Annotated in this window: 90 protein-coding genes and 1 riboswitch (1 of these 91 cut by a window edge); of the genes, 56 read left to right on the top strand and 34 right to left on the bottom strand. The window is 71.7% G+C overall.

All coding sequences use genetic code 11. From position 1 onward, the window contains the following. Positions 1-391: 391 nt before the first annotated feature. Positions 392-2,188, bottom strand: coding sequence for an AMP-dependent synthetase/ligase (locus ACZ4Z4_RS19445; protein ID WP_468328407.1), 1,797 nt, complete (start codon positions 2,186-2,188; stop codon positions 392-394). A 296-nt stretch (positions 2,189-2,484) separates the two neighbouring features. Between ACZ4Z4_RS19445 and ACZ4Z4_RS19440 the strand changes: the two genes are divergently transcribed. From ACZ4Z4_RS19440 to ACZ4Z4_RS19415, 6 genes are all read left to right on the top strand, one after another. Further along, positions 2,485-3,261, top strand: coding sequence for a metallophosphoesterase family protein (locus ACZ4Z4_RS19440; protein WP_468328405.1), 777 nt, complete (start codon positions 2,485-2,487; stop codon positions 3,259-3,261). Between the two features lie 70 nt (positions 3,262-3,331). Continuing rightward, a complete protein-coding gene (locus ACZ4Z4_RS19435) occupies positions 3,332-3,772 on the top strand; it encodes an SRPBCC family protein (RefSeq protein WP_468328403.1) in 441 nt (146 codons plus the stop codon). A gap of 159 nt (positions 3,773-3,931) precedes the next feature. Further along, complete coding sequence (locus tag ACZ4Z4_RS19430) at positions 3,932-5,158, top strand: ArsA family ATPase (protein ID WP_468328401.1); 1,227 nt, start codon at positions 3,932-3,934, stop codon at positions 5,156-5,158. Between the two features lie 34 nt (positions 5,159-5,192). Continuing rightward, entirely contained in the window at positions 5,193-5,630 is a 438-nt protein-coding gene (locus tag ACZ4Z4_RS19425; RefSeq protein WP_468328399.1) for a DUF5304 domain-containing protein, read from the top strand. A 52-nt stretch (positions 5,631-5,682) separates the two neighbouring features. Next, positions 5,683-6,636 (top strand): ROK family glucokinase, encoded by a 954-nt coding sequence (locus tag ACZ4Z4_RS19420; protein WP_468328397.1) that lies wholly within the window; start codon positions 5,683-5,685, stop codon positions 6,634-6,636. Positions 6,637-6,774: 138 nt separating this feature from the next. Further along, positions 6,775-7,563, top strand: a complete 789-nt coding sequence (locus ACZ4Z4_RS19415; protein ID WP_468328395.1) for an endonuclease/exonuclease/phosphatase family protein — start codon at positions 6,775-6,777, stop codon at positions 7,561-7,563. Between the two features lies 1 nt (position 7,564). Here the strand turns inward: ACZ4Z4_RS19415 and ACZ4Z4_RS19410 are convergent, their stop codons facing one another. The 4 genes from ACZ4Z4_RS19410 to ACZ4Z4_RS19395 all read right to left on the bottom strand — a co-directional run bounded on the left by ACZ4Z4_RS19410 (position 7,565) and on the right by ACZ4Z4_RS19395 (position 10,788). Beyond that, entirely contained in the window at positions 7,565-8,524 is a 960-nt protein-coding gene (locus tag ACZ4Z4_RS19410; RefSeq protein ID WP_468328393.1) for a CU044_5270 family protein, read from the bottom strand. Further along, the gene (locus tag ACZ4Z4_RS19405; RefSeq protein WP_468328391.1) at positions 8,517-9,200 is read right to left on the bottom strand and encodes an RNA polymerase sigma factor; all 684 of its coding nucleotides are present in this window, start codon (positions 9,198-9,200) and stop codon (positions 8,517-8,519) included. The genes ACZ4Z4_RS19410 and ACZ4Z4_RS19405 overlap by 8 nt, the downstream gene beginning before the upstream one ends. Positions 9,201-9,359: 159 nt before the next feature. After that, positions 9,360-10,016: a hypothetical protein gene (locus ACZ4Z4_RS19400; protein WP_468328389.1), complete on the bottom strand. Its 657-nt coding sequence runs from the start codon at positions 10,014-10,016 to the stop codon at positions 9,360-9,362. Further along, entirely contained in the window at positions 10,009-10,788 is a 780-nt protein-coding gene (locus tag ACZ4Z4_RS19395) for an alpha/beta hydrolase (protein WP_468328387.1), read from the bottom strand. Before ACZ4Z4_RS19395 ends, ACZ4Z4_RS19400 begins: the two co-directional genes overlap by 8 nt. Before the next feature lie 169 nt (positions 10,789-10,957). Here ACZ4Z4_RS19395 and ACZ4Z4_RS19390 point away from each other — a divergent pair, with 169 nt between their 5' ends. The 5 genes from ACZ4Z4_RS19390 (at position 10,958) to ACZ4Z4_RS19370 (ending at position 15,962) form a co-directional block, all read left to right on the top strand. Continuing rightward, positions 10,958-11,701 (top strand): lysophospholipid acyltransferase family protein, encoded by a 744-nt coding sequence (locus ACZ4Z4_RS19390; RefSeq protein WP_468328385.1) that lies wholly within the window; start codon positions 10,958-10,960, stop codon positions 11,699-11,701. 42 nt (positions 11,702-11,743) lie between these two features. Continuing rightward, positions 11,744-12,982 (top strand): MacS family sensor histidine kinase, encoded by a 1,239-nt coding sequence (gene macS, locus ACZ4Z4_RS19385; RefSeq protein WP_468328383.1) that lies wholly within the window; start codon positions 11,744-11,746, stop codon positions 12,980-12,982. Between the two features lie 62 nt (positions 12,983-13,044). Next, the gene (locus ACZ4Z4_RS19380) at positions 13,045-13,707 is read left to right on the top strand and encodes a response regulator (RefSeq protein ID WP_468328489.1); all 663 of its coding nucleotides are present in this window, start codon (positions 13,045-13,047) and stop codon (positions 13,705-13,707) included. 147 nt (positions 13,708-13,854) lie between these two features. Then, positions 13,855-14,892, top strand: a complete 1,038-nt coding sequence (locus tag ACZ4Z4_RS19375) for a 6-phosphofructokinase (RefSeq protein ID WP_468328381.1) — start codon at positions 13,855-13,857, stop codon at positions 14,890-14,892. Positions 14,893-14,957: 65 nt separating this feature from the next. Further along, positions 14,958-15,962, top strand: a complete 1,005-nt coding sequence (locus ACZ4Z4_RS19370; RefSeq protein ID WP_468328379.1) for a 2-hydroxyacid dehydrogenase — start codon at positions 14,958-14,960, stop codon at positions 15,960-15,962. On the opposite strand, the gene ACZ4Z4_RS19365 is transcribed toward ACZ4Z4_RS19370, so the two are convergent. The 3 genes from ACZ4Z4_RS19365 to ACZ4Z4_RS19355 form a co-directional block, all read right to left on the bottom strand. After that, on the bottom strand, positions 15,905-17,803 hold the full coding sequence (locus ACZ4Z4_RS19365) for an anthranilate synthase family protein (RefSeq protein WP_468328377.1): 1,899 nt from the start codon (positions 17,801-17,803) through the stop codon (positions 15,905-15,907). The genes ACZ4Z4_RS19370 and ACZ4Z4_RS19365 overlap by 58 nt on opposite strands. 108 nt (positions 17,804-17,911) lie before the next feature. After that, entirely contained in the window at positions 17,912-17,971 is a 60-nt protein-coding gene (locus ACZ4Z4_RS19360) for a trp operon leader peptide (protein WP_106977022.1), read from the bottom strand. Positions 17,972-17,981: 10 nt separating this feature from the next. Next, entirely contained in the window at positions 17,982-18,575 is a 594-nt protein-coding gene (locus ACZ4Z4_RS19355) for a TetR/AcrR family transcriptional regulator (RefSeq protein ID WP_468328375.1), read from the bottom strand. A 44-nt stretch (positions 18,576-18,619) separates the two neighbouring features. Between ACZ4Z4_RS19355 and ACZ4Z4_RS19350 the strand changes: the two genes are divergently transcribed. From ACZ4Z4_RS19350 to ACZ4Z4_RS19340, 3 genes are all read left to right on the top strand, one after another. Then, positions 18,620-19,549: a DUF2867 domain-containing protein gene (locus ACZ4Z4_RS19350; RefSeq protein WP_468328373.1), complete on the top strand. Its 930-nt coding sequence runs from the start codon at positions 18,620-18,622 to the stop codon at positions 19,547-19,549. Between the two features lie 35 nt (positions 19,550-19,584). After that, positions 19,585-20,937, top strand: coding sequence for a class II 3-deoxy-7-phosphoheptulonate synthase (locus ACZ4Z4_RS19345; protein ID WP_468328371.1), 1,353 nt, complete (start codon positions 19,585-19,587; stop codon positions 20,935-20,937). Positions 20,938-21,104: 167 nt separating this feature from the next. Further along, complete coding sequence (locus ACZ4Z4_RS19340; protein WP_468328369.1) at positions 21,105-21,350, top strand: (2Fe-2S)-binding protein; 246 nt, start codon at positions 21,105-21,107, stop codon at positions 21,348-21,350. Here the strand turns inward: ACZ4Z4_RS19340 and bfr are convergent. Further along, a complete protein-coding gene (gene bfr / locus ACZ4Z4_RS19335; protein WP_468328367.1) occupies positions 21,347-21,826 on the bottom strand; it encodes a bacterioferritin in 480 nt (159 codons plus the stop codon). The two genes, ACZ4Z4_RS19340 and bfr, sit on opposite strands and share 4 nt — an antisense overlap. A 165-nt stretch (positions 21,827-21,991) precedes the next feature. Here bfr and ACZ4Z4_RS19330 point away from each other — a divergent pair, with 165 nt between their 5' ends. Then, positions 21,992-22,624, top strand: coding sequence for a sulfite oxidase-like oxidoreductase (locus ACZ4Z4_RS19330; RefSeq protein ID WP_468328365.1), 633 nt, complete (start codon positions 21,992-21,994; stop codon positions 22,622-22,624). 8 nt (positions 22,625-22,632) lie between these two features. On the opposite strand, the gene ACZ4Z4_RS19325 is transcribed toward ACZ4Z4_RS19330, so the two are convergent. The 5 genes from ACZ4Z4_RS19325 to thiO form a co-directional block, all read right to left on the bottom strand. Next, on the bottom strand, positions 22,633-23,517 hold the full coding sequence (locus tag ACZ4Z4_RS19325) for a deoxyribonuclease IV (RefSeq protein WP_468328363.1): 885 nt from the start codon (positions 23,515-23,517) through the stop codon (positions 22,633-22,635). Between the two features lie 93 nt (positions 23,518-23,610). Continuing rightward, positions 23,611-25,578, bottom strand: a complete 1,968-nt coding sequence (gene pknB, locus ACZ4Z4_RS19320) for a Stk1 family PASTA domain-containing Ser/Thr kinase (RefSeq protein WP_468328361.1) — start codon at positions 25,576-25,578, stop codon at positions 23,611-23,613. 349 nt (positions 25,579-25,927) lie between these two features. After that, the gene (locus ACZ4Z4_RS19315) at positions 25,928-26,731 is read right to left on the bottom strand and encodes a thiazole synthase (RefSeq protein ID WP_468328359.1); all 804 of its coding nucleotides are present in this window, start codon (positions 26,729-26,731) and stop codon (positions 25,928-25,930) included. Between the two features lie 6 nt (positions 26,732-26,737). After that, complete coding sequence (thiS, locus tag ACZ4Z4_RS19310; protein ID WP_468328357.1) at positions 26,738-26,950, bottom strand: sulfur carrier protein ThiS; 213 nt, start codon at positions 26,948-26,950, stop codon at positions 26,738-26,740. After that, complete coding sequence (gene thiO / locus ACZ4Z4_RS19305; RefSeq protein ID WP_468328355.1) at positions 26,947-28,155, bottom strand: glycine oxidase ThiO; 1,209 nt, start codon at positions 28,153-28,155, stop codon at positions 26,947-26,949. Before thiO ends, thiS begins: the two co-directional genes overlap by 4 nt. Then, positions 28,153-28,266: riboswitch (TPP riboswitch) on the bottom strand. Its footprint overlaps the gene before it by 3 nt. Before the next feature lie 202 nt (positions 28,267-28,468). On the opposite strand from thiO, the gene ACZ4Z4_RS19300 reads away from it, so the two are divergent. From ACZ4Z4_RS19300 to ACZ4Z4_RS19280, 5 genes are all read left to right on the top strand, one after another. Beyond that, complete coding sequence (locus ACZ4Z4_RS19300; RefSeq protein ID WP_468328487.1) at positions 28,469-29,632, top strand: NAD(P)/FAD-dependent oxidoreductase; 1,164 nt, start codon at positions 28,469-28,471, stop codon at positions 29,630-29,632. A gap of 51 nt (positions 29,633-29,683) precedes the next feature. Further along, complete coding sequence (locus ACZ4Z4_RS19295; RefSeq protein ID WP_468328353.1) at positions 29,684-30,049, top strand: Rv2175c family DNA-binding protein; 366 nt, start codon at positions 29,684-29,686, stop codon at positions 30,047-30,049. A 102-nt stretch (positions 30,050-30,151) separates the two neighbouring features. Beyond that, positions 30,152-30,802: a thiamine phosphate synthase gene (gene thiE, locus ACZ4Z4_RS19290; protein WP_468328352.1), complete on the top strand. Its 651-nt coding sequence runs from the start codon at positions 30,152-30,154 to the stop codon at positions 30,800-30,802. 103 nt (positions 30,803-30,905) lie between these two features. Next, a complete protein-coding gene (gene metF, locus ACZ4Z4_RS19285) occupies positions 30,906-31,817 on the top strand; it encodes a methylenetetrahydrofolate reductase [NAD(P)H] (protein WP_468328350.1) in 912 nt (303 codons plus the stop codon). A 57-nt stretch (positions 31,818-31,874) separates the two neighbouring features. After that, complete coding sequence (locus ACZ4Z4_RS19280; RefSeq protein ID WP_468328348.1) at positions 31,875-32,798, top strand: SCO2102 family sporulation regulator; 924 nt, start codon at positions 31,875-31,877, stop codon at positions 32,796-32,798. Between the two features lie 45 nt (positions 32,799-32,843). Here ACZ4Z4_RS19280 and ACZ4Z4_RS19275 read toward each other — a convergent pair whose 3' ends face one another. The 5 genes from ACZ4Z4_RS19275 to ACZ4Z4_RS19255 form a co-directional block, all read right to left on the bottom strand. Next, positions 32,844-34,343, bottom strand: a complete 1,500-nt coding sequence (locus ACZ4Z4_RS19275; RefSeq protein WP_468328346.1) for a phytoene desaturase family protein — start codon at positions 34,341-34,343, stop codon at positions 32,844-32,846. Positions 34,344-34,373: 30 nt separating this feature from the next. Beyond that, positions 34,374-34,988 carry a DUF4126 domain-containing protein gene (locus ACZ4Z4_RS19270; RefSeq protein ID WP_468328344.1) on the bottom strand — a complete coding sequence of 205 codons (615 nt, stop codon included), beginning with the start codon at positions 34,986-34,988 and terminating at the stop codon, positions 34,374-34,376. Between the two features lie 363 nt (positions 34,989-35,351). Continuing rightward, complete coding sequence (locus ACZ4Z4_RS19265; RefSeq protein WP_468328342.1) at positions 35,352-35,972, bottom strand: TetR/AcrR family transcriptional regulator; 621 nt, start codon at positions 35,970-35,972, stop codon at positions 35,352-35,354. A 17-nt stretch (positions 35,973-35,989) separates the two neighbouring features. Then, on the bottom strand, positions 35,990-38,074 hold the full coding sequence (locus tag ACZ4Z4_RS19260; protein ID WP_468328340.1) for a YhgE/Pip family protein: 2,085 nt from the start codon (positions 38,072-38,074) through the stop codon (positions 35,990-35,992). After that, complete coding sequence (locus ACZ4Z4_RS19255; protein ID WP_468328338.1) at positions 38,046-38,852, bottom strand: ATP-binding cassette domain-containing protein; 807 nt, start codon at positions 38,850-38,852, stop codon at positions 38,046-38,048. Before ACZ4Z4_RS19255 ends, ACZ4Z4_RS19260 begins: the two co-directional genes overlap by 29 nt. A gap of 171 nt (positions 38,853-39,023) precedes the next feature. On the opposite strand from ACZ4Z4_RS19255, the gene ACZ4Z4_RS19250 reads away from it, so the two are divergent. The 3 genes from ACZ4Z4_RS19250 (at position 39,024) to ACZ4Z4_RS19240 (ending at position 41,139) form a co-directional block, all read left to right on the top strand. Beyond that, complete coding sequence (locus ACZ4Z4_RS19250; RefSeq protein ID WP_468328336.1) at positions 39,024-39,572, top strand: SAV_6107 family HEPN domain-containing protein; 549 nt, start codon at positions 39,024-39,026, stop codon at positions 39,570-39,572. Positions 39,573-39,670: 98 nt separating this feature from the next. Continuing rightward, positions 39,671-40,450, top strand: coding sequence for a methyltransferase (locus tag ACZ4Z4_RS19245; RefSeq protein WP_468328334.1), 780 nt, complete (start codon positions 39,671-39,673; stop codon positions 40,448-40,450). 275 nt (positions 40,451-40,725) lie between these two features. Further along, entirely contained in the window at positions 40,726-41,139 is a 414-nt protein-coding gene (locus ACZ4Z4_RS19240; RefSeq protein WP_398307182.1) for a DUF3040 domain-containing protein, read from the top strand. 219 nt (positions 41,140-41,358) lie between these two features. On the opposite strand, the gene ACZ4Z4_RS19235 is transcribed toward ACZ4Z4_RS19240, so the two are convergent. From ACZ4Z4_RS19235 to ACZ4Z4_RS19220, 4 genes are all read right to left on the bottom strand, one after another. Beyond that, positions 41,359-43,785, bottom strand: a complete 2,427-nt coding sequence (locus ACZ4Z4_RS19235; protein ID WP_468328332.1) for a transglutaminase TgpA family protein — start codon at positions 43,783-43,785, stop codon at positions 41,359-41,361. A gap of 34 nt (positions 43,786-43,819) precedes the next feature. Then, complete coding sequence (locus ACZ4Z4_RS19230; protein WP_468328330.1) at positions 43,820-45,187, bottom strand: DUF58 domain-containing protein; 1,368 nt, start codon at positions 45,185-45,187, stop codon at positions 43,820-43,822. Next, positions 45,187-46,218, bottom strand: a complete 1,032-nt coding sequence (locus ACZ4Z4_RS19225) for an AAA family ATPase (protein WP_468328328.1) — start codon at positions 46,216-46,218, stop codon at positions 45,187-45,189. Before ACZ4Z4_RS19225 ends, ACZ4Z4_RS19230 begins: the two co-directional genes overlap by 1 nt. A gap of 220 nt (positions 46,219-46,438) precedes the next feature. Next, positions 46,439-46,996: a beta-class carbonic anhydrase gene (locus ACZ4Z4_RS19220; protein ID WP_468328326.1), complete on the bottom strand. Its 558-nt coding sequence runs from the start codon at positions 46,994-46,996 to the stop codon at positions 46,439-46,441. A gap of 419 nt (positions 46,997-47,415) precedes the next feature. On the opposite strand from ACZ4Z4_RS19220, the gene rsmH reads away from it, so the two are divergent. The 16 genes from rsmH (at position 47,416) to ACZ4Z4_RS19140 (ending at position 65,095) form a co-directional block, all read left to right on the top strand. Beyond that, positions 47,416-48,375, top strand: coding sequence for a 16S rRNA (cytosine(1402)-N(4))-methyltransferase RsmH (gene rsmH, locus ACZ4Z4_RS19215; protein ID WP_468328324.1), 960 nt, complete (start codon positions 47,416-47,418; stop codon positions 48,373-48,375). A 50-nt stretch (positions 48,376-48,425) separates the two neighbouring features. Next, entirely contained in the window at positions 48,426-48,980 is a 555-nt protein-coding gene (gene ftsL, locus ACZ4Z4_RS19210; RefSeq protein WP_468328322.1) for a cell division protein FtsL, read from the top strand. Positions 48,981-48,985: 5 nt separating this feature from the next. Then, entirely contained in the window at positions 48,986-50,962 is a 1,977-nt protein-coding gene (locus ACZ4Z4_RS19205) for a peptidoglycan D,D-transpeptidase FtsI family protein (protein WP_468328320.1), read from the top strand. Positions 50,963-50,981: 19 nt separating this feature from the next. Beyond that, on the top strand, positions 50,982-52,634 hold the full coding sequence (locus ACZ4Z4_RS19200) for a UDP-N-acetylmuramoyl-L-alanyl-D-glutamate--2,6-diaminopimelate ligase (protein WP_468328318.1): 1,653 nt from the start codon (positions 50,982-50,984) through the stop codon (positions 52,632-52,634). 4 nt (positions 52,635-52,638) lie between these two features. Further along, a complete protein-coding gene (locus ACZ4Z4_RS19195; RefSeq protein WP_468328316.1) occupies positions 52,639-54,054 on the top strand; it encodes a UDP-N-acetylmuramoyl-tripeptide--D-alanyl-D-alanine ligase in 1,416 nt (471 codons plus the stop codon). Continuing rightward, positions 54,051-55,121: a phospho-N-acetylmuramoyl-pentapeptide-transferase gene (gene mraY, locus ACZ4Z4_RS19190; protein ID WP_125512299.1), complete on the top strand. Its 1,071-nt coding sequence runs from the start codon at positions 54,051-54,053 to the stop codon at positions 55,119-55,121. Before ACZ4Z4_RS19195 ends, mraY begins: the two co-directional genes overlap by 4 nt. Next, positions 55,118-56,542 (top strand): UDP-N-acetylmuramoyl-L-alanine--D-glutamate ligase, encoded by a 1,425-nt coding sequence (gene murD / locus ACZ4Z4_RS19185; protein ID WP_468328314.1) that lies wholly within the window; start codon positions 55,118-55,120, stop codon positions 56,540-56,542. The genes mraY and murD overlap by 4 nt, the downstream gene beginning before the upstream one ends. Before the next feature lie 48 nt (positions 56,543-56,590). Continuing rightward, positions 56,591-57,901 carry a putative lipid II flippase FtsW gene (gene ftsW, locus ACZ4Z4_RS19180; protein WP_468328312.1) on the top strand — a complete coding sequence of 437 codons (1,311 nt, stop codon included), beginning with the start codon at positions 56,591-56,593 and terminating at the stop codon, positions 57,899-57,901. Positions 57,902-57,907: 6 nt separating this feature from the next. Further along, a complete protein-coding gene (gene murG, locus ACZ4Z4_RS19175; protein ID WP_362992424.1) occupies positions 57,908-59,002 on the top strand; it encodes an undecaprenyldiphospho-muramoylpentapeptide beta-N-acetylglucosaminyltransferase in 1,095 nt (364 codons plus the stop codon). 14 nt (positions 59,003-59,016) lie between these two features. Next, positions 59,017-59,808, top strand: a complete 792-nt coding sequence (locus tag ACZ4Z4_RS19170) for a cell division protein FtsQ/DivIB (protein ID WP_468328310.1) — start codon at positions 59,017-59,019, stop codon at positions 59,806-59,808. 275 nt (positions 59,809-60,083) lie between these two features. Beyond that, complete coding sequence (gene ftsZ, locus ACZ4Z4_RS19165; RefSeq protein WP_398307208.1) at positions 60,084-61,322, top strand: cell division protein FtsZ; 1,239 nt, start codon at positions 60,084-60,086, stop codon at positions 61,320-61,322. A gap of 37 nt (positions 61,323-61,359) precedes the next feature. Next, positions 61,360-62,070: a peptidoglycan editing factor PgeF gene (gene pgeF, locus ACZ4Z4_RS19160; RefSeq protein WP_468328308.1), complete on the top strand. Its 711-nt coding sequence runs from the start codon at positions 61,360-61,362 to the stop codon at positions 62,068-62,070. A gap of 6 nt (positions 62,071-62,076) precedes the next feature. Further along, positions 62,077-62,796 (top strand): YggS family pyridoxal phosphate-dependent enzyme, encoded by a 720-nt coding sequence (locus ACZ4Z4_RS19155; RefSeq protein ID WP_468328306.1) that lies wholly within the window; start codon positions 62,077-62,079, stop codon positions 62,794-62,796. Positions 62,797-62,920: 124 nt separating this feature from the next. After that, positions 62,921-63,556, top strand: a complete 636-nt coding sequence (locus ACZ4Z4_RS19150) for a cell division protein SepF (protein WP_468328304.1) — start codon at positions 62,921-62,923, stop codon at positions 63,554-63,556. A gap of 80 nt (positions 63,557-63,636) precedes the next feature. Then, entirely contained in the window at positions 63,637-63,921 is a 285-nt protein-coding gene (locus tag ACZ4Z4_RS19145; protein WP_150166801.1) for a YggT family protein, read from the top strand. A gap of 58 nt (positions 63,922-63,979) precedes the next feature. Beyond that, a complete protein-coding gene (locus tag ACZ4Z4_RS19140; protein WP_362992412.1) occupies positions 63,980-65,095 on the top strand; it encodes a DivIVA domain-containing protein in 1,116 nt (371 codons plus the stop codon). 172 nt (positions 65,096-65,267) lie between these two features. Here the strand turns inward: ACZ4Z4_RS19140 and ileS are convergent, their stop codons facing one another. After that, entirely contained in the window at positions 65,268-68,423 is a 3,156-nt protein-coding gene (gene ileS, locus ACZ4Z4_RS19135; RefSeq protein ID WP_468328302.1) for an isoleucine--tRNA ligase, read from the bottom strand. A gap of 594 nt (positions 68,424-69,017) precedes the next feature. On the opposite strand from ileS, the gene ACZ4Z4_RS19130 reads away from it, so the two are divergent. From ACZ4Z4_RS19130 to ACZ4Z4_RS19110, 5 genes are all read left to right on the top strand, one after another. Continuing rightward, positions 69,018-69,995, top strand: coding sequence for a TraR/DksA family transcriptional regulator (locus tag ACZ4Z4_RS19130; RefSeq protein WP_468328300.1), 978 nt, complete (start codon positions 69,018-69,020; stop codon positions 69,993-69,995). Positions 69,996-70,073: 78 nt separating this feature from the next. Further along, positions 70,074-70,715, top strand: a complete 642-nt coding sequence (lspA, locus tag ACZ4Z4_RS19125) for a signal peptidase II (protein ID WP_468328298.1) — start codon at positions 70,074-70,076, stop codon at positions 70,713-70,715. A gap of 67 nt (positions 70,716-70,782) precedes the next feature. Further along, positions 70,783-71,724: an RluA family pseudouridine synthase gene (locus ACZ4Z4_RS19120; RefSeq protein WP_362992404.1), complete on the top strand. Its 942-nt coding sequence runs from the start codon at positions 70,783-70,785 to the stop codon at positions 71,722-71,724. Beyond that, positions 71,721-72,197: a GNAT family N-acetyltransferase gene (locus ACZ4Z4_RS19115; RefSeq protein ID WP_468328296.1), complete on the top strand. Its 477-nt coding sequence runs from the start codon at positions 71,721-71,723 to the stop codon at positions 72,195-72,197. The genes ACZ4Z4_RS19120 and ACZ4Z4_RS19115 overlap by 4 nt, the downstream gene beginning before the upstream one ends. A 55-nt stretch (positions 72,198-72,252) precedes the next feature. Continuing rightward, the gene (locus ACZ4Z4_RS19110; protein ID WP_468328294.1) at positions 72,253-73,839 is read left to right on the top strand and encodes a Na+/H+ antiporter; all 1,587 of its coding nucleotides are present in this window, start codon (positions 72,253-72,255) and stop codon (positions 73,837-73,839) included. An 18-nt stretch (positions 73,840-73,857) separates the two neighbouring features. On the opposite strand, the gene ACZ4Z4_RS19105 is transcribed toward ACZ4Z4_RS19110, so the two are convergent. Then, a complete protein-coding gene (locus ACZ4Z4_RS19105; protein ID WP_468328292.1) occupies positions 73,858-74,949 on the bottom strand; it encodes a mechanosensitive ion channel family protein in 1,092 nt (363 codons plus the stop codon). A 285-nt stretch (positions 74,950-75,234) separates the two neighbouring features. On the opposite strand from ACZ4Z4_RS19105, the gene ACZ4Z4_RS19100 reads away from it, so the two are divergent. Continuing rightward, the gene (locus tag ACZ4Z4_RS19100; RefSeq protein ID WP_468328290.1) at positions 75,235-75,804 is read left to right on the top strand and encodes a dienelactone hydrolase family protein; all 570 of its coding nucleotides are present in this window, start codon (positions 75,235-75,237) and stop codon (positions 75,802-75,804) included. Positions 75,805-75,825: 21 nt separating this feature from the next. On the opposite strand, the gene ACZ4Z4_RS19095 is transcribed toward ACZ4Z4_RS19100, so the two are convergent. From ACZ4Z4_RS19095 to ACZ4Z4_RS19080, 4 genes are all read right to left on the bottom strand, one after another. Then, complete coding sequence (locus ACZ4Z4_RS19095; RefSeq protein WP_468328288.1) at positions 75,826-77,484, bottom strand: alkaline phosphatase D family protein; 1,659 nt, start codon at positions 77,482-77,484, stop codon at positions 75,826-75,828. A 99-nt stretch (positions 77,485-77,583) separates the two neighbouring features. Beyond that, positions 77,584-78,384: a DsbA family protein gene (locus tag ACZ4Z4_RS19090; protein WP_468328286.1), complete on the bottom strand. Its 801-nt coding sequence runs from the start codon at positions 78,382-78,384 to the stop codon at positions 77,584-77,586. A 43-nt stretch (positions 78,385-78,427) separates the two neighbouring features. Further along, the gene (locus ACZ4Z4_RS19085) at positions 78,428-79,111 is read right to left on the bottom strand and encodes a hypothetical protein (protein ID WP_468328485.1); all 684 of its coding nucleotides are present in this window, start codon (positions 79,109-79,111) and stop codon (positions 78,428-78,430) included. 87 nt (positions 79,112-79,198) lie between these two features. Beyond that, positions 79,199-80,527: a DUF2252 domain-containing protein gene (locus ACZ4Z4_RS19080; RefSeq protein WP_468328284.1), complete on the bottom strand. Its 1,329-nt coding sequence runs from the start codon at positions 80,525-80,527 to the stop codon at positions 79,199-79,201. 178 nt (positions 80,528-80,705) lie between these two features. On the opposite strand from ACZ4Z4_RS19080, the gene dnaE reads away from it, so the two are divergent. Next, the gene (gene dnaE, locus ACZ4Z4_RS19075) at positions 80,706-84,248 is read left to right on the top strand and encodes a DNA polymerase III subunit alpha (protein ID WP_468328282.1); all 3,543 of its coding nucleotides are present in this window, start codon (positions 80,706-80,708) and stop codon (positions 84,246-84,248) included. An 81-nt stretch (positions 84,249-84,329) separates the two neighbouring features. Here the strand turns inward: dnaE and ACZ4Z4_RS19070 are convergent, their stop codons facing one another. Continuing rightward, positions 84,330-84,509, bottom strand: coding sequence for a hypothetical protein (locus ACZ4Z4_RS19070; RefSeq protein ID WP_468328280.1), 180 nt, complete (start codon positions 84,507-84,509; stop codon positions 84,330-84,332). Positions 84,510-84,825: 316 nt separating this feature from the next. Here ACZ4Z4_RS19070 and ACZ4Z4_RS19065 point away from each other — a divergent pair, with 316 nt between their 5' ends. The 4 genes from ACZ4Z4_RS19065 (at position 84,826) to ACZ4Z4_RS19050 (ending at position 88,739) form a co-directional block, all read left to right on the top strand. Next, a complete protein-coding gene (locus ACZ4Z4_RS19065) occupies positions 84,826-86,064 on the top strand; it encodes an NYN domain-containing protein (protein WP_468328278.1) in 1,239 nt (412 codons plus the stop codon). A 63-nt stretch (positions 86,065-86,127) separates the two neighbouring features. Then, positions 86,128-87,162, top strand: a complete 1,035-nt coding sequence (locus ACZ4Z4_RS19060; RefSeq protein WP_468328276.1) for an ABC transporter ATP-binding protein — start codon at positions 86,128-86,130, stop codon at positions 87,160-87,162. A 34-nt stretch (positions 87,163-87,196) separates the two neighbouring features. Beyond that, complete coding sequence (locus tag ACZ4Z4_RS19055) at positions 87,197-88,021, top strand: ABC transporter permease (protein WP_468328274.1); 825 nt, start codon at positions 87,197-87,199, stop codon at positions 88,019-88,021. A gap of 34 nt (positions 88,022-88,055) precedes the next feature. After that, positions 88,056-88,739, top strand: a complete 684-nt coding sequence (locus tag ACZ4Z4_RS19050) for a DUF2567 domain-containing protein (protein ID WP_468328272.1) — start codon at positions 88,056-88,058, stop codon at positions 88,737-88,739. A 163-nt stretch (positions 88,740-88,902) separates the two neighbouring features. On the opposite strand, the gene ybaK is transcribed toward ACZ4Z4_RS19050, so the two are convergent. The 4 genes from ybaK to ACZ4Z4_RS19030 all read right to left on the bottom strand — a co-directional run bounded on the left by ybaK (position 88,903) and on the right by ACZ4Z4_RS19030 (position 92,842). Then, complete coding sequence (ybaK, locus tag ACZ4Z4_RS19045) at positions 88,903-89,403, bottom strand: Cys-tRNA(Pro) deacylase (RefSeq protein ID WP_468328270.1); 501 nt, start codon at positions 89,401-89,403, stop codon at positions 88,903-88,905. Positions 89,404-89,424: 21 nt separating this feature from the next. After that, a complete protein-coding gene (locus ACZ4Z4_RS19040; RefSeq protein WP_468328268.1) occupies positions 89,425-90,171 on the bottom strand; it encodes an LON peptidase substrate-binding domain-containing protein in 747 nt (248 codons plus the stop codon). Between the two features lie 2 nt (positions 90,172-90,173). Further along, the gene (locus tag ACZ4Z4_RS19035) at positions 90,174-91,145 is read right to left on the bottom strand and encodes a hypothetical protein (protein WP_468328483.1); all 972 of its coding nucleotides are present in this window, start codon (positions 91,143-91,145) and stop codon (positions 90,174-90,176) included. Positions 91,146-91,327: 182 nt separating this feature from the next. Further along, entirely contained in the window at positions 91,328-92,842 is a 1,515-nt protein-coding gene (locus ACZ4Z4_RS19030; RefSeq protein ID WP_468328482.1) for an oxidoreductase, read from the bottom strand. Between the two features lie 223 nt (positions 92,843-93,065). Here ACZ4Z4_RS19030 and hisD point away from each other — a divergent pair, with 223 nt between their 5' ends. The 6 genes in view from hisD to priA are tightly spaced (at most 17 nt apart) and all read left to right on the top strand, a layout consistent with a single transcriptional unit that may run on beyond the window. After that, positions 93,066-94,397 carry a histidinol dehydrogenase gene (gene hisD / locus ACZ4Z4_RS19025; protein ID WP_468328266.1) on the top strand — a complete coding sequence of 444 codons (1,332 nt, stop codon included), beginning with the start codon at positions 93,066-93,068 and terminating at the stop codon, positions 94,395-94,397. Next, on the top strand, positions 94,394-95,515 hold the full coding sequence (locus tag ACZ4Z4_RS19020) for a histidinol-phosphate transaminase (RefSeq protein ID WP_468328264.1): 1,122 nt from the start codon (positions 94,394-94,396) through the stop codon (positions 95,513-95,515). Before hisD ends, ACZ4Z4_RS19020 begins: the two co-directional genes overlap by 4 nt. After that, the gene (hisB, locus tag ACZ4Z4_RS19015; RefSeq protein WP_362992372.1) at positions 95,512-96,105 is read left to right on the top strand and encodes an imidazoleglycerol-phosphate dehydratase HisB; all 594 of its coding nucleotides are present in this window, start codon (positions 95,512-95,514) and stop codon (positions 96,103-96,105) included. The genes ACZ4Z4_RS19020 and hisB overlap by 4 nt, the downstream gene beginning before the upstream one ends. Before the next feature lie 4 nt (positions 96,106-96,109). Further along, the gene (locus ACZ4Z4_RS19010) at positions 96,110-96,274 is read left to right on the top strand and encodes a hypothetical protein (protein ID WP_468328262.1); all 165 of its coding nucleotides are present in this window, start codon (positions 96,110-96,112) and stop codon (positions 96,272-96,274) included. A gap of 17 nt (positions 96,275-96,291) precedes the next feature. Then, positions 96,292-96,933 (top strand): imidazole glycerol phosphate synthase subunit HisH, encoded by a 642-nt coding sequence (gene hisH, locus ACZ4Z4_RS19005; RefSeq protein ID WP_468328260.1) that lies wholly within the window; start codon positions 96,292-96,294, stop codon positions 96,931-96,933. Beyond that, positions 96,930-97,426 carry the 5' portion of a bifunctional 1-(5-phosphoribosyl)-5-((5-phosphoribosylamino)methylideneamino)imidazole-4-carboxamide isomerase/phosphoribosylanthranilate isomerase PriA gene (gene priA / locus ACZ4Z4_RS19000; protein WP_468328258.1) on the top strand. It continues 229 nt past the right edge of the window, so only the first 497 of its 726 coding nucleotides appear in the window; it begins with the start codon at positions 96,930-96,932; its stop codon lies off the right edge, out of view. The genes hisH and priA overlap by 4 nt, the downstream gene beginning before the upstream one ends.

Here is a 97,426-nt window from a genome sequence, read left to right as displayed (position 1 = left end):
AGTTCCCCGCGCCCCTAACCGCCCACGGGGTTGCCGCCGGGGGTCTGTGGGCGGCTGCGGGTTGTCTTGGGCTGGTCGCGCAGTTCCCCGCGCCCCTAACCGCCCACGGGGTTGCCGCCGGGGGTTTGTGGGCGGCTGCGGGTTGTCTTGGGCTGGTCGCGCAGTTCCCCGCGCCCCTGGGGCGGGCTGCGCCCCGCCCTCCGGTGCGTGCCCCCTGAAAGCGGGCGCAGCCCGGCTTTCCAGGGGCGCGGGGAACTGCGCGAGCAACCACAACAGACCGAGAGCCGCACAACAGACCACGCCCCCACGGTGAGTGGGCGCCGCAACCACAACAGACCGGGAGCCGCACAGCAAGCCGCGCCCCTACGGCGAGTGGGCGGACCCGTCCACGCTACCCGCGGTAAATTGCCTCGATCTCGTCCGCGTAATCCTTGGCCACAACATTCCGCTTGAGCTTCAGCGACGGCGTCAAATGCCCCGACTCCTCCGTGAACTGCGACGACAGCACCCGGAACTTGCGTACGGACTCCGCCTTGGAGACCGCCGCGTTGCCGTCGTCCACCGCGCTCTGGATCGCGGCGAGGAGGTCCGGGTCGTCCCGGAGAGAGGCCGCCGTCGAACCGGCGGGCTTGTCGTGGTCCGCCGCCCACCGGCCCAGGAACTCGTCGTCCACCGTCACCAGCGCCCCCACGAACGGGCGGCCGTCCCCGACGACCATGCACTCGGCGACCAGGGCGTGCGCGCGGATGCGGTCCTCGATCACGGCGGGGGCGACGTTCTTGCCGCCCGCGGTGACGATGATCTCCTTCTTGCGGCCGGTGATGCGCAGATAGCCGTCCTCGTCGAGCGTGCCGATGTCCCCGGTGTGGAACCAGCCGTCGGCGAGCGCCTCCTCGGTGGCGCCCTCGTTGTTCCAGTACTCCTTGAACAGGTGCTCCCCGTGGAGCAGGACCTCGCCGTCGTCGGCGATGCGGACCACCGAGCCCGGCAGCGGCTGCCCGACCGTGCCGATCTTCTGGCGGTCCCACGGGTTGAAGGCGGTGGCCGCGCAGGACTCGGTGAGGCCGTAGCCCTCCAGGACCGTGAAGCCGATGCCGCGGAAGAAGTGGCCGAGGCGCTCACCGAGCGGGGCGCCGCCCGAGATCGCGAACTCACCGCGCCCGCCGAGCACCGCGCGCAGCTTGCTGAAGACCAGCTTGTCGAAGAGCGTGTGCTTGAGGCGCAGGCCCAGGGACGGGCCCGACGGCGTGTCCAGCGCGCGGCTGTACGCGATCGCCGTGTCCGCCGCCTTGTCGAAGATCTTGCCCTTGCCGTCGGCCTGCGCCTTCGCGCGCGCCGAGTTGTAGACCTTCTCGAAGACGCGCGGCACGCCCAGGATCATGGTCGGCCGGAAGGAGGCCAGCTCGTCCGTGAGGTTCTTGACGTCCGGCGCGTGGCCGAGCTTGATCGGCGCCATCAGCGCGGCGACCTCGACGAGGCGCCCGAAGACGTGGGCGACGGGCAGGAAGAGCAGGACGGAGCACTCGCCCGTGCGGAACAGGGGCTTGAGGCGCTCCACCACGTTGCCGCACTCCGCGAAGAAGCTGCGGTGCGTGAGGACGCACCCCTTGGGGCGGCCGGTGGTGCCGGAGGTGTAGACGATGGTGGCCGGGTCGTCGGCGCCTGCCACCGCGCCGCGCTCGTCGACGGTCGCGTCCGGCACCTCGGCGCCGGTGCGGTGCAGCTCCTCGACGCCGCCCTTGTCGATCTGCCAGATGTGGGCGAGGGCGGGCAGCCGGTCGCGCACGGATTCGACGGCCGCCGTGTGCGCGTCCAGTTCGACGATGCAGGCCACGGCGCCGGAGTCGCCCAGTATCCACTGGATCTGCTCGGCTGAGCTCGTCTCGTACACCGGGACGGTGACCGCGCCCGCGCTCCAGATGGCGAAGTCGAGGAGCGTCCACTCGTACCGGGTGCGGGACATCAGGCCGACGCGGTCGCCGGGGCGCACCCCGGCGGCGATCAGACCCTTGGCGGTGGCGCGCACATCGGCGAGGAAAGCCTTGGCGGTGACGTCCTGCCAGCGGCCGTCGACCTTGCGGCCGATGACGGCGACATCCGGGTGCTGCGCGGCATTTCTACGGACGATGTCGGTCAGATTGCCGTCCGCAGGGACCTCGTACAGGGCCGGAAGGCTGAACTCGCGCAAGACTGCTGCTCCTACATAGGGCGCCGGCGCCACGACGTTGTGTGCTGCGACGGTGCGGTCCAAGATCGGGCAGGTGCTCAGTCGAGTGGGGGCTGAGCACTACTGGACTGCCCGGACGTTACCCATCGGTATGGCTGGTTCGGTAGGGGGGCAGGGCCAGATGTTCGGTGCGTCACACGTCGTTCTGGTCTGAATCGCACAGTACGCCACGGTCTTCCTGACTCGGAAGTAACCGCAGGTCGGCCACTGTCAAGAGCCCCTACCGCCCGTCGGGCGACCGTCCTAGGGTGATCGGCATGCCAGCTTTCCGGGTCAACGTGGTCAGTGACGTGCACGGCAACGCCGAGGGTCTCGCCCGCGCGGGCGACGGCGCCGACGCGCTCGTCTGCCTCGGCGACCTCGTGCTCTTCCTCGACTACGCCGACCACTCGCGCGGCATCTTCCCCGACCTCTTCGGCCCGGCGAACGCGACCCGCCTCGTCGAGCTGCGCACCGCCCGCCGCTTCGACGAGGCGAGGGAATTCGGCCGGAAACTGTGGGCCGGCATCGACACCGACCGGAGAACGGCGATCGAGCACGCCGTCCGCAAGCAGTACGCCGAAATGTTCGCGGCCTTCCCCACCCCGACCTACGCCACCTACGGCAACGTCGACATCCCGACCCTCTGGCCCGAGTACGCGCGCCCCGGCACCACCGTCCTCGACGGCGAGCGGGCCGAGATCGGCGGCCGCGTCTTCGGCTTCGTCGGCGGCGGCCTGCGCACCCCGATGCGGACGCCCTACGAGATCAGCGACGAGGAGTACGCCGCGAAGATCGAGGCCGTCGGCGAGGTCGACGTCCTGTGCACCCACATCCCGCCGGACGTGCCCGAGCTCCTCTACGACACCGTGGCCCGCCGCTTCGAACGGGGCAGCCGCGCCCTGCTCGCGGCCATCCGCAGGACCCGCCCCCGCTACGCCCTCTTCGGCCACGTCCACCAGCCGCTGGTCCGGCGCATGCGCGTCGGGGCGACGGAGTGCGTGAACGTCGGCCACTTCGCCGGGTCGTCCAGGCCCTGGGCCCTGGAGTGGTGACCACGCGGCGCGCGGTAGCCTTCACGCGGTACACACCTGCGTCCGGACCGCATCTGGAGGAGCCACAGCGATGGCGGAACACACCAGCTCGAGCATCACGATCGAGGCGGCACCGGCCGAGGTCATGGGAGTGATCGCCGACTTCGCCCGCTATCCGGACTGGACCGGGGAGGTGAAGGAGGCCGAGGTGCTCGCCACCGACGAGCGGGGCCGCGCCGAGCAGGTCCGCCTCGTCATGGACGCCGGCGCGATCAAGGACGACCAGACCCTCGGCTACACCTGGACCGGCGACAACGAAGTCAGCTGGACCCTCGTCAAGTCCCAGATGCTCCGCTCGCTGGACGGCTCGTACCTCCTCAAGCCCGTCGGCACCGGCACCGAGGTCACCTACCAGCTCACCGTCGACGTCAAGATCCCCATGCTCGGCATGATCAAGCGCAAGGCGGAGAAGGTCATCATCGACCGCGCCCTGGCGGGCCTGAAGAAGCGCGTGGAGTCCGGCACGGCGTAAGCCTGCTTGTAGGGGGGAAGCGGGCGCAGCCCAGCTTTCCAGGGGCGCGGGGAACTGCGCGAGCAACCACATCCGACCGAGAGCCGCAAGAAGACCCGGCCCCCCACGGCGAGTGGGCGCCCCACACCCCCGCAACGCGCTCCCGTACGGTTCACCCCTATGCGCACCCTCCTCATCACCGGCCCCGGCGGCTCCGGCCGAACCACCGTCGCCGCCGCCACCGCGCTCGCCGCGGCCCGCGCAGGCCACCGGAGCCTCGTGATCTCCGCCGACCGCGCCGACACCCTCGGCGCGGCCCTCGGCACCCCGCTCGGCGCGGGGCTCGACGCACCGGACGCGTACCCCGGACTCACCACCCATCGGCCCGACGCCGACGAGCGCTTCCGCGACGACCTGCTCGCCGTGCAGGAACGTGCCGCCTCCGCCCTCGACCTGCTCGGCGCCGAACGGCTCGACGGCGAGGAGCTCACCCCGCTGCCGGGCGCCGAGGAGCTCGCCCTGCTGCGCGCCCTGCGCGACGCCGCCCGCGACGACGCGTACGACACCGTCGTCGTCGACCTGCCGCCCACCGCCAAGGCCCTCGCGACCCTCGCGCTCCCCGAGCAGCTCCGCCGCTATCTGCGCCGGCTGCTCCCGCCCGAGCGGCAGGCGGCCCGCGCGCTGCGCCCCGTGCTCGGCCGCCTCGCGGGCGTCCCGATGCCCGCCGCCTGGCTGTACGAGACCGCGGCCCGCCGGGAGGACGACCTCGCCGCCGTCCAGCGCGTGATCGAGGCCCCCACCACCACCGTCCGCCTGGTCGCCGAACCGGGGCCCGCGGGCGCCGACGCCGTCCGCGCCGCCGCCACCGGCCTCGCCCTGCACGGCCTGCGCACCGACCTCCTGGTCGCCAACCGCGTCCTGCCGGACGCGAGCCCCGACACCTGGCTGGCCGGCCTCCGCGCCCAGCAGCACAAGACGCTCGCCGAGTGGGAGTCGGCGTACGACGGTGTCGGCAGGGGCGGTGTCGGCAGGGGCGGTGCCGGCGGGGTCCGCAGGGTCCCGCACCTCGGCCACGACCCGCGCGGCGCCGACGACCTCACCGCCCTCGGCCTCACCGCGCCCGCCCCCGCCACCCCCGACGCCACTTCCTGGCCCGTCACCGACGCCACCGCCGACGACGGCAGCCGCATCTACGTGTGGCACATCCCGCTGCCCGGCGTCGCACGCGACGAGCTCGGCCTGATCCGGCGCGGCGACGAACTCGTCGTCACCGCGGGCCCCTTCCGACGCATCGTCCCCCTCCCTTCCGCGCTGCGCCGCTGCACCGTCGCGGGGGCCGGGCTGCACGAGGGCGAGCTGCGGGTCCGGTTCGCGCCGGACCCGGACCTGTGGCCGTCCGGACGGTGAACGCCCTACCCCCGTTCGGGTAACGTCGAGTGGCATGAGCGATGCCACCGGGCACGAAGCCCCCGAAGCCGACGCCGACGCCTGGGAGCAGGCGTGCGCCGAGGATCTCGCGGCGGAGCAGGCCCGCCGCCGCGCGCAGTACGGTCCGCCGCCCGGCTCGGCGGCCGAGGAGCTGCGCAAGCTCGTCGACGCGGTCTCGCAGAAGCTCTCGGGACTCCAGACGCCGCTGCTCGGCGCGGTCGCGCAGGGCGCCGTCGAGCAGACCCTGAAGCAGGTCGTCAGGGAGGCCAAGGCCGTCGTCGAACCGGTCATCGAGCGCAACCCCGACGTCTTCGACCACCTCGCGGCGGCCGGCTCCGAGCTGCTCGCCGCCTACCGCTCCGCGGTCGAGGGCCAGGAGAGCCGCTGGACCCGTGGCGAGGATCGCAAGGACGACGGTCCCGCGGCGGGCGAACACATCGATCTGGACTGACCCCCCTCGGGTACGGTGGGCCGTAGCGGGGCTCGATCGAACTGAGGGATTCATGGGACTCACCATCGGCGTCGACATCGGCGGCACCAAGATCGCGGCCGGAGTGGTCGACGAGGACGGCAACATCCTCTCGACCTTCAAGGTGCCGACCCCTGGTACTTCCGAGGCCATCGTCGACGCGATCGCCTCCGCGGTGGCGGGCGCACGGGCCGGACACGAGATCGTCGGCGTCGGCATCGGCGCCGCCGGCTACGTCAACCGCCAGCGCTCCACCGTCTACTTCGCGCCGAACATCGACTGGCGCCAGGAGCCGCTCAAGGACGAGGTCGAGAAGCGCGTCGGCCTGCCCGTGGTCGTGGAGAACGACGCCAACGCCGCGGCCTGGGGCGAGTACCGCTTCGGCGGCGGCAAGGGCCACCGCAACGTCATCTGCATCACGCTCGGCACCGGCCTCGGCGGCGGCATCATCATCGGCAACAAGCTGCGCCGCGGCCACTTCGGCGTCGCCGCCGAATTCGGCCACATCCGGATGGTGCCGGACGGCCTGCTCTGCGGCTGCGGCAGCCAGGGCTGCTGGGAGCAGTACGCCTCGGGACGCGCCCTCGTGCGGTACGCGAAGCAGCGCGCCAACGCCACCCCGGAGAACGCCGAATACCTGCTCTCGCTGGGCGACGGCACCCCCGAGGGCATCGAGGGCAAGCACATCTCGATGGCCGCGCGGCAGGGCGACGCCGTCGCCATCGACTCCTACCGCGAGCTGGCCCGCTGGGCGGGCGCCGGCCTCGCCGACCTGGCGTCGCTCTTCGACCCGTCCGCGTTCATCGTCGGCGGCGGCCTGTCGGACGAGGGCGAGCTCGTCCTCGACCCGATCCGCAAGTCCTTCAAGCGCTGGCTCGTCGGCGCCGCCTGGCGCCCCGAGGCCCAGGTCATCGCCGCCCAGCTGGGCAACAAGGCGGGTCTGGTCGGCGCGGCGGACCTGGCACGGGAGCCCGACCCGGTCATGTGACCCCGCGGCGGGCGCGCCGTCGATCGCGCTGCGCGCTCGTCCTCAAACGCCGGACGGGCTGGAAGCCCCGGTTCGTCGTCCAACGCCGGACAGGCCGGATATCCCCAGCCCGTCCGGCGTTCGCGTATCTTGATCGCCATGCCGACGAGCCCGAGCTCCACGCTCCCCGACTCGCGTACCGAACCCGACGGTTCGGCCGTCATCCGGGTGCTCAGCTACAACATCCGCTCGATGCGCGACGACACCGCCGCGCTCGCCAGGATCATCGCCGCCTGCGCCCCCGACCTCGTCCTGATCCAGGAGGCGCCGCGGTTCTTCCGCTGGCGCAAGAAGCTGGCCCGCCTCGCGCGCGCCGCCGACCTGGTGATCCTCTCCGGCGGCGGCAGCGCGGCGGGACCCGCGCTGCTCTGCTCCCTGCGCGCCACGGTCGAGCGCACCGAGGACGTGCTGCTGCCGCTCACCCCAGGGCTGCACCGGCGCGGCTTCGCGACCGCCGTCGTGCGCTTCGGCGGTGCCCGCCTCGGCGTCCTGAGTTGCCACCTGAGCCTCCAGACCGACGAGCGGTACGCGCAGGGCGGCATGCTGCTCGACCGGCTGGCCGGCATGGGCGTGGAGCACACGGTCGCGGGCGGCGACCTCAACGAGCGGCCCGACGGCCGCACGTTCAAGCTGCTCGCGGGCGCGCTCCAGGACTGCTGGGCGGTCCGGCCCTGGGGCGGCGAGTACTCGTCGGAGGCCGCCGACCCGCGCCAGCGCATCGACGCGGTCTTCGCCTCGTCCGGGGTCGAGGTCCTGGGGTGCGGTGTCCCGGTGGGCCTCGCGGGCATCACGGAGACGGATCTGAGGGCGGCCACGGACCATCTGCCGGTCCTGGCCGCCCTCAGGGTCCCCGCCGCCCCACAAGGCCCGGGAAGCGGCGCCCGGTGAGCTACGGGCGCTGTCGTACCCGGTCGACGACCGCCCACCCGGCCGTGTGGGACAGCTGGTCGTACGTCTTCTTCCCGTCCCGCGAGGCGCGCTCGTCGCGGAAGCCCAGGAATTCGTAGGACGTCGCGTCGAAGATGAGGTACCTGCCCTTGAAGTGGCTCGGGTAGGCGATCCCCACGCCGGTGCGCCCGGCGGAGTCCCTGACCCCGGGGACGGTCTTGACGCCGGGCACGAGCGCCAGTCCCTCGTAGGCCGCGGCGCGCAGCCCTTCCGGCAGCACCGGCGACTTCAGGAGCTCGCCGAGCAGGAAGTAGGCATCCCACCGGTCGTCCTCGGTGAACTCGCTGATCGGCTCGTCGGAGGTGCCCATCGAGACGATGGCGGGGACGAGCTTCTCGGGGTCGGTGGGCAGCTCCTTCAGCTCGTCCCACCTGCGGGGCGGCCACACGCCCTCCCCCTCACCCAGGGGCTCCTCCCACATGACGTTGCCGAGCTCCATGGTCAGGGAGGGCTGCGAGCCGTCCACCGAGTCCCACATCTCGTCGGTGTAGGTCCTGACCCGGCCGGTCTTCCGCTCCGTCTCCTTGATGATCCGCTTGGAGTAGATGAACTGGTCGTCGCGGGGCACCACGGTCCGCTTCCCGTGGTCGCGCTCCCAGGCGGCCGCGCCGTGCAGCACCTTCGCCGCGGCGACGTTCGCCACCTGCGGGGAGCCGGCGGACGGCCCGGCCTGCCGCCTCTCCTCCGTGCCGTCGAGGGTGACCAGGAGGGTCGCGGCCACCGCGGCCGCCACCAGGCCGGTGAGAGCGATGCGCGGCACGGGCCCGCGCCACGGCGGACGTACCGCCGCGGGCCGTTCGTTCATCGCGGCGAAGAGCCGGACCCGCGCGCGGTGGCGCGCCTCGTCGTCCAGCGGGGGAACCCCGGCGTCCCAGCCGCGCAGTTCATCGAGCTCATTCATGGACGTGTGCCTCCTGGAAAGCTGTCGGATCGGATCCGCCCAGTGCTTCGCGCAACGTGCTGCGGGCCCGGTGCAGCCGTGATCTGACGGTGCCGACGGGCACCCCCAGCGCCTGGGCCGCCTCCTCGTAGTTGAGGTCGGCCCACGCCACGAGGAGGACCACGTCGCGGTGGCGGGCGGAGAGCCTGGCCAGGGCCGCGGCCAGCTCGTGGCGTACCCCCTCGGCGCCCGCGCGGGCGACCGCGCGGTCGGCGACCGGCTCCTCGTGCGACACCGGGGCGGGCACCTGGGCGAGGGCCTTGAAGCGGCGGGCCTCGGCCCTGCGGTGCCGCCCGACGAGGTTGGTCGCGATGCCGAACAGCCAGGGGCGGGCGTCGGCCCGCGCCAGGTCGTAGCGGTGGCGCTCCTTGAAAGCGGTGGCGAAGGTGTCCGCCATCAGATCTTCCGCCGCCTCGGGGCCGAGCCGGCGGGCCGCGTACCGGTATACGGAGTCGGCGTGCCGGTCGAAGAGGGCGGCGAACTGCTCGGGCTCGTCCCGGGACCGCTCGATGGACCGGGCATCGCTCTCCTCGCGCTGTCCCGGCAGCGGCTCGTGCTCTCCCCCGTGGAGCACGTGCCGCCCCGGGCGGGGCGCCGCCCGCCGCGCGCCGAGAGGGACGCCGGATTCGACGGCCATCGGGGCTCCTTTCGTTCGTCGATACGCCTCGAAGGCTTGGGCTCGTTCGGTGGTTCACCTCTCCTTCGCCGCTGGGCCGGATCGGGTTCCATCGGGGCGCGCAACGTGCGTGAGGCCCGCCCGGAGCAGTTCCGGACGGGCCTCACGAGAGCGGGTGGTTCAGACGACCGCGCCGCGTCCCGGGTCGTCGTCCTCCTCGTCGTCGCCGCTGTTCATCCGCATCACCAGCGTCGCGAAGCCGCCCAGGAAGCCGCCGATGCCGAGCGTGGTCAGCCACCATGTCATCTGCCAGCCGAGCAGCACGGCCAGCAGGATGAGCAGCGGGCCGCCGAGCACGGCGAGCCAGGCGAACTTGGCCGTCACGTCGGCCTCGGGCAGCGGCGGCGGCTCGGGCGGCACGAAGTGCCCCTCGTCGTCGGCGTCGAAGTCGTCCTCGGAGGGCTCCGGCGTGCTGTAGTCGCGCGGGCCGCGCCCCATCGGCCCCACCCCGGGCGCGAACGAGACGGAGCTGCCGAGCGGCTTGCCGGTGCCCGGCTTGTCGTCCGGGCCGGGCTCGGCGGGGCTCTTCAGCGGGCCGGGGCCGCCGGGGCCGTCCGCCGGGCCGTTCGTCTCCGTCTCCAGGAGTGCCAGGTCCTCGACGGACTTGAAGGGCTTGGCGCCCGGCGGGTCCGCGGGCTCCTCGCCGTACCCCGCGACGATCGCCTGCCAGGCGGCGTCCTCGTCCAGCGGCACCCCGTCGCCGGGGACTCTGCTCTTCTCCGGGCTCTTCTCCGGCTCGCGGCTCTCGTCGCGGTCCGCCGCCTCGTGCTCAGCCACCGGTGGCCGTCCCTTCCTTGCCGACGCTGGGGGCGAGCCGGGCGATGAACGCGTAACTCTCCTCGAAGATCCGGTCCGCGTCGTAGTCCAACGTCGCGACGTGGTAGCTCTGTTCCAGCAGGATCTCCTTGACGTCCGTGGACGAGACGCGGCCGAGGATGCGGGCCGAGTCGGCGGGCGGCACCACGTGGTCGCGCGGGCTGTGCAGCACCATCAACGGCTGGGTCACCTGCGGCAGTTCGGCGTCGACCAGGCGGAAGAAGCGGCGCAGGGAGTGCGCGGCGTGCAGCGGGACCTTGTCGTAGCCGATCTCGACCGAGCCGGGCTTGGCGATGTCGCTCGCGATGCCGTTGGTCGTCGTCACGAAGTGCCGCACGACCGGCAGCGCGTGCGCCGTGACGCCGTGCACCTTGTTCCCCGGGTTGACCAGGACGAGGCCGCTGACCGCGTCCCCGTGCCTGGCCGCCAGGCGCAGCGCGAGCGCGCCGCCCATGGAGAGCCCGAAGACGAAGACCCGCGCGCACCGGTCGAGCAGGCCCCGCAGCTCGCGCTCCACCTCGGCGTACCAGTCCTGCCAGCCGGTGACCTGCATGTCCTCCCAGCGGGTGCCGTGCCCGGGCAGCAGCGGCAGCGAGACGGTCAGGCCGCGCTCCGCCAGGTACTCGGCCCAGGGGCGCAGCGACTGCGGGGATCCGGTGAAGCCGTGGCAGAGGAGGACGCCGACATCGCCGCCTTCGTGGCGGTACGGCTCGGCTCCGGGGAGGACCGGCACCTTCGGTCTCCTTCGTGAGATGTGACGAGGGGATTCAAGGGGTTGCGAGGAGTACTTCACCGTACGCGACCGGACTGACACCGACCAGGGTCGTCGGGCCCTTTGACCCTGCCCCGGGTTAAGGTCTGATCCACAGAAACAGGAGGCACTCGGTTTGATCTACGGCGCAATGAAGGTTGCCATCGGAGGGCCGCTGAAGCTCGGCTTCAGGCCCTGGGTGGAGGGCCTTGAGAACGTCCCCGCCGAAGGCCCAGCGATTCTGGCGAGCAACCACCTCTCGTTCTCGGACTCCTTCTTCCTCCCCGCGGTCCTCGACCGCAAGGTCACCTTCATCGCCAAGGCGGAGTACTTCACCTCGCCCGGCGTGAAGGGCAAGCTCACCGCGGCCTTCTTCAAGGGCGTGGGCCAGCTCCCCGTGGACCGCTCCGGCGCGCGCGGCGCGGGCGAGGCGGCCATCAAGAGCGGCATCGAGGTCCTGGAGCGCGGCGAGCTCTTCGGCATCTACCCCGAAGGCACCCGCTCGCCCGACGGGCGCCTCTACCGCGGCAAACCGGGCGGCCTCGCGCGCGTGGCCCTCGCCACCGGCGCGCCCGTGCTGCCCGTCGCGATGATCGACACCGAGAAGATCCAGCCGCCCGGCAAGGTCATGCCGAAGCTGATGCGTCCCGGCATCCGCATCGGCAAGCCCCTCGACTTCACGCGCTACCAGGGCATGGAGCAGGACCGCTTCGTGCTGCGCGCGCTGACCGACGAGGTCATGTACGAGATCATGAAGCTCTCCGGCCAGGAGTACGTCGACATGTACGCGACGGCCGCGAAGCGCCAGATCTCCGACGCGGCCAAGGCGGCCAAGGCGGCGGACTGGCACAAGGACGGACACAAGGGCGGGCGCAAGGAACGGTCCGGCTCCTAGCCGCGTCCGTTCAGGGGTGGGGCACACGGGGGGTCGGGGGAGATGGCCGAGCGCGAGAAGGTCATGAGGATGTCGGTCGAGCAGCCGCTGTGGCGCGCGCTCACCGCGTACCGCGTCCTGACGATGCTGTACGCGATCGGCCTCTTCGCCGCGGCGCACGAGAAGCTGGACCGGCCCTGGCTGGCCGTCGCCTACTACGCGGTGCTCGCCCCCTGGACCCTCGCCACCCTGCCCCGCGTCGCCAACGCGGCGAGCTGCACCAGGCGGTTCCTCGTCGCGGACCTGACCGTCGCGATCGTGGGCATCCTGCTCACGCCGCTCGCCGACTCGCAGCAGCGGATCGTCGACGGCGGCCCGACGCTGCCCTCGATATGGACCGCGGGCTCCGTCCTCGCCTTCGCGATCAAGGGCGGCTGGCGGTGGGCGGCCTCGGCGTCCCTCCTCGTGGGCGTCGCCAACGTGGTGCAGCGCGGCGCGTTCAGCCGCGACACCGTGCACAACGTCCTGCTGGTCTGCATCGCCTCCATCGCCATCGGCTACGTCGTGGAGCTGGCCCGCGCCTCCGAGCGCACCCTGGCCCGCGCCCTGGAGATCGAGGCCGCGACCCGCGAGCGCGAACGGCTCGCCCGCGACATCCACGACAGCGTCCTCCAGGTCCTCGCCATGGTGCAGCGGCGCGGCACCGCCATCGGCGGCGAGGCCGCGGAGCTCGGCCGTCTCGCGGGCGAGCAGGAGGTCGCCCTGCGGACCCTGGTCGCGGGCGGCATGGCCCCCGCCTCGCACGCCTCGGAGGACATCGCGCAGGGCGCCGTCGTCCGCGCCGTCGAGGTGCCCGACGAGCCGGACGGCGACGGGCCCCGCGATCTGCGCCCGCTCCTCGCCCGGCACGCGGGGGCGAAGGTGACGCTCTCCGAGCCCGGGGCGCCGGTGCTCCTCGCGCCGTCGGCCGCGAAGGAGCTGGCGGCCGCCGTCGGTGCCGCCCTGGACAACGTCCGCGTCCACGCGGGGCCGGACGCGCACGCCTGGATCCTCGTCGAGGACGAGCCGGACGGGGTGCTCGTGACCGTCAGGGACGACGGCCCCGGCATCCCGGAGGGCCGGCTCGCACAGGCCGAGGGGGAGGGGCGCATGGGCGTGGCCCTGTCGATCCGCGGACGGCTGCGGGACATCGGCGGCACGGCCGAGCTGATCTCGGTGCCGGGCCAGGGGACGGAAGTGGAACTGAAAGTGCCGCGCGAAGAGGCGCGGGACACACGGGGGAAGGCAGGAAAGGCGAGATGAACGAGCAGCGGCAGGAACCGGCCACCACGCAGGACGCGGCGGCGGTCGGCACGATCAAGGTCATGGTCGTCGACGACCACCCCATGTGGCGCGACGCCGTCGCCCGCGACCTCGCGGAGGCGGGCCTCGACGTGGTCGCCACCGCGGGCGACGGCGAGCAGGCCGTCCGCCGCGCCCGGGCGGCGGCGCCCGACGTCCTGGTCCTCGACCTGAACCTCCCGCTGAAGCCGGGCGTGCAGGTCTGCAAGGAGCTCGTCGCCGCCAACCCCGCGCTGCGCGTCCTCGTCCTCTCCGCGAGCGGCGAGCACGCGGACGTCCTGGAGGCGGTCAAGTCCGGCGCCACCGGCTATCTCCTGAAGTCGGCGTCCACCGAAGAGCTGATCGACGCGGTGCGCCGCACCGCCGTCGGCGACGCGGTCTTCACCCCGGGCCTCGCGGGCCTGGTGCTCGGCGAGTACCGCCGCCTTGCCACCGAGCCCGCGGCCGGCACCCCCGACGACCCGGAGGCCCCGCGGCTGACCGACCGCGAGACGGAGGTCCTGCGCCTGGTCGCCAAGGGCCTGAGCTACAAGCAGATCGCCGAGCGCCTGGTCATCTCGCACCGCACCGTGCAGAACCACGTCCAGAACACCCTGGGCAAGCTCCAGCTGCACAACCGGGTGGAGCTCGTGCGGTACGCGATAGAGCGGGGCATCGACAGGCCCGACGGGCCCGACGACGCGTGACCCCTCGTACGAACCCCTCGTACGGGTGAAACCGCTTGATCAACTCCCCTCCACAGCGCAGGAATTGACCATTCGCACCGTCCCTGAGTGACCTGGATCACCATTAGCGTGATGCGCATCAGGTCACTGAGGCGAAGGGACTGTTCCATGGGGGCCAAGAAAATTGGCGTACTGACCGGAGGCGGCGACTGCCCCGGGCTCAACGCGGTCATCCGGGGCGTCGTCCGCAAGGGCGTGCAGGAGTACGACTACGACTTCGTCGGGTTCCGGGACGGCTGGCGCGGGCCGCTGGAGGGCGACACCGTCCGGCTCGACATCCCGGCGGTCCGCGGCATCCTGCCGCGCGGCGGCACCATCCTCGGCTCCTCGCGCACCAACCCGTTCAAGGTGGAGAACGGCGTGCGCCGCATCAAGGAGAACCTCGCCAAGCACGAGGTCGACTCCCTCATCGCGATCGGCGGCGAGGACACGCTCGGGGTCGCCGCGCGCCTCACCGACGAGTACGGCGTCCCGGTCGTCGGCGTCCCGAAGACCATCGACAACGACCTCTCCGCCACCGACTACACCTTCGGCTTCGACACGGCGGTCGGCATCGCGACCGAGGCGATCGACCGCCTGCACACCACCGCCGAGTCGCACATGCGCGTCCTCGTCGTCGAGGTCATGGGCCGCCACGCGGGCTGGATCGCCCTGCACTCCGGCCTCGCGGGCGGTGCCAACGTCATCCTCATCCCCGAGCAGCGCTTCGACGTCGACCAGGTCTGCGCCTGGGTGACCTCCCGGTTCAAGGCGTCGTACGCCCCCATCGTCGTCGTCGCCGAAGGGGCGATGCCCAAGGACGGCGAGATGGTCCTCAAGGACGGCACGCAGGACTCCTTCGGGCACGTCAGGCTCTCCGGCGTCGGCGAGTGGCTGGCCAAGGAGATCGAGGGGCGCACCGGCAAGGAGGCGCGCACCACAGTCCTCGGCCACGTCCAGCGCGGCGGCACCCCGAGCGCCTTCGACCGCTGGCTCGCCACCCGCTTCGGCCTGCACGCGATCGAGGCGGTGCGCGACGGCGACTTCGGCAAGATGGTCGCCCTCAAGGGCACGGACATCGTCCGCGTACCGATCGCGGAGGCCACGGCCCGCCTCAAGACGGTGGACCCGGCGCTCTACGCGGAGGTGGGCGTGTTCTTCGGCTGACTGTTCCGGTTTCCGGGACGGCCCCCCGGGTGCCGTCCCGGAAACCGGTCAATAGACTCAGATCCATGGAGATCCTCGCATTCGGCGTGCAGTCCGACGAAAAGCCGCTGATCGAGAAGGCCTTCGAGGGTCACCACGACATCCGCTGCCTCGACGTGTTCCTCAACGAGGACACCGCCCCCATCGCCGCCGGCTACGAGATCGTCTCCTCCAGCGTCAACGCCACCCTCGACAACCGGGTGCTCCAGACCCTCGCCGCCGGCGGGACCCGGATGATCGCGCAGCGCTCCACCGGGTTCAACAACATCGACCTGCCGGTGGCCGAGCGCCTCGGCCTGACCGTCGCCCGCGTCTCGTACTACTCGCCCTACTCCGTGGCCGAGTTCGCCTGGACCCTGGCCATGGCCGTCAACCGCCGCATCGTCCGCGCCAGCAACCGCACCCGCGACTTCGACTTCCGCCTCGACGGCCTGATGGGGCGCGACCTGCGGGGCCGCACGGCCGGCGTGCTCGGCACGGGCAAGATCGGCGAGGCGTTCACCCGCATCGCGCACGGCTTCGGCATGCGGCTGCTCGGCTGGGACGTCGCCGAGAACCCCGCCTGCGTCGAGCTCGGCATGAAGTACGTGCCGAAAGACGAGCTCCTCGCCGAGGCGGACCTCGTCAGCCTGCACGTGCCGCTGCTCCCGGCCACCCGGCACATCATCGACGCCGCGGCGCTGCGGACGATGAAGGACGACGCGATCCTGGTGAACTCCAGCCGCGGCGGCCTGATCGACACCGACGCCCTCGTCGGGGAGCTGCGCGCCGGACGCTTCACGGGGGTCGGCCTGGACGTGTACGAGGCGGAGGCGGGACTCTTCTTCCTCGACAAGTCCCTGGAGGTCGTCGAGGACGACACGCTGGCCCGCCTCGTCACGTTCCCGAACGTCGTGGTCACCTCCCACCAGGCGTACTACACCGCGGACGCGGTGGGCCAGATCATCGACACCACCGTGCACAACGTCCTGGACTACCTCGCGGGCCGCCGCTCCGAGAACGTCCTGGTGCCCGCGGCGGCCAGGAGCTGACCGAGCAGCTCCCGCACGATCGCGGTGCCGCGCAGCGTCAGCACCGACTCCGGGTGGAACTGCACGCCCGCGAAGCCCGCCCCGCGCAGCGCGTGCACCTCGCCGCTGGTCCCCTCCCTGCTGACCTCCACGCCGTGTGCGGCCAGCTCCGCGGCGGACTCGTCGTCGCAGTGCGCCACGAAGCTGTTGTAGAAGCCGACGGTCTCGGGCCGCCCGAACAGGTCGATGCCGGTCTGCGCGCCCTGGTACGGCACTTCCTTGCGCACGATCTCCAGGCCCAGCTCGGCGGCGATCAGCTCGTGCCCGAGGCAGACGCCGAGCACGCCGTGCGCGTGGCCGCGGATGACCTCGGCCGCCAGCGAGCGCAGGAACCGCATCTTCGGGTCGGTGAGGTCGGACGGGTCGCCGGGACCGGGGCCGAGCACGACGGGCCCCTCGTGCGCGAGCACCGTCTCCCGCAGCCCCTCCTCGTCGTACCGCCGGACCGACACCCGCAGGCCGCAGGAGCGCAGCACGTGCGCGAGCATCGCGGTGAAGGTGTCCTCGCCGTCCACGACGAGCGCGTGGCCGGCGAGTCCGCTCACGGGCTCCTGCATCCGCAGCCAGAACGGGGCGAGCGAGGCGCGCCTGCCGTCCAGCGCCGCCCGCACCCGGGGGTCGTCGGCGAGGGCGGGCCGCGCGCTCTCCTCGCGCGGACGCCCGGGGCGCACACCCAGCGCGGCCAGTACCCCCGCGGCCTTCGCGTGCGTCTCGGCGACCTCGCCCATGGGGTCGGAGCCGCGCACCAGCGTGGCGCCCACGGGCACCCGCAGCCGCCCGGCCGGGGAGATGTCGGCGGTGCGGATCAGGATGGGGGAGTCCAGGGTCTGCGCGCCGCCCGCGTCCCTGCCGATGAGCGCGAGGGCGCCCGCGTAGTAGCCCCGGCCACCGGTTTCGTGCCGCTCGATGACGCGGCAGGCGTTCTGCACGGGCGACCCGGTGACGGTCGCCGCGAACATGGTCTCCTTCAGGACCTCCCGCACGTCCAGCGACGACTTGCCGCGCAGCTCGTACTCGGTGTGCGCGAGGTGGGCCATCTCCTTCAGGCGCGGCCCGATCACGACGCCGCCCATGTCGCCGACGGTGCACATCATCTTGAGCTCCTCGTCGACGACCATCGAGAGCTCCTCGATCTCCTTGCCGTCGGAGAGGAAGGCGAGCAGGTCGTCGGGGGTGGGCCCGTCGGCGGGGTAGCGGTAGGTGCCGCTGATGGGGTTCATGACGACGGTCCCGCCGGACATCCGCACGTGCACCTCGGGGCTGGCGCCGACGAGCGTGCGGTCCCCGGTGTGCACGACGTACGTCCAGTACGCGCCCCGCTCGCCCACGAGCAGCCGCCGGAAGAGCGCGAGGGCGTCGGCCCTGCCGAAGCCGGGGATCTCACCCTCGTACGTACGGCGGATGACGAAGTTGGCGCCCTCGCCCCGGCCGATCTCCTCGCGCAGGACGCGCCCCACGATGTCCGCGTAGGCGGCGTCGTCCACGTCGAAGGCGCCGCCCTCGACCCGCACGTCGTGCGCGGGGAGCGCCGGGAGCACCGCGTCGAGCGGGAGTTCGTACGTCTCCTCGGGGGTGAGGACGGTCAGCGGCGTGCCGTCGTCGCGGACGTCGAAGCCGCGCTCCCTGATCTGCCGGAAGGGCACGAGCGCGAGGCCTTCGGGGAGGTCGGCGAGGCGGTCGTACGTCCCCGTCGGGCCGATCAGGACCTCGACCGTGTCGTGGTCGCGGCCCGGGGTGCGGCGGCGCAGCAGGGCGAAGGGGCGGTCGTCGGACAGGAGGTCGGGCAGGTGCTCGGGGTTCATGGGGCTGGTTCCTTCTCACTCGGAGAGGAACGGCCCGGCCCCGGGAAGTCCGGAGAACACTGAAGGCCGCCCCTCGGGCGGCCTTCGCGAGTCTGTGGCTACGCGCAGTCAGTGGGCCGCCGGATGAGCGGGCCACCACCAGTTTCGAGTCGTCGTCTGCGCGTGCATGTCCCGCACCCTAGCGCATCATCAGGAGATCGAGGCTCTCGTCGAGGTACGCGCCGAGTTCCGGGCCGGTCGGCACGGCCGAGGGCACCGCGTGGCCGAGCTGGGTGTGGCCCAGATAGACGCTGTACGCGAGGAGCCCGCGCCGGCGCGCCTCCGCCTCGGGGAAGCCGAGGCCGGCGAAGAGCTCGGCGACGTACGCCAGACGGCGCTCGGTCACCTTCCGCAGGGCGGCCGCGACCCGCGGGTGCTCGGCGGTCGCGAGGAGGGACACCTCCAGCGGGCCGGAGGCGGCGGCGGTGATGGCCTCGGCGAAGAGCAGCCGGATCCGCTCGCGGGGGTCCGGCTCGGTCTCCACGTGCGTGATCATCCCCTCCGTGTGGAGCTGGGCCCAGCGGTCGAGGGCGGCGTCGATGAGCGCGTCACGGTTCGCGAAGTGCCAGTAGAAGCTGCCCTTGGTGGTGCCGAGGCGGACCGCGAGGGGCTCCACGGCGACGGCCGCGAGCCCGCCCTCGCCGATCGCTGTCAGGGCGGCGTCCGCCCAGTCGTCGGCGGTCAGCCGGGGCTTCGCCGAGGCCTTCTTCTGCTGCCGTTGCGCCATGTCCATACGGTACCGTACGGTTTCCGTACGCCAGCGTATGGAGGTGCGGCATGGGAGTCGTGCGCAACGAGCACGAGCGGGTCGTCGAGGCTCCGGCCGAGGCGGTGGGGGCGCTGCTGGACCGGCTCTCGGCCGAGGACGACCCGGTCTTCCCCGTCCCGGCCTGGGCGCCGATGACCTTCGACCGCCCCCTCGGCGTGGGCGCGACCGGCGGCCACGGCCCGATCCGGTACGCGGTCACGGCGTACGAACCGGGCCGCCGCGTCCGCTTCGCCTTCACCCCGCCGGACGACGGCTTCCACGAGCTGACGGTCGAGCCGCGGGGGGAGGGGCGCTGCCTCGTGCGGCACGTCCTGGAGATGCGGCAGTCCGGCATCGACCGCCTCCTGTGGCCCACGGTGGTCCGGCCCGTGCACGACACGATGCTCGAAGAGCTCTTCGACAACATCGAGCGCGCGGCGGCGGGCGGCTGCGCCCGGCCCGTCCGCTGGTCGCCCCGGCTGCGGCTGCTCAACCGGCTCTGGTGGCCGAGGCCGGTGACGGTGGCGGTGCCGCGGGAGGCCCGCCTGCTCCGGGCCGCCGTGGACCGCCCCGGCTACCGCGACGCGTACCACATGGAGCTGCGCGCCGGGCTGCCTCGCGACCCCGCGGCCTGGACCGGCGTCCTGCGCGACGCCTTCCCGGTGGTCGCCCGCGAGGGCGGCGAGCTGTTGATGGACGTGGACACGGCGGGGCTGACCGCCCGCGCCTCGATCCTGGTCGACGAGCGGCACGTCACGCTCAGCACGGCCGTCCGGGCGGACACCGCGCGCGCCAGGCTCTACTGGGCGCTCGTGCGGCCCGTGCACCCCTTCATGGCCCGCACCATGCTGCGCCGCGTCCACCGCAGGCTCGCCCTCGCGGCACCGAGCGCCGGCGAGCGGGCGACGGGAAGCGATCACTCCAACGTGTCTGCTCCGTCTCACTTCGTGAGCGGGTGAATGGACGGCGCGCTGCACCACGTAATGTTGACGAGGTGACCGTGAACGCTAAGACCACCGCCACCGGTGGCAACACCTGGCGAAACCTGCCCGCGGCGCAGCAGCCCGAGTACCCCGATGCCGAGGCTCTGCGCGATGTGATCGCGGACCTCGAGTCGTATCCGCCGCTCGTCTTCGCGGGCGAGTGCGACCAGCTGCGCGCCCGACTGGCCTCCGTCGCCAAGGGAGAGGCGTTCCTGCTCCAGGGCGGCGACTGCGCGGAGGCCTTCGACGCCGTCTCCGCCGACCACATCCGGAACAAGCTGAAGACGCTGCTCCAGATGGGCGCCGTCCTCACGTACGCGGCGTCCGTGCCCGTCGTGAAGATCGGCCGCATCGCCGGGCAGTACTCCAAGCCGCGCTCCAAGCCGACCGAGACCCGCGACGGCGTGACGCTCCCGACCTACCGGGGCGACTCCGTCAACGGCTTCGACTTCACCGAAGAGGCCCGGATCCCGGACCCCGAGCGCCTGAAGCGGATGTACAACGCCTCCGCCTCCACGCTCAACCTGGTGCGCGCCTTCACCACCGGCGGTTACGCCGACCTGCGCCAGGTGCACGCCTGGAACCAGGACTTCGTGAAGTCGTCCCCCTCCGGCCAGCGGTACGAGCAGCTGGCCCGCGAGATCGACAACGCGCTCAACTTCATGCGGGCCTGCGGCACCGACCCGGAGGAGTTCAAGACCGTCGAGTTCTACGCCTCCCACGAGGCGCTGCTGCTCGACTACGAGTCGGCGCTGACCCGCGTCGACTCCCGCACCGGCCGGCTCTATGACACCTCGGGCCACATGGTCTGGATCGGTGAGCGCACCCGCCAACTGGACCACGCGCACATCGAGTTCGCCTCCCAGGTGCGCAACCCCATCGGCGTCAAGCTCGGCCCGACCACGACGGCCGAGGAGGCGTTGCAGTACATCGAGCGCCTCGACCCCGACCGCGAGCCCGGCCGGCTGACCTTCATCGTCCGCATGGGCGCCGACAAGGTCCGCGACAAGCTCCCCGAGCTGGTCGAGAAGGTCACCGCCTCCGGCGCGACCGTCGCCTGGATCACCGACCCGATGCACGGCAACACCTACGAGGCGGCCTCGGGCCACAAGACCCGCCGCTTCGACGACGTGCTCGACGAGGTCAAGGGCTTCTTCGAGGTCCACAAGGCGCTCGGCACGCACCCGGGCGGCATCCACGTCGAGCTCACCGGTGACGACGTCACCGAGTGCGTGGGCGGCGGCGACGAGATCTTCGTCGACGACCTCCACCAGCGCTACGAGACGGCCTGCGACCCGCGGCTCAACCGCAGCCAGTCGCTCGACCTGGCGTTCCTGGTGGCGGAGATGTACCGCGACCAGTAGTTCTTCGAGCTGTACGCACGTGTGGGGCGCGGATCCGTGTGATCCGCGCCCCACCGGCGTATCCGGGCTTTTGTGTGCCCGGTGTGATGGGTAAGGTTAGGTTAGCCTCACCGATCAATCGGGACGGCGCTACCGATGAGTCCTGTCCGTCCTGATCTGTCCGGGAGGTGAACCGCGTGTACGTCTGCAACTGCTTCGGGGTCACCGAGGCGCAGGTGAAGAAGCACGCGGCGGACGGGGCCTGCACCCCCCGCCAGATAGCCTCGGCCTGCAAGGCGGGTACGGACTGCGGTTCGTGCGTGCGCCGCATCCAGGCGCTGCTCGGCCGGGGCGCCTGCCCCCGCCGCGAGCTGGCGGACCAGGGAGAGCCGGTGCTCTCCGGCCTGGACGAAACCGTCCAGCGGGCGGCCTAGCCCTCCGGCTGCTCGATGAGCTGCGCGAGGTAGAGCGGCTCGCCCAGCTTCTCGACGAGCTCCAGCTGGGTGTCGAGATAGTCGATGTGGTGCTCCTCGTCGGCGAGGATCGACTCGAAGATGTTCGCGGACGTGATGTCGCCCTTGGCGCGCATCACCTCGATGCCCCGCTTGAGGCGGTCGATCGCCTCCACCTCGACCTGCCGGTCCGCCTGGAACATCTCGGTGACCGTCTGGCCCACCCGGACGTGGAAGAGCCGCTGGTAGTTGGGCAGGCCGTCGAGGAACAGAATCCGGTCGGTCAGCACCTCCGCGTGCTTCATCTCGTCGAACGACTCTGACCGGGTGTACTTCGCGAGCTTCGTCCAGCCGAAGTTCTCCTGCATCTTGGCGTGGAGAAAGTACTGGTTGATCGCCGTCAGTTCGGCGGTCAGCTGCTCGTTGAGAAATTCAATGACCTCGGGGTCGCCCTGCATCGCAGAGGCTCCTTCCACGCGGGTGACTGGGCAGGTAGCGCGCATCTTTGCACCGGTGTTCGGAGGGCGTCCAGTAAGTGCACGCTTAGTAGGAGTTGCCCGAATCCGTATCTGTCAGACTTCGTCTGGTCACGTCCACCGCCCCGGGTCTGTCAGGATGGAGTCATGGGTCAGCCGGCGGAACGCGCATCTCGACAGGCGGCGGAGCCGGAGCTTCCGCCGGGTCAGCGGCTGCAGCGCGGCTGGCCGGTCACGCACTACGGACCAGTGCCGAAGTTCCGTCCCGAGCGCTGGGAGTTCAGGGTTTTCGGCGCCACCGCCGACGGCGCGAAGCACCGCTGGACGCACGAGGAATTCTCCGCCCTGCCGTACGACACCGTCGTCGCCGACCTGCACTGCGTCACGAAGTTCAGCATGCTCGGCGCCGAATGGGGCGGGGTGCCGGCCCGCACGCTCCTGGAGCTCGCCCCGCCCGCGCCGAACGCCACCCATGTGATGGTCTGGGCCGAGTACGGCTTCAGCTCCAACCTGCGCATGGCGGACTTCGCCTCCGACCGCACGATTTTCGCCACGCACAAGGGCGGCGAACTGCTCACCGCGGAACACGGCTTCCCGCTCCGGCTCGTGGTGCCCCACCTGTACGCGTGGAAGGGCCCCAAGTGGGTCCGCGGCGTCGAGTACATGACCGCCGACCGCCGCGGCTTCTGGGAGGAGCGCGGCTACCACAACCTCGGCGACCCCTGGCGGGAACAGCGCTACTCGTACCAGGAGGAGCCCGGGGACGGCCCCGAGTTCTAGAGCCTTGCCTACGCGCTCCTGAGCCCCTTCAGGCGCGCCACGTCCGCCGCGTGCCCCTCCTTGCCGCCGGGCGTCTCGATCACCAGCGGCACGCCGTCGGTGGCCGGGTGGAGCATCAGCTCGCGGAAGGGCTCCTCGCCGATGTGGCCGGTGCCGATGTTCTCGTGGCGGTCCTTGTGGGCGCCGACGACGTCCTTGGAGTCGTTGGCGTGCACGAGCTTCAGACGGCCCTCGCCGACCGTGTCCACCAGGAGGTCCAGGGTCTGCTTCATGCCGCCCGGGCCCGTCAGGTCGTGGCCAGCCGCGTAGATGTGGCAGGTGTCCAGGCAGATGCCCAGCTTGGGGTGGGCGTCCAGCGCCTCGAAGTACGGGCCGAAGTCCCAGGTGCGGGAGCAGAGCGAGGCGCCCTGGCCCGCGGTCGACTCCAGGAGCAGGAACGGGTCGTCGTCGTGCGTCAGCTCGTCGAGGAGCGGCAGCATCCGGTCGCGCACCTGCCGCAGGGCGACCGCCCGGTCCCGGCCGCCGGTCGCCGAGCCGGTGTGCACGACGACGCCGAGCGCGCCGATCTCGCGGGCCCGGCGCAGCGAGTGGCGCAGGGACTCCACGGACTTCTCGACGGTCGCCTCGGTGTGCGAGCCGAAGTTGATGAGGTAGGGCGCGTGGACGTACGCCGGGATGTTCTCGGCGGCACAGGCCGCGCGGAACGCCTCGTCCTGCTTCGGGTTGCCGGGCGGGGTCGCCCAGCCGCGCGGGTTGGCGACGAAGACCTGGACGGCCTCGGCGCCGAGGTCACGGGCGTACGACAGGCCGACGGAGGCGAGTCCGCCGGCCACCGGGACGTGGCCGCCGACGGGATTGCGGGACAGTGCGTTGGGGGACTTGTTGCTGCTCACGACGTCAAGGGTGGCACGCGGGCGGGGGTGCTCCCGAACGGTGCGGGGGCGGCACCGGGCCGGGCGACGCCGGGCCGGGGCCCGGCGTCCGGCTCAGCGGATCGTGATGGTGATCGTCGAGTTCTTCGGCGCCTTGTCGCCGCCGTCCACCGACTGCTTCTTCACGGTGTCCCCGAAGATGCCCAGCAGGCCGCGGTCCTCGTCGACCTCGAAGCCCGCGCCCTCCAGCTCGTCCTTGGCCTCGTCGACGCTCATGCCGGTGACGTCCGGCACCTCGACCATCGGCGGGCCCTTGGAGATCGTCAGCGTGACCGTGTCGCCCTCCGCGACCGTCTCGTTCCGGTCGGGCGACTGCTTGACGACATCACCCTTGTCCTCGTCGGAGTGGACCCGGGCCGGGGCGATCTCGACCTTCAGCCCGGCGTCCTCCAGCTCCTCGGTGGCGTCGGCCTGGGAGTCACCCCTCACGTCGGGGATCTCGACCGGGCGGCCCTTGCTGACGACCAGGGCGACGGCCGAGCCCGCCTTGCGGGTGAAGCCGGCCCGCGGGTCCGTGCTGATCACGGAGCCCTTGTCGATGTCCTCGCTGAAGCTCTTGGTGACCATGCCCGGCGCGAGCCCGGAGCTCTTGAGCTCCTTCTTCGCCGTGGCCAGCGGCAGGTTCTTCACGTTCGGGACCTTCACGGTCTCCGGGCCCAGGGAGATGGTCAGCGTCACCCCGTCGTTCTGCCGGATGCGGTCGCCCACCGCGGGGTCGGTGTTCATGACCGTGCCGCGCTTGTCCGTGTCGCTGTGGGCGCGCTTGACGTCCTTGACCTCGAGACCGGCGTCGTCGAGCCGCTGCTTCGCCTGCGCCTCGGTCTTCGCCAGGATCGGCGGGACCTCCGTGAACTGGCCGGAATTGATGTACCAGATGCCCGTGCCGAGGCCCAGGACCAGCAGGACACCGGCTATGACCGCGATCGTGCGGCGGCGCGGGTCGAACCGCCGCCGGGAGGCCGGTGCGGCGGTGGGCGGGCCGGGCGGCGGGGTCGTGAGAACGCTGGTGCGATTCAGCGCGTCCTGGCCACCCCGCTGCTCCTGCTCGCCCTCCGCGGGCAGCGGGAGCTGCACGGAGCGCGCCGCGCGCGGGATCACGCTCGTGCGGTCCCCGGAGATGTCGCGGTGCTCCTGGTCCGCCGGGTGTGCCTGCGGGGGCACGGCGTCGAGCTGCTCCTCGGTCAGGCCGGCCCGCGCCTCCCTGAGCTGCGCGAGGAGCGCCACCGCGTCGTACGGCCGGATGTCCGGGGTGCGCGCGGTGGCGGCGGCGACCAGCTCGTCGAGGGCGAAGGGGAGCCCGGGGACGGCCGCAGACGGGGGCGGCACGTCTTCGTTGAGGTGCTGGTAGAGGACCTGGGCGGGGGAGTCCCCGGAGTGCGGCTTGGCGCCGGTCAGCATCTCGTAGAGCACGACCCCGCACGCGTACACGTCGACGCGGGTGTCCGCCGTGCCGTGCTCGATCTGCTCGGGGGCGAGGTACGACACGGTGCCGAGGACGGTGCCCGTCGTGTTCGTGACCGTGTCCACCGCGCGGACGAGCCCGAAGTCGGCGACCTTCACGCGGCCGTCGTCCCCTATGAGGACGTTCTCCGGCTTCATGTCGCGGTGCACGAAGCCCGCGCGGTGCGCGGCGCCGAGCGCGGCGAGGACCGGCTCCAGGATGTCGAGGGCGGCCCGCGGCTGAAGGGCGCCGCGCTCGCGCAGGACGTCGCGCAGGGTGCAGCCCGCGATGTACTCCATCGCGAGGTAGACGTACGACCCGTCCGTGCCCTGGTCGAACACGCCGACCACGTTCGGATGGGAGAGGCGGGCCACCGACTTGGCCTCGCGGATGAAGCGGTCGACGAAGGAGGCGTCGGCCGCCAGCGTCGGATGCATCACCTTGAGCGCGAGGACGCGGTCGAGGCGGGTGTCCACGGCCCGGTAGACCGTGGCCATCCCGCCGACCGCGATGCGCCCGTCGACGCGGTAACGGCTGTCGAGCAGCTGCCCGACGAGCGGGTCCTGAAGGGTCGTGTCCACAGAGGGAGTCTACGAGCAGCCACCGACACGCCGACCGGCCCGTGCCCGGTCACGGCGCGACTGCGACCGAGCTGTGACAGGCGACGGCACGGGGCGCCCCCTCAGGGGCGCGGGGAACTGCGCGACAAGCCCCCACCGGCGGGCGGCCGCGCACGGCCGCATCCCCGCACCCCCTAGGGCGCCCCGAAGGCAGGCCGCTCCGGATCGAGCCGGGCCAAGCCCTCCACAGGGGAGGACGCCTCCGAGCTGTGACAGGCGACGGCACGGGGCGCCCCCTCAGGGGCGCGGGGAACTGCGCGACAAGCCCCCCACCGGCGGGCAGCCGCGAGCGAACAGAGCCCCGCACCCCCTAAGGCGCGCCGAAGGCAGGCCGCTCCGGATCGAGCCGGGCCAAGCCCTCCGCAGGAGAGGACGCCTCCGCGAAGTGCCGACGCGGAATCCGCCCGGCCCGGTGCGCGAGCCGCCCTGCCTCCACGCCGTGCCGCATGGCCTCGGCCATCAGGACCGGCTCCTGCGCCCGCGTCACCGCGGAGGCGAGCATCACGCCCGCGCACCCCAGCTCCATCGCGATCGCCGCGTCGGACGCCGTGCCCGCCCCCGCGTCGAGGATCACCGGCACGCGCGCGTGCTCCACGATCAGCTGGAAGTTGTGCGGGTTGCGGATGCCGAGCCCGGAGCCGATGGGCGAGCCGAGCGGCATGATCGCCGCGCACCCCACGTCCTCCAGCTTCCGCGCGAGCACCGGGTCGTCGTTCGTGTAGGGCAGGACGGTGAAACCGTCGTCCACCAGGGTCTCGGCCGCGTCCAGGAGCTCGACCGGGTCGGGCAGCAGGGTGCGCTCGTCGGCGATCACCTCCAGCTTCACCAGGTCCGTGCCGAGCGCCTCCCGTGCGAGCCGGGCGGTGAGGACGGCCTCGCCCGCCGTGAAGCAGCCCGCCGTGTTGGGCAGGACGCGGATGCCGAGCCGGTCGAGGACGGAGAGCACGGAGCCCTGGACGCCCGGGTCGAGGCGGCGCATCGCGACGGTGGTCAGCTCCGTGCCGGACGCGATGAGGGACCGCTCCAGGATGTCGAGGCTGGGCGCCCCTCCCGTGCCCATGATCAGGCGCGAGGAGAGGGTGAGCCCGCCGATGACGAAGGGGTCGTCTGCCATGGTGCTTCAGCCTCCCTGGACGGCGGTGAGTATCTCGACGCGGTCGCCCGCGGCGAGCGTCGTGGTGGGCCACTGCGCGCGCGGGACGACGGTTTCGTTGACGGCGGCGGCGACACCGGAGTGCGCCGAGGAGAGGGTGGCCACGACGGCTTCGAGCGTGGTGCCCGAGGCCACGTCGCGTACCTCCCCATTGACGGAAACGGCGAAGGGCGTGCTCATGCGTGCTGCTCCGTGAAGTGCGGTGTGGCGGGAGGGGGTACGGGGGAGGGCTCGGCGAAGCGGCGCGGGGTGAACGGACGCGCTACGTCCGGCAGTTCGCCGGTGGTCAGGGCGTGGGCCATGACGTCACCCGTGAGGGGCGTCAGGAGGATGCCGTTGCGGTGGTGGCCGGTGGCCAGGTGGAGTCCCGCGAGCCGCGTCGGGCCGAGCAGCGGCGCGTTGTCGGGGGAGCCGGGGCGCAGGCCCGCACGGGTCTCGGTCAGCGGCAGTTCCGTGATGCCGGGGACCAGTTCGTGCGCGTCCCGCAGGAGTTCGTAGACGCCGCCCGCGGTCACCGTGGTGTCCCAGCCGAGCTCCTCGCTGGTCGCGCCCACGACGAGCTCGCCGTTCTCCCGCGGCACGAGGTAGACGTGGCTGCCGCGCACCACGGCCCGCACGGTGCGGCTCAGGAACGGCGCGTACGGCTTCGGCACCGTCAGCCGCAGGACCTGGCCCTTCACGGGCCGCACGGGCGGCAGGACGTCCTCGGGGACACCCCCGAGACGCCCGCTGAGACTGCCCGCCGCGAGGACGGTCAGGCCCGCGCCCAGCTCGGTGCCGTCCGCGAGGACGACGCCGCGCGCCCGGTCGCGTACGACCGAGAGGCGCTCGGCCCACGCGCGGTGGAAGGTCACACCGGCCCGCTCGCAGGCCACCACGAGCGCCGCCGCGAGCCGCCGCGGGTCGACCTGGTGGTCGCCGTCGACCCGCAGCCCGCCCCGTACGCCCGGGGCGAGCATCGGCTCCAGACGGCGGCACTCCCGGCCGCTCAGCCACTCGGAGTCAAGCCCCGAACGGCGTTGCAGGGCGTGCAGTTCGCGCAGGTGGGCGCGGTCGTCGGAGTCGAGCGCGACGGCGAGCGTGCCGCACGCGCGGTAGCCGAGATCCTGTCCGCTCGCCTCGGTCAGCTCGGCGGCGAAGGCGGGGTAGCGGCGGGCGGATTCGACGTTGATGCCGAGCAGTGTCTGCTCGCCGTAGTGGAGTTCGGTGACGGCGGCCAGCATGCCCGCCGCGACCTGCGCGGCGCCCCCGCCCGGCGCCGGGTCGACGAGCGCGACGGACAGTCCGCGCCCGGCGGCCCGCCAGGCCGTGACCAGGCCGATGACGCCGCCTCCGACGACAAGGACGTCAGAGGTGGCGGATGGTGCTGTCGTACGTGGATGCATGGGCGTCCAGCCCCTCCCTTCGCCGGCATGACCCGGATCAGGTTCGTACGGTCGGAGGCCGTCCCAGCCTCCCTCTCAGCCCGGTGCGTCCGGGCTCCCGCGAGTGCTCTGCACCGGCCACCCTAGCCCGTCGCTCCGCGTGGCAGTAGGGGAGCTGTCCGGGTACGGGCGGTGACGGTGTGTCAGAGATCTCCTCGCAGCCGTCTGAGGGCGCCCGGGGCCGCCGCCCTACAGTGATCGGGTGAGCGAGCAGCAGACACAGAGCGGAAATCAGCGGCAGACGGAGCGGCGCGTCGTCGTCGTCGGGGCCGGCATGGCCGGGGTGCAGACCGCGGTGGCCCTGCGCGAACAGGGGTTCGCCGGTCCGGTCACCGTCGTCGGGGCGGAGCCACACCAGCCGTACGACAGGCCGCCGCTGTCCAAGGCGGTGCTGCTCGGCAAGGCGGAGGGCTCCGCCTTCGACATCGACTTCGAGGCGCTCGGCATCGAGCTGGTCCTGGGCCGCGAGGTCACCGGCGTGCGCCCCGCCGACCACCGGCTCGACACCGCCGACGGCCCCCTCGCGTACGACGTGCTGGTCCTCGCGACCGGCGCCGAACCGGTCCGGTTGCCCGGCACCGAGGGAGTCCAGGGGGTCCACCTCCTGCGCACCCTGGACGACGCCGAGCGGCTGCGCCCGGTCCTCGCCGAGCAGCGGGACGTCGTGATCGTCGGGGCGGGCTGGATCGGCGCGGAGTTCGCGACCGCCGCGCGCGAGGCGGGCTGTTCCGTCACCGTGGTCGAGGCCGCCGCACGGCCGCTCGCCGGAGCGCTGCCCGAAGAGGTCGCGGCCCCCATGACGGGCTGGTACGCGGACTCCGGAGCGGTCCTGCGCACCCACGCGCGCGTGGAGCGTGTCGAACCGGGCACCGTCGTCCTGTCCGACGGGACCCGGCTGCCCGCCGGCGCCGTCGTCGTCGGCATCGGGGCACGGCCCGCGACGGCCTGGCTGACCGGCTCCGGCATCGCACTGGGCAGCCACGGGGAGGTCGTGGCCGACGCCCACCTGCGCACCTCGGCGCCCGACGTCTACGCGGTCGGCGACTGCTCTTCCTTCCCTTCGGGAAGGTACGGGGAGCGTCTGCTCGTCCACCACTGGGACAACGCGCTCCAGGGCCCGCGCACGGTGGCGGCGAACATCATCGGCGAGACACCCGCGGCGTACGACCCCGTGCCGTACTTCTGGTCGGAGCAGTTCGGCCGCTTCGTGCAGTACGCGGGCCACCACGCCTCGGCGGACGAGCTGGTGTGGCGCGGCGACCCGACGGGTGTGGCCTGGTCGGTGTGCTGGCTGCGGGAGGGCGCCCTGGTGGCGGTCCTCGCGGTGGGCCGCCCCAGGGACCTGGCCCAGGGCCGCAAACTGATCGAGTCCGGCGCCCGGCTGGACCCTGTATCGGCGGCAGACCCTTCGGTCCCCCTGAAGAAGGCGGTCCGGTAGCCGGACGGCCGCCGCCCGGTGTGTGTCAGTGGCCAGAGATACGCTGGGACAGTGACCGAGATTGACGCAAAGACTGACGCTCTTGTCCCCGAGTGGCTGCACCTCCCCGACATCGCCGAAATGCTCGACGTCGAGGTGACCCGTGTGCGCCAGCTGGTCAAGGAGGGCCAGCTGATCGCCGTGCGCCGCGGGGAGAACCGGGCGCTCCAGGTGCCCGCCGCCTTCATCGACGGCGACAAGGTCGTCAAGGGCCTCACCGGCACCCTGACGCTCCTGCGGGACGACGGCTTCTCCGACGAGGAGATGCTGGAGTGGCTCTTCACCCCCGACCCGACCCTGCCCGGCACCCCCGTGCAGGCCCTGAGCGAGAATCGCGGCACGGAGGTGAAGCGCCGCGCCCAGGCGCTCGCCGTCTGAGCAGGCAGACACTCGCCGTCTGACCTGAGTACACCGTCCGGCGTAGCGGGCCGCGTGACGTCATGCGGTCCGGTACGCCACCGACAACGGGGGGACTTCTCCATGGCCGCCGACCACCGCGCCCGGCTCGCGGACGCCCGGCTCTATCTCTGCACGGACGCCCGCAAGCGGCAGGGGGACCTCCCGGAGTTCCTCGACGCGGTCCTGGCGGGCGGCGTCGACATCGTGCAGCTGCGCGACAAGGGCATGGAGGCCGGCGAGGAGCTGGCGCACCTCGAGGTCTTCGCGGACGCCGCACGGCGGCACGGCAAGCTCTTCGCGGTCAACGACCGCGCGGACGTCGCGCACGCCGTCGGCGCCGACGTGCTGCACCTCGGCCAGGGCGACCTGCCCGTCCCCGCGGCCCGCGCCATCCTCGGCGCGGACGTCCTCGTGGGCCGCTCCACGCACGCCGAGCCGGAGGCCGCCGCGGCCGCCGTCCAGGAGGGCGTGGACTACTTCTGCACGGGGCCGTGCTGGCCCACGCCGACCAAGCCGGGCCGCCACGCCCCGGGCCTCGACCTGGTGCGGTACACGGCCTCGCTCGGCACGGACCGGCCCTGGTTCGCCATCGGCGGCATCGACGCGGGCAACCTGGACGAGGTCCTTGAGGCGGGTGCGCGGCGCGTCGTCGTGGTGCGGGCGATCACCGAGGCCGACGACCCCGGGGCCGCCGCCGCGGAGTTCGCGAAGCGGCTGCGTACATCTGTCTGATCAACAGCCCGGAAGTGTCCGATCCGTGGACAACAAAGCGGCAAATCGGCTAAATCAACCAGGTCTGGTTGGGTGACCGTCGCGGCCTGGCTAACCTGCCCATATGGCCTCAGGCACAGCTTCGACCAGGACTGACCGTGCGCGCACGGTGCGCGACATGCTCGCGACCGGGAAAACGACATTTTCGTTCGAGTTCTCCGCTCCGAAGACCCCGAAGGGCCAGCGGAACCTCTGGAACGCGCTGCGACGGGTCGAGGCGGTCGCCCCGGACTTCGTCTCCGTGACCTACGGCGCGGGCGGCTCGACGCGCACCGGCACGGTCAAGGAGACCCAGCAGATCGTCGCCGACACGACGCTGACGCCGGTCGCGCACCTGACGGCGGTCGACCACTCCGTGGCCGAGCTGCGCAACATCATCGGGCAGTACGCGGACGCCGGGATCAGGAACATGCTCGCGGTCCGCGGCGACCCGCCCGGCGACCCGCTCGGTGAGTGGATCGCGCACCCCGCGGGCCTCACCTACGCCGCCGAACTGGTCGAGCTCATCAAGGAGTCCGGTGACTTCTGCGTGGGCGTCGCGGCCTTCCCCGCGATGCATCCGCGCTCGCCGGACTGGGAGTCCGACACCCGGCACTTCATCGACAAGTGCCGGGCCGGCGCGGACTACGCGATCACGCAGATGTTCTTCGACCCCGAGGAGTACCTGCGGCTGCGCGACCGCGTCGAGGCGGCGGGGTGCGAGACGCCGATCATCCCCGAGATGATGCCGGTCACCAACGTCCGGCAGCTCGACCGGCTGCCGCAGCTCAGCAACGCCGTGTTCCCTGCCGAGCTGAAAGAGCGGATCCTCTCGGTCAAGGACGATCCCGCCGCTGTACGCTCCATTGGCATCGAGTTCGCGACGGAGTTCTGCGCGCGATTGCTGGCCGAAGGCGTGCCCGGTCTGCACTTCATCACGCTGAACAACTCCACGGCGACGCTGGAAATCTACGAGAATCTGGGCCTGCACCAGTAGGCCTGAACGGTCGTACCCGCACCCGAGGGGCGGCGACCGTAGGGGAGAGGGGCGTACATGGGCTGGACGGTCCTCTACATCGCGTTCGGATTCGTCGCGCTGTGGCTGCTCGGCGAGGTGCTGTTGCAGTACAAGGCCAGGCTGCGCTGGCGCCTGCTCGCCTTCGTGGGCTTCCTCGGCGTCGTCGTCGGCGTGCTGATCCCGTCGGTGTGGATCATCGGGCTCGGCGCCATCGCGTTCGCCACGGGCCAGACGTACGTGACGATGTCGTTCCGCCGGGGCTTCGCCACCGGCTGGGCGCTCGGCGGGAAGCCGGGCCTGAGCAAGCGCCGCAAGCGGCCCGCGCGGGCCGCCGCGGCCGCGCCGGAACCGACGCTCCGGGTCTCCGACCTGGAGGTCACCGACCGGGACACCGCTGACGGGGACGTCTCCGACCTGGAGTACGGCCAGGTCCCGCCGCCGCCCGCGCACGGCCCGGAGCTCCCCGCGGCCGGGATATACGAGCCGGAGCCGCTGCCCGATGACACCGGGCAGTACGGCGTGTACAGCGACGCGGCCTACACCCCGCCGACCGCAGGCGACGCCCACCAGGGCGAGGGCTACGGCTACGACGCCGCGGCCTACACCGGCTACGACCAGCAGCACGCCGCGCAGAACTACGCGTACGACGAGACCGGCCAGCAGCAGTACGCCGCCTACTCCGACCCGTACATCGGCACGCAGACCTACGGCGCGCGGCAGAGCTACGACACCTACAACGACCCGCAGCAGTACGCCCCGTACGGCGGGGACACCTACAGCGGCTCCCTCGGCGGTACGTACGAGGACACTCCGCCCGGCGGCGTCTGGGTGCCGCAGCAGCGCACCACCGACGATCTCTTCGGCGGCGAACTGCCGCCCGAGCAGCCGCATCCGCCGCACCAGGACGGCCACGCCGGGTACGACGGGCCGGGCTACAACGAGCAGCAGTACCGCTGCTGAGGCGCGGGGCTCACCGGGCCGCGGGGGCTCACCGGGACACGCGGCTCACTGCGAGCCGCGGAACTCCGGGCCCTCCACGATCAGGCCCGCGACGAGCGTGCCCGACATCCCGGCGTGCGGGAGACCGCCGCCGGGATGCGCCCAGCCGCCCACGGCGAACAGCCCCGGGAGGCCCGTGCTGTTCGACGGGTGCAGCAGCCTGCCGCCGGCCGCCGCGAGCGCCGGGGCCGGGACCGCGCCGCCCTCGGCACCGGTGGCCTCGGCGACATCGGCGGGGGTGCGGACCTCGTGCCAGAGGAGACGGCTCCGGAGGCCGGGGATCACGGCCTCGGCCCGGGATATCACCCGCTCCACGTCCGCCGGGGCGATCTCCAGGTGCGCGGGCACCGTCACCGTGAGCGTCACCGCCTCGTGCGCGCCGTCCGGCGTCAGATCCGGGTCGTCGGGGCGCAGCACGGCGACAGTGGGCGAGGCGGGGAGTCCGGGCCGCTCGCCGAAGAGGCGGTCGAGCCCGTCCTCCCGGTCGGCCGAGTGCACCACCGTCCGGGCCGGGGTGCCCTCGGGACGCGCTCCGGACAGCGCCATGAACACCGTCAGCCGGCTGGGCATGCCCGAGCGCGCGGGGACGTCACCCGCCGCCCGCACCTCCCTGCCGGGCAGCATGCCGTCCAGGACCGTGGGGGCCACGCCGGCGACCACGAAGTCCGCGTCCGCGACGGTGCCGTCCGCGAGCTCCACGCCCGCCGCCCGGCCGTCCTTCTCGACGATCCGCGTCACCGCCGAATCGAACACGAACTCGACCCGCCGGGCCAGACACCGCTCGTACACCGCACGGGCCAGGGCGCGCATGCCGCCCCGCGCCGACCAGGTGCCGAACGTCTGCTCCAGATAGGGCAGGACGGCCGCGCTCGCCGGCGTCGACCGGGGGTCCAGGCCGTGCGCGAGGGCGAACTGCTCCAGGAGCGCGACCAGCCGCGGATCGCCGCCCAGCTCCAGCTCGCCGACCTCGCTGAGCGTGACCGCACGGCGCTCGCGGCGCAGCAGGCGCTTGTGCGGCACCGACGGGTACGGCTCGCGGGCGGCGAGCACCTCCCAGTTCGGCCAGAGGGGCTCTTCCAGGAGGGGGCGGCGGGTGCGGTCCCAGGCCTCCCGCGCGCGGTTCATGAACGCCGACCAACGGGCGCCCGCGCCCTCGCCGAGGGCCGTGTCCAGGGCCTCGCCCACGCCCGCCCGCGAGGCGTTCGGCAGGTCGGCCGCGGTGCCGTCCGCGAAGACGTGGCGCACGGCGGGCTCCACCTGCGACAGCTCGACGCACTTCTCCAGCGGCTCCTTGCCCGTCTTGACGAACAAGTCGCGGTGGACCGCGGGGAGCTGGAGCAGCCCCGGTCCGGTGTCGAAGGCGAAGCCGTCGCGCTCGACGCGGCCGAGCGCGCCGCCGTACGTCCCGCCGCGCTCGTACACCACCACCCGGTGGCCAGCGACGGCCAACCGGGCGGCCGCCGTCATCGCGCCGAGACCGGCGCCGATCACCACAATCCGTGCCATGCCAGGGACTTTATCGGCAGCCACCGACAATCACGGCGGCGGTGGTCCGGTCCGCCCCGCCAGCCGCTTCTCCTCGCGCCGCTGCGCCCTGCGCCGCAGGAACCGCCGGATCCGCGAGACGAGGAAGAACAGCAGGAGCAGGCCGAGCAGCAACAGCACCGCCGCGATGATCGCGGCGGCCTCCGGGTAGAACATCGCGAAGCTGATGACGCCGCCGACGCCGAGATCCTCGGCCGTGCTCAGCACGACGTTGCTGAACGGCTCCGGCGAGGTGTTGACCGCCATCCGGGTGCCGGCCTTCACCGCATGGCTCGCCAGCGCGGTCGTGCCGCCCACCGCGCCCGCGGCCAGGTCGGACAGGGACCCGCTCTGCCCCGCGAGGAGGGCACCCACCACGGCGCCGGAGACCGGCCGGATCACGGTGTGCGCCGTGTCCCAGACCGAATCGACGTACGGGATCTTGTCGGCGACGGCCTCGCACACGAAGAGCACACCGGCCGCGATCAGCACATCGGGCCGCTGCAACGCCTCGGGAACCTCGTCACTGACTCCGGTCGCGCCGAAGACGCCGAGCAGCAGGACAACGGCGTACGCGTTGATCCCGCTCGCCCAGCCGCTGGTGAAGACCAGGGGGAGTACGGACACGGACGTGATCGTAACCAGTCGGGGACCGAGCGGCCCGGGGATGAGTGCGTACGCCTGAGTATCCGTACCTAGTGGGTGAGATGAGTACGCGCGCGGATGGGGCCCCACCTGCAAAGACGGAAGAGTGTGGGGCACGGAGAGGGGCGCGGTGCGGGTACCGCCGACACGGGGCGGCGGAACGGTGCCGCGCCCTTGGCCGCTCCTCCCGCCGGCCGGCGGGAGCGAGGTACGGGGGTGACTCGGGGGGACGACCAAACGGGGGTCGCACGGGGGTCACGGGGGGACACGAAGAAAGCGCCGGTCCGGTGCCGCCCGGTAACGGGGGGCACCGGACCGGCGCCGTTGTGCCAGGTTTTCGTGTCCCTACGCGCGCGTGCCGCTCACCCGGCCCTGTAGCAGCCGCGAGAGGGCCGCGTGCACGTCGTCCAGCGAGCGCTCCGGCTGGAAGGCCTGCCAGTCCAGCGCGGCCACCAGGACCATGCCGACGAGCGCGGCGGCCGTCAGCGGGATGTCGATCTCCTCGCTCAGCTCGCCGTTCGCCACGCCCGCCCGCAGCACGTCCTCGACCACCGCGACGGCCTGCTGCCTGACGACGAGCAGCGTGGACTGCCAGGCCCGGTTGGTGCGCCACAGCTCGGCGACGTACAGCTGGGTGAAGGCCGGATAGCGGTTGATGAAGACCAGACCCGCGCGGATCATCGCGTCGAGGGCGTCGACCCTGCTGCCGCCGCCCCTGTCGGCCTCATCGGCGGCCTCCTTCAGGGAGGCGGTCAGCAGGCCGACGCCGTGCCGCAGCAGCTCTTCGAAGAGGACCGATTTGCTCGCGAAGTTGTAGTAGACGGTGCCCTTCGCGACGCCGGCCCGTTCGGCGATCTCGTCGACCGTCGTGGCCGAGAAACCCTGCTCGGCGATGAGGGTGACGGCGGCCTCGTAGAGCTTCTGCCGAGTGGCCTCGCGGCGGGTGCTGACTGCACTGCTGTCCATGGCCCTGATTCTCACACTCACAGGCTCAGCTCCGGGTGCAGCCGGTCCAGGGTCCACACCTGCTTGCGGCGCGCGGAGAGCGCGGTCAGCGCGAGGGCGCCCACCGTGAAGGCCGAAAGGACCGCGCAACCCAGCCAGACGGGACCGAGGCCGCCGCCCGTGATGAGTCTCCGGAGAGCCTCGACGACGTAACTCATCGGCAGGAAGGGGTGGATCGCGCCGAAGAAGCCGGGGCTCGTCTGCACGGGGTACGTGCCGCCCGCCGACGTCAGCTGGAGCATCAGCGCGGCGAGGACGAGGATCCGCCCGGCCGCTCCGAAGCGGGCGTTGAGCCACTGCACGATCGCCGCGAAGCACGCGGTCACCAGGCAGAGGAAGCCCACCGTCCCGGCCGCCCTGGCCATCTCCAGGCCGAGCCCCCAGTGCAGGACCGAGAGCAGCGCCGCGGTCTGGAGCACGCCCAGGGCGGCCACCGGCAGCCAGCCCGCGAGCGCGATGCGCCACGCGGAGGCGCCCGCGGCGAGCGCGCGCCGGTTGAGCGGCTGGATCAGCATGTACGCCACCATCGCGCCCACCCACAGGGAGAGCGGGATGAAGTACGGCGCGAAGCCCGTGCCGTAGTTCGGCGCCTCGTGCATGGACCGGGAGGCGAGCCGCACGGGGTCGGACATGACTCCGGTGCGCTCGTCACGGTCCTTCTTGTCGTAGTCCGGGATCTTCTTGACGCCGTCGTGCAGCCCGCCGGACAGCTTCGCGGAGCCGTCGGCCAGCTTGAACATGCCGCCCTTGAGGTCGCCCGCGCCGGTCTCCAGCTTGCCGATGCCCGTGTCGAGGTCGTCGGCGCCGGTCTTGGCGGTGCCGAGGCCGGTGTGGATCTTCTTGGCACCCTTGGCGACCTTGCCCGCGCCCTTGTTGAGGTCGTTGATCTGCGTGACGGCGGTGTTCAGGTCCTCGTCGAGGTGCGGGGCGCGGTCGGCGAGCGCCTGGGACTTCTTCTGGAGCGTGGCCAGGTGCTTGTCGAGCTTCTTGACGTCGCTGTTCTGGTCCTTGATCACGGTGTTCATGTCGTCCGCGATGGTCGACACGTTCTCCACGGCCTTCTTGGCCTCCTTGAACTGCGGGCAGCCGGGGTCCGGGACGGGCGCCTTCACGCACTGCTCCGTGTAGAAGTCGTCCATGATCCGCGAGGCTTTCCCGGCGCGCTCGGCCGCGCCGGGCGCGAGCCTGACCCAGTCGTCCAGGTGGTTCCGCATCGCCTTGGAGGAGTCGGCGACGAGCTGGGCCGTGTGGCCGATGTACTTGCCGTTGTCCTTCAGGAAGGGCCGCACCTTGTCCGCCGCGCCGTTGACCCTGTCGGCCAGCTTCTGCGTGCCGTCCGCGACCTTCTTCGAGCCGTCCTCCAGCTTGCCCGCGCCCGTGTGGAGCTTCCGCACGCCCCCGGCGAGGTCGCCGCTGCCCTTCTTGGCGTCCGTCAGGCCGTTCGCGAGGTCCTTGGTGCCCTTCTTCGCCTTGCCGATGCCGTCGTCCAGCTTGTCGGCGCCGTCGGCGGCCTTCTGCGTCGCTCCGTGGATGTCGGAGAACGAGATGAAGATCTTGTCGAGGAAGGAACGCGACGCCTTCGTGGACGCGGCGGAGCGCACCTCGGAGAAGACCGTCCGCGAGATCTGCCCGACGATGTAGTTGTTGGCGTCGTTCGTGCGCACCCGCAGGGCGCCCGTCTCCGGAGACTCCCCCGAACTCGACGCGATGCGCTTGCTGAAGTCCGCGGGCATGGTCAGCGACAAGTAGTACGTCCCGTCCTCCACGCCCTCGCGCGCCTCGGCGTCACTCACCTCGTGCCACTCGAAGGTCTTGCTGTCGCGCAGCCCCTCGACGATGTTGTCGCCCGCCGTGAGTCTCCTGCCCTGTGCGGTGGCTCCCTTGTCGTCGTTGACGAGCGCCACGGGAATGCGGTTCAGATGGCCGTACGGATCCCAGAACGACCACAGGTACAGCGCGCCGTAGAGCAGGGGGAGCAGCAGGAGGGCGACGAGCGCGGCGCGCGGCAGCTTGCCCCTGCCGAAGCGCCTGAGCTCAAGCGCGGCCAGTTTCGGCGAGCGCATCCGCCGTCTCCTTGTCGTCGTCGGTGAGGCGGGTGGGGTCGGTGGTGGTGTGGGTGGTGCCGGTGAGGCGGGTGGGGGCGGTGCGGACCACGACCGCGCCCTCCGGAGCCTCGCTGCACACCGCGAGGACGGTCGTCCCGTACTCCGTGAGGGACTTCAACATCGCCCACGCCTCGGCCCGTTCGGCATCCGAGAGCTTCAGGTCGGTGTCGTCGACGCCGAGCAGGCGCGGCCGGCCGATCAGGGCCAGGGCCACGGAGAGCCGCAGGGCCTCCAGCCGCTCCAGATCGCGCACGGAGGTCCGCCGCCCCTTGGGCAGGCTCTCCAGGTCGAGCCCGGCGGCGGCCAGCGCGGTGTCGACGCGTAGCCGCGTCTGTGCCGCCCGCTCGGCGCGGGGCCGCAGCAGACCGCGCAGCGGCCCGCCGAACCGCCGCTCCAGGAGCGCCCGTTCGCGCAGGTGCTCGGCGACGGTCAGGGCCGGGTCCAGGTCGGTGACGCCGGGCACGGGACCGAGCCCGCTGATCCGGCGCACCGCGGCCAACTGCCCGGGCAGCCGGAAGCGGTCCACGGACGCGTGGCCCTCGGTGGCGCGCATACGTCCCGTGAGCGCGAGCAGAAGACAGGTGCGGCCGGAACCCGAAGGACCCTCCAGCGCGATCAGTGACCCGGGCTCCGCTTCGATCCCGATGCCGCGGAACGCCCAGCCGCGCGGCCCCTTGAGCCCGAACTCCCCGGCGGTGACGGCCGCTCCGCGCGCGCCGTCGGTCGGACCGTCCACAGTCCCCCCTGCCCCTCCGTCGAACCGGAATTTGAACTGACTGGTCAGTTCAAAAATAAGCCCGAACCCGCGATCGAGGCAAAGTCCCAGGTCAGAACCGATTGTCAGTGGGGTACTCCACGATGGGCACATACGGCCACTGCGCCGTCACACGACGACAGGAGGTTCGTCATGGCCAGCACTTCCGCAGCAGCCGCCCGCCGGCACCGCGCCGTCGGCCCTGCTCCCTCACTGACCGGCCCGGCGAGCGATGTCCACCCCGTCCTGCGCCGCGCGACCGCCCCGCCCGCCGCTCTCGAACTGCTCGCCCAGGCCCGCGCCGGGATCGACGAGGCCGCCCTCCTCGACGCCCCCCACGAGCGCTATGCCACCGCCCACCTCGCCGCCCTGCGCACCGCCGCCGCCGTCCTCGCCGCGCGCGGCCGCCCCGAGACGACACCGCGCCGCAGGCAGCGCATCCGCAGCGCCTGGGAAGTCCTCCCCGAGATAGCTCCCGAACTCACCGAGTGGAGCGCCCTGTTCGCCTCCGGCGCCGCCCGGCGGGCCCGCGCCGAGGCGGGCATAGCGGCCGCCGCCACCGCCCGCGACGCCGACGACCTGCTCCGTGACGTCGCGATGTTCCTGCGCCTCGTCGAGCGGATGCTCGTGCTCCAGCCCGTGCTGCCCCAGCCACGGCAGGAGCCGCGGGACGCGGGCCGCGAGCCGCCGGACGCGGGCTGACCGGCCCGTCCGTGCGGTGGGAGGCGTGGCCGGGGCACGGTTCCGCAGGCAATAGGGTGGGGGCGAATCGCACCCCACGCGCCGAGGAGTCACCTGCCGTGTCGGACCCGATGCGCCCCCGCGCTTCTCTTCGTACAGCAGTGGTCTGGGACGTCCTGAAGGACGCCCTCGACCGCCGCGCCAAGGTCACCGGCCGGGAGTCGCGCACCGAACTCGACGTGCTCGACACCGGCGGTGGCAGCGGCAACTTCGCGGTGCCGGTGGCCCGCCTCGGCCACCGCGTCACCGTCGTCGACCCCAGTCCGAACGCCCTGTTCGCGCTGGAGCGCCGGGCCGCCGAGGCCGGCGTCGCCGACCGCGTGCGCGGCGTCCAGGGCGACGTGCTCGGCCTCTTCGACGTCGTCGAGCGCGGCGGCTTCGACGCGGTCCTGTGCCACGGCGTCTTGGAGTACGTGGACGACCCCGCCGAGGGCGTGCGCCTCGCCGTGGACGCGCTGCGCCCCTCCGGCGTCCTCAGCCTGCTCGGCGCGGGCCTCGGCGGCGCCGTGCTCGCCCGTGCCCTCGCCGGGCACTTCAAGGAGGCGCAGACCGCGCTCACCGACCCGGCGGGCCGCTGGGGCGCGGGCGACCCCGTGCCGCGCCGCTTCACCGCCGAGCAGCTCACCGGTCTCGTCGAGGCCGCGGGCGTCCGCGTCGACGCGGTGCACGGCGTCCGGGTCTTCGCCGACCTGGTCCCCGGCGTCCTCGTGGACACCGAGCCGGGCGCCCTGGACGCCCTCCTCAAGCTGGAGGCCGCCGCCGCGGAGCTGCCCGCCTTCCACTCCGTCGCCACCCAGCTGCACGTCCTCGGCGAGGCACCGGACGCCGCCCGCCCATGAGGCGCTCCTGCGGCTGACCGGCTGATCAGGGCCGCAGCCGCACATGGAGTACGCCACAGGCCCCCCGAACGGGCTACGGGCGCCGTATGATCGAGGGACACCGTTCTGCATGAGGGTTCGGCCGCTGGGGAATGCACGCTTCAGCGAGCCGGATCGGCGTGAAGGTCCGGTTTGGCGAAGTTGGCGTAGAGGGGCGGGTTTCACGGGGGCGATTCCCTGCCTATCCTGAAGGGGACCCCCGGTCGCCCCGGCGACTGCACGATGAGGAGGACTCCGTGCCGCTCTCGGAGCACGAGCAGCGCATGCTCGAGCAGATGGAGCGAGCGCTGTACGCCGAAGATCCCAAGTTCGCGACAGCGCTTGAGGGAAGCGGGCTGCGTACGTACACCCGGAAGCGGGTCTACCAAGCGGTCGCGGGCTTCCTGGTGGGCATCGCCCTTCTCATGGCCGGAATGGTCGCCCAGCAGATCTGGATCAGCGTGGTGGGGTTCCTCGTCATGCTGGGCTGCGCGGTGCTCGCCGTCACCGGTTGGCGCAAAGCGCCGAAGCCGGGCGAACAACCTTCGGGCACGGCCGCCGCGCCGGGCGGGGCCGCGGCCCCACGGCAGGCGAGGCAGCGCCGCTCCGTGATGGACCGCATCGAGCAGCGGTGGCAGCGCCGCCGCGACGAACAGCAGGGCGGCCAGTGAGCGCGGCAGCTCAGCACTGACCGAGCAGAGCAGACTTGCAGCAATGTGTGAGGGGTGACCACCCGGCGGGGCGGTCACCCCTCACACGTGTGTGCGCCCGCACCGCGTCGGCCGGGGGCGGGGCCCCGTGCCGCCCGGGGGTGGGACCTCGCGCCACGTGCAGGTGGGCCTGCGCCGCGTGGGGCGGGACCCCGCACCCGCCCCACCCCACAGCCGAGCTCAGCCCTGCTGCCCCGCCCGTCGCGGCAGCTTCCGCATGGCCGTTGCCCAGCGCTCGGCCGCCCGTTCCCGCCAGCGTGTGCTGAACGCCGTCCAGCGGTCCGAGACCGCCCACACCACCCGCGCGGCCGAACGCGGCGCGAGTGTCACGCGCAGGCGGGTGGTGCGGCTCACCGAGGCGTTCAGACCGTCCCGTACGCGCCGTACGTCCTCGGCCAGTCCGGTCGCGGGCTGCGGGTGGGGGGCGTAGAGCACCTGCTCCACCGCGGCCGCGACCCGATGGACGGCCTCCGCGGGGCCCGCGGCGAGCTGTCCGACCCGGACGATGCGCGCCGCGGCCTTCCGGGGGGTCAGCGAGTCGTCCGGCGCGATGCCGTGGTCCCAGGCCGTATCGGTGACTTCGAGCCAGGCCGCCAGCGTCCGCCCCGCTGCCTGCGCCCCGGTGCGGCCACCGGTTCCGAGCCGCGCCGCCCGTGTCCGGGTCCGCCACAGCAGGGGCAGCAGCGGCACCCCGACGACGAGCAGCGCCGCCAGACCGATGCCCACGATCATCCCGACGGGCGGTCCTTCACCGCCCGACCCGGCCGCGACCTGCGGGGCAGTGCTCGCGCAGCCGCCCTGCTTCTTCATGTCGGGCGGGCAGGTGTCCGACGCGGAAGGCGCCGTCGACGGCTCGGAGGACTCGGTCGGCTCCGGGGAGTCCGGGTCGCCGGCGTCGCCCGAGGGGACGTCCGAGCGGGTGTACTCGGGCACCGTGCCCCGGCTCGGTGTCGGCTCGAAACGGGTCCACCCCACGCCCTCGAAGTACAGCTCGGGCCAGGCATGCGCGTCCCGCAACCCGACCGACATCGAACCGTCCCCCCGCACGGTGCCCGGCGTGAAGCCCACCGCGACCCGCGCCGGAATCCCCAGGGTCCGCGCCATGGAGGCCATCGCGAAGGAGAAGTGGACGCAGAACCCCTCCTTCTGCTTCAGGAACCGCTCGATCGCGGAGGGCCCGCTGCCCGCCCGCACCTGGGTGTTGTACGTGAACCCGCCGTCCGACGCGAAGTAGTCCTGGAGCTTGACCGCCTGCTCGTACGGGTTCGCGGCGCCCTTGGTGACCTGCCGGGCCCTGGCCCCGACCAGCGCCGGAAGCGACTCCGGCACGTCGGTGAACTCGCGCCGCAGATCGTCGGGCGGCGCGGGCGCGGCGGCCAGCTGCTCGGCGGTGGGCTCTACGACCAGGCTACTGACCTGGTACCGCGCGCCCCGCGTGGTCTGCCCCCGGTCGCCGACGAGGGCGCGGCCCACCGGCTCGAACCGCCAGCGGCCGCCGATCTCGACCTGGCTGGCCGGGAAGGGCATGGGCAGCCAGTTCTGCGCGTAGCTTTCGGCGGCCGACAGGTTCGTCTGGATCTCGGTCCTGCGGACGTCGGGGCGCAGGCCGACGGGGTTCGGCAGCGGCGACGGCACGTCCTGAATGCGCCGGACGGTGGTCTTCCACGTCGTGCCGTCGAACTGGTCGAGCGAGACGATGCGCAGATACAGGTCGTCGGTCGACTCGGCGTTCGTACGGTACGAGAGGACTTCGCGGTCCTCCGGCTGGTTCAGGCTGTCCTGGAGCGCGACCAGCGGGTTCACGGCCGAGATCGTGCCGCCGCCGCCCGAGCCGCCGCCTCCCGGGCCGCCGGAGCCGTCCAGCAGCCCACCGTCCAGGGCGGGCAGCGCGAGCGGCACCACCAGGGCGATGCCCAGGGCCACGGCCCCGATGCGCCGTCCCGTGCGGACCGGGGCGAGGGCCCCGCTGTTGCTCTCCAGGCCTCCGGAGACCCGGCCCGGCGCGCGCGCCGCGCCGCCGAAGACGCGGCCCCACTGCGAGAGCCGGTCCCGGCCCTCCGCCAGGAGCAGCAGCAGATACCCGGCCGCGGCCAGCAGGAACCACAGCCAGCCGGCGCCGCCGTCGGAGAGCCCCGCCGCGACCGAGTACAGGGCGAGCAGCGGAAGACCGGCGGGGGCCGCGGTGCGGAACGTCACCGCGAGCGCGTCCACCGCGAGGCCGATCACCAGGACGCCACCGACCAGCATCAGCCGGATGCCGTCGCTGAGCGGCGCCGGGATCATGTACTTGCTGACGTCGTTGCCGCCGGCCTCCAGGAGCAGGCCGAACCGCTGGAACACCTCGGGTCCGGGCACGATCCCCGCGAGGGCCTGCTCGCGGGCGAAGACCAGCGTCAGCAGGAACAGCGACACCAGCGCCTGCACCGCCACGGTCAGCGGCCTGGCCAGCGGCACCCGCCGGGCCAGCGCGCCCACCCCGCTCTGCACCACGAGCAGGATCACCGCCTGAAGGAACCACGTCGCCGGGTCGACGAGCGGCAGCAGCGAGCCCGACGCCATCAGGGTGGCCGCGGTGGCGCACACCGCGAGCCGCGCGCGCCCGCTCATCCCCGTCCCCCACCTGTCGTACGTCCCCGGCCGCTCATGCCCATCCCCCGGTCGTCGTGCCCGCCGCGGGCGCGGGGCCCGCGCTCGTGCGGGCGTGGTCCGCCTGCCGCCACAGGTCGGCGAGATCCGCGCCCGGCGGCACGGCGAGGGCCGTCCAGCCCGCCTCCCGGAGCATCCGCACACCCGCGTCACCGGCCTCGGACGGCGGGGCGCCCTGGCCCTGCGCCCAGGCCGCGCTGTCGAGGACGAAGGCGACCGCGGCGCCGCTGCGTCGGCGCATCTTGGCGACCACCGCGGCCTGCTCCTCCGCCAGGTCGCCGAGGAAGGCGACGAGCAGGCCCTCGTTCCCGCCGCGCAGCACGTCGTAGGCTCGGGAGAGTCCGGCGCCGTCCGAGTGGTCGATCACCGCGAGGGTGTCCATCATCAGTCCGGCGGCGTCCGCCGACTCCTGGCCGGAGCCCGCGAAGCCGTCCGAGCCCTCGCCCGGCACGGAGGCCCCCGCGTCGGTCAACAGGCGCACCGAGAAGCCGCGTTCGAGCATGTGCACCAGGGCGGACGCCGTGCCCGACACGGCCCACTCGAAGGCCGAGTCGGGGCCCGCGCCCCGGAAGCCGACGCCCCGGGTGTCCAGGAGCACCGTGCAGCGGGCCCGCTGCGGCTGCTCCTCGCGGCGGACCATCAGCTCGCCGTAGCGCGCGGTGGAGCGCCAGTGCACCCGGCGCAGGTCGTCGCCGTGGCGGTACCCGCGCGGGATGACGTCGTCCTCGCCGGCCAGCGCCAGCGAGCGGTTCCGCCCGTCGCCGTACCCCTTCGCCTCGCCGGTGAGCCGCACCGGTGGCAGGGCCGTCACGCGCGGGATGACCGTCAGCATGTCGTACGTCGAGAAGGAGCGCGTCAGCTCGCACATCCCGAAGGGGTCCGTCAGGCGCAGTTGCAGGGGGCCCAGCGGATAGCGGCCGCGCAGGTCGGAGCGGACGCGGTAGGACACCTCGCGGCGCCCGCCCGCCTCGACGCGGTCGAGCACGAAGCGGGGCCGCGGCCCGAGCACGTACGGCACCCGGTCCTGGAGCATCAGCAGACCGGTGGGCAGCCGCGAGACGTTGTCCATCCGCAGGTGGACGCGGGCCTCCGAACCGGCGGGCACGCGCGCGGGGGAGAGCCTGCGGCTGCCCGCGACGCGGTAGCGGGTGCGGAACAGGACGGTCGCGCACACCAGCGGCAGCACGGCGAGCAACAGTCCGACGCGCAGCAGGTCGCTCTGGCCGAGGACGTAGGCGCAGACGGCGGCGGCGACGCCGGCCGCCAGGAAGGAGCGGCCGCGGGTGGTCAGGCCCGCGAGGGCCGTGCGCATCCCGCCCTTCTCGTCGTCGGCGGGGCCGGCCGGGCTCCCCCCGAGCGCCATCACAGCCTCCGCGCGCCGGGCGGCTGCTGGTCGAAGTAGGCGCCGGCACCCGGAGGGGGTGAGGGCGCTGCCGCGGGCACCGGGGTGCGCTGGAGGATCTCCAGGACGACGGACTCGGCCGTACGGCGGTTCAACTGGGCCTGCGCCGTGGGCAGCAGGCGGTGCGCGAGGACGGCGACGGCCAGCGCCTGCACGTCGTCCGGCAGGGCGAAGTCGCGGCCGCTGAGCGCGGCGGAGGCCTTGGCGGCGCGCAGCAGGTGCAGCGTCGCGCGCGGGGACGCCCCGAGTCTGAGGGCCGGGTGGTTGCGGGTCGCGCCGACCAGGTCCACCGCGTACCGCCGGACGGGGTCGGCGACGTGGACCGTGCGCACGGCGTCGATGAGCTTCACGATGTCGTGCGCGTGCGCCACCGGCTGGAGGTCGTCCAGGGGCGAGACGCCGCCGTGCACGTCGAGCATCTGGAGCTCGGCCTCGGGCCCGGGATAGCCGATCGAGACCCGCGCCATGAAGCGGTCGCGCTGCGCCTCGGGCAGCGGGTAGGTCCCCTCCATCTCGACGGGGTTCTGGGTGGCCACGACCATGAACGGGCTGGGCAGTTCGTAGGTCTGCCCGTCGATGGTGACCTGGCGCTCCTCCATGGACTCCAGGAGCGCGGACTGCGTCTTCGGAGACGCACGGTTTATCTCGTCGCCGATCACGATCTGCGCGAAGATCGCCCCCGGCTTGAACTCGAAGTCCCTGCGCTGCTGGTCGAATATGGACACACCGGTGATGTCCGACGGCAGCAGATCCGGTGTGAACTGGATCCTGCGCACGGAGCAGTCGATGGACCGTGCCAGTGCCTTGGCGAGCATGGTCTTGCCCACGCCCGGCACGTCCTCGATGAGCAGGTGCCCCTCCGCCAGGAGCACGGTCAGCGAAAGCCGTACGACCTCTGGCTTGCCCTCGATCACACCCTCCACCGACCTGCGGACACGCTCCGCGGTCGTGGTCAGATCTGTGAGGCTCGCTCGATCGTCATAGGTCGTCACCCGGCCCTCCTCGGCCCTTCCCCGCGCTCCCAAGGAGCAGGGGATACCCCAGCCGGGCCGCCACTCAAGCGTGCGACCCGGTACACCCCGAATTCACGGGCGTCACACATGACTGGTTCTGCGTGACGCCACCCCCGCATTGTTGTTGGGCATACCGGGTCGTGTCACTCGCCTGTGGATAACTGGCGCCGATTCGCCGGGGTTTACGACAGTTTGTCCGTCACGCGGCTTCGATCTCCCGCAGCAGGCCCGTCTTCACGTCGAAGACGAACCCCCGGATGTCGTCGGTGTGCAGCAGGAACGGCGACGTCCGGACCCGCTCCATCGACTGCCGCACGTCCTGGTCGACGTCGCGGAAGGACTCCACCGCCCACGTCGGCCGCTGGCCGACCTCGGTCTCCAGCTCCTGGCGGAACTCCTCGGTGAGGGTCTCCAGGCCGCAGCCGGTGTGGTGGATGAGGACCACGCTGCGGGTGCCGAGCGCGCGCTGGCTGATGGTCAGGGAGCGGACGACGTCGTCGGTGACCACACCGCCCGCGTTGCGGATGGTGTGGCAGTCGCCCAGTTCGAGGCCGAGGGCCTCGTGCAGGTCGAGGCGGGCGTCCATGCAGGCGACGACGGCGACGCGCAGGACGGGGCGGGCGTCCATGCCGGGGTCGGTGAACCGGGCGGCGTATCTCGCGTTCGCGTCCACGAGGCGGTCGGTGACCGTACCGACGGCTATGTCACCGATGGGCTCGGCGGGCGTGTTGTCCGAGGAGGCTGCGGAAGTCGACATGGCTAAGACGTTAATGCGCGTTGATCGTCCGGGCTCGCTGTGAGGAGGGACAAAGAACGCCAAAGATCCTTGTTGTGAGCCAACCCACACGCCGGACGGGGTGCGGCCGAACGGGTGAGCCCATCGGATTCGCACCCCTGTCGGGGCCGCCCTGCGACGCGCAGGCCGGTTGATTGACCGGGAGACACGGTGGACTAAAGTGACGCGAAGCGGGAGACGTGACCTGCTCCCTGCTGGACCGCACATCCCGGGGATTCCCAGAATCCCCCCACGTGCGCGGCGCGTACGTACGGCTCGGCCTCCTCCCGCTCCCGGTCGGCTGACGCCACTTCCCCGGCGCCAGCAGTCCATTCCCCTTCACGGAGCGGGCGGGGACCCGGCGGTGCGTGCGCACGCCGCGCCGGACCTGAGAGGGCCCCTTGAGCGACAACAGCCGACACGTCCCGGTGATGCTCCAGCGGTGCCTGGACATGTTGGCCCCCGCGCTCGCCGAGCCGGGCGCCGTCGTCGTCGACTGCACCCTCGGACTCGGCGGCCACAGCGAGGCCCTCCTCGCCACCTTCCCGGCCGCCCGCCTCGTCGCCCTGGACCGCGACAAGGAAGCGCTGCGCCTCTCCGGCGAGCGGCTCGCCCCCTACGGCGACCGGGCCACCCTGGTGCACGCGGTCTACGACGAACTCCCCGACGTGCTCGACCGCCTCGGCATCCCCCGCGTCCAGGGCGTCCTCTTCGACCTCGGCGTCTCCTCCATGCAGCTCGACGAGGCCGACCGCGGCTTCGCGTACGCCCAGGACGCCCCCCTCGACATGCGCATGGACCAGACGACCGGCATCAGCGCCGCCGAGGTCCTCAACACGTACGCACCGGGCGAACTGGTGCGGATCCTGCGCCAGTACGGCGAGGAGAAGCAGGCCAAGCGCATCGTCGGCGCCGTCGTCCGCGAGCGCGAGAAGGAGCCGTTCAGCAACAGCGCACGGCTCGTCGAGCTCATCCGCGACGCGCTGCCGCAGGCCGCCAAGCGCACCGGCGGCAACCCCGCCAAGCGCACCTTCCAGGCCCTGCGCATCGAGGTCAACGGCGAGCTGAGCGTCCTGGAGCGGGCCATCCCCGCGGCCGTCGGAGCGCTCGCCGTCGACGGCCGGATCGCCGTCCTCTCGTACCACTCGCTGGAGGACCGCCTGGTCAAGCAGGTGTTCGCGGCCGGCGCCGCCAACACCGCACCGCCCGGCCTGCCCGTCGTTCCCGAGCGCTACCAGCCGCGGCTCAAGCTTCTGACGCGCGGCGCCGAACTCCCCACAGAGGAAGAGGTCGCCGAGAACCGCAGGGCGGCCCCGGCCCGGCTGCGGGGCGCGCAGCGCGTACGCGAAGACGTCCGCTGAGCGGCACCCGCTGACCGGGGTCCGCTGATCAGAGTCCGCGAGGAGGCTCCATGAGCAAGAAGCCCGAGCTGCGGGGGAGGGCCGCCCGCCTCGCGCGGCTGCTGCCCGAGGGCCCGAGCCAGGCCGCGCGCACGCCCTTCGTCCTCCTGGTCGTCGTGCTCCTCGGCGGCGGCCTGATCGTGCTGCTCATCCTGAACTCCTCCCTCAACGAGGGTTCGTTCCAGCTGAGCGAGCTGAGGAAGGAGACCAAGGAGCTCACCGAGGAGGAGCAGGAGCTCCAGCGCGACGTGGACGGCTACGCGGCCCCCGACGCCCTCCAGCGCCGCGCCCGCGAGCTCGGCATGGTCCCCGGCGGCGACCCGGCCTTCCTGAACCCCGACGGAACCGTGCGCGGCGTGCCGGGCGCCGCGGCCCGCCCCTCGTCGTTGGCCTACCCCGCGCCGCGCCCGCAGGAGGTCGCGACCCCCGCGGCGTCCGTCCCGGTCCCGGTCGCGCCCCCCGTGCCGCCCCCGACCGCGGCCGCCACGGCACCCGCCCCGCCGCCCGCCCCCGCCGCCCCGCAGCCCGCACAGCCCGGCCTCCCCACGACGACCTCCGGCAGGTGACGCAAGTGTCCGACAGGGAACCCCCGCGGCGCCGGGTGCCAGGACCCGCGAAGCCCGTCCGCCCCGCGAAAACCGGCGCCCCGCGCCGCCCCGCGCAGGGCGCCCGCCCCGCGTCCCGCCGGCCCGCCGCCAAGGGCAAGGGCAAGGGCAAGGCGCAGGCCCGCACCATCCGCCTGGGCAGCCCCCGGCCGCGCCTGCGCATGGTCAGCCTCGGCCTGACGCTGGTGATGCTCGCCTTCGTCGTACGGCTGCTCCAGGTGCAGGCCGTCGACGCCGACGCGTACGCCGCCAAGGCCGAGAAGAACCGCTACTTCACCCACACCCTGGCCGCCGAGCGCGGGCGCATCACCGACCGCGCCGGCGTCGAACTCGCCGCCAGCGTGGACGCGTACGACATCACGGCGGACCCCACGCTGTTCACGCCGAAGGAGACGAAGACCGACAACGCGCCCGAGGAGGCGGCCACGCTGCTCGCCCCGATCCTCGACAAGGACGTCGACGAACTCACCGCGAAGCTCAAGACCCCGAAGACGCGTTACGTCCTGCTGGCCCGCCGCCAGAGCCCCCAGGTGTGGAAGCAGATCAAGGACCTGCGCGGCGCGCTCGCCGAGAAGGCGGGCACCGATCCGGCCTCGCCGAACGTGCTGGCCGGCGTCCTCGCCGACCCGAGCAGCAAGCGGGTCTACCCGAACGACGACCTGGGCGCCGGGATACTGGGCTGGGTCAACTCCGACGGCAAGGGCGCGGGCGGCCTGGAGGCGCAGCTCGACAAGCAGCTGGCCGGCGAGGACGGCAAGATCCGCTACGCCCAGTCCGGCGGCCGCCAGGTGCCGACCGCGGGCTTCACGGAGACACCCGCCGTGCCCGGCTCCGACGTCGAGCTCACCATCGACCGCGACATCCAGTGGGCCGCGCAGAACGCCATCAGCGAGCAGGTCAGGAAGTCCAGCGCCGACCGCGGCTACGTGATAGTGCAGGACACGCGGACCGGCGAGGTCCTCGCGATGGCCAACGCCCCCGGCTTCGACCCGAACGACCTCTCGGAGGCCGACGGCACCGCCCTCGGCAACGCCGCGCTTCAGGACGCCTTCGAGCCCGGCTCCACCGCCAAGGTCATGTCGATGGCCGCCGTCCTGGAGGAGAACGCCGCCACGCCCGGCACCCATGTGACGGTGCCCAACCGGCTGCACCGCGGCGACCGCCTCTTCCAGGACGACATCGACCACCCCACCTGGCACCTGACGCTCAACGGCGTGCTCGCCAAGTCCTCCAACATCGGCACGATCCTCGCCACCGGAGAGCTCGGCAAGACGCAGAAGGAGGTCAACCGGGTCCTCTACTCGTACCTGCGGAAGTTCGGCCTCGGCACGAAGACCGGGCTCGGCTTCCCCGGCGAGACCTCCGGCATCCTCGCGCCCGCCGACAAGTGGTCCACCTCGCAGCAGTTCACGATCCCCTTCGGCCAGGGCGTCTCGATCAACGCCATGCAGGCCGCATCGGTCTACTCGACCATCGCCAACGGCGGCGTACGCGTCGAACCCACCCTGGTGCGCGGCACCAAAGGCCCCGACGGCCGCTTCACGCCCGCGCCGAAGCCCAAGAAGACCCGGGTGGTGAGCGAGAAGACCGCGAAGACCGTCTCGCAGATGCTCGAATCCGTCGTCGACGACGAGGAGGGCACCGGCACCAAGGCCCGCATCCCCGGCTACCGCGTCGCGGGCAAGACCGGTACGGCCAACCGGGTCGACCCGGCGACCGGCCGCTACAAGGGCTACACCTCGTCGTTCGCCGGCTTCGCGCCCGCCGACAAGCCGCGCGTCACGGTCTACTGCGCGATCCAGAACGCGACCGAGGGGAGCTACTTCGGCGGCCAGATCTGCGGACCCATCTACAAGGAAGTCATGGAGTTCGCCCTCAAGACGCTCCAAGTGCCCCCCACCGGAAGCGGCCCGGCCCGCCTTCCGGTGACCTTCAAGCCCTGAGACCCACCAGGAACAGCTCGTGACAACCATCACGCCAGGCTCGGGGAACCACCCCCCGGCACGCCCCTCACTTCGCTCCGAGAGGGGTACGCCCGGTACGCTCACCGCCGTGCCACACGCTGATCAGTCCCAAACCACCCAGAAGGGCGTTCCCGTGACCTATCCGGGACCGCCGCGGCCGGACCGGGTCTCCCCGACCTCGCTGACGGAGCTCGCAGGCCAGCTGGGCGTCGCCGACCCGGGCAGTGCGCGGATCACGGGTATCACGCACGACTCGCGCGCCGTCCGCCCCGGCGACATCTACGCCGCCCTGCCCGGCGCCCGGCTGCACGGCGCCGACTTCGTCGCGCAGGCCGCCGACCTCGGTGCCGCCGCGGTGCTCACCGACCCGACCGGCGCCGAACGCGCGGCCGCGACCGGGCTTCCGGTCCTGGTCGTCGACGACCCGCGCGCCGACATGGGCGAGCTGGCGGCGACGGTCTACGGCCACCCCGGCCGCGACCTCCTCCAGATCGGCATCACCGGCACGTCGGGCAAGACCACCACCGCGTACCTCATCGAGGGCGGCCTCAAGGGCGCCCGCTCGACCGGCCTCATCGGCACGGTCGAGATGCGCATCGGCGACGAGCGCATCAAGTCGGAGCGCACCACCCCCGAAGCCACCGACCTCCAGGCGCTGTTCGCGGTGATGCGCGAGCGCGGCGTCGAGGCGGTCGCGATGGAGGTCTCCAGCCACGCCCTGGTGCTCGGGCGGGTGGACGGCTGCGTCTTCGACGTCGCCGTCTTCAACAACCTCAGCCCGGAGCACATGGAGTTCCACTCCGGCATGGAGGACTACTTCCAGGCCAAGGCGCAGCTGTTCACCAAGCGGCGCTCCCGCCTCGGCGTGGTCAACTTCGACGACGAGTACGGGCGTCGGCTCATCACCGAGTCGGAGGTGCCCGTCACCACCTTCTCCGCCGAGGGCCACCCGGACGCCGACTGGCGCGCCGAGGACGTCGTGGTCGGACCGCTCGACTCGACGTTCGTCGCCGTCGGCCCCAAGGGCGAGCGGATCACCGCCAAGTCGCCGCTCGCGGGCCCCTTCAACGTCGCCAACACCCTCGCCGCGATCGTCGCGCTGGCCGTCGCCGGGATCGACCCGCAGCAGGCCGCCGACGGCGTCGCCGCGGTGCCCGGCGTGCCGGGCCGCCTGGAGCGCGTCGACGCGGGCCAGCCCTATCTGGCCGTCGTCGACTACGCCCACAAGACGGACGCTGTCGAATCGGTCCTGCGCGCGCTGCGCAAGGTCACCGAGGGCAAGCTGCACATCGTGCTCGGCTGCGGCGGCGACCGGGACAGGACCAAGCGGATGCCGATGGGGGCGGCCGCGGCCCGCCTCGCCGACACCGCCGTACTGACATCGGACAACCCCCGTGGCGAGGACCCCCTCGCGATCCTCGCCACGATGCTCGCCGGCGCCGCCGAGGTCCCCGCCCACGAGCGCGGCGACGTCGCCGTCTTCGAGGACCGGGCCGCCGCCATCCGCGCGGCCGTCCGCCGCGCGGAGCCCGGCGACACCGTCCTCGTCGCGGGCAAGGGCCACGAGCAGGGACAGGACATCGCCGGGGTGGTGCGTCCCTTCGACGACCGCCAGGTACTTCGCGAAGCTATCCAGCAAACCCAGGGATGAAGTTGTGATCGCCCTCTCCCTCGCCGAGATCGCCAGCGTCGTCGGCGGGCAGACGTACGACATACCGGATCCGGCCGTCCGGGTCACCGGACCCGTCGTCCGGGACTCCCGTGAGGTGGAGCCCGGCAGCCTCTTCGTCGCTTTCGTCGGCGAGCGCGTCGACGGCCACGACTACGCGGCGGACGTCGTCGCGGCAGGCGCCGCGGCCGTCCTCGCCTCGCGGCCCGTCGGCGTGCCCGCCGTCGTCGTGGACGACGTGCAGGCGGCGCTCGGCGCCCTCGCACGGCACGTGGTGGAGCGCCTCGGCGCGACCCTCGTGGCGCTGACCGGATCCGTCGGCAAGACCAGCTCCAAAGACCTCCTCGCGCAGGTCCTGCGGCGCCACGCGCCCACGGTCTGGACGCCGGGCTCGTTCAACAACGAGATCGGCCTGCCGCTCACCGCGCTCAGCGCCACCGACGAGACGCGCTTCCTCATCCTGGAGATGGGAGCGCGCGGAATCGGCCACATCCGGTACCTCACCGGCCTCACGCCGCCGAGGATCGGCCTCGTCCTGAACGTCGGAACCGCCCACATCGGCGAGTTCGGCGGACGCGAGCAGATCGCACAAGCGAAGGGTGAGCTGGTCGAGTCGCTGCCCGCGGACGGCGCCGCGGTCCTCAACGCCGACGACCCGCTCGTCCGCGCGATGGCCTCGCGCACGAAGGCCCGCGTGATCCTCTTCGGAGAGGCCGAGGACGCCGACGTACGCGCGGAAAATGTCCGGCTCACAGAGAACGGACAGCCCGCTTTTACGCTGCACACACCCTCCGGGTGCAGCGACGTGACCTTGCGGCTGTACGGTGAGCACCACGTGTCGAACGCGCTTGCCGCGGCCGCCGTCGCCCATGAGCTGGGCATGTCCGTGGACGAGATCGCCCTCGCGCTCTCCGAGGCGGGCACGCTGTCCCGCTGGCGGATGGAGGTCACCGAGCGCCCGGACGGCGTGACGGTCGTCAACGACGCCTACAACGCGAACCCCGAGTCCATGCGAGCGGCCTTGCGCGCGCTCGCGGCCATGGGCAAGGGGCGTCGTACGTGGGCGGTGCTCGGTCACATGGCCGAGCTCGGGGACGAGGGTCTCGCCGAGCACGACGCGGTCGGACGACTTGCCGTCCGGCTCAACGTGAGCAAGCTCGTGGCAGTCGGGGGCAGGGAAGCGTCCTGGCTCCAACTGGGCGCATACAACGAGGGTTCGTGGGGTGAGGAGTCGGTGCACGTGTCCGACGCACAGGCGGCGATCGACCTGCTGCGCAGTGAACTGCGCCCGGGTGACGTCGTGCTGGTGAAGGCGTCCAGGTCGGTCGGTCTCGAGAAGGTCGCCACGGCGCTGCTCGACGACGTCGCGGTGTCTTCTGAGGGGCAGGTCTCCGGCCGATGAGGCAGATCCTCTTCGCGGGCGTGATCGGGCTCTTCCTGACCCTGGTCGGTACCCCGCTGCTGATCAAGCTCCTGGCCCGCAAGGGCTACGGCCAGTTCATCCGGGACGACGGCCCGCGCGAGCACCACAGCAAGCGCGGTACGCCGACCATGGGCGGTATCGCCTTCATCCTGGCCACGCTCATCGCGTACTTCCTCACGAAGGTCATCACCGGCACGGAGACCACGCTCTCCGGCCTCCTGGTGCTCTTCCTGATGGCGGGCATGGGCCTCGTCGGCTTCCTCGACGACTACATCAAGATCGTCAAGCAGCGTTCGCTCGGTCTGCGCGCCAAGGCGAAGATGGCCGGCCAGCTGATCGTCGGCATCGGCTTCGCCGTGCTCGCGCTGAACTGGCCGGACAACCGGAACCAGACCCCGGCCTCCACCAAGCTGTCGTTCGTCACGGACTTCGGCTGGTCGATCGGCCCGGTCCTGTTCGTGGTCTGGGCGCTGTTCATGATCCTCGCGATGTCGAACGGCGTGAACCTCACCGACGGTCTGGACGGCCTCGCCACCGGCGCCTCCGTGATGGTCTTCGGCGCCTACACCTTCATCGGTGTCTGGCAGTACCAGGAGTCCTGCGCCAACGCGACGACGCTGACCAACCCGCAGGCGTGTTTCGAGGTCAGGGACCCGCTCGACCTCGCCGTGGTGGCCTCCGCCCTGATGGGTGCCTGCTTCGGCTTCCTGTGGTGGAACACCTCGCCCGCCAAGATCTTCATGGGTGACACCGGCTCGCTCGCCCTCGGCGGCGCGCTCGCGGGCCTCGCGATCTGCTCCCGCACGGAGCTGCTCCTCGCGCTGCTCGGCGGCCTCTTCGTCCTGATCACCATGTCGGTCGTCATCCAGGTCGGCTCGTTCCGGATGACCGGTAAGCGGGTCTTCCGGATGGCGCCGCTCCAGCACCACTTCGAACTCAAGGGGTGGTCCGAGGTCCTTGTGGTGGTCCGCTTCTGGATCATCCAGGGCATGTGCGTGATCGTCGGCCTCGGTCTCTTCTACGCGGGATGGGCAGCCGAAAAGTGACCTCTGTCTCCGACTGGCAGGGCAGGAACATCACCGTCGCCGGCCTCGGCGTGAGCGGCGTCAGCGCCGCCCGCGCCCTGGCCGGCCTCGGCGCGAAGGTGACCGTCGTGGACGGCGGCTCCGGAGAGGCGCACCGGGAACGCGCCGCCTCTCTGGAGAGCGAGGGCATCTCCGTACGCCTGGGAGACGCCGAGAGCCTGCGGCCCGGCACGGACCTCGTCGTCACCTCGCCGGGCTGGAAGCCCTCGTCGCCGCTGTTCGCCGCGGCCGCCGAGGCGGGCGTGGACGTCATCGGCGACGTCGAGGTCGCCTGGCGGCTGCGCGGCCCGGGCGCGGCGCCCTGGCTCGCCGTCACGGGCACCAACGGCAAGACCACGACGACGCAGATGCTCGCCTCGATCCTTGAGGCGGCGGGCCTGCGCACGGCCGCCGTCGGCAACATCGGCACCCCGATCGTCGACGTGGTCCTCGAAGGCGACGACGCGTACGACGTGTTCGCCGTCGAGCTGTCCTCGTACCAGCTGCACTGGGCGCCCTCGCTGCGCGCCCACTCCGCGGCCGTCCTCAACCTCGCGCCGGACCACCTGGACTGGCACGGCTCCATGGAGGCGTACGCCGCCGACAAGGGCCGCATCTACGAGGGCAACCACGTCGCCTGCGTCTACAACGTCGCGGACAAGGCCACCGAGGACCTGGTCCGCGAGGCCGACGTCGAAGAGGGCTGCCGCGCCATCGGTTTCACGCTGAACGCGCCCGCGCCCTCGCAACTGGGCGTCGTGGACGGCATCCTGGTCGACCGTGCCTTCGTGCCGGACCGCCAGAAGCAGGCCCAGGAGCTCGCCGAGATCTCCGACGTCCAGCCGCCCGCGCCGCACAACATCGCCAACGCGCTGGCCGCGGCGGCCCTCGCGCGCGCCTTCGGCGTGCAGGCGACGGCCGTGCGCGACGGGCTGCGGGCCTTCCGCCCGGACGCCCACCGCATCGAGCACGTCGCCGACGTCGAGGGCGTCGCGTACGTCGACGACTCCAAGGCCACCAACACCCACGCCGCCCAGGCGTCGTTGGCGGCGTACGAGTCGATCGTCTGGATCGCGGGCGGGCTCGCCAAGGGCGCCACCTTCGACGAGCTCGTCGAAGGCGCCGCGAAGCGGCTGCGCGGCGCCGTCCTCATCGGCGCCGACCGCGAGCTGATCCGCGAAGCCCTCGCGCGACACGCCCCCGAGGTCCCGGTCGTCGACCTCGACCGGACCGACACTGGGGCGATGTCCGAGGCGGTACGGCGGGCGGCGGAGCTGGCTCAGCCGGGGGACACCGTGCTGATGGCTCCGGCCTGTGCGTCGATGGACATGTTCACCAACTACAACAAGCGTGGGGAAGCGTTCGCGGACGCCGTCCGCGGACTCGGTCCCACGCGCGCCTGACCGGGCTCCGTGCCCGCCGGGCGCCGGGCACACCCTTGGGAGGGGAACGTGGCCAGGTCATCCGTGCGGGTCGCCAGACGACCGCCTCCGGTACGCGCCAGAGGCGCCTCCCACCCGCCGGGCGACAGCGGTCCCCGGCGGCTCCTCAACAGGGTCCGCCGGGCGTGGGACCGGCCGCTCACCGCGTACTACCTCATCCTCGGCAGCAGCCTGCTGCTCACCGGGCTCGGCCTGGTGATGGTCTACTCGGCCTCGATGATCCAGGCGCTCCAGCTGGACCTGCCCGCCTCGTACTTCTTCCGCAAGCAGTTCGTGGCGGCCGTGCTCGGCGCGATCCTGCTCCTGGTCGCCATGCGGATGCCCATCAAGCTGCACCGGGCGCTCGCCTATCCGATCCTCGCGGTGACCGTCTTCCTGATGGTCCTCGTGCAGATCCCGGGGATAGGGCGCAGCGTCAACGGCAACCAGAACTGGATCTACCTGGGCGGCCCCTTCCAGCTCCAGCCCAGTGAGTTCGGCAAGCTCGCCCTGGTCCTGTGGGGCGCCGACCTGCTGGCGCGCAAATACGACAAGCGGCTCCTCGCCCAGTGGAAACACATGCTGGTGCCGCTCGTGCCGGTCGCCTTCATGCTGCTCGGACTCATCATGCTCGGCGGCGACATGGGCACCGCGATCATTCTCACGGCGATCCTCTTCGGGCTGCTGTGGCTCGCGGGAGCGCCCACCCGGCTCTTCGCCGGCGTGCTCGGCGTCGCGGCGCTGCTCGGTGTGATTCTCATCAAGACCAGCCCCAACCGCATGGCCCGGCTCGCGTGCATCGGCGCCACCGACCCCGGCCCCGGCGACCAGTGCTGGCAGGCCGTGCACGGCATCTATGCCCTGGCCTCCGGCGGATTCTTCGGTTCCGGTCTCGGCGCGAGTGTGGAAAAATGGGGTCAACTGCCTGAACCCCACACGGACTTCATCTTCGCCATCACCGGGGAGGAACTCGGTCTGGCGGGGACACTGTCGGTGCTCGCCCTGTTCGCGGCTCTAGGCTATGCGGGTATCCGCGTGGCCGGACGCACGGAGGACCCCTTCGTGAGGTATGCCGCGGGAGGCGTGACCACCTGGATCACGGCGCAGGCCGTGATCAACGTCGGTGCGGTGCTCGGTCTGCTGCCGATCGCCGGTGTCCCGCTCCCGCTGTTCTCCTACGGGGGTTCGGCCCTGCTGCCGACCATGTTCGCCATCGGACTCCTCATCGCCTTCGCGCGATCGGACCCGGCGGCGAAGGCGGCCCTGGCCATGCGGCAACCTCGGGTGAGATGGAACACGATGCGACGGCGCGTCAAGGCGCGTTCGTCCGGAGAGCGGTGAATTTCGGTGCATGTCGTACTCGCCGGTGGGGGGACCGCCGGCCACATCGAGCCCGCGCTCGCCCTCGCGGACGCCCTGCGGAGGCAGGACCCGACCGTGGGCATCACGGCCCTGGGCACGGAGCGTGGACTCGAGACCCGGCTCGTACCCGAGCGGGGCTACGAACTCGCGCTGATCCCGGCCGTCCCGCTGCCGCGCAAGCCCACCCCTGAACTGATCACCGTCCCGGGGCGGCTGCGCGGCACCATCAAGGCGGCCGAGCAGATCCTGGAGCGCACCAAGGCGGACTGCGTCGTCGGCTTCGGCGGCTACGTCGCCCTGCCCGGCTACCTCGCGGCCAAGCGGACCGGGACGCCGATCGTCGTGCACGAGGCCAACGCGCGCCCCGGCCTCGCCAACAAGATCGGTTCGCGGTACGCCCACGGGGTGGCCGTCGCCACCCCCGACAGCAAGCTGCGCAACTCCCGCTACATCGGCATCCCGTTGCGCCACACCATCGCGACGCTCGACCGGGCCCGGGTCCGCCCGGAGGCGCGCGCCGCCTTCGGCCTCGACCCGAACCTGCCGACCCTGCTCGTCTCGGGCGGCTCGCAGGGCGCCCGGCGGCTCAACGAGGTCGTCCAGCAGGTCGCGCCGGTGCTCCAGCGCGCGGGCATCCAGATCCTGCACGCCGTCGGCCCGAAGAACGAATTGCCGCAGGTGCACCAGATGCCGGGGATGCCCCCGTACATCCCGGTACCGTACGTGGACCGGATGGACCTCGCGTACGCCGCGGCCGACATGATGCTCTGCCGCGCGGGCGCGATGACCGTGGCCGAACTCTCCGCCGTCGGGCTTCCCGCCGCCTACGTCCCGCTGCCGATCGGCAACGGCGAACAGCGGCTCAACGCCCAGCCGGTGGTCAAGGCGGGCGGCGGACTCCTGGTCGACGACGCGGAGCTGACGCCCGAGTGGGTCCAGGGCAACGTGCTTCCCGTGCTCGCCGACCCGCACCGGCTGTACGAGATGTCCCGCGCGGCCTCGGAGTTCGGCCGCAGGGACGCCGACGACCTCCTCGTCGGCATGGTGTACGAGGCGATTGCGTCACGCCGCAACGCGTGAGAAGGCAGGGGACCGTGGCCGGACCGACCACCGCCGAACGACAGCGGCAGAAGTCCGGCCCGCCCCGCCCGAAACGGGTCCGCCGCACCCGGCTGGCGCGTGTGCGCACTCTGATCGTCGTACTGGCGCTCGCCGCGCTGCTCGGTGCCGGCGTGCTCTGGGTGCTCTACGGCTCGCAGTGGCTGCGTCTGGAGCGCGTGACGGTGTCGGGAACCGGCGTCCTGACGCCCGAAGAAGTGCGGGAGGCGGCCGACGCCCCCGTCGGGACACCACTGATTTCGGTCGATACGGATGCCATCGAGGAGCGGCTGCGCTCGAAATTGCCCCGAATTGACTCGGTTGACGTCGTCCGGTCCTGGCCGCACGGAATCGGTCTCGAAGTGACGGAACGCAAGTCGGCGCTCGTTCTGGAAAAGGGCGGAAAGTTCGACGAAGTGGACGCCGAGGGAGTGCGATTCGCCACGGTGGAGCGCGCGCCCAAGGGGGTGCCGCACCTCGAATTGGCGCTGGACCGGGAGAGCGGGGCGGCCAGTCTGCGCCGGTTCGGCACCGACCGGCTGCTGCGCGAGGCGGTGCGGGTCGCCGGTGACCTGCCCGAAGCGGTGGCCCGCGACACCCGCAGGCTCAAGGTCCGCTCGTACGACTCCATCTCGCTGGAGTTGACCGAGGGGCGCACCGTGGCCTGGGGCAGTGGCGAGAAGGGCCGATCCAAGGCCACTACCCTTCTCGCGCTGATGAAAGCGGCTCCCAAGGCACGGCACTTCGATGTGAGCGTCCCCACCGCCCCTGCATCAGCGGGGAGTTGACGCATATCGTCGCAGGCCAGCACCCTGGTTCGGCAGCGCTACGGCTGATCACATAGGGTGAAAAGAAAAACGGGAGGTTCGGCGTGTTCGTTGAACGTGCGCCACTTGTCGACTTAGTGTCCTGTTCGGAAGAGTCCAAGGAACAGACACACTGGTAACCCTAAACTTCAGCGTTAGGGTTCGGGTCGGCGTTCGGACCGTCCCATTCGGCATCAGTCGCCGCATCGCATCGATGCGAAACGGCGACACGTAACTCGAGGCGAGAGGCCTTCGACGTGGCAGCACCGCAGAACTACCTCGCAGTCATCAAAGTCATCGGTGTCGGCGGCGGTGGTGTCAATGCCATCAACCGGATGATCGAGGTCGGTCTCAAGGGCGTCGAGTTCATCGCCATCAACACCGACGCGCAAGCCCTGTTGATGAGCGACGCCGACGTCAAGCTCGACGTCGGCCGTGAACTCACCCGCGGCCTCGGCGCCGGCGCCAACCCGGCCGTCGGCCGCAAGGCCGCAGAGGACCACCGCGAGGAGATCGAGGAGGTCCTCAAGGGGGCCGACATGGTCTTCGTCACCGCCGGCGAAGGCGGCGGCACCGGCACCGGCGGCGCACCCGTCGTCGCCAACATCGCGCGCTCGCTCGGCGCCCTCACCATCGGTGTGGTCACCCGGCCGTTCACCTTCGAGGGCCGCCGCCGCGCCAACCAGGCCGAGGACGGCATCGCGGAGCTGCGCGAAGAGGTCGACACCCTCATCGTCATCCCCAACGACCGGCTGCTGTCCATCTCGGACCGCCAGGTCTCCGTCCTCGACGCGTTCAAGTCGGCGGACCAGGTCCTGCTCTCCGGTGTCCAGGGCATCACCGACCTGATCACCACGCCCGGCCTGATCAACCTCGACTTCGCCGACGTCAAGTCGGTCATGTCCGAGGCCGGTTCGGCGCTCATGGGCATCGGCTCGGCCCGCGGAGACGACCGCGCGGTGGCCGCCGCCGAGATGGCGATCTCCTCACCGCTCCTTGAGGCGTCCATCGACGGCGCCCGCGGCGTGCTGCTCTCCATCTCCGGCGGCTCGGACCTCGGTCTCTTCGAGATCAACGAAGCGGCCCAGCTGGTCAGCGAGGCCGCCCACCCCGAGGCGAACATCATCTTCGGCGCGGTCATCGACGACGCCCTCGGCGACGAGGTCAGGGTCACCGTCATCGCGGCGGGCTTCGACGGCGGACAGCCACCGTCCAAGCGGGACAACGTCCTCGGCTCGGCCTCCTCGGGAGCGCCCAAGCGCGAGGAGCCGGCACCGTCCTCCGCACCGTCCCGCCCTGCGGAATCGTCCCGCCCGGCCTTCGGCGGCCTCGGCAGCGTCACCCCGCGCGACGAGCCCTCGACCCCGGAGCCCGCGGAGCCGGCCCCGGTGAGCGAGGCCCCGTCCGCACCGACGGCCCCGCCGCAGGTGCCGCCGGCCCGTCCCTACCAGGACAGCCAGGCCGAAGAGCTGGACGTGCCGGACTTCCTGAAGTGATACCGGACTTCTCGAAGTGATAAGCAGGCACAGCACCGTGAGCGGCGCGCACTTCGCCTTCACCGACAGGTGGGGCGGGGTGAGCGCCGTTCCGTACGAAGAGCTCAACCTCGGCGGCGCGGTCGGCGACGACCCCGAGGCCGTGCGCGCGAACCGCGCGCTGGCCGCCAAGTCCCTCGACCTCGACCCGGACCGGGTCGTCTGGATGAACCAGGTGCACGGCCGCGACGTCGCCGTGGTCGAGGGGCCGTGGGAGTCCGGCGCCGAAGTCCCGGCCGTCGACGCCGTGGTGACCGCCCGCAAGGGCCTCGCCCTCGCCGTCCTCACCGCGGACTGCACGCCCGTCCTGCTCGCCGACCCGGTGGCCAAGGTCGCCGCCGCGGCGCACGCGGGCCGCCCCGGCATGGTGGCGGGGATCGTGCCCGCCACCGTCGAGGCCATGGTGGCGCTCGGGGCGGACCCCGGGCGCATCGTCGCCCGCACCGGCCCCGCCGTCTGCGGGCGTTGTTACGAAGTGCCGGAGGCGATGCGCGCCGATGTCGCCGCCGTCGAGCCCGCGGCGTACGCCGTGACGAGTTGGGGTACGCCGGCGGTCGACGTGACCGCGGGGGTGCACGCCCAACTGGAGCGGCTCGGGGTGTGCGACCGGGAGCAGTCGCCGGTGTGCACCCTCGAATCCGGTGACCATTTCTCGTACCGCCGCGACCGGACCACCGGGCGCCTCGCGGGCTATGTCTGGTTGGACTGAGAGGGCATGACGGAGCGTAAGTCTCAACTCGCCGCAAATCTGGCGAAGGTCGAGGAGCGCATCGCCGCGGCGTGCGCGGCGGCCGGGCGCAAGCGGGAAGAAGTGACCCTGATCGTGGTCACGAAGACCTATCCGGCGAGCGATGTGCGGATTCTCTCCGAACTCGGTGTGCGGCACGTCGCGGAGAACCGCGACCAGGACGCGGCGCCGAAGGCGGCCGAGAGCGCGGATCTGCCCCTCACCTGGCACTTCGTCGGTCAGTTGCAGACCAACAAAGTCCGTTCTGTGGCCAGTTATGCCGATCTGGTGCAGTCTGTCGATCGTCCCAAGCTCGTCACAGCTCTTTCGACGGCCGCGGTGCGCGCGGAGCGCGAGATCGGCTGCCTGATCCAGGTGGCGCTCGACGCCGAGGAGAACGGGCGGGGCGCGCGCGGGGGCGTGGGGCCGGGCGGAATCGAAGAGTTGGCCGACCTCGTGGCGGGGGCGCCGGGGCTGCGGCTCGATGGTCTGATGACCGTGGCGCCGCTGACCGGACCGTACGCGGGACGGCAACAGGCGGCGTTCGAGCGGCTGATGGAATTCTCAACCCTCATGCGCGCGGCTCATCCTGCTGCGAACATGGTGTCGGCAGGGATGAGTGCGGACCTCGAACAGGCTGTGGCGGCCGGGGCGACACATGTGCGCGTCGGTACGGCGGTACTCGGAGTCCGACCCGGCCTCGGGTAACGTCGCCAAGAAGTCGGACCACAGCAGAAAATATGGTCATTCCCGCTGTTGGGCGGGGATACCTCGTGGATCGCGGGCAGTTGACGACGACAGCCGATCCACCACAGAGCGGAGGACTCAGAGCATGGCCGGCGCGATGCGCAAGATGGCGGTCTACCTCGGCCTCGTGGAGGACGATGGGTACGACGGTCCGGGGTTCGACCCCGATGACGAGTTCGAACCCGAGCCGGAGCCCGAGCGCGACCGCAGGAGGCACGAACCGCCGCATCAGTCGCACCAGTCCCATCAGGCGCAACGGGACGAATCGGTACGAGTGGTGCAGCCGCCCGCCCCGCGCGAGCCGGCGGCCCATTCCGCTTCGCCATCCGCGGAATCCGGACGTCCGGCGCGAATCGCCCCCGTGGCATCCATCACACCTGAACGCCAGAGCCTGGAGAAGAACGCACCGGTGATCATGCCCAAGGTCGTGTCCGAGCGGGAGCCCTACCGCATCACCACATTGCACCCCCGGACCTACAACGAGGCCCGTACCATCGGGGAACACTTCCGTGAGGGCACCCCGGTGATCATGAATCTGACCGAGATGGACGACACGGACGCGAAGCGACTTGTCGACTTTGCGGCCGGTTTGGTCTTCGGCCTGCATGGCAGCATTGAACGAGTGACGCAGAAGGTGTTCCTGTTGTCGCCTGCTAACGTCGATGTAACGGCGGAGGACAAGGCTCGCATCGCAGAGGGCGGGTTCTTCAACCAGAGCTGAGACGCAGTGATGCAGTAGTTGCCGTAGACGCAGTACCGGAACGACGAAGTACGAGTAACAGGGGAGAGGGAACCGCGAACATGAGCGTGGTCGTGCAGGTGCTTTACATCGCGCTGATGTGCTTCCTCATCGTGCTGATCTTCCGGCTCGTCATGGACTACGTCTTCCAGTTCGCCCGCTCATGGCAACCCGGCAAGCCGATGGTGGTCGTTCTGGAGGCCACCTACACTGTCACTGATCCACCGCTCAAGCTCCTGCGGCGGTTCATTCCGCCGCTGCGTCTCGGGGGCGTGGCGCTCGACCTGTCCTTCTTCGTACTGATGATCATCGTCTACATCCTGATCCACATCGTGAGTCAGCTGTGATGAGTGCGATGTCTAATACGGTCTTGCCGAATGCCGACGACTACGTTGAGGTGAAGAGATGCCGTTGACCCCCGAGGACGTGCGGAACAAACAGTTCACGACCGTCCGCCTCCGAGAAGGCTATGACGAGGACGAGGTCGATGCCTTCCTCGATGAGGTCGAAGCCGAACTGACGCGACTCCTCCGCGAGAACGAGGACCTGCGCGCCAAGCTCGCCGCGGCCACCCGTGCCGCCGCGCAGAACCAGCAGCAGGGCGGGATGCGCAAGGGTCCCGACGGGCCGCAGGACCAGCGCGGTCCCGGGGCTCCGGTGCCCGCCGCTATATCGGGTCCGCAGCCGGTGCCGCCGCAGCAGCATCAGCAGCAGCAGATGGGTGGCCCCATGGGCGGCCCGCCGCAGCTGCCAGGTGGCGCGCCGCAGCTGCCCGCAGGCCCCAGCGGTCACGGCCAGGGGCATGGGCCGCAGGGCGGCCCGCAGGGTCCGGGCCCGATGGGTCAGGGTCCGATGGGCGGTCCCATGGGTGGCCCCATGGGCGGTCACGGGCCGCAGATGCCGCAGCCCGGTCAGGGCCCCGGTGGCGACAGCGCCGCCCGTGTGCTCTCCCTGGCGCAGCAGACCGCCGACCAGGCGATCGCGGAGGCCCGTTCCGAGGCCAACAAGATCGTCGGCGAGGCGCGCTCGCGCGCCGAGGGCCTCGAGCGTGACGCCCGTGCCAAGGCCGACGCCCTGGAGCGGGACGCGCAGGAGAAGCACCGCGTCGCGATGGGCTCCCTGGAGTCCGCTCGCGCCACGCTGGAGCGCAAGGTCGAGGACCTGCGCGGCTTCGAGCGCGAGTACCGCACGCGTCTGAAGTCGTACCTGGAGTCGCAGCTGCGCCAGCTGGAGACCCAGGCCGACGACTCGCTGGCCCCGCCGCGCACGCCGGCCACCGCCTCGCTGCCGCCGTCCCCGGCGCCGTCGATGGCTCCGGCCGGTGCGGGTGCCCCGTCCTACGGCGGCAACCAGTCGATGGGCGGCAACCAGCCGGGCAGCGGTCCGTCCTACGGCGGCCAGCAGCAGATGTCCCCGGCGATGACCCAGCCGATGGCGCCGGTGCGGCCGCAGGGCCAGCAGCCGATGCAGCAGGCTCCGTCCCCGATGCGTGGCTTCCTCATCGACGAGGACGACAACTGACGGGCACGCCCACGCCTTAGGCGTCGGCAGCGTTCAGGGCCGGGCCCCCGGATCTTCTCCGGGGGCCCGGCCCTTTTCCGTGTGCGGGAACACCTTTTCGTACGGGGGTACGCAACGCCGAAGGCCCGGTCCCGCCGACGATCTCGGCGGGACCGGGCCTTCGTACGAGCGCTTACGCCTTGCGGAGGCGGAAGGTCAGCTTCAGGGAGTCGTCCGTGAACGGCTGTCCGAACGTGTCGTCCGCCTCACCCTGGGCGAAGTCGGTCGCGAGGACCTCGTCCGCGATGAGCTCGGCGTGCTCGGCCAGGGCCGTCCGCACCGCCGGGTCCGCGGAGGTCCACCGCAGGGCGATCCGGTCGGCGACGTCCAGGCCGCTGTTCTTGCGGGCCTCCTGGATCAGGCGGATCGCGTCACGGGCCAGGCCGGCGCGGCGCAGCTCCTCGGTGATCTCCAGGTCCAGGGCGACCGTGGCGCCGGACTCGGACGCCACCGACCAGCCCTCGCGCGGGGTCTCCGTGATGATGACCTCGTCGGGGGCGAGCGTCACCGTCTCGCCGTCGACCTCCACCGACGCGGTGCCCTCGCGCAGGGCCAGCGACAGCGCGGCCGCGTCCGCCTCGGCGACGGCCTTGGCGACCGCCTGGACGCCCTTGCCGAACCGCTTGCCGAGCGCCCGGAAGTTGGCCTTGGCCGTGGTGTCGACCAGCGAACCGCCGACTTCGGAGAGCGACGCCAGCGAGGAGACGTTGAGCTCCTCGGTGATCTGGGTGTGCAGCTCGGGGTTGAGCGACTCGAAGCCCGTGGCCGCGATCAGCGCGCGGGAGAGCGGCTGACGGGTCTTGACGCCGGACTCCGCGCGCGTGGCGCGGCCGAGCTCGACGAGCCGGCGGACGAGCACCATCTGCTGCGAGAGCTCCGGGTCGATGGCGGAGAGGTCCGCCTCGGGCCAGGAGGACAGGTGCACCGACTCCGGGGCGTCGGGGGTGACCGGCACGATCAGGTCCTGCCAGACACGCTCGGTGATGAACGGTGTCAGCGGGGCCATCAGGCGCGTGACCGTCTCGACGACCTCGTGCAGGGTGCGCAGGGCCGCCTTGTCGCCCTGCCAGAAGCGGCGGCGGGAGCGGCGCACGTACCAGTTCGAGAGGTTGTCGACGAAGACGGAGAGCAGCTTGCCGGCGCGCTGGGTGTCGTAGCCCTCCAGGGCCTGGGTGACCTGGTCGGTCAGCGCGTGCAGCTCGCTGAGGAGCCAGCGGTCAAGGAGCGGGCGGTCGGCGGGCGCCGGGTCGGCGTCGCTGGGGGCCCATTTCGACGTACGGGCGTAGAGCGCCTGGAAGGCGACCGTGTTCCAGTACGTGAGGAGGGTCTTGCGGACGACTTCCTGGATGGTGCCGTGGCCGACGCGGCGGGCGGCCCAGGGGGAGCCGCCGGCCGCCATGAACCAGCGGACCGCGTCGGCGCCGTGCTGGTCCATGAGCGGGATGGGCTGGAGGATGTTGCCCAGGTGCTTGGACATCTTGCGGCCGTCCTCGGCGAGGATGTGGCCGAGGCAGACCACGTTCTCGTACGAGGACTTGTCGAAGACCAGGGTGCCGACGGCCATCAGGGTGTAGAACCAGCCGCGGGTCTGGTCGATGGCCTCCGAGATGAACTGCGCGGGGTAGCGGCTCTCGAACAGTTCCTTGTTCTTGTACGGGTAGCCCCACTGCGCGAACGGCATCGAGCCCGAGTCGTACCAGGCGTCGATGACCTCCGGCACGCGCGTGGCCGTGCTGGAGCAGCCCTCCTGGGGGCACGTGAAGGTGATCTCGTCGATGAACGGGCGGTGCGGGTCCAGGGAGGACTGGTCGGTGCCCGTCAGGTCGGAGAGCTCGGCGCGGGAGCCGACGCAGGTGAGGTGGTCCTCCTCGCAGCGCCAGATGGGCAGCGGAGTGCCCCAGTAGCGGTTGCGGGACAGCGCCCAGTCGACGTTGTTGGTCAGCCAGTCGCCGAAGCGGCCGTGCTTGACCGAGTCCGGGAACCAGTTGGTCTTCTCGTTCTCCTGGAGGAGGCGGTCCTTGATGGCCGTGGTGCGGATGTACCAGGACGGCTGCGCGTAGTACAGCAGCGCCGTGTGGCAGCGCCAGCAGTGCGGGTAGCTGTGCTCGTACGCGATGTGCTTGAAGAGCAGCCCGCGCTCGTCGAGGTCCGCGGTCAGCTTTTCGTCGGCCTTCTTGAAGAAGACACCGCCCACGAGGGGGACGTCCTCCTCGAAGGTGCCGTCCGGGCGGACCGGGTTGACGACCGGCAGGCCGTACGACCGGCAGACCTTGAGGTCGTCCTCACCGAAGGCGGGGGACTGGTGGACGAGACCGGTGCCGTCCTCGGTGGTGACGTACTCGGCGTTGACGATGTAGTGCGCCGGAGCCGGGAACTCCACCAGCTCGAAGGGACGTTGGTAGTTCCAGCGCTCCATCTCGGCGCCGGTGAAGGTCTCGCCGGTGGTCTCCCATCCCTCGCCGAGGGCCTTCTCGACGAGCGGCTGGGCGACGACCAGCTTCTCGGGATTTTCTGAGCCCTTCGTCGCGACGACGTAGGTGACGTCGGGGTGCGCGGCGACGGCGGTGTTGGAGACGAGGGTCCACGGGGTCGTCGTCCAGACCAGGAGGGCGGCCTCGCCCGCGAGGGGACCGGAGGTGAGGGGGAAACGGACGTAGACGGACGGGTCGACGACCGTCTCGTAGCCCTGCGCGAGCTCGTGGTCGGAGAGGCCCGTGCCGCAGCGCGGGCACCAGGGGGCGACGCGGTGGTCCTGGACGAGGAGGTCCTTGTTGAAGATCTCCTTCAGGGACCACCAGACCGAGTCGACGTACTCCGGGTTCATCGTGCGGTACGCGTCGTCGAGGTCGACCCAGTACCCCATGCGGGTCGTGAGCTCGGCGAAGGCGTCGGTGTGCCGGGTCACGGACTCGCGGCACTTGGCGTTGAACTCGGCGATGCCGTACGCCTCGATGTCCTTCTTGCCGTTGAAGCCCAGCTCCTTCTCGACCGCCAGCTCCACGGGGAGGCCGTGGCAGTCCCAGCCGGCCTTGCGGGCCACGTGGTAGCCCCGCATGGTGCGGAAGCGGGGGAAGACGTCCTTGAAGACGCGGGCCTCGATGTGGTGGGCGCCCGGCATGCCGTTGGCGGTGGGCGGGCCCTCGTAGAACACCCATTCGGGGCGGCCCTCGGACTGCTCGAGGCTCTTGGCGAAGATCTTCTGCTCTTGCCAGAAGTCGAGCACGGCGTGCTCAAGGGCGGGCAGGTCGACCTGGGCGGGCACCTGACGGTACTGCGGCGGCGTATTCAACGAAGTCCTCCGGCGGATGTGCTGCCTTCCGTCGGAGGGACGAGAGCCGTGTGCGCCTGGTGCGGCGCGCTCCCGCGGTACCACCCTCCTTGGCCCTCCGGAACGGGGTCCGTGCCGGTGAGCCCCCTCATTGGGGTCGCGAAACCGGGTCTACTCGCCTCGGCCGGTACGCCTCGGCTTTCTTCCGGCGGCTCCGGGGTGATCTTCACGTCGTGCCGGCCCCCGGGCTCACACCGTCCCCGGGTCGCTCATGGCTGCGTGCGCCGCTACTCGTCCCCATCCACGCTTCTCGCTGCCGCCCAGTGTACGGCGCCCGGTGAGGGGTGGCCGACCGGTTTTCCGGGAGCCCCGGGACAGGCGGGGGAGGAGGGGACGACTGACCCGAATGGCGACATGCGGGGCGGGCGGATCCGGGCGGGCGCCCACCGGCGGATTACCCGCCGGGGAGTTGGGCACAACGCATGCAGACTCGCCGCGCGGCACCCGTGGGGCGGGCGAATCGGGCGGCGTGCCCCGTTGCCGCGGGCCTGGAGTCGATTTATCGTCCCAGCACGATTCGCGAGCAAGATCACAATATGTGAAGGGGCCGCGGCCATGGTGGCGAAGAAGACCGCCGTACAGCAGTCGGCGTCCGGCAGATCCACCGACGCGGGGGCGGCGTCCGACGCCGAAGGGACGGTGACGGGGAAGAAGGCCGCGGTGAAGAAGGCGGTGGCGAAGAAGGTCGCCGCGAAGAAGGCGGTGGCGAAGAGGGCGGTGATGGGGGAGCCGGCCAAGAAGGCCCCTGCCAAGAAGACCCCTGCCAAGAAGGCTCCGGCGAAAAGGGCACCGGGCCCGGTCAAGCAGACCGCCGCCGAGCCGGACTCCGAGAGCGCTGCCAAGGAGACCCCGGCAAAGAAGACCGCGGCGAAGAAAGCCACGGCGAAGAAGACCGCAGCAAAGAAGACCGCAGTAAAGAAGACCACGGCCGGGAAAACCGCCGAGAAGAGCACGGCTCAGCAGGGCACGGACAACGGAACGGCCGCGGACGCGGCCGAAGGTGCGGCTGAGGCCGCGGAGACGACGGGAGCCACGACGGTGGTTGCGAAGAAGACTCCGGGCACGGCGACAGCGGCGAAGCAGCCCACGGCGGTGCCCCAGGCGGTGCCGAAGGCGCGGGCCGCCGCGGCGGAGCCCGGCGAGCTCGCCGTACGGCCGGGCGAGGACCCCTGGACCCCGGAGGAGGTCGCGGAGGCCCGCACGGAGCTCCAGAGCGAGGCGCTGCGCCTCGGCAGCGAGATCGCCTCCTCCGAGGACGCCCTCGCCGGGCTGATGCGGGACTCCGGCGACGGGGCGGGCGACGACGAGGCGGACACCGGCACGAAGAACATCACGCGGGAGCACGAGATGGCGCTGGCCGCCAACGCGCGCGAGATGCTCGTCCAGACCGAGCGCGCCCTGGAACGCCTCGACGCGGGGACGTACGGCCTCTGCGAGAACTGCGGCAATCCCATCGGCAAGGCGCGGATGCAGGCCTTCCCGCGCGCGACGCTGTGCGTGGAGTGCAAGCAGAAGCAGGAGAGGCGCTCCTGAGCGCGGCCTGGACGCCGGGAACCGTACGCGTGTGCCGTACCCTCGTCCCCAGTCAGGTACCTAGGTTGAGGGACTCACGTGGCAGAGGCGGAGCGCATCATCGGTACGCCGGACATCCCTGAGGCGGCCGGGGACGAGTCGGAGCAGTCCGGCTCGCACTCCGAGGAGACTTCCGAGGAGACGGCGGCGGGCGGTCGGGACGGGCAGCGGGACGAGGCCGGGACCGGCGGCAGGGGCAAGCGCAAGATCGCCGTGCTGTTCACGGTGGCCGTCGTCGCGTACGCCCTGGATCTGATCAGCAAGATGATCGTGGTGGCGAAGCTGGAGCACCACGACTCGATCGAGCTGATCGGCGACTGGCTGCGCCTCTCCGCCATCCGGAACGCGGGCGCGGCCTTCGGCTTCGGCGAGGCCTTCACCGTGATCTTCACCTGCATCGCCGCGGCGGTCATCGTGGTGATCGCCCGGCTCGCCCGCAAGCTGTACAGCCTGCCGTGGGCGATCGCGCTCGGCCTGCTGCTCGGCGGCGCGCTCGGCAACCTCACCGACCGCCTCTTCCGCTCGCCCGGCGTCTTCGAGGGCGCGGTCGTCGACTTCATCGCCCCGAAGGGCTTCGCGGTCTTCAACCTCGCGGACTCGGCGATCGTCTGCGGCGGCATCCTGATCGTGCTGCTCTCCTTCCGCGGCCTCGACCCGGACGGCACCGTCCACAAGGACTGAGGCCCCGCGCGGCCCCCGGGGTGCCCTGTGGTGCGGGAGTGTCGGTGCGCTCCTGCATACTCAATGGGTGAGCACGATTCCCGAGATCCGTACCCTGCCCGTGCCGGACGGCCTGGAGGGCGAGCGCGTCGACGCCGCCATCTCGCGCATGTTCGGGTTCTCCCGTACGAAGGCCGCCGAGCTCGCCGCGGCGGGGAAGGTCTCGGTCGACGGCTCGGTGGTCGGCAAGTCCGAGCGGGTGCACGGCGGCGCCTGGCTGGAAGTGGAGATGCCGCAGGCGCCCGCTCCGGTGCAGATCGTCGCCGAGCCCGTCGAGGGCATGGAGATCGTGCATGACGACGACGACATCGTCGTGATCGTCAAGCCGGTCGGCGTGGCCGCGCACCCCAGCCCCGGCTGGACCGGCACGACGGTGATCGGCGGCCTCGCTGCGGCCGGGTACCGCATCTCCACCTCCGGCGCCGCCGAGCGCCAGGGCATCGTGCACCGCCTGGACGTCGGCACGTCCGGCCTCATGGTCGTCGCCAAGTCGGAGCGTGCGTACACCTCGCTGAAGCGCCAGTTCAAGGAGCGCACGGTCGACAAGCGGTACAACGCGCTGGTGCAGGGCCACCCCGACCCCATGAGCGGCACCATCGACGCCCCCATCGGCCGCCACCCGAACCACGACTACAAGTGGGCGGTCACGGCCGAGGGCAAGCCCTCCGTCACGCACTACGACCTCATCGAGGCCTTCCGCGCCGCCTCCCTGCTCGACATCAAGCTGGAGACCGGCCGCACGCACCAGATCCGCGTCCACATGTCCGCCCACCGACACCCCTGCGTGGGCGACCTGACGTATGGCGCGGACCCCACCCTCGGCAAGCGCCTCGGCCTCACGCGCCAGTGGCTGCACGCGGTCCGGCTCGGCTTCGAGCACCCGGGCGACGGCCAGTGGGTGGAGTACGAGAGCGGCTATCCCGACGACCTCCAGCTGGCGCTCGACCGGGTGCGGGCGGAGAGCTCGTGACCGCTGCGCACGTGACCGTCCGCGTCGCCGGGGACGCGGACGATCTGGAGGCCTGTTTCGCGGTCCGCAAGGACGTCTTCGTGGCCGAGCAGCAGGTCCCCGAAGAGCTCGAGTACGACGCGTACGACGCCGAGGCGGTGCACGTCCTGGCCGTGCGCGAGGACGGCGTCCCGCTGGGCACCGGACGGCTCCTGACCGGGGCCGCCGCCGCGGCGAAGAACGGCGGCGGGGCCGGTGTGGGCGCGCTCGGCCGGCTCGCCGTGACGCGCTCCGCGCGCGGGCTCGGCGTGGGGGCCCGGCTGGTCGCGGCCATCGAGGACGCGGCACGCGCGCGTGGCCTGACAGCGGTCGACCTGCACGCGCAGACGCACGCCCTGGGTTTCTACGAACGCCTCGGGTACGAGGTGTACGGACCGGAGTTCCCCGACGCGGGCATCCCGCACCGCGCGATGCGCAAGTCGCTGGGCGAGTAGCGTGGCAGGGTTGAGGTCTTGATCGTCCAAGCCTCGACCGCCGGAGGGCACACCCGTGGATCAACTCGCGCTGGTGCTCATCTTGCTGCTCGGCGCCGTGCTCACCGTCCCCCTGGGGGACCGGCTCGGGCTGCCGGCGCCCGTTCTCATGACGCTGGTGGGGATCGGCATGGCCCTCCTGCCGTTCGTGCCCAATGTCGAGATCCCGCCGGACTACATCCTTCCGCTGGTGCTGCCGCCGCTGCTCTACGCCTCCGTGCAGCGCACGTCCTGGCGGCAGTTCACGGCCAACATCCGGCCGATCTTCCTGCTCGCCGTGGCGCTCGTCTTCGTGACGACGGCGGCCGTCGCCGCGATGGCCAACTCCATCGTGCCCGGGCTGCCGATCGCGGCGGCCGTGGCGCTCGGGGCGCTCGTCGCGCCGCCCGACCCCGTGGCCGCGACCGCGGTCGCCGGGTCGCTCGGGCTGCCGCGCCGGCTCGTGTCGATCCTGGAGGGCGAGGGGCTCTTCAACGACGTCACGGCGATCGTGCTCTACCACGTGGCGATCGCGGCGGCGGTGAGCGGCACCTTCTCCTGGCCGTCCGCCGCGGGGCTCCTGGTGCTCTCGGCCGTGGTCGCGATCGTCGTCGGTCTCGTGCTCGGCTGGCTCACCAACAAGCTCATGGGGCTGCTCGGTGACGCCACCCTCCAGACCGGCCTGACGCTCCTCGTGCCGTTCGTCAGCTACGTCCTCGCCGAGGAGCTCCTCGGCTCCGGCGTGCTCGCCGTCCTCACCACCGCGCTCTACCTCGCCGAGAACGCCGTCGACGCCGACGACGTGCTCGGGCGCATCACCGGACAGACCTTCTGGCAGATCGTCGACACCCTGGTCACCGGCATCGCCTTCGGGCTCATCGGCCTCGAACTGCACAACGTCTTCGGCATCGCGAACGACCGCGAGTGGCACATGTTCGGCTGGGGCGCGGCGGTCGTCGCGGTCGTCGTCGGCGTACGCCTGCTGTGGCTGCTGCCCGCGACCTGGCTGGCCAAGCGGCTGCACAAGCGGCGCGACGTCGACGAGGAGATCCCGACGACCTGGCGCGAGACCGTCGTCATGTGGTGGTCCGGGATGCGGGGCGTGGCGTCCGTCGCGCTGGCGCTCGCCATTCCGCTCAAGACGGACGACGGCAGCCCGTTCCCGGCCCGCGACGAGATCATCTTCATCGCGTTCTGCGTCATCATGGCGACCCTCGTCGTCCAGGGGCTCACCCTGCCCTGGCTGGTGCGCAGGCTCGGGGTGCGTGCCGACGCCGACGCGGAGCGCGAGCTGGAGCGCGCGCTCGCGCTCCGCGCCGCCAAGGCCGCCAAGCGCCGCCTCAAGGAGATCCAGGAGGTCGAGGAGCTCCCCGACGACGTCCAGGAGCGGCTTCAGCGGGGCGCCCTCGACATCGGCACCAGGATCAGCCCCGACCTCCTCGACGACGAGCGGCGCGAGCGGTACGCCAAGCGCGTCGACCGCATGAAGGCCGTCCAGCGCATCCAGCGCGAGATGATGTCGGCCGCCCGCCACGAGGTGCTGGCCGCGCGCAGCGAAGCCGGCGCCGACCCGGAGGTCGTCGACCGGGTCCTGCACCACCTCGACGTGCGCAGCCTGCGCTGAGAACTCGGCGGCCGGGGATCAGCCGCGGCCGGTGCGTGGGGACTTCGGAGCGAGGTGCAGCGGGCGGTGGCCGTTCGGTGTCGGCTCCGCCGGGGCCGTGTTGATCCGCGGCAGCGCGTACGGATGGTGCTCGGTGAGCCACTGGATGAGCTGCTCGCGCACCATGACGCGCACGGTCCATATGTCGTCCGCGTCCTTCGCGGTGACCAGGGCGCGGACCTGCATGGTGCTCGGCGTCGTGTCCGTGACGGCGAGCCCCCAGTCCCTGCCGTCCCACGCCGCGCAGTCCCGCAGGATGTCCCGGAGCTTCTCGCGCATCTTGTGGACCGGCGCCGAGTGGTCCAGGTGGAAGAAGACCGTGCCGGTCATCTGCGCGCCGCCGCGCGACCAGTTCTCGAACGGCTTCGATGTGAAGTACGACACGGGCATGGTGATCCGGCGCTCGTCCCAGGTGCGCACCGCGAGGAACGTCAGGGTGATCTCCTCCACGGTGCCCCACTCGCCCTCCACCACGACGGTGTCCCCGATGCGCACCATGTCGCCGAAGGCGATCTGTAGACCCGCGAAGAGGTTGCCGAGGGTGGACTGGGCGGCGACACCGGCGACGATGCCGAGGATGCCCGCGGAGGCCAGCAGGGAGGTGCCCGCGGCCTGCATGGCGGGGAAGGTCAGCAGCATCGCGGCGGCCGCCACCACGGCGACGATCGCGGTGACCACCCGCTGGATGAGCGTCACCTGCGTACGGACCCTGCGGACCCGGGCCGGGTCGCGGTGGACCGCGGCGTAGCGCGCGTACGTGGACTCCACTATCGCCGCGGCGATCCGCACGACCAGCCAGGCCGTGGAGCCGATGAGCACGAGGGACAGGATCCGCCCGATGGCCGCCGAGTGGTCCCGGGCGAGCTCGGCGTGGCCGTAGGTGCCTCTCAGCAGGGCGGCGCACAGGACGACGTGGAAGGGGACACGGCAGCGGCGCAGCAGACCCCACAGCGGGGTCTCGTGGTGCCGTTGGTCGGCCCGGCGCATAGCGAAGTCGACCAGCCAGCCGACCAGCACTGTGAGCACGACCGAGCCGCCGATCACGATCAACGGACGCAGTACGTTCTCCATGCCTCCGAGAGTAGGGGCATGGGGTGCCTCGGCGGGGAGGGGGCCCCGAGAGCCCGTCTTTGAACCCCCGCCTGCGCCCCGACGCCCGGCACGCCCTCCCCCAAGCTCTCGGCTGCGCTCGAGCAGGGGGCACCCCCATGCCGCACGGCGCCCCAGGACAGGTGGCTCCGCCACATGACCTGTGACGCCGCACGCCGATCGCACGCACCGAACGCCGCTGCGCCCGCGCTCCGCGCGAACGACGGGGGTTCAAAGACGGGCTCTCACGGATGGCACGATGGCTCCATGAACATCGTGCTTTTCCATTCGACGTACGGCCTGCGGCCGGCGGTGCACGCGGCGGCCGACCGGCTGCGCGGCGCCGGACACGAGGTGTGGACCCCCGACCTCTTCGAGGGCCGCGTCTTCGACAGCGTCGAGGAAGGCAGGGCCTTTCAGAGCGGGCTCGGCAAGGACGAGATCCTGAAGAGGGCGATCCTCGCCGCCGCGCCCTATTCGGAGCGCGGGCTCGTGTACGCGGGCTTCGCGCTCGGCGCCGCCACCGCGCAGACCCTCGCCCTCGGCGACGAGAAGGCGCGGGGCCTGCTGCTCCTGCACGGCACGTCCGACCTCGCGGAGAACGCGTCCGTGGACGAGCTGTCCGTGCAGCTGCACGTCGCCGAGCCCGACCCGTTCGAGTCCGACGACTGGCTGAGCGCCTGGTACCTCAGGATGGGCCGGGCCGGGGCCGACGTGGAGATCTACCGGTACGCGGGCGCGGGGCACCTCTACACCGACCCGGACCTCGACGACTACGACGCCGAGGCCGCGGAGGCGACGTGGCGCACGGCGCTGGGCTTCCTGGAGACGCTGTAGCCGTCCCGGCGCGCGTGCCCGTCAGCCGACGGGGGCGTGCACCCGCTCCACCTTCTGTGTGCCGCTGCGCGTGCGGTACGAACGGGTCCAGGACGAGGTCGCCCCGGGGTCGGTCCGGTCCGACACGGCGTAGTAGTCCATCTGCGAACGCTCGGCGGTGACGTCGAGGACTCCGTAGCCGTGCGAGTCCATGTCCAGCCACTTCACATGGCGGTTGGCGGCCTTGAGGGCGCCCGCGGCCACGAGGGAGACGGTGTGCGGGGCGACGCCCAGCATGTCGTCGATGTTGTCGGAGCTCACCGAGGTGACCACGAACTCCGTGGCGGCGGACGGCGAGAGCGGGTACGTGGCCGCCTTGACCGGTACGTCGTTCGCCCAGGCCATGTGGATGTCGCCGGTGAGGAAGACGGTGTCGCGGATGCCGCGGTCGCGCAGGTGGGCGATGAGCTCCTTGCGGTCGTCCGTGTAGCCGTCCCACTGGTCGGCGTTGATGGCCAGGCCCTCCTGGGGGAGACCCAGCAGCTCCGCCAGCGGCTTCAGAAGATGCGCGGGCAGCGAGCCGAAGGCGACCGGCGAGATCATCACCGACGTCCCGACCAGCTTCCAGGCCGCGTCCGACGAGGCGAGGCCCGACTTCAGCCAGTCGAGCTGGGCGCGGCCCGTGAGCGTGCGGTCCGGGTCGTCGACCGCGCCGCTGCCGAAGCCCGCCTGCTCGGAGCGGAAGGAGCGCAGGTCGAGCAGGTGCAGGTCCGCGAGTTTCCCGAAGCGGACGCGGCGGTAGACGGTGCCTTCGGTGGAGGCACGCACGGGCATCCACTCGAAGTAGGCCTGCTTGGCCGCCGCCATGCGCCCCGCCCAGCCGCCCTCGGTCTCCGGGGAATGGTTCACGGCCCCGCCCGACCAGGCGTTGTCGGCGAACTCGTGGTCGTCCCAGATCGCGATGACCGGGTGTGCCGCGTGCATCGCCTGTGCGTCGGGGTCGGTCTTGTGGACGCCGTGCCGGGTGCGGTAGTCGGTGAGCGTCTGGATCTCGTGCCGCGGCTCGTGCGGACGGACGACGTGTTCGGCCGACGGGTACTCGCCGCTCTTGTACTCGTATATGTAGTCCCCGAGGTGGAGGACCGCGTCGAGCTCGGTGCGCGCCGCGAGGTGGCGGTAGGCGGAGAAGTGGCCCGCCTCCCAGTTCGCGCAGGACACCACGCCGAAGCGGACGCCGTGCGCGGAGGCGTCGTACGCGGGGGTGGTGCGGGTACGCCCCACGGGGGAGCGGACGTCTCCTACGGAGAAGCGGAAGTAATACGTGGTCGCCTGGCGCAGGCCCCTTACATCGGCCTTGACGGTGTGGTCGGAGGTGGCCCGCGCGGTGGTGCTGCCGTGCGCCACGACCCGGGTGAAGCCCTTGTCCTCGGCGACCTCCCAACTCACCTCCGCGTCGGGTCCCTTGCCGGATCCGGGCACGGCGTCCGGCGCGGGGGTCACGCGGGTCCAGAGCAGGACGCCGTCGGGCAGCGGGTCCCCGGAGGCCACTCCGTGGTGGAAGGCGGGTCTTTCGGCGGCGTGCGCGGGTATGGAGGCGAGCGGCGCGGCGAGCGCGGCGCCGGCGGCCGCGGCCTTGACGACGGTACGGCGGCTCGGGGCCGCGGAGTTGAGCGACGACTGAAGATCGTTTCGACTGGTCACGGACGATCACGATACTGATCGGTAATCGCAAGAGGGGGGCGAACCAGTCAAGTTCGCCCCCCTCTCGCGCACTGTTCCTCTCGAAGAGGATTCAGCCCGTTACTTCGTGACGCCCGCCTTCTTCAGGGTGGCCTTCCAGGCGTCGGGGGTCTTCGGCGTCTCGACCACCTTGCCGTTGATCTTGATGGTCGGCGTGGACTCCACGCCCTTGGCCGACTGGAAGGAGTCGCTCATCTTCAGGGCCCAGGGGTCGAAGGTGCCCTTCTCGACGGCGCTCTTGAACTTGGCGTTGTCCTTGAGGGCGTCCACGCTCTTGGCCACCTTGAGCAGGTACTCGTCCTTCGCGAAGTCGTCGGTGGACTCCGAGGGGTGGTACTCCGTGGAGAACAGCGCGGTCTTGTACTCCAGGAACGCTTCGGGGCTGACGTTCAGCGCGGCGCCGAGCGCACTGAGGGCGTTCTTCGAGCCCTCGCCCGAGAGGTTGTTGTCGAGGAACGTGCCGATGGTGAAGTTCAGCTTGTAGTCGCCGTCCTTCATGCCCTTGTCGATCGCGGAGCCGATGGACTGCTCCATGGCGGCGCAACCGGGGCAGCGCGGGTCCTCGTACAGGTGGACCGTGTTCTTCGTGTCGGACTTGCCGATCGTGACCGTGGTGCCGTCCTCGCCCGAGGTGTTCGCGGGCTTGACGACCTTCTTGTCCTTGGCCTCTTCCCAGTGACCGGGCTTGTTGGACTGCATGACGGCGTAGCCGACGCCGCCCGCGAGCGCGAGGACGCCGACGATCGAGACGCCGACGATGACGGCCCGCTTCCGCTTCTCCCGCTTGCGCTCGGCTTCCTGCTGAAGGCGGATCCGCTCGCGGGCGGCGGACTTGGCGGCCTGGCTGTTGCGCTTGCTCATGATCTTTTTCTCCGTGTGGGTGAACTGCGTGGGGGTGCTGTGCTCAGGCGAGGACGGCCGAGCACGGCGGTCCACGCCGCCCCACGAAGTGCACGAGCAGCCGCGTGCGCGCCGCCCGCACCCGGCGCGCGGGGCGCGCGGCACGGCGGACGGGCAGGCGGGAGGTGGCGACCGCGGCGACCGCGATCAGCAGGGGCCGGAAGGTCGCGGCGGCGACCGCGCGAAGCAGCTGGGCCAGGGCCCGCTCGCCGCGCCGCAGCCAGGCGGCCGCGAGGAGGCCCACGCCGACGTGCGCCCCGAGCAGCAGCCAGGCGGCGGCCGGGTCCACGTCGGCGAGGAGCACGGCGGGCCCGTGCCCCTCGGCGGTCATGCGGGCCAGCGGTGACCCCACGGGCGCCCCGCCGCACAGCACGTCGAAGCCGACGGAGCGCAGCGGGCCCGCGACGGGACCGCCGGCCTCGCCGTAACAGACGTGCTGGCCCGCGGTGAACACCGTGTCGGCGGCCAGTTCGAGAGGGATCAGCAGGGTCGCGATCCGCCCGTATCCCCGCTCGCGCCCCGCCATCGCGTACGCGATGAGGAAGACGGGGGCGGCGATCGCCGCGACGGTGGTCAGCGGCAGGGGGACACGGGACAGCAGCACGTGCGACGCGGCGGAGAGCGTCACGACGAGTGCCGTGAACAGCGCCGCGCGCACGGCTCTGAGCTGGGTCCCGGATATGTCCATCGCGGAGGAGTGTGTCATGTGTTCCTGTGGGAGGCCCATAAAGGGTGCCTATGAGCCCCCGCCCTCGGGCGCCTGCGGGCCGGGCGCCTACAGCCCCGGGATGCGGCCGTTGCGGAACAGGTCGACGAAGATCTGGTGGTCCGCACGCGCGCGTGCGCCGTAGCTGTGGGCGAAGTCCACGAGCAGGTCCGCGAAGCCGTCCTCGTCGGCGGCGATGGCGGCGTCGATGGCGCGCTCCGTGGAGAACGGCACCAGGTCCGAGTGCCCGCTCTCGTCGTCCGCCGCGGCATGCATCGTGGCCGTGGCGCGGCCCAGGTCGGCGACGACCGCGGAGATCTCCTCCAGGTCGTCGATGTCCGACCAGTCCAGGTCCACGGCGTACGGCGAGACCTCGGCGACGAGCTGTCCTGCGCCGTCCAGCTCGGTCCAGCCCAGCCACGGGTCGGCGTGCGCCTGGAGGGCGCGCTGCGAGATGACCGTGCGGTGCCCCTCGTGCTGGAAGTAGTCACGGACCGCCGGGTCCGTGACGTGGCGGGAGACCGCGGGGGTCTGGGCCTGCTTGAGGTAGATCACGACGTCGTTCTCCAGGGCGTCGCTGTTGCCCTCAAGGAGGATGTTGTACGAGGGCAGTCCCGCGGAGCCTATGCCGATGCCGCGGCGGCCGACGACGTCCTTCACGCGGTACGAGTCGGGGCGGGTGAGGGAGGACTCCGGGAGGGTCTCCAGATAGCCGTCGAAGGCGGCGAGGACCTTGTAGCGCGTGGCCGCGTCGAGCTCGATGGAGCCGCCGCCCGGCGCGAAGCGGCGCTCGAAGTCGCGGATCTCCGTCATGGAGTCGAGCAGCCCGAAGCGGGTCAGGGAGCGGGCGTCGCGCAGCGCGTCCAGGAGGGCGCCCTGGGCGGTGTCCAGCGTGAAGGGCGGCACCTCGTCGCTCTTGGCGCCCGTGGCGAGGTCGTGGATGCGCTCGCGGTACGCCGCGGCGTAGGTCCGGACGAGGTCGGTGATCTGCCCGTCGGCGAGCGCCTTGGTGTACCCGATGAGGGCCACGGAGGCGGCGAAGCGCTTGAGGTCCCAGGTGAAGGGGCCGACGTAGGCCTCGTCGAAGTCGTTCACGTTGAAGATCAGGCGGCCCTGGGAGTCCATGTACGTGCCGAAGTTCTCCGCGTGCAGGTCGCCGTGGATCCAGACCCGGCCGGTGCGGTCGTCCAGATAGGGCCCGCCGTGCTGCTCGCGCTCCAGGTCGGCGTAGAACAGGCAGGCCGTGCCGCGGTAGAACGCGAAGGCGGAGGAGGCCATCTTCCGGAACTTCACCCGGAACGCGGCGGGGTCCGCGGCGAGCAGCTCGCCGAACGCGGTGTCGAAGACGGCGAGGATCTGCTCGCCGCGCTGCTCAGCAGTGGGCTGCGGGACCGACATCGCTGGGTGCCTCCTGGTACAGGGTGATGCGTGACGTGGGACGGATGGCCCGCCCCTTCCAACGCTCGACCGTACTCCCGAGTGCCCGCCGACTGTCAGCGCCCCGGATTAGACTTCCACGCTGACCCCCCAGACTGTCCGCAGCCTGTTCCCCAGCGTTCTCCGGAGGCCTCCCGTCGTGACAAAGCCGCCCTTCACGCACCTGCACGTGCACACTCAGTACTCGCTGCTCGACGGTGCCGCGCGGCTGAAGGACATGTTCAACGCGTGCAACGAGATGGGCATGACCCATATCGCGATGTCCGACCACGGCAACCTGCACGGGGCGTACGACTTCTTCCACTCGGCGCAGAAGGCGGGCGTCACACCGATCATCGGCATCGAGGCGTACGTGGCGCCGGAGTCCCGCAGGAACAAGCGGAAGATCCAGTGGGGCCAGCCGCACCAGAAGCGCGACGACGTGTCCGGTTCGGGTGGTTACACGCACAAAACGATCTGGGCGGCGAACAAGACCGGTCTGCACAACCTCTTCCGGCTCTCCTCGGACGCCTATGCGGAAGGCTGGCTCCAGAAGTGGCCGCGCATGGACAAGGAGACGATCTCTCAGTGGTCCGAGGGCCTGATCGCCTCCACCGGGTGCCCGTCGGGTGAGCTCCAGACGAGGCTGCGCCTCGGCCAGTTCGACGAGGCGCTGAAGTCGGCGGCCGAGTACCAGGAGATCTTCGGCAAGGACCGGTACTTCCTGGAGCTGATGGACCACGGCATCGAGATCGAGCGCCGGGTCCGCGACGGCCTCCTGGAGATCGGCAAGAAGCTCGGCATCCCGCCCCTGGTGACGAACGACTCGCACTACACGTACGCGCACGAGTCGACCGCCCACGACGCCCTTCTCTGCATCCAGACCGGCAAGAACCTCTCGGACCCGGACCGCTTCCGCTTCGACGGCACCGGTTACTACCTGAAGTCGACCGACGAGATGTACGCCATCGACTCGTCCGACGCCTGGCAGGAGGGCTGCCGCAACACACTCCTGGTCGCCGAGCAGATCGACACCACGGGGATGTTCGAGAAGCGCGACCTGATGCCGAAGTTCGACATCCCGGAGGGCTTCACCGAGGTCACCTGGTTCCAGGAGGAGGTCCGCCGCGGCATGGAGCGCCGTTATCCGGGAGGTGTCCCCGAGGACCGGCAGAAGCAGGCCGAGTACGAGATGGACATCATCATCCAGATGGGGTTCCCCGGGTACTTCCTCGTGGTCGCCGACTTCATCATGTGGGCCAAGAACAACGGCATCGCGGTCGGCCCCGGCCGAGGCTCCGCGGCCGGCTCGATCGTCGCGTACGCCATGGGCATCACCGACCTCGACCCGATCACCCACGGCCTGATCTTCGAGCGGTTCCTCAACCCCGAGCGCGTCTCCATGCCCGATGTCGACATCGACTTCGACGAGCGTCGGCGCGTCGAGGTGATCAGGTACGTGACGGAGAAGTACGGCGCCGACAAGGTCGCCATGATCGGCACGTACGGAAAGATCAAGGCGAAGAACGCCATCAAGGACTCCGCGCGCGTGCTCGGATATCCGTACGCGATGGGCGACCGCCTCACCAAGGCCATGCCCGCCGACGTCCTCGGCAAGGGCATCGACCTCGACGGCATCACCAACCCCTCGCACCCGCGCTACAGCGAGGCGGGCGAGATCCGGGGGATGTACGAGAACGAACCGGACGTGAAGAAGGTCATCGACACCGCCAAGGGCGTCGAGGGCCTGGTCCGGCAGATGGGTGTGCACGCGGCCGGCGTGATCATGTCCAGCGAGCCGATCGTCGACCACGCCCCGCTCTGGACCCGGCACACCGACGGCGTGACCATCACGCAGTGGGACTACCCCCAGTGCGAGTCGCTCGGCCTGCTCAAGATGGACTTCCTGGGCCTGCGCAACCTCACCATCATGGACGACGCCGTCAAGATGGTGCGGGCCAACAAGGGCATCGACCTGGAGATGCTCTCCCTCCCGCTCGACGACCCGAAGACCTTCGAACTGCTCTGCCGCGGTGACACGCTCGGTGTCTTCCAGTTCGACGGCGGCCCGATGCGCTCGCTGCTTCGCCAGATGCAGCCCGACAACTTCGAGGACATCTCCGCCGTCTCGGCCCTGTACCGGCCGGGCCCGATGGGCATGAACTCGCACACGAACTACGCCGAGCGCAAGAACGGCCGCCAGGAGATCACGCCGATCCACCCGGAGCTCGAAGAGCCCCTGAAGGAGACGCTGGGCCTCACCTACGGCCTCATCGTGTACCAGGAGCAGGTGCAGAAGGCCGCCCAGATCGTCGCGGGCTACAGCCTCGGCGAAGCCGACATCCTGCGCCGCGTGATGGGCAAGAAGAAGCCCGAGGAGCTGGAGAAGAACTTCGTCCTCTTCCAGGCGGGCGCCCGGAAGAACGGCTACAGCGACGAGGCCATCCAGGCCCTGTGGGACGTCCTGGTCCCCTTCGCCGGCTACGCGTTCAACAAGGCGCACTCCTCCGCGTACGGCCTGGTCACCTACTGGACCGCCTACCTGAAGGCGAACCACCCGGCCGAGTACATGGCGGCGCTCCTCACCTCGGTGAAGGACGACAAGGACAAGTCGGCCGTCTATCTGAACGAGTGCCGCCGCATGGGCATCAAGGTCCTCCCGCCGAACGTGAACGAGTCCGAGCACAACTTCGCCGCCCAGGGCGACGACGTGATCCTCTTCGGCCTGGAGGCCGTCCGCAACGTCGGTACGAACGTGGTGGAGTCGATCATCCGCTCGCGCAAGGCGAAGGGGAAGTTCACCTCCTTCCCGGACTACCTGGACAAGGTCGAGGCCGCCGCCTGCAACAAGCGCACCACCGAATCGCTCATCAAGGCGGGCGCCTTCGACACCATGGGCCACACCCGCAAGGGCCTCACCGCGCAGTACGAGCCGATGATCGACAACGTGGTCGCGGTGAAGCGCAAGGAGGCCGAGGGTCAGTTCGACCTCTTCGGAGGCATGGGCGACGAGTCGGGCGGGGACGAGCCGGGCTTCGGGCTCGACGTGGAGTTCTCCGAGGAGGAGTGGGAGAAGACCTACCTCCTCGCCCAGGAGCGCGAGATGCTCGGCCTGTACGTCTCCGACCATCCGCTCTTCGGCCTGGAGCACGTGCTCTCCGACAAGGCGGACGCGGGCATCGGACAGCTCACCGGCGGTGACTTCTCCGACGGGTCGGTCGTCACCATCGGCGGCATCATCTCGGGCCTCCAGCGCAAGATGACCAAGCAGGGCAACGCCTGGGCGATCGCCACCGTCGAGGACCTCGCGGGCTCCATCGAGTGCATGTTCTTCCCCGCGACGTACCAGCTGGTGTCGACGCAACTCGTCGAGGACGCGGTGGTCTTCGTCAAGGGCCGCCTCGACAAGCGCGAGGACGTGCCGCGGCTCGTCGCGATGGAGCTCCAGGTCCCCGACCTGTCGAACGCGGGGACCAACGCGCCCGTGATCATCACCATCCCGACCGTCAAGGTCAGCCCGCCCATGGTCCACCGCCTCGGCGAGGTCCTCAGCCACCACCGGGGCAACAGCGAGGTGCGGATCAAGCTCCAGGGGGCGCAGAAGACCACCGTGCTCCGGCTCGACCGGCACCGCGTCAAGCCGGACCCGGCGCTCTTCGGTGACCTGAAGGTGCTGCTCGGCCCGTCCTGCCTGGCGGGCTGAGCCGCCGGACGGTCCCACTCACCACGTCATGAGGGGCGCACCCGCTTCCGGGTGCGCCCCTCATGTGTGCCTGGATGTGTGTCAGTTGTGGCCGAAGCGGCGCTGGTGCTTACGGGCAACATCAGCAGGGCTGCCCTGGGCCTGCGACTGCATCGCCGACTGGGCATCGGTGGCGGCCGACCTGGCCTGCTCCTGCGCCTGCTCGGCCTGCGAGGCGCGGTTCTGTTCGCCGCCCTGCTTGCGGTTCTTGTTCTTGGCCATGGTGATCTTCCTCCTGAAGGGGATCCGGGGGCCATGACGCGTTCAGATTCACATATGTCGACAAAGCGCGCATTTCAGAGAATTACCGTGCGTAATAAGGGCTGTGGGCGGGCGGGACGAGGGCTGTGGGCGGGCGATCCGCGGATGCGCCACGCCGAAGATCGAGTTCCGGCCGTTAACCTCCGCCGGGTCGGGCAGACTCGAAGGGAAACCCGCCGCGGACCCGCACCCCTGATTCGTTGTCCTTACAGGGTGTCTTCGTGGGACTTCGAGGGAACGTCCAGAGACCTCCGGGCAGGGAAAGAGGGTGGACCGCGTGGATCGCTGCATCGTCCTGGTGGACGCCGGGTATCTGCTGGGTGCCGCCGCGAGTCTCCTCGCGGGCGAGCCCTCCAGGTCCCGGATCACCGTCGATCACACCGCCCTGATCCAGGGGCTTCGCGAGCGCGCGGAGGCGGACACCGAGCGCCCCCTGCTGCGCATCTACTGGTTCGACGGCGCCCCCGACCGGGTCCCGCAGCCCGAGCACCGGCGGCTGCGCGTCATGCCCCGCGTGACGGTCCGGCTCGGCGCCCTGACCCGCAGCGACGGACGGTGGGCCCAGAAGGGCGTCGACGCCGCGATGCACGCCGAGCTGACCGAGCTGGCCCGCAACCGCGCCTGCTCCGACGTGGTGCTCGTCACCGGCGACGGCGACCTGCTGCCCGGCATGATGGCCGCCAAGGAGCACGGCGTCGCCGTCCACCTGTGGGCCGTCCAGGCCGCCGACGGCGACTACAACCAGTCAGAGGACCTGGTCGCCGAGGCCGACGAGCGGCGCGTGCTCGACCGGGCCTGGATCACCAAGGCCGTACGCCCCAAGGAGCTCACCGGCATCTGCGCGCCGCCGCCCGCGCCCCGCCCCGAGATCGCCGCGATCCTCTCCGCACCCCTCCCGGAGTCCGCGCTCGCCGCCGCCGCGCAGCGCGCCGAGGAGGAGACCCCAGCCCGGCACACCGAACCCGCCGCGAACGGCCGGCAGGCCGACGAGCACCGCGTCCCCGCGGGCAAGGGCGTCCCCACGCCCAAGGACCTCGCAGCCCTGCGCGGCCCCGGCACCCAGCCCGCCCAGCAGCCCACGAACGCGACGCTGCGCTGGTCCTCCGACAAGGGCTGGGTCGAGCGGCCCGGCGGCGCGGCCGAGAGCGCCGAGGCCGCCGCCCTGCCCACCCTCGCCCAGCTGACCACGGCCGAGCAGCGCTGGGCCGACCGCGAGGAGGACATCACCACCGTCGGCGGCGACCCCTACGAGGTAGGACAGGTGTTCGCCCGGCGCTGGATGGCGCGCCTCCCGGAACAGCACAACCTTCAGAAACTGTCGACGATGTACCCCCGCATCCCGCACCGCATCGACGGCGAGCTCCTGCGCTACGCGGCGCGGTTCGGCCTCCTCGCCCACAAGGACGACCAGATCGACGAGCACGACCGGTACGCGATCCGGGCGGGCTTCTGGCGTGAGGTCGACGTGCGGACGGCCGCCGAGCACGCGCCCGCGGGGGACCGCGCCGGTGGCTGACACGGGCCGTACGGACCGCCCCGGGCGTCGCCCGCGCCCGCGGACCCCGTAGGCTCGTCCTTCGTGAGTACGCGCCCGGCACCGGCAGTCCGACAGGGACTCCGTCAGGAACACGGCAACGACGCCGTCTGCGCGGTGCGCGACCTGGTGAAGACCTATCCCGCCGCCCGCGCCCGACGCGGCAGGCCCGCGACCCCCGAGGTCCGCGCCACCGACGGCATCGGCCTGACGGTCGGCCGCGGCGAGATCTTCGGCCTGCTCGGCCCCAACGGCGCCGGCAAGTCCACCCTCGTACGCCAGCTGACCGGCCTGATGCGGCCCGACAGCGGCAGCGTCGAGATCCTCGGCCACGACATCGTGCGCCACCCCGAGCGGGCCGCGCGCATCCTCGCCTACCTGGGCCAGGAGTCCACCGCCCTCGACGAGCTGACCGTGTCGCTCGCCGTCGAGACGACCGGACGGCTGCGCGGCCTCGACGTGCCGCGGGCCCGCGCCGAGCGGGACGCGGTCCTCGAAGAGCTCGGACTCACCGCGCTGGCCTCACGGCCGCTGAAGAAGCTCTCCGGCGGGCAGCGCAGGCTCGCCTGCTTCGCCACCGCGCTGGTGGGGGAGCGGCCGCTGCTCGTCCTCGACGAGCCGACCACCGGGATGGACCCCGTCGCGCGGCGCGCCGTCTGGGCGGCGATCGACTCGCGGCGCGCCGAGCGCGGGACGACGGTCGTGCTCGTCACCCACAACGTGATCGAGGCCGAGACCGTCCTCGACCGGGTCGCCGTCCTCGACCGGGGCAAGGTCATCGCCTGCGACAGCCCGGCCGGCCTCAAGGAGAAGGTCGCCGACGAGGTCCGGGTGGAGCTGGTGTGGCGGGAGCGGGCGCCGCTCGGCGTCCCCGAGGTGGCCGCGCTGCGCTCCCTCGCCGTCGAGTCGGGGCGGCGCTGGACCCTGCGCCTCGCACCCGACGCGGCGCGGGCCGCCGTCGCCGCGGTGACCGGCGGCGCCGCGTTCGCCGCACTCGACGACTTCACGCTGGCCACGCCGAGCCTGGAGGATGTCTATCTCGCGCTGGGCGGCAGCGGGAAGGGGCTGATCAAGGCGTGACTCCTGGCAGGAACGAAGACGGAGGGGTTGTCCGGTGAGTGCGGTTCCCTTGGAAGCCGCCGTGCGGGCCGACGGCGGCCGTGCGGAGCGGGAGGCCGGAGGCCCCGCGCCCCTCGGGCCGCCGGCGCGGCTGTTCCCGGCGCTCTGCGCCGTCTACCGCGCCCAGCTGTCCCGGGCCAGGGTCGCCCGCATACCGCTGCTGTTCGTGGCGACCTTCCAGTCCGTCGGCATCATGATCCTGATGCGCGGCGTCGTCGACGGGGGCGGTGAGGCGCGGGCCGTCGTCGCCGGTTCCTCCGTCCTCGTCGTCGCGTTCGTCGCGCTCAACCTGCTCGCGCAGTACTTCGGGCAGCTCCGCTCCGACGGGGGGCTCGACCACTACGCGACGCTGCCCGTGCCGCCCGCGGCCGTGGTCCTGGGGGCCGCGGCGGCGTACGCCTCCTTCACGGTGCCCGGCACCTTCGTCACGGCGCTCGTCGGGTGCGGCCTCTTCGGGCTGCCGTTCACCCACCTGTGGGTGCTCCTCGCGGTGATCCCGCTGGCCGGTGCCGCGCTGGCCGGGCTCGGCGCGGCCCTCGGCCTGCTCGCGCCACGGCCCGAACTGGCCACGCTCCTCGGTCAGATGGGCATGTCGGCGGCGCTGCTGCTCGGCGTGCTCCCGGCCGACCGCATGCCGACGCTGCTGCAATACGCGCGCGACCTGCTGCCCTCGACGTACGGCGTGGAGGCCTTCGCCCGTACGTTCGGACCGGATCCGGACTGGGCCGTCGTGGCGCTGGACCTCGCGGTCTGCGCGGGCGTCGGCGTGGTCTCCCTGGCCGTGGCGACGTGGGCTTTCCGCCGGGCAGCCGTCCGGTGACGCGCCGCACAGGGAGTGCTGGCACGATGTGGGGGTGACCGCACCGCAGACACCCTCCCAACCGCCGCACGACCGCACCCCGCACGAGCCCTGGCAGACAGCCGCGCAGCCGTCGGGAGCGACGTCCGCGCACGGCGCCGGGGAAGCCGGTGCCGGGCTGAAGGACGAAGTGCTGCCGGCCGTGGTGACCATGGTCGTGGTGGCCGTCGGCGGAGTCCTGCTCGCGCTGCTGTGGGCGTGGCTCGCGCCGCGGGTGCCGCTCGTCTCGGACGGCAAGGCGGTGTACCTCAAGGACACCGAGGGCGAGCAGGCGATGGGCGTAGACGGAACGTTTACGCTGCTTGCGCTCGGCTTCGGCCTCGTCAGCGGTGCCGTCGTCTTCCTGCTCCGCAAACGCGGCGGGATCCCGCTGGTCGTGGGGCTCGCGCTCGGCAGCCTCCTCGGGGCGCTGATCGCGTGGAAGGCCGGCGTCTGGCTCGGCCCGGAGCAGGACGTCGTGGCGCACGCCAAGTCCGTCGGCAAGGGCGTCGTCTTCGACGCGCCGCTGGAACTGAAGGCCAAGGGCACGCTCCTCGCCTGGCCGGTGGCCGCGCTCGCCGTGCACCTCGGCCTCACCGGGCTCTTCGGACCGCGCGACCCGGAGCCGTACCCCGCGCCGGTGTCCTACCAGGGCCCACGGGACGACGACTACCCCGAGGGCCTGCGCGCGGGCTCCTAGGGCCTGTGCCGGTCCCGGCGCCCGCGTCCGCTAAGCGGGCCGCTTCCCGTGGTTGGCCTTGCGCTTCTTCGCCCGCCACTTCCGCATGCGCGTCTTCTTCGACATGCCCTCGGTACTAGTCCCGCACGGGACACGTGTCGAGGGCGTTTTCACGTCGTCCCTCTCACGCCCGGCCGATGGGCGCGAGGACCGCGCCGGTGAGCTCCGCCAGGTCGCCCGGCGCCAGCTCCACCTCCAGGCCGCGGCGGCCCGCCGAGACGCAGACGGTGGCGTGCGCCGACGCCGAGTCGTCCAGGACCGTGCGCAGCTTCTTGCGCTGGCCGAGCGGGGAGATCCCGCCCCGCACATAGCCCGTGGTGCGCTCGGCGGCCGCCGGATCGGCCATCACCGCGCGCTTGCCGGAGACGGCGGCGGCCAGGGCCTTCAGGTCGAGGGAGCCCGCGACGGGCACGACGGCCACGGTGAGCTCCCCGTCGACCTCGGCGACCAGCGTCTTGAAGACCCGGTCCGGGGAGACGCCCATGGCCTCGGCGGCCTCCTCGCCGTACGAGGGGTGGGACGGGTCGTGGTCGTAGGCGTGGACGGTGAACTCCGCGCCCGCCGCGGTGAGGGCCACCGTCGCCGGGGTCCCCGCCGACTGCTGCTTCTTCTGCTTCTTCGCCAAGGTGTCCGTGCCTTCCGTGGCTCAGTTGAGGCTGGTCGTCCCGCGCGTCAGGTCCGTCGCGGGCAGCGACGGCAGATTACGGATGATCGCGGTCTCGGAGCGAAGCGTTTTCAGCTCGTCCCGCAGCCGCGACGCGGTGTCCGGCGCCTCCAGGAGCCGCTGCTTCGTCGGGGTGTCCAGGACGGCCGCCGCGGCGACCAGGTACGACACGACGGACGGGTCGTCGGGCAGCTCGGCCCCCGTCGACAGGGATCCCTCGCGCGCCCCGGCCAGCCGCTTCTGATACGAGCGGAAGGCCCGCAGGACGCCCTCGGCCAGGGCACCCGCGCCGTCCCCCTGCTCCTCGGGCAGCTCCTCGACCTCGGCGGTGAGGAAGGCTCCCGAGGCGTCGACGGAGTGGACGCGCACGCGGGTCGTGCCGGTGGCGAGGACCTCGTAGCCGCCGTCGTCGCGCTCCCTGATCGTCGCCGCGCTCGCGACGCAGCCCACGGCGTGGAACGCCTTGAGCGGATCGCCGCCGAAGCCCGCGGCCGGGCCGTGCTCGGGCAGCGCCGTCGGGTCGGGGAGGCCGGGCGCGCTCGGCGCCACCTCCAGGCCGTCGCGGATCGCGACGACGGCGAACAGACGCTGCTCCTCCTCGGGGGTCTTGAGCAGCTCGCGCATCATGGCGCGATATCGCTCCTCGAAGACGTTCAGCGGCACGACGAGGCCGGGGAACAGCACCGAGTTGAGCGGAAAGAGCGGAAGCCGGGTGGTCACGACCGGCAAGCCTAATGCTCGCCGGAGGGGTCGCGTTCGCGCGGAGCGCGCAGCGGCGTCATCGACGCCACTTCGATGCGTACGCCGTCCCGCAGCTCCAGGAACTGGCCGAGCGGGTCGTCGGCCAGCCGGTCCCAGGGGAACGACGTCGCGTACGGGCCGATCAGGCGCAGCTGCTCCAGCGCGTCGTTCCAGCGCTCCAGGCGGACCAGGACGTACGTGAGGAGGTTGCGGACCTCGGCCGGCCACGGGTCCCCGGCCTCGTACTCGTACGAGAGCGCGATCGCGAGGTCGGCGGCCGCGTCGAGGCGCTGCCGCGGCAGGTTCCCCGAAGGGCTGGTCAGGTAGGCGAAGGCGGCCCGCGCCGGGAGGACCTGTATCAGCGAGCCGGGCAGCGCGTCGGCCGCGGCGCGCTCGGCGAAGTCGAAGCACTCGCGGTGCGAGCCGTACCAGGCGGCGGAGAGGTACTGGAGGGCCGAGGCGTGGCAGCCGTAGTGGTACGAGGAGCGGCGCACCGCCTCCTCCCACAGCCGCTCGAAGACGGTGTGCGGGGCGTGCGTGCCGCGGGCGTGGTCCAGGGCGATCCGCCAGGGCACCGGGTCGCGCGGGTCGGCCTCGGCGGCGGCGGTGAGCAGCGGGCCGCAGTCGCGCAGGAGCTCGGCGCGGGCCGGTGACTCCCAGCCGCGGACGACCGCGAGCTCGGCCTTGACGAGCAGGGCGTCCGGGTCGTGCGGGGAGGCACCCAGCCAGTCGTCGAACCACTCGGGGCGGGAGCGGGCGAAGGCGGCGAGCCGCGTGGTGTAGCGGTCGCGGTTCTCCCACTCGGCGGCCTCGCGCGTGGTGGCGAGGACCTTCGCGGCCGGTCCGTAGTCGCCGCGCCCGGCGGCGACCAGGGCGGGGGCGAGCCGCTCGTCGGGCACGTCGAGAAGTACCTCGTCGTCCGGCGGCAGCCCGGCGGCGAGCCGCGGGGTGTACCGGAGCATGCGGGCGGTACGGATGAAGGCACGCAGCACCCGTGCCCTCCTTTGCGCCTCAACCGGCGCCGCTCGCGCGGGCTCGCCGGTCACCGTCGTGGTTTCTCGTTTGTTGGTCGCAGGGATGACGGCCGGGGGAGGGCGATGGTTGCCCGGCCGCGCATAACGGTTCAGCCGCCGGCCACCGGAGGTCAGTTGCGGCGCAGGAGCCGGGTCGCGCCCGCCGCGACCGTGGTGGCGAGGACCCAGCCGAGCAGGATCAGCGCGGTCGAGAACCACTGCCAGCCGCCGCGCAGCTGCCAGTAGCTGTCCTGCCCGAGGTTGATGACGGGCAGCAGCAGGTCGAGGGCGAAGAGGGCGGGGTTCCAGTTCGGGTGCTCGCCCGGCTTGATCGCCGGATGGTCGGCGCGCGAGAACGCCACGGCGCTGACCGCCCACAGCACGGCCATCCAGACCGCGGCCCGGCCCGGCCGGTAGCCGTAGGCGACGGTCCAGTCCTGCGCGTACCCCCAGAGCTTCGCGGCCAGCGGCAGGGTCTCGCGGCGCCGCCGCTGCTTGGCGAGGAGGACCTCGCGGGCGTCGGCGTCCTCGCCGCCGTTGCGCAGGACGGCGGCGAGCTTCTCGTACGGCTCCGGGTTGTACTCGGCCGTCGCCGCCAGCACCCAGTCGAGGCGCCGGGCGAGCGGGAAGCTGCCCTGCGGCACGAGGTTCTCGTAACTGAAACCGCCCATCTGGAGGCCGCCGGGCCCGGGCCAGCTGCTCGCCCTGTCGATGAGGTTGACGATCCTGGCGCCGGAGAGCACGACCTTGCCGCGCCGCGGCGCCTCGCCGAGGAAGCGGAGCTCGGGCGTCTGGACGCGGCGCAGGGAGAGCTCCTGGTCCTGCCGGAGCGTGAAGCGGGCGTGCGCGAAGTCGATGGCGTCGCCGAAGCGGCCGTCGTCGAGCCGGATGCCGCCCACGCACTCGAAGTGCTGCACGCGCGTGCCGCGGGCCGGGGTGGTGCCGCTGGTCTGCGGCGGATTGCCGACGGCCGCCGGGGTCAGGTACAGGGTGCGCTCGACGGTCATCTGCGGGGCGTTGAGGGCCTGCCTGCCGTACTGGTTGATCAGTCTGCTGCCGCGCAGGCTGAGTGAGACGCCGATCTTCGCGCCGCGCAGGCTCAGCTGGCCGTGCGACTCCATCATCTCGGCCTGGAGGTCCTGCCCGACGGTGAGGCCGTCGCCGGTGATGGACTGGCCGCGCCGGTCGCGGTAGACCACCGCCTGGTTGAGCAGCAGGTCGGTGCCGATGTGCGCGTCCGTGAGGCGGATGCCGTTGTGCACGCGGCAGCGCGGCAGATGCAGATCGCCCTCGGTGTGCAGCCTGGCGGCCTCGATGCGGGGGATGGAGCAGTCGACGAGCCGCAGTGTCGCGAAGCGGGCCTCGGGGAGCAGGACCTCCTTCTCGAAGCGGCAGTGCTTCATCTCGGTGTACGGGACGACCGTGCCGCCCGCGAGGTCGAGCGGGTCGGTGATCTGCACGCCCGCCAGCTTCAGCGACGACACCCGGCCCGCCAGCGCGGGCGGCCCGTCGAGGAGCAGCCAGCACACGATGCGCGCCCGCACGCTGCGCTCGGGGCCCCAGGGGTGCCCGCCGTGCGGATCGTCGGCGGCCGGGTCACCCGATCGGAGGTCGTAGACGCTGCCGTTCCTGAAGGCCTGCCACATGCCGATCTCCGCGGCGGTCAGCCCGTCCGGCGGGTCGCCGGTAGCGGCGTCGTCGACCACTGCTTCCGCCCTCCGTCCCGCGGTGCGCGTCTGGCTCGTACACCCGTTTCATGCCCGCTCTGTGACCGGCTGAACGCCAGGGGTGAACACGGTCTTCCGTGGCTCATATCAGCCAGTGATACGGGCGACCGACGTCGAAAGAAGGTCTGAGAGAATTGGCCATGTGATCTCTCGAATCGATCTGCGCGGCGACACCCTCACGGACTTTCCGTCGGGGGCCGCCCTGCGCGCCCTGCTGCCCCGTGCCGACTTCGACGTCGCGGCTGCCCTGGACAAGGTGCGGCCCATCTGCGAGGACGTGCATCATCGTGGCGACGCGGCGCTGATCGAGTTCGCGGAGAAGTTCGACGGGGTGCGCCTGGACCAGGTCCGCGTGCCCGCCGCCGCGCTCACCGAGGCCCTGGCCGGCCTCGACCCGGCCGTGCGCGAGGCCCTGGAGGAGTCCATCCGCCGCGCCCGCGCCGTCCACCGCGAGCAGCGCCGCGCCCCGCACACCGTCCAGGTCGTGCCCGGCGGCCAGGTCACCGAGAAGTGGGTGCCCGTCGAGCGCGTCGGGCTCTACGCCCCGGGCGGCCGGTCCGTCTACCCGTCCTCCGTGATCATGAACGCCGTGCCGGCGCAGGAGGCCGGCGTCGAGTCCATGGCGCTCGCGTCCCCGCCGCAGGCCGACTTCGGCGGCCTGCCGCACCCGACGATCCTCGCCGCCTGCGCCCTCCTCGGCATCGACGAGGTGTACGCGGTCGGCGGCGCCCAGGCCGTCGCCATGTTCGCGTACGGCACCGAGAGCTGCGTCGCCGCCAACATGGTCACGGGTCCCGGCAACATCTGGGTCGCGGCCGCCAAGCGCTACTTCACCGGCCGCATCGGCATCGACACGGAGGCGGGCCCGACCGAGATCGCGGTCCTCGCCGACGACACCGCCGACCCGGCGCACGTCGCGTCCGACCTGATCAGCCAGGCCGAGCACGACCCGCTCGCGGCCGCCGTCCTCGTCACGGACTCCGTGGCGCTCGCGGACGCGGTCGAGAAGGAGCTGGCGCCGCAGGTCGCCGCCACCAAGCACGTCGAGGACCGGATCGTCCCCGCGCTGAGCGGCCGCCAGTCCGCGATCGTCCTGGTCGACGGCCTGGAGGAGGGCCTGCGGGTCGTCGACGCGTACGGCGCGGAGCACCTGGAGATCCAGACCGCCGACGCCGCCGCCGTCGCCGGGCGCGTCAAGAACGCGGGCGCGATCTTCGTCGGCCCCTGGGCGCCGGTCTCCCTCGGCGACTACTGCGCGGGCTCCAACCACGTCCTGCCCACCGGCGGCTGCGCCTGCCACTCCTCGGGCCTCAGCGTCCAGTCGTTCCTGCGCGGCATCCACATCGTGGACTACACCCGCGAGGCCCTCGCGGACGTCGCCCACCACGTGGTGACGCTCGCCGAGGCCGAGGACCTGCCGGCGCACGGCGCGGCGATCAAGGTGAGGTTCGGCTGGAAGGTGCCGGGCCAGTGAGCGACGTACGCATCGACGAACTCCCCGTCCGCGCCGAGCTGCGCGGCAAGTCCCCCTACGGCGCACCCCAGCTCGACGTGCCCGTGCGCCTGAACACCAACGAGAACCCGTACCCGCTCCCCGAGCCGCTCGTCGAGCGCATCGCCGAGCGGGTCCGCGAGGCCGCCCGCGACCTCAACCGCTACCCCGACCGGGACGCGGTCGAGCTCCGCACCGAGCTGGCGCGCTACCTCACCCGCACCGGCGGGCACGAGGTCACCCTCGCCAACGTCTGGGCGGCCAACGGCTCGAACGAAGTCATCCAGCAGCTCCTCCAGACCTTCGGCGGACCCGGCCGCACGGCCATCGGCTTCGAGCCCTCGTACTCGATGCACGGCCTCATCGCGCGCGGCACCGGCACCGGCTGGATCTCCGGCCCGCGCCACGACGACTTCACGATCGACGTCGAGGCGGCCACGAAGGCCATCGCCGACAACCAGCCGGACGTCGTCTTCATCACGACCCCCAACAACCCCACGGGCAACTCCGTATCCGCCGAGACCGTCCTCGCCCTGTACGAGGCGGCGCAGGCCGCGAAGCCCTCGATGGTGGTCGTGGACGAGGCGTACGTCGAGTTCAGCCACGGCGACTCGCTGCTCCCGCTGATCGAGGGGCGGCCGCACCTCGTGATCTCCCGCACCATGTCGAAGGCGTTCGGCGCCGCCGGGCTGCGCCTCGGCTATCTCGCCGCCGCCCCGGCGGTCGTCGACGCGGTGCAGCTCGTACGGCTGCCGTATCACCTCTCGGCCGTCACGCAGGCCACCGCGCTGGCCGCCCTGGAGCACACGGACACGCTCCTGGGGTACGTCGAGCAGCTCAAGGCCGAGCGCGACCGCCTCGTCACCGAGCTGCGGGCGATGGGCTACGAGGTCACCGACTCCGACGCCAACTTCGTCCAGTTCGGGCGGTTCGAAGGCGAAGGGGCCGCCCACGAGGTGTGGCGGCGGATCCTCGACCGGGGCGTCCTCGTCCGGGACAACGGAGTGCCGGGATGGCTGCGGGTCTCCGCAGGAACCCCCGCCGAAAACGACGCGTTCCTCGATGCGGTACGCGAACTGAAGAAGGAGCGACACGCATGAGCCGCGTAGGACGGGTCCAACGCACCACGAAGGAGACGTCGGTCCTCGTCGAGATCGATCTCGACGGCACCGGCAAGGTCGACGTGTCGACCGGCGTCGGCTTCTACGACCACATGCTCGACCAGCTCGGCCGCCACGGCCTCTTCGACCTCACGGTCAAGACCGAGGGCGACCTGCACATCGACTCGCACCACACCATCGAGGACACCGCGCTCGCGCTGGGCGCCGCCTTCAAGCAGGCGCTCGGCGACAAGGTCGGCATCTACCGCTTCGGCAACTGCACCGTCCCGCTGGACGAGTCGCTCGCCCAGGTGACGGTCGACCTGAGCGGCCGCCCGTACCTCGTGCACACCGAGCCCGAGAAGATGGCGCCGATGATCGGCGAGTACGACACGACGATGACCCGGCACATCCTGGAGTCCTTCGTCGCGCAGGCCCAGATCGCCCTGCACGTCCACGTGCCGTACGGCCGCAACGCCCACCACATCGTGGAGTGCCAGTTCAAGGCGCTGGCCCGCGCCCTGCGGTACGCGTCCGAGCGCGACCCGCGCGCGGCCGGCATCCTTCCGTCCACGAAGGGCGCGCTGTAACCCCATGAACGGCCTCAACACCATCCTCATCGTCGTCGGGCTCTTCCTGATCGGCGGCATCATCTCCTTCGTCAAGCAGGGCATGCCGAAGAGCCTGATCACGCTGCTCTCCATCGGCGCCGCGATGTGCCTGGCCGCGGGCATCCTGCGGCTCGACTACTGGAACTGACGGGAGGAGTACGCGACATGAGCTCTCCCAAGAAGGTCGTCGTCTTCGACTACGGCTTCGGCAACGTCCGCTCCGCCGAGCGCGCCCTCGCGCGCGCGGGAGCCGACGTCGAGATCACCCGTGACTACGACAGGGCCATGAACGCCGACGGCCTGCTCGTGCCCGGCGTCGGCGCATTCGCCGCCTGCATGCAGGGGCTCAAGGAGGCGCGCGGCGACTGGATCGTCGGACGCCGCCTCTCCGGGGGCCGCCCGGTCATGGGGATCTGCGTCGGCATGCAGATCCTCTTCGCGCGCGGCATCGAGCACGGCGTGGAGACCGAGGGCCTCGACGAGTGGCCCGGCACGGTCGAGCCGCTGAAGGCCGAGATCGTCCCGCACATGGGCTGGAACACCGTCCAGGCCTCCGCGGGCTCACCGCTCTTCAAGGGCCTGGACGACGACGCCCGCTTCTACTTCGTGCACTCCTACGCCGTGCACGACTGGACCCTGGAAGTCGCGAACCCGGCGATGCGCGCCCCGTACGTGCACTGGTCCACGCACGGCGAGCCCTTCGTGGCGGCCGTCGAGAACGGCGCCCTGAGCGCCACCCAGTTCCACCCCGAGAAGTCCGGCGACGCCGGCGCCCAGCTCCTCACCAACTGGATCGGAACCCTGTGAGCACCCTCGAACTCCTTCCCGCCGTCGACGTCCGCGACGGCCAGGCCGTACGCCTCGTCCACGGCGAGTCCGGCTCGGAGACCTCCTACGGCTCCCCGCTGGAGGCCGCCCTCGCCTGGCAGCGGTCGGGCGCCGAGTGGCTGCACCTGGTCGACCTCGACGCGGCGTTCGGCACCGGCGACAACCGCGAGCTGATCTCCGAGGTCGCGGGAGCCATGGACATCAAGGTCGAGCTGTCCGGCGGCATCCGCGACGACGCCTCGCTGGCCGCCGCCCTCGCCACCGGCTGCACCCGCGTCAACCTCGGCACGGCCGCCCTGGAGACCCCCGAGTGGGTCGCCAAGGTCATCGCCGAGCACGGCGACAAGATCGCGGTCGGCCTCGACGTGCGCGGCACGACGCTGCGCGGCCGCGGCTGGACCCGCGACGGCGGCGACCTCTACGAAACCCTGGAGCGCCTCAACAGCGAGGGCTGCGCGCGCTACGTGGTCAC

This window comes from Streptomyces sp. NPDC030245 (genome assembly GCF_055572995.1).
Note: the sequence above shows the minus strand (reverse complement) of the source record. Positions and strands in the feature narration are given on the sequence as shown.

Coding starts and splice junctions, on each gene's coding strand:
- ACZ4Z4_RS19150 (WP_468328304.1), top strand. CDS start 62,921: ATGGCCGGCGCGATGCGCAAGATGGCGGTCTACCTCGGCCTCGTGGAG.
- ACZ4Z4_RS19300 (WP_468328487.1), top strand. CDS start 28,469: ATGGCCGGGGTGCAGACCGCGGTGGCCCTGCGCGAACAGGGGTTCGCC.
- ACZ4Z4_RS19380 (WP_468328489.1), top strand. CDS start 13,045: ATGGTCGTCGACGACCACCCCATGTGGCGCGACGCCGTCGCCCGCGAC.
- thiS (WP_468328357.1), bottom strand. CDS start 26,950: ATGAGCACGCCCTTCGCCGTTTCCGTCAATGGGGAGGTACGCGACGTG.
- ACZ4Z4_RS19365 (WP_468328377.1), bottom strand. CDS start 17,803: ATGAACCCCGAGCACCTGCCCGACCTCCTGTCCGACGACCGCCCCTTC.
- ACZ4Z4_RS19410 (WP_468328393.1), bottom strand. CDS start 8,524: ATGAATGAGCTCGATGAACTGCGCGGCTGGGACGCCGGGGTTCCCCCG.
- ACZ4Z4_RS19415 (WP_468328395.1), top strand. CDS start 6,775: ATGCCGACGAGCCCGAGCTCCACGCTCCCCGACTCGCGTACCGAACCC.
- macS (WP_468328383.1), top strand. CDS start 11,744: ATGGCCGAGCGCGAGAAGGTCATGAGGATGTCGGTCGAGCAGCCGCTG.
- ACZ4Z4_RS19275 (WP_468328346.1), bottom strand. CDS start 34,343: ATGGCACGGATTGTGGTGATCGGCGCCGGTCTCGGCGCGATGACGGCG.
- ACZ4Z4_RS19105 (WP_468328292.1), bottom strand. CDS start 74,949: ATGGAGAACGTACTGCGTCCGTTGATCGTGATCGGCGGCTCGGTCGTG.
- ACZ4Z4_RS19140 (WP_362992412.1), top strand. CDS start 63,980: ATGCCGTTGACCCCCGAGGACGTGCGGAACAAACAGTTCACGACCGTC.
- ACZ4Z4_RS19250 (WP_468328336.1), top strand. CDS start 39,024: ATGGCCAGCACTTCCGCAGCAGCCGCCCGCCGGCACCGCGCCGTCGGC.
- ACZ4Z4_RS19080 (WP_468328284.1), bottom strand. CDS start 80,527: ATGTCGGTCCCGCAGCCCACTGCTGAGCAGCGCGGCGAGCAGATCCTC.
- ACZ4Z4_RS19220 (WP_468328326.1), bottom strand. CDS start 46,996: ATGTCGACTTCCGCAGCCTCCTCGGACAACACGCCCGCCGAGCCCATC.
- ACZ4Z4_RS19370 (WP_468328379.1), top strand. CDS start 14,958: ATGGAGATCCTCGCATTCGGCGTGCAGTCCGACGAAAAGCCGCTGATC.
- ACZ4Z4_RS19355 (WP_468328375.1), bottom strand. CDS start 18,575: ATGGACATGGCGCAACGGCAGCAGAAGAAGGCCTCGGCGAAGCCCCGG.
- hisB (WP_362992372.1), top strand. CDS start 95,512: ATGAGCCGCGTAGGACGGGTCCAACGCACCACGAAGGAGACGTCGGTC.
- ACZ4Z4_RS19350 (WP_468328373.1), top strand. CDS start 18,620: ATGGGAGTCGTGCGCAACGAGCACGAGCGGGTCGTCGAGGCTCCGGCC.
- ACZ4Z4_RS19375 (WP_468328381.1), top strand. CDS start 13,855: ATGGGGGCCAAGAAAATTGGCGTACTGACCGGAGGCGGCGACTGCCCC.
- ACZ4Z4_RS19090 (WP_468328286.1), bottom strand. CDS start 78,384: ATGAGCAAGCGCAACAGCCAGGCCGCCAAGTCCGCCGCCCGCGAGCGG.
- hisH (WP_468328260.1), top strand. CDS start 96,292: ATGAGCTCTCCCAAGAAGGTCGTCGTCTTCGACTACGGCTTCGGCAAC.
- ACZ4Z4_RS19390 (WP_468328385.1), top strand. CDS start 10,958: ATGAAGGTTGCCATCGGAGGGCCGCTGAAGCTCGGCTTCAGGCCCTGG.
- ACZ4Z4_RS19330 (WP_468328365.1), top strand. CDS start 21,992: ATGGGTCAGCCGGCGGAACGCGCATCTCGACAGGCGGCGGAGCCGGAG.
- ACZ4Z4_RS19430 (WP_468328401.1), top strand. CDS start 3,932: ATGCGCACCCTCCTCATCACCGGCCCCGGCGGCTCCGGCCGAACCACC.
- ACZ4Z4_RS19070 (WP_468328280.1), bottom strand. CDS start 84,509: ATGGCCAAGAACAAGAACCGCAAGCAGGGCGGCGAACAGAACCGCGCC.
- ACZ4Z4_RS19155 (WP_468328306.1), top strand. CDS start 62,077: ATGACGGAGCGTAAGTCTCAACTCGCCGCAAATCTGGCGAAGGTCGAG.
- ACZ4Z4_RS19030 (WP_468328482.1), bottom strand. CDS start 92,842: ATGTGGCAGGCCTTCAGGAACGGCAGCGTCTACGACCTCCGATCGGGT.
- ftsL (WP_468328322.1), top strand. CDS start 48,426: ATGAGCAAGAAGCCCGAGCTGCGGGGGAGGGCCGCCCGCCTCGCGCGG.
- ACZ4Z4_RS19280 (WP_468328348.1), top strand. CDS start 31,875: ATGGGCTGGACGGTCCTCTACATCGCGTTCGGATTCGTCGCGCTGTGG.
- ACZ4Z4_RS19315 (WP_468328359.1), bottom strand. CDS start 26,731: ATGGCAGACGACCCCTTCGTCATCGGCGGGCTCACCCTCTCCTCGCGC.
- ACZ4Z4_RS19235 (WP_468328332.1), bottom strand. CDS start 43,785: ATGAGCGGGCGCGCGCGGCTCGCGGTGTGCGCCACCGCGGCCACCCTG.
- ACZ4Z4_RS19440 (WP_468328405.1), top strand. CDS start 2,485: ATGCCAGCTTTCCGGGTCAACGTGGTCAGTGACGTGCACGGCAACGCC.
- mraY (WP_125512299.1), top strand. CDS start 54,051: ATGAGGCAGATCCTCTTCGCGGGCGTGATCGGGCTCTTCCTGACCCTG.
- bfr (WP_468328367.1), bottom strand. CDS start 21,826: ATGCAGGGCGACCCCGAGGTCATTGAATTTCTCAACGAGCAGCTGACC.
- ACZ4Z4_RS19435 (WP_468328403.1), top strand. CDS start 3,332: ATGGCGGAACACACCAGCTCGAGCATCACGATCGAGGCGGCACCGGCC.
- thiE (WP_468328352.1), top strand. CDS start 30,152: ATGGCCGCCGACCACCGCGCCCGGCTCGCGGACGCCCGGCTCTATCTC.
- thiO (WP_468328355.1), bottom strand. CDS start 28,155: ATGCATCCACGTACGACAGCACCATCCGCCACCTCTGACGTCCTTGTC.
- ACZ4Z4_RS19260 (WP_468328340.1), bottom strand. CDS start 38,074: ATGCGCTCGCCGAAACTGGCCGCGCTTGAGCTCAGGCGCTTCGGCAGG.
- metF (WP_468328350.1), top strand. CDS start 30,906: ATGGCCTCAGGCACAGCTTCGACCAGGACTGACCGTGCGCGCACGGTG.
- ACZ4Z4_RS19010 (WP_468328262.1), top strand. CDS start 96,110: ATGAACGGCCTCAACACCATCCTCATCGTCGTCGGGCTCTTCCTGATC.
- ACZ4Z4_RS19405 (WP_468328391.1), bottom strand. CDS start 9,200: ATGGCCGTCGAATCCGGCGTCCCTCTCGGCGCGCGGCGGGCGGCGCCC.
- ACZ4Z4_RS19425 (WP_468328399.1), top strand. CDS start 5,193: ATGAGCGATGCCACCGGGCACGAAGCCCCCGAAGCCGACGCCGACGCC.
- ACZ4Z4_RS19035 (WP_468328483.1), bottom strand. CDS start 91,145: ATGCTCCGGTACACCCCGCGGCTCGCCGCCGGGCTGCCGCCGGACGAC.
- ACZ4Z4_RS19420 (WP_468328397.1), top strand. CDS start 5,683: ATGGGACTCACCATCGGCGTCGACATCGGCGGCACCAAGATCGCGGCC.
- ACZ4Z4_RS19130 (WP_468328300.1), top strand. CDS start 69,018: ATGGTGGCGAAGAAGACCGCCGTACAGCAGTCGGCGTCCGGCAGATCC.
- ACZ4Z4_RS19145 (WP_150166801.1), top strand. CDS start 63,637: ATGAGCGTGGTCGTGCAGGTGCTTTACATCGCGCTGATGTGCTTCCTC.
- ACZ4Z4_RS19085 (WP_468328485.1), bottom strand. CDS start 79,111: ATGGACATATCCGGGACCCAGCTCAGAGCCGTGCGCGCGGCGCTGTTC.
- ACZ4Z4_RS19100 (WP_468328290.1), top strand. CDS start 75,235: ATGAACATCGTGCTTTTCCATTCGACGTACGGCCTGCGGCCGGCGGTG.
- ACZ4Z4_RS19230 (WP_468328330.1), bottom strand. CDS start 45,187: ATGGCGCTCGGGGGGAGCCCGGCCGGCCCCGCCGACGACGAGAAGGGC.
- ACZ4Z4_RS19265 (WP_468328342.1), bottom strand. CDS start 35,972: ATGGACAGCAGTGCAGTCAGCACCCGCCGCGAGGCCACTCGGCAGAAG.